Genomic DNA, 102,140 nt, shown 5'->3' with positions numbered 1-102,140 from the left:
TGAAGGCGAGGATTAGCCATTAATCGGTCGACGCGTTTTATTTTATGTTTCACTTTTGCGGAACCGGGCAAATAGCGCCCTATGCTGGTGAGGGTTAAAGATGCCCCGCGAACTAAAGTCATAGACATAGAAATCAAGGCGTCACGCCGATAAACATGAATATGGGAAAGGGATTTTTGGAGAAATTTCTGGCAAACTTGTGCGACAGGCATAGCCGGGGTCCTTTACTTTTTGTTGGCGCACGAAGTAGATCATATCCCGCTATGCCTGTCTGCATTTTGTGGGGAGCCATCAGCCCTGCGTGGCCTCGCCATGGGTGGAGATCGTCAGGTAATTGGTGATGCCGTAGCGGTAAATGCCGCTGAAGGCCGCGTCAGAGTAGTCGGCGCTGTTGACACCATAATTTTGCCGCACCGCACCGAGCGACAGGTCAAAGTCAGTCAGGCCCTGGCGCAACAGGGTATTGGAGACGTAAAACGGCACGCTGGTGGAAACCTGCCGCCCGAGGGCATCGGTGGTGACCACCGTGGCTTCACCGGCGCCGTTAATATAGGGCACATTGGTGAGGGTGAACGGCCCGGAGTTCAGGTTATTGCTGCTGGCTTTGAACCCGTTGAGGAATAAATCGACCGTGGTGGGCACCGCCGCTGTGCCGCTGTATTGCAGCAGCGGATAGGTCACCAGATCCGGGCGCACGCCAAAATTACGGCTGATGCGTAAACCGCCCATGCGCGCCGAGTTGCTCCAGGTCAGCGAGTTACTGACGAAATCCCCCATCTGATAACTGACCAGACCTTTTTCGTCGGTATAACGCCAGAAGGTGTCATAGCGGATATATCCGTCCTGCGAGGTGCTGTCGACATCGCCGGGGGAACCTTCCATGTTATAACGCCAGGTGCCGGTGTTGGTCAGAATGCCGACGCTGCTGAACAGGCGCTGCTCCATCCAGGTCGCGAGCGAACGCTGGCCGTCGTGCGGATCGGAGTAGTAAGCGTCGTAGTTGAATAACAGCCCGGTGCTGCTTTGCGCCGGGGTATATCCCATCAGGTTATCGCCGCTGACATTCTGTTTTGGCAGCCAGTCATCCGGTACCTGTAAGATCAACTGCTGGGTCGCGGCGACATACTGGGCTTTGACCTGCGGCAGGCTGGCGATATTCACCAGCCCCTGCTGCTGCCCGTTGAGACGCACATGGTTTTTCGCCAGCACCCCGGCTTCCACCCAATAGGCATTATTGCGATAGACCACCGGCACCACCTGATTGTCGCTCTGGCCGTTCACCACGATCGACAAATAATAGGTCGCGTCAGTGACCACCGGGGCTGCACGCGGGGCGTCCGGTAGCGCGCCGTATTCCGCCGCCTGTGCCTGCCACGGAGCCACGAGCAGGCTGCCCGCATACATCAGGCCCAGGCAGCCACCGGCGTTGGTCAGAAGAAGAACGCCTGTTCTGAGGCTAAAACTTCGGGTTTGCATGTATTGCGGCTCCCGCCTTTACTCGCCGCGGGGGACCACAATCGGTTGGGTGTTATCGGCAATCTGCGCATTAAGCTGGCCACCCGGCAGCAGGCCCGCCGGAACCGGCCAGCGCATCTCCTGTCCCGGCAAGACATAACCCATAAAGCCGGACACCATCGGCTTCACGCCCTTTTTGGCATCGCCGGTATTGGACCAGAACACGTTGCTCAGCCGGGCATGTACCACGCCGGTATTGCGTACTTTCAGGAAGGTTTTTCCGCCCGCACTGTCGATACTCCAGTGCAGCACCGGTTTCGTCGCCGTGGCGCTGTCGCGTTTGATGTCGGTGCGATCGTTGGTCCAGATGCCTTCGCCATCCATAAACAGCGGCAACAGGTAGCGCATCTGCAACTGCAGGCCGACCACGGCTTTATCCTGCCCCTGGGCTGGCGCGGTCAGCGGGGAGGGGATCTCATCAATGATAATACGAAAGGCTTTTTCGGTGTGGGCAGGAACGGGCGTATTGCGGATCAGCCGAATCAACTGACGCTGGCCGGGCGCGACGGTGGCAAACGGCGGGCTGGCGACCACGTCACTCTGGTCGGCATAGCGCTCGTTAAAGTTCTCCTGCTTCCAGGCCAGTACCCGTACCTGCAACGATACCGGTTCGGCCCCGCGGTTCTCCAGCCAAAGCGCAGAGCCGTTCTGGTCCGACTCGATGATTTGATACACCGGCCAGACCAGCACTGAACTGGCGGCCCAAACCGGGGCTGGACTGGCCAACAGGCCCAAAGTGAACAAAGGTAACGCCGTGCGAAAAAAGGTGTAATGCATGATTGATATCCTGATCATTCAATAAGTTAATGTCACAGTCACCGTGTCGGTATAGGTTCCCGCTGAGGGTAAAGTGGTCACTGCAAATAAGCGTGCATAAACCGGATAGGTTTGTGTGGTGGCCGGAAAGCTGCTGACCGTCATCGCCAGCGCGCCGTTTCCCCAGACTTTGCTGCGCGCTGAATCCTGATAAAGCTGATAGGCCAGCGTCTGCGTGGCCGCTGTGGTGTTAACCATGTAGCGCTGGGTGGCGCTGCCGCCGTGGGTGCCGTAATCCATGGAGATCGTCGGTGTTGCGCCTGGGGTGCAGGTCACCACTACGCTGCCCGCGCCGGTGGTGCTGACCATGTCGAGATTGCTGGGAACGGAGGCTAGCGAGCCAAAATTGATGGTGCCGAGATTGGTGATCGGGCTGGTGACGGAGCTGCCAAAGGCGCAGCCGTTAACAATGGTGGCGCTGACGGTGAAATTCTGGATGGCGGTTCCTGCGTCGGCGGCAGAGCAGAGCAGCAGCGGCAGGGTAAAAAGAGTGATCAGGTACCGCTCAGGCATCGTGTCTCTCCCCACTACCAGCTGACGGTAACGTTCACCGTATCCTGATAAACACCGGCTGCCGGTGTGGTTTGTGACGGCACGCGGCCATACACCGTATGCCATTGATCGGCACCGTTGCCGACGTCGCTCAGGCCGGTGGTGTTGTCCCACAGCGTGGAGCGGGTCGCATTGGTGTAGAGGTTATAAAGCACTTTCAGCGTGGCATTGGTGGTGTTAGCCATGCTGCGACTGCTCACACTGCCGCTGCTGCCGCCATCCATCAGAATTTTATAGCTCAGGCCGTTGACACAGTTGACGCGAATTGATCCCGCCAGCTGGGCGCTGGTGGCATTAATCACGCTGGTGGTAGAGGCGTAATTACCGAAATTGATCGTACCGAAGGTGGTACTGCCAGAGGTGGTCGTGCCTGCGGTACAGGCAGGCAGCAGGGTCGCGGTAACCCCCAGCGTGGCGGCCTGACTGACAGGAACTGCGGTCAGAACAAGCAGCATACTGAGGGCTGAAAAAAGCAGCAGCACCTTGGCGTCCATGGTCTTTCCTTCTGAATAATCGTGAATCCAGGGCCGTAAACGGCCCTGACATATTCAGGTGCTACCAGGAAAGCGTGGCAACTACGGTATCGTTATAAGTGCCCGCTGCGGGGCTGGTATTGGTCTGATCAGCAGGCAGCACGCGACCATAAATTGGGAAATTTTGCGGCGTCGTGCTCGCCGTAAAAGACACCGGAGTATTGATGGCGATTTCCGAGGTGCGTGCGGCGTTGGAATAGAGGCGGTAAAGGATGCTGTTGCCGCTGGAGGTCATGGTGCGGGTAGCACCGCTGGGGGCCAGTCCGCCGTTAAGGGAGAGCGTGGGGCTAAGGCCGGTACTGCACGTGATGGTGACCGCATTGGTGCCGTCGGCGCCAAAGACTGTCCCGTTGATCACGCTGGTTAAATCGGCATAGTTACCGAAGTTCAACGTACCCCACTGGTTGGTGCCGCCGGTGGCGGTGCCGTTACCAACGGTACACCCGGTGCTGATAGTTAACTGCACGGCGACCTGACCGGTCAGGGTGCCTGCTGCGTGAGCGCCAGCTGAAAGTGTCAGCAGAGCCGCGGAAAATAAGGTGAGAAAGGATTGTTTTTTTGCGTCCATGATGACTCCCAATGACAACGTGTAAGGCTGTTTATTCATGCAACTAACCGTGCATGTGGAAATCCTCTGGTGGTAACACTCTAAAAAAGCTCAATGACAAAATGCGGCTGCGTTTTAAAAATCAGTTTTTGTCCGTTTTCCCCTTTTATTAGGGGAATTATCACTGGCATTGCCAGTCTGAACCTTGCATGTGGGCCGTTTTCTTTTCAGTAACAGCACCATGAGACTCGGGGACATAGTTAAATATAAGTTAATAAATTTAACTTAAGAGGAATTATCTGACACTTTTGTCAAAAAGCTTTATAACTCTAATAAATGGTATTTTACGGCTGTTAAACCTTAAAAATAATCATTTGCAGCATTTAAATCCCAGGCAGAGTGAGCGTTTGAGTTAAGTTACTAATCATTTAGCCCGCATTGAGAAGGAGTGAAAGATGGATCTGAACACTGTTTTACAACAATTACGTCAGGCAGGGAAAACCGAACAGGCCCGGAATGAGTGGATATCCCTCGCTGCACAGTATCCGCAACAGGCGAAGGTGCACTATGAAACGGCCTGCATTCATGACTCGATGGGGCTGGAGTCTCAGGCGGTTGCCTATTATTTGGCGGCCATCGATCTCGGGTTAACCGGGGAAGATCTGCGTGGCGCTTATTTAGGTCTGGGCAGTACGTATCGCACATTGGGGCAGTTTGAGGCGTCAAAACAGATTTTCGAACGTGCAATGCAGGTTTTCCCGGATGCGCAGGAGATGCGGGTTTTTCTGGCGATGACGCTCTACAACCTGGCTGATCACCATGCTGCGATGTCGGTACTGCTGGAGGTGATTGCTGATACCAGTGCAGACAGTGAAATTCAGTCATACCAGCGTGCGATCCGACTCTACGCACAGGATCTGGATCGCCGCTGGTGATGTTCACCTTTTTATGATCTCTATCACATCGCTCTGATCACGGTGCCAGGTCGTTCTGAACCCCAGCCGTATCGGGCGTGGTCTCTTTGCCGGCCAGCGCGAGCAGCACGACGAGCGCCGAGGCCAGCGTGATCGCCATCAGACACAGTAAGAGATGATGCAGTGACGTGGCATAGATCTGCTGGAGCTGTGCCACGCTGGCACCAGGGATTAGGCGCTGAGCCTGGTGTAAATCGCCGGTTGCCAGACGCTGGCTGGCCTGTGCGATGTCTGCGCCGGAAAAATGCGTCGCCAGTCCGTTATACATAAAGGCTGCCAGCAGCGCGCCGACCGTGGCCAGAGAAATTCCTTCACCGGCCACGCGGGTGGTGCTGAAAATACCGGTGGCCATACCCGCGCGCTCTTTTGGCACCACGCTGACTGACAGCCCGTCCATCAGACCCCACGGCAGGCCAGTACCCAGCCCGATCAGCAGCATCGGCAAAATCATTTGCGTGAAATTCTGCGCATTGACCGCCACACTCAGCCACCACAAACCCAGCGCCGCCAGCACTAAACCTGAAGTGCAGAGCACACCTGCGCTTATCCAGCGGGTCAGCCATGCGGCAATCAACGGCACGGCCAGCATCGGAAGTGACAGCGCCATCATCATCAGCCCGGCCTGTTGCTCGCTGAGACCGATGATGCCGATAAACTGCATGGGTAAAATGACCAGCAGTACCACAAAGCAGAAACCGGTCGCCAGCGGCAGGGCCTGCACGCCGATAAACCGTGGAAAACGGAACAGTGACAAATCCAGCATCGGGTGCTTAACGCGCAATTCCACGGCAATAAACAGCGCCAGCAGCAGCGTAGCTCCACCGAGCATTCCCAGCACTGGCGCGCTTCGCAGGCCGTACTGCGGAATATCCATCAGCGCCCAGGTCAGCAACGCCAGCATGGCGGTGAAGCTTAGGGTGCCCGGCCAGTCGATGCCTTGCGCATCGGGATTGCGTGACTCCTGCATACGCCATGAACCAGCCAGTAACGAGAGCAGGGCTACTGCCATAGAGGAAAAAAAGACCGAGCGCCAGCCGAAGTGTTCAATCAACAGACCCGCGACAAAAGGCCCGAATGCCAGCCCGACGCCGAAACTGGTGCCAAGCAGGCTGAAGGCGCGGGTGCGTGCCGGTCCGTCGAACTCCTGTGCCAGTGCCGCAGAACCGCCTGCCAAAGCGGCGGCGGCTACAATGCCCTGGGTGCCGCGCAGCAGGTCGATCGCCAGCAGGCTGGTGCTGAAACTTTGCAGGAGCGAGAGCAGCGCAAACCCGGCCACGCCGCTGATAAACACTTTCTTGCGGCCAATCTCATCGGCCAGCGCACCGGCGGCCATCAGAAAACAGCCGAAAGTGAGCATAAAGGCATTGGTTATCCAGCTCAGCGCCTGTGCGCTGCCGCCTAGCTCGCGAGCGATGGCCGGGGTGGCGACCGCACCGCTGACAAAATTCAGCGGCAAAATCACGCCTGCCAGACAGACGGTAAGCAGCACACTGAGCTGGCGTGAAGACGATGAGGCACGGTGAGGTGTGAGTTGAGTCATGGTCGTATCCATAAAAGGAAGGTTGCGACGATGATAAAATGTCTGCAATTTTGCTGAAACAGGCTTACAGTCCGATGATTACGGACAAAAAAGCTCGAGTGCGCAGTGATAAACCACAACGGAGACCCTCATGGAAAATCTTAACGGCATGTTGGCTTTTGTGCGGGCAGCTCAGTACTACAGCTTCGCGGCAGCGGGCGAACGTATGGGGATCTCAGCCTCGGCGGTCGGTAAAAGCGTGGCGCGGCTGGAGGAAAAGCTCGGCGTTCGGCTGTTTAACCGCAGCACGCGTCGCATCAGCCTGACCGACGAGGGTCAGCTATTTTTCGAACGTTGCCAGCAAATTGTGGCGCAAATGGAAGAGGCTGAGCAGGAAATGTCGCGGGTCTCCGCGGAGCCACGTGGCAAGTTGCGGGTCAGTATGCCGGCGATTGGCTATCGCATGTTATTACCCCATCTGGCCGATTTTATGCGCAGCTACCCACAGGTAGAACTTGAGCTGGATTTCAGTGACCGCATGGTGGACCTGATTGCCGAAGGGATCGATGTGGCGGTGCGTAGCGGCGATTTGGCGACGTCACAGTTGATGTCACGGCGGCTCGGGCCGTTTTACTTTACGATTGTCGGCAGTCCGGCCTATTTTGCACAGAACCCGCCACCGCAGACACCGGGCGAACTCGAACACCACGCTTGCCTGCGTTACCGTTTTCCAGCCAGCGGGCAGTTTCAGCCCTGGGCGCTCAACGGCGAGCCGCCGCTGAATTTACCGGTGGCACTCAGCAGTAATAATCTCGAAGCGCTGCTACAGGCTGTCAATCAGGGGCTGGGCCTGGCGTATGTGCCGGAGTTTTTGGTGCGGGATGCGCTGAAAGCGGGGACGCTGGTGGCTGTACTGGTGGACTTCCTTGACGAGACGGGGAAATTCTCGGTGGTCTGGCCGAGCAGCCGCCATATGCTGCCCAAAGTGCGGGTGTTTATTGATTTTCTGACCGAAAAACAGCGGCTGGGTGCGCGGTAAAAATAAAAAAAACGGGGCGAAATCTGCCCCGTTGGTTTCTTAATACTAAATGGTTACAGCAGTTTCCACTGCGCCCATTCACCGGTGAACTGTGCATCACCTGGCTCGTTACCCTGAGTCCAGTAGTTGGCTACATAGTCTTTGCCTTTATGGCTGACTTTGTCACCGGTGTTGTACACTTTGCTGGAAACCCACTCATCGTATGTGCTAACCGGATCAACAACGGGGTCCACCACCGGGTCCACAACCGGATCAACCACGGGGTCAACAACGGGATCGACGACCGGATCAACAACCGGCTCCACAACTTCTTCACCAAATACGACCAGCGTATATTGTTTGGCAACCGAAGACGCGGCATGGGTATCCGTCACCGTCAGTGAGAACTGGAATTCAGCGCGGCTGACCACAGTCGGTGCAGTAAAGGTAATGGTGGATGTGGTGGTGCTGCTAGGGGAAATTCCAGCCGGTACGCCCCATTTGTAGGTCAGAGCATCGTTATCGGCATCGCTGGACGCCGCACCGCTCAGACGAACTTTGGAACCGCTGATCACCTGAAGCTGAATATCGGCAACCGGCGTAGTGTTGGTGGCTGGTTTGTCATCATCGGGCACTTCGCCCGCGATGTTGATGCCATCAAAGTAGAACGGCGCCATATCAACCACCTGATCGACCACGGTGCAGCCCAGCCCTTCACGTGCCGCGTTAACCAGTACGCCGTTGTCCTGATCGATAGTCCAGGTAAACAGTGCGCCCAAGCCTTTTTTAACCACATATTGCCCTTTGGCTTTTACGCTGCGCGGGGTGTCGAGTGACATAAAGAGTTTAGACTCTTTGTTATAAAGGTAATCGGCATCCGCCACCTGATCGGTATAGACGCTGAAACCGTTACGGCCTTTCTGGTTCTCCAAATCCAGATAGTTGTTGATCAGGTCATACCATTCGCTGCAGCCGCTTTCAAAAGTACCGGTAGTTTCGGCATTGGCTTCCGGGGTATAGGTCCCTTTCAGCGGGGAGAAACTCTCCAGTACGGCATTCTGGCCATTGCGTGAATAACCGGCATAACCGACGTTAATACGGTCAGATGGGAAGCCTTTCGCCAGCAGATAATCGACGATGGTGTCCACACCCCAGCCGCCTTCAATCAGCGCATGCAGGTTAGTGTGATGGTCCAGTTCTGTCGCCCACGGTGTACCGTAGAAGTCATAGGTCATCACGTTGATGCTGTACAAACCATTGTTCAGCAGGGTAGCGACATCAGATTTTTCCAGAATGGCGACCACGGCGGAGCTGGCGATACTGATTTTAACGTCGCTGCGGTTAATTGCTTTCAGCTCTTTGGTGATCTCAGCCAGTAACAGCGCATAGTTGGCACCGTCTTCATCACCATAGGCGTTGTTGTTACCGGCGTTGCCAGGGTATTCCCAGTCGATATCCACTTCGGAGAACATCGGGAAACGGGTGAACAGCTTGGCAACCCCTTTAGCAAAAGTACTGCGTCCCGCGGCGGTTTTCGACATATTGTGGAAGCCGCTACTCATGGTCCAGCCGCCGATACTCATTGACAGTGCCAGCGTATGGCCCAATTTTTTCGCTTTGGCTTGCAGATCGCGCAGACCACCGACGATACCTTTTACTGTTGCCTGTGTTGCACTGTTCACGTCCATTTCTACCCAGCCGGAATTTGCCAGGCCAACGTTGTTACTGGTCTGGAAGTCACCCCATGGGTCAAGGAAAGTAGGTTCGTTGGTCACTTTATTCAAATTGCTGGCAGCGCGGGCGATGACATCGGCCTTCTCACCCGTGGTGTCACCGGTAATGCCGAGGAAGCCAAGAATGATTTTGTCATACGCCGTTGGGCTGACGTTAGCCAGATCATAACCACGGCCACGGTTCGACGGTGTGTCGTCGCCATCGGTCTGGCGGCTGTCGTATTGTGACCAGTCAGTGTAGTAACCGAAAACTTTTGGTTTGTTGGTGGTGTCATATTTGTTGTAAACCGGCTTGGCCACACGCGCAGAGGTGTAACTGTATTTGACGGTATCTTTAGCAGGATCAAAGCCATCGGCTTTATAAGATGCTTCAGTCAACGCGTCAGTTTTAATCAATTTACTGGTAGTCATAATGTTTTCCTGAATATGAATAAAAGTGAGGAGTCCACAGCGTTATGCTGCTGGCGCTATAATTCAGGAGGGAAGGGTTTCTCTCAAATCATCTGACAGCAAAAATAAATATGAGGAATAGTCTCTTTTTGAAATGAAAGTAACTTGCCCAGGCAGATGATTTTTTTGCTTCAAAAAAACATCATTGAGCCACAGCTAAGTGGATAATAAAGTGAGTTTTTCATCTATTACTCAACTGGATTTTATGAATCCAGATAATTCAAGTTAAATATTCAGTTCTTTACATATTGAGCCAGTGTGAAAATGTTTTTGAGTTAAACTTGAAAAGGTCCTGTTTTTTTTAAAAGGATCACAACATATCTAAAATTATTCATAATATTCTGATTGGATGTGGTGAAAGTTAAAAAAGAAGATACGATAAATCTTATCGAAAAATGGATTTCTGATTTCTGTTTGCCACCGGTCTGGAGAGTCTTTAAAGATGAGCGTTTATCTTATAAATGGTCAGTATGTTTTCAATGAAGGAACCAAAGAATTAAAAACGTTAAATAGTGGTATCAATATTAAATTGACTGCTATGAGAGCACGTTGCCTTAGCTTTATTATTGAACATGCCAAGGATGAGGTGATCGAAAAAACAGCAATATCTTATGCGTTATGGGGAGCAAGAAGTAAATTTACCAGTGATGCCAGCCTGACTCAAACACTCTATTTAATTCGTCGGGATTTGAAAACACTGGGATTGGATGAGCTTTTTATTACTGTACCAAAGTCTGGGATCCGGGTTAATACATCGATATCAATCGATGTGATCCAGGAGAGGGTTCCCCGTTCGAAGGTTTTATATCTCCCACTTCTGGTTAGTATAACGGCTTCTCTATTGATTGCCGGCGCTGCAATATATTTTGCTTTTATCGTATAAATAAATCGTATAAATAAACTGAGGGCTATACCATGCCAAATAATCCTGTAATCGACGCTGTACTGGAAAACGAAGGGGCATATGTCAATCATCCTGACGATCCAGGTGGTGCGACTCATTGGGGAATAACGGAACAAACGGCACGCGATAATGGGTATACCGGTGATATGCGGGATTTTACCCGCGAGCAGGCTTATACCTTACTTGAGAAAAATTATTGGTACCAACCCGGTTTTGATAAAGTCAATGCACTCTCTCCTGCTGTTGCGATGGAGTTGTGTGATACCGGGACTAATATGGGGCCGTCGGTGGGTATTAAATGGTTACAACGCTGGTTGAATGTGTATAACCAGAAAAGCACTGCTTATAATGATATTGGCGTGGATGGAAAAATAGGTCCGGCAACCTTAAATGCGTTGTCAGAGTTTCTTCGTCTGCGGGGAGAAGAAGGTGATGAGGTATTAGTGACATCATTAAATTGCAGCCAGGGGCAACGCTATCTGGAACTGGCGGAAGGAAAAGTGAGTAATGAATCTTTCATCTATGGTTGGATGAGAGGCCGGGTGCATGTAAGCTGAGAAAAAAAACAGAACATCACTTTTCTTATTGATAATAAACAATATTTACACTTTTTTAGTGTGTGGTCTATTATTCAAGGTCTAATCTCATTATCTTTCCACGATCAACAGTGAAATTAATTTTCATAATTTCATCACTAATTATTTCGCCATATATTATAAACATAGAAATGTGATATGGAAATTGAGACTTTTTTACTTTATTTATAACACCACAATGTTAATGATGTACGCTCCAATTTTGCATAGCGGAGAAGAGTAATGAACTACAGTAAAAGCTCTAAGTTTGATTATAACCTGATCAAAATAATGAACCAAGTTATAGTATCAGGTAGCCTCTCACGGGCTGCAGAAAATCTTGAGCTTTCAGTTTCAGCCGTCAGTCTTTCTATCAATAAACTGCAACAGCATTTAGGCCTGGAGCTTTTTACCCGTACGGCTCAAGGTATGAAGCCTACGTCAATAGCGACTAATATTCATGAGTCATTTTCTCGCGCTATTGGTATTATTGATGATGTGGTATATACCGCTAAACATCAAGAACACTCTATGTTAACACTTAAAATAATGTGTTCTGACCTGATGGAGAATTACTACTTTCAGACATTTTATCAGCAGAGGGATTTCAGTGACACTCTGGTTTCTTTTACCAACTTAATGATATTAAATCATGATGACTGTGTGAAGAATTTATTGCAGGTATCCAATGACATCATTTTGAGTAATTTCCCTTTGACACACAATAGCATTACATCCGTAGAAGTTGATTGTGATGATGAATTTGTTGTTGTGTGTAGTAATAGCAGTTTACTGGCTGCTCAGGAGTTTTTTACATTATATCACTATTATACCTTGCCTCATGCGGTTTATTGTCATAACGAGAAACAGGGAAGAAGAAGTACTTTTACCTGCAAAGTCAGCAGTGAATACACGGGTATGATAAAAGTGATCTATGATTCATCTTCAATTAATGGGGTGATCACTGCGGTTGAAAGCAGCGAAATGATATCTATTTTCCCACGGAAAGTAGCAGAGCATTTTATGCAAAAACGACACAGTAAATTAATGATGTTTCCCCTGCCAGATGAAATACTCTACGAAAAATTAGTGACTTATGCCAGTTTTCTGACTTGCTCGGTAAAGTCTCAGGCCGTATATAATATGGTTTCGTCGTTAAGATGTGTTGAAATAAATTAACATTTATTCGCAGTAGCACGATTTTTTAATGTGCATAGTGACGTTAATTCCACTAAATAATCGTTTTTATGCGTTTCATTAAAACGGTTGAGTGTTATTTTTTCCATAAAGCCGACATTATCTCCCGTTGATAATGTCAGTTGTTATATGCAGATATCTTCCTCATTAAATATTTATGATGAATGATGTTTCTATTTTAATGACTGGTTTTGCAGATGCGCATTACCCTGTTAATGCTGGGTTGCTCCTATGGGCGATCCTGCAAAATACTAAACAGGTTCTATAACAGAGTGCTCCACTCTTCTAACATAACGCAAATAAGGCATTCATTATGCGTAAATTGCAGCCCCATTTTTATTTTAACCTCATTATTGGACCCAAAATAATGAACCTGGCAACCCTGAGTTCACTGGCGAATGGTCACAATAGAAAGAGATAAAAGCCTGTAAATAGTCTTTGGCGGTAAGGTCACTCTTGACCGGGGAAAACTGAATGGGCGATCGCTGATCGCCCATTTTTTCATTGCCGCTCTGGCGCTATACCGGCACTGAAAACTGAAAGCAGGCCCCTTTGTCTGACGGTTCAAGCAACCTAATATCGCTGCCGTGCAGTTGCAAAATTCGCCGTACAATCATCAGGCCCAGTCCGCCGGCGCGGTGTTTGTTGGTGCTGAGGATCGACGGGCGGACAAACAGATTGGCCTTCAGCTCCGGCGCGATACCCGGCCCGCTGTCGTTGAGTTCCACCATCACCCGCTGATTCTGTTTCCACAGGCGGATGCTGATAGTCCCCCCCTCCGGTGTGTGGCGAAGGGCATTGTCCAGCAGATTGGTCAGTACACGCTCTATCATGCCTAAGTCGGCATTGACCAGCGGAATGCCAGGGGCGATATCGGCAGTGAGTTTCTGCTGGCGTGCCTCCGCCGCCAGCTCAAATTTCTGAAACACATCGTTGACCAGTTCGCACAGGGAGAACGGCTCTTTCTGCGGTTTCACCACGCCATATTCCAGCCGTGCCAGTTCGAACAGCTCTTGTGCCAGACGCCCGACTTTGCGGCTCTGAGCCAAAGCAATACTGAGATAGCGTTGGCGCTCGTCAGCGGTCAAATGGTCGGCTTTCATCGACAGCGTTTCCAGATAGCCGTGCAGCGAGGTGAGTGGCGTACGCAGGTCATGGGAAATATTGGCGATAAACTCGCGCCGCTGCTGGTCCTGCGTCATCAGGCTTTGCCACTGTTGATCGATACGCTTTGCCATGCCGACAAATGCCTGTTGCAGCTGGGCGACTTCATCGCGTGGCTGACCGTCCGGCACCGGGATTTTGGCCAGCGCCTGAATGGCCTCCATGCCGCCGCTGTCGAGGTTGGCGATTTGCGCCGTCAGCTTACGCACCGGGCGGGTCACCCAGCGAAACGCCAGCGCTCCGGCCAGCAGGCCGAACAGCACCACCATCCCCACGGATCTCAGCGCCATATAAACCGCTGACTGATATTGTGCCTTACTGGCCAGTGCCGAGTAGTCATCACCCAGCAGCACGATGTAGACGTAGCCTTTGACCACGCCATCGGCTTTCAGCGGCGCGGCGCTGAATACCTGCCGCGCATCTGGCGCACGCGGGTTGTCGCCATACACCGGCATTTGTGCCCCGTTCAGCAAAGCCTGCACCGGCGATAAATCTATACGCTGACGCTGTAGTTTGCCGGCCGGTGCGGCGTTGCCGACAATATTGCCGTCCTGGTCGAGCAGGTAAACTTCGACGCTCGGATTCACCGCCATCAGTTGGTTGAACAAGGTCTTTACCGCATCCGGGTTCAGCCCGTTCTGGCTCAGCAGCGGATTATTGGCCGCGATCTGCGTCGCCAGATTGGCTGACAACCGCTGAATCACCGCCTGGCTGTACTGGTTGCTGGAACGCACCTGCATATAACCGGAAACCAGACTGCAGGCAATCAAGAGCCCAATAAACACCAGTGTCAGGCGTTGCGAAAGCGTCAATTTTTTCATCATCTACCCCTGCGCGTCTTCCGCTGACGACATAAATTTATAGCCTTTGCCCCATACGGTCAGAATGCGTTCCGGCTCGGCCGGGTTGTTTTCGATCTTGATGCGCAGCCGGTTGATATGGGTGTTTACCGTATGTTCATAGCCTTCGTGCTGATATCCCCACACCTGGTTGAGCAGGCTGAGGCGCGAAAAGACCTTGCCGGGATTTTTGGCGAAGAAATAGAGCAGGTCGAATTCACGCGGCGTGAGATCGATTGTCTGCTGATTCAGCACCACTTCCCGCGCAATAGGGTCAATCACCAGCCCGGAAAAACTCAGGGTACCGGCATCCATTTTCATGTTGCGGCTCATGGCTTCCTGACGGCGAAACAGTGCTTTGACCCGTGCCACCAGTTCCAGCATGGAAAAAGGTTTCGCCAGATAGTCGTCGGCCCCCAGTTCAAGACCAAGTACGCGATGCACTTCACTGGAACGTGCGCTGATGATGATGATCGGCGTGTAGCGCGTCATATTGCGTGCGCGGCGGCAGATCTCCAGCCCGTCGATACCCGGTAGCATGAGGTCAAGGATCAGCGCGTCCCAGCCGCCTTTCTCCAGCTGCGCCACGCCCAGATTGCCGTCACCGGCATGGGTTATCTCGAAACCTTCGTCGCGCAGATGCAGGCTCAGTAGTTCGGCGATATGGCTGTCATCTTCCACGATCAAAATCTTTTTGGGCTTATCCATTGGGTTTTTCCATCACGTCCTGCGTCTGATTCAGCGGCAGCGGTCTTGCCTGCAGTCTACACAAGCGCCTTAGCCAGAGTTATCACATTTTATTTAACTTTGCGTGAGGTCTTGGGGAACAAATCCGCTCAATACTCGCTTCATCGACAGGGCGGATGCAGAGATATAACCATGACGCTACACACAGACTTCTCACCGCAAAAAAGCAAAGCCAAACCGGAGATTGTCCATCCGCTGTGGCTGCGCCTGACCCACTGGCTGAATGCGCTGGCGGTACTGATTATGGTCACCAGCGGCTGGCAGATTTATAACGCCTCGCCGCTGTTTGATTTTAGTTTCTCCCGCAGCCTGACGCTGGGCGGCTGGCTGGGTGGCGGCATCCAGTGGCACTTCGCCGGAATGTGGCTGTTTGGTTTCAACGGCCTGTTTTATCTGCTGATGAATATCGTCACCGGGCGGATGAAACGTAAATTCTGGCCGCTGACGCCGCGCGGCATTCTGCGTGATTTAGTTGCTGCGCTGCGTGGCAAACTGGCTCATGCCGATCTGCGCCACTACAACATGGTGCAGCGTGCGGCCTACGTCTTCGTGATGTTCGACGGCATCATTCTGGTGCTCTCCGGGTTGGTGGTGTGGAAGTCGGTACAGTTTCCGCTGCTGCGCGAACTGCTGGGGGGATTTGATACCGCCCGCTACGTACATTTCCTGGCGATGGCTTCGCTGGTGGGATTTGTCGCCCTGCATCTGATGATGGTGGCGCTGGTGCCGAAAACCCTGCTGGCCATGCTGCGCGGACGCTAAGGAACAGCCATGAAGAACATCATTAAAAAAAGTATCCGTCAGATTTTCAGTTCGTCAGACAGTGAAGCCATCGTGCAGGAGGCGCAGAAGCAGATTATCCGCCATCTTGACGCGCCGTCACGCCGCCGTTTTTTACAACAGGGGCTGACGCTCGGCGGTATGGCAATGCTCACCGGTTGCGACATCAGCGACAACGCCAGCGTCGAAAACGCGCTGGTGAAAGTCTCCGGCTTTAACGACCGCGTGCAGGGCTGGCTGTTTGGCTCAACCCGGCTGGCGCCGGTGTATGCCGAGTCGATGATCACCCGGCCATTCCCGTTTAACGCCTTTTACGCCGAAGACGAAGCACCGGAGGTCAACGGCAACGATTACCGCCTGAAGATCGCCGGGCTGGCGCTGGATAAGCGCGAATGGTCGCTGGCGACGCTCTACCAGATGGCGCAGGTCAGCCAGGTCACCCGTCATATTTGTGTCGAAGGCTGGAGCGCGATTGGCAAGTGGGGCGGGGTACCGTTCGGCGATTTCCTGCGACTGATTGGTGCCGATCTCACGGCAGAATATGTCAGCTTTAAATGCGCTGATGAGTACTACACCAGCATCGACATGGCGACGGCATTACACCCGCAAACCCTGTTGGCACTGACTTATGACGGGCAAATCCTGCCGCGTCAATACGGTTTCCCGATGAAACTGCGTATGCCGACCAAGCTCGGCTACAAGAATCCAAAGCATATCGAAGTGATTGAAATTACCAATAAGTACACCGGGGGTTATTGGGAAGATCAGGGTTACAACTGGTTCGGCGGAAGTTAAGTAAGGGGCTATTTTATTTGCCATTTTGAATCCGGGCAGTGCTCACAATCCTCACGTACTGCATGTACGCTCCGGTTGTTCCGCGCTGGCCGTCTCCAAACTGGCTGCAACAATAACGCCCCTAAGCTCAATGAGATTTTTTACCTGCACAACGGTGCAACCTACTTTAAATAAAGGAAATACCATGAAAAAACTGATGGCGGTAATGATGGTCTCTGCTGCAATGATGGGGTTCGCTGGCGTGACTCAGGCGGCTGATTCCATGTCTAAAGACACGATGAGCAAGATGTCCCATGACTGCATGAAAAAAGACAGTATGGGTAAAGATCAGATGGGCAAAGACGCGATGGGTAAAGACTGTATGTCGAAAGATAAAATGTCTAAAGATCACATGAAAAAAGACAGCATGAGTAAAGACGCGATGTCGAAAGATGCCATGAAAAAAGATGCGATGAGTCAGTAACCGCTCTCGGGTGACGTTCTCCTGTGTCTGAACGCTTCATCACGGCCCGCCAGTTCTGGCGGGCTTTTGCGTTGTGTTATTTGAATGAACGCTGGTCCAGCCAGCGGTCGAATACGCCCAGCGCTTCTTCGAGATTGGCCCGTCCGAATCCGATACGCAGAAAGTCTTCTGCAACCAGCGTCAGCTCCGACGCGTAGGTCACGGACGGGATCACCATTACGCCCGTTTCTTCGACCAGCCGCGTGGCAAAAGCTTCAGCCCCTTCCGCACCTTTATAGCGGGCAAACGCCAGCACCCCGGCTTTCGGCAAAGTCAGCTCAAAAGTCTGCGGGTAGCGCGCCAGAAAATCGGTCAGTGATTGCAAATTGGCGCGTGAGCGCTGCATCACCCGATCGAGGATGGGTGCGCGGGCATTGAGGGCCAGCGTGGTCAGCATCTCACCGGGAATAGAGTTGCAGATCGACAGATACTGCTTCATCCGTTCCAGTTTCAGCAGCCAGGCGTGGTCCTGACAGGCGACCCAGCCGATGCGCAGCCCCGGCAAACCGTAGGCTTTCGACGTAACGTTCAGCGAGATGCCGCGCTCGTAAATGTCAGCCAACTGCGGCAGGCGGTCAGCGGGGTTGAATTCGGTCAGCCGGTAAACTTCGTCAGAGAAGATCCACACGCCGCGCTCGCGGCACATCGACACCAGCTCATCCAACTGCTGATGGCTTATCAGCGCGCCGGTTGGGTTGTGCGGGAAGTTGATCACCAGCACTTTGGTGTTGGGGCGCAGCGCAGCGCGGACTTTTTCGACGTCCAGCGCCCAGCCGTTTTCAGCCTCCAGTGCCACGCCGGTGACGTCGCAGCGCGACAGCGGTACGCTTTCCAGCGACTGATAATTTGGCGTGATGACAATGGCGTGATCGCCGGTGTCCAGCAGCGCATGAAAACTGGCATAAATCGCTTCATCGGCACCGGCAAAGCTGATGATCTGCCCGGTGTCGACGTTGTCGTAAGTCCCGGCTATCGCCTCCAGCAGCTCCGGCGTTCCGCGCAGCGGCGGATAGTCGAGCATCGCCTGCATAAACGGCTGGCGGTGTTCAATTCCTGCCAGTTCAAACAGCGTATCGATGTTCATCGATTCAGGGTATGAGGACGACAGCGGAAAGCGCACCGCATGTTCCAGTGTCGATAAATAGGAAATTAATCGGAAATCTTGTGGAAAAGACATGGCATACCTGCGACTTATTTTGAAAGCTCTAGAAAGCGATTAACGGCGATAACCCTGCCCGAAGCGCCGTTCCAGGCGGCTTTGGAACAGTTCCAGCACAATGGACATCATCCAGTATATCGCGGCGGCGGTGGCCAGCATTTCCATATAACGGTAGGTGCTGCGCCCGTAAGACTGCGCCAGAAAATTCAGTTCCCACAGGCCCATCAGCGACACCAGCGATGAATCCTTCAGCATGGAAATAAACATCGAACCGGCGGGGGGAATGATGATGCGCAGCGCCTGCGGGGCGGTGACGTGGACGGCCACCGTCCATGACGAGAGGCCCAGCGCCATCGCCGCCTCTTTCTGCCCACGGGGCACCGACAGTACGCCGCTGCGGATGGTTTCTGCCAGATAGGCACCGTAATTGAGCGACAGCGCAATAATGCCCGAACTCAGCGCACCCAGCACAATGCCCGCTTGCGGCAGTGCCAGATAGATAATCAGCACCTGGACCAGCAGCGGCGTACCGCGAAACAGCGAGGCATAAAAGGTGGCGCAACCGAAGGCCAGCGCATTGTCCGACATGCGGCCTAGTGCGGTGATAAGTCCCAGAAACAGGCAGAAAAACATCGAACAGGCGGTGATCAGGATAGTCAGCGCCGCGCCCTGAATAAAACCATCCGGCGACAGACGCAGACCCAACAGGAAAGGCAATTTCTGCTCAATAAGATCCCATTGCAGCCCCATTTTGCCGAACAGCCCCAGCACTAAACTGAGCAGAATCAGCCAGGTAAGCGCAGTTTTTATCTTAAACGCACGCGGACTGGTAAACATGCCGGTATCAGCAGGTGGCAGGGTCTGGGTATCGGGCGGGCTAGTTTTGACCTCAGGAAGCGGCGCCATCCGTTACGGCGCCTCTTTGGTGATGTCTTCGCCCAGCCAGTGTTGGGAGATCTTCGCCAAAGTGCCGTCATCGCGCAGAGATTTGATGGTATCGGCGACTTTCTTATCCCACTCGGCATCGCCCTTATCGGTAGCGACCCAGTTTGGTTCGGCGTACAGCTCGGTGACAATTTTGAATGCCGGATTGCGCTTGATGCGCGCATTGGCGGTGGCTAAGTCAGAGACGATGGCATCCAGGCGTACGCCGGGGCCGAGGGCCAGATTCTGGAACGCCACCTCTTCGTCGCTGGGAATGGCCTGCACGTTGTCAAACGGGAAGGCGATCGGCTTGGTGCCCGGGATCACCAGTGTTTTTTGCAGATAGGTTTCATAACTTGAGCCAATACCAATGCCGACTTTCTTATTGCTCAGATCGGCGGCGGACTTGATGCGGTCATCACTCTTATTCACCACCAGCACTGCCGGAGAGCTGTAATACGGCACCACAAAATTCAGCACTTTGGCGCGTTCAACGTTGGGGGTCATCGAGCAGATACAGGTATCCCAGCGCCCACGCCAGTTGCCGCCGATAATGGTTTCCCAACCCGGCGCGGTGACTTCCAGCTTAACGCCCATCCGCTCTGCCACGGCTTTTGCCACGTCGACATCAAAACCGGCCAGCTGGTTGTTGTCATCAATAAAGCCAAACGGCGGGTAGTCGTTAACGATGACATTATGCAGGACACCGGTTTTCGTCACGCGGTCCAGCGTAGCACCGGCATGGGAAACCGCAGAAAACAGCGAGGTAGCGAGCAGGGTAAAAGCGAGAACGGGTGTGCGCATAGGCTGGGCTTTCCTTACATAACCTGAGTGAATGATTTGCAATGAAAATTCAGATTACGTTTTGGACGTATAGATGTCCAGTACTGGAAGTGACTATGCTTATAGCGGAAACAGACGGGAAGGAATGGCAGGCGTCAGTTTAATGCCCGGGGCCTGTTTAACAGACTGGCCCCGGAAGGGATAAGCGCCATTATTTCGACGCTGGTGTGGCATTCTCGATAAAGGCCGTTATTTTCTTGCCAAGCAGGGTAATGATTGGCCCGGCAAATACGCCACCCAGCCCCGCGATGATCAACACCTTGTCGTCGTTGGCGTTTCTCGATAGTACCCAGATGCTGAGTAGCATCCCGCTGAAGCAGGAAACCACGATCTGTAACAGACATGCCAAGATATCAGCCATTACCGGTTTGGTGGCCCTCAGCATGATATAGCGGACAATCCCGCCCCAGCCAGCCATGCCGATAATCGCCATGACGATTTCAGGGTCCATCGATACCACGTCTCTGGCCTGCGCTGCACCAATCATAATGTGTTCCTCAGAAGTGAAATTGAAAGATAGGTCAATATTGATTCGGTTAAATTATCAGCAAAAAACGCCGACTAAAAATCACATAGCAACACTGTGTTAAGTGAGCCGCGCAAGTTGGACAGACGAAGATAACCGGGGGGGGTTGAGAGGAATAGAGATATTTTTTAGGGCGCGCAATGTGGCTGATTATTGCCATCTTTGATGGCGTTACGCACAGGTTAGCAAGGATTTAACAAAACTAATCTATGACTCTAACGGTTCATTAATAAAGCCGTGAATGTTAAAAATGAAGATGTTGAGAACCTGCCAATGATGGCGAATGAGAAAAATTGATACATTTTTGGTAAATGTGATGAGGATTGCAGCGGCACGTGGCGTGAGTGATAACCCCCGACCCGATGGGGCCAAGGGGCTACCTGACTTGCAGTAACTACTTCGTCTGATCTTTACTGCCGTTAATCAGCTTGCGGGCAGCGGCTATTGCGTCGTTATCCGGCGTTTTAGGTTTGGCTTTGTTAAGCGCAGTACTGAGGCCAGAGCGGCCCCACAGGTCAAAACTGTCGTCATCTTTCAGATGATCAAAGACGGAAGGTGCGGTTTCAATTTTCTTTGCCATGAGCAGGATGAATCTCGGTGTCGGTCATTTTCCACAGCATAGCGGTTTCTGAATTTCAGACCAAGGAATGAAAGCCCTAAATTGGAAACCAAAACCTTCTCAGTATGAATGTGGCTTTCATCGGGTGACATCGATATCACCTTGCCCTCTTTGCTCTTATTCATGTCATTGTGCGTGGTGTTTTTTTCGCTGTTCCCACTGAAGCACCACACTTATTACGGCAGGGAGAACGGTTAAGGTGAACACGGTGGCGACCAGCAGCCCGCCGATAACCGCGAAGGCCATAGGCCCCCAAAATACCTGTTGAGAGATCGGGACCATGCCCAAAATTGCCGCGCAGGCGGTGAGCACAATGGGGCGGGAGCGGTGTTTTGCTGCGGCAATGATCGCGTCTGCCGGTGCCATTGCGTCACTGAGATGGGTATCCACTTCACTAATGAGGATAACCGCATTGCGAATAATCATGCCTGCCAGCGCGATGATACCGAGCAACGCCACAAAACCCATCGGCGTTCCGGTCGGCAACATGGCGCCCACAACACCGATCATGCCGAACGGAGCCATCAGCAGAGCAAGCAGCATTCTGGAAAATGTCTTTAACTGAATCATCAGTAAAATCAGCATGATAATCCCCGCAACAGGCAGCGCGCTATACACAGAACTGTTGCCTTTGTCAGACTCCACCACGGTTCCGGCTTCATCGATATCGTATCCGGCAGGCAATGATGCGCGGTATTTCGCGATCTGAGGCGCCAGACTTTCCGAGGCCGCTGTCGCCTGAATACCGGGAGCGACATCGGTTTGCACCGTAATGAAAGGTACCCGTTGTCTGCGCCAAATCACAGGCTCGTCAATACCATAGGAAATGTTGGCAATCTGTTGTAGCGGAATCGCGTTACCGTCCGAGGTGGAGAATTGCAGTGTTGAAAGGGTATCGATATCGCGACGCTCACGGTCCACGCCGCGCAAGACGACATCGACCAACCGGGTTCGATCGCGAACTGAGGTGATGGTGGTGCCTGAATACATGGCTGCCAGTCTGCTGGCGACCTGTTCTGAACTCAGCCCCACCGCCCGCGCTTCGGTCTGGTTCACCGACACTTTTACCACGCGCGCCGGTTCGCCCGCCGTCAGGTTGGTTTCGCGCGTGTTGGGGTTTTTCCCCACCAGCGTTGCCAGCCCGAGCGAAATATCGCGTACCCGGCTGATATCCGGGCCCGAAACGCGATATTTCAACGGCCAGCCAACCGGAGGTCCCAGCTCCAAAGGCGATACGCGTGAAGTCAGATCGCTGAATTCCTGTTGAAGCCTTTTTTGCAGTCTGGCCCGCAGCGCATCACGCTGTTTTAAGCCTTTGGCGACGACCACCAGTTGCGCCGTGTCTTCGTTATTCAGAAGTACGTCCATCGGCAAGTAAAAGCGCACCGCGCCCGAACCGACATAAGTGGAAAAATGTTCTACATCCTTGTCGGTTTTCAGAATGGCTTCCAGTCGCTCTGCCTGGCGTGCCGTCGCCTCCTGAGAGGCATTGGTCGGTAGCGTCAGGCTGACAAGTAATTCCGGGCGGTCTGACGCAGGGAAAAATTCCCCTTCCATGCGTGTTGACGCCAAGATAGACAGCGCCAGCAGGCCAAGCGCAATGCCAAGCGTTATACCGCGGTTCGCCAGCACTTTGTTGAGCAGTGATCCGTAGCCACGGGCAATCCGGCCATCTTTGTTAGTGTGCTGCCTGGGTTTATCCGCCAGCAGCCAGACGCCAATCAACGGTGAAAACAGCACGGCGACGATCCACGAGCAGATCAGCGCAATCAGTACCACGATAAACAGCGAGTAACAGTATTCACCTGCACTGGAGGAGGCAAAGCCCACGGGAATGAAGCCTGCTATCATCACCAACGTCCCTGTCAGCATTGGAAAGGCGGTGGTGGTCCAGGCGTGGGTGGCCGCCTGTTGTTTTAAAACGCCTTTTTCCAAACTCGACACCATGGCCTCAACGGTGATCATCGCATCATCAACCAACAGACCGAGCGCGATAATCAGTGCACCCAGAGAGATGCGTTGCATACCGATACCTGCTATCTCCATTCCTATAAACGTCATTGCCAGCACAATCGGGATCGAAGCCGCCACCACCAGCCCGGCGCGCGACCCGAGAGAGACAAAGGAGACCGCCAGCACAATCGCCACCGCCTCCAGCAGGACGTGTATAAAGCTGCCAATGGCATCTTTAACCACCACCGACTGGTCAGCAACGGTGGTGGTTTCAATACCATGAGGAAGGCGGCGGCTGATCTCCTGCATTTTGGCCCGGATGGCCTGGCCAAATTGAAGCATATTGCCCGTGGGTGCCATGGAAATCGCCAGGCCCAGCGCGGGCTGCCCGTTAACGCGAAATGTCGGGGAGGGCGGTTGGGCTTGCTGACGGGTGATCGTGGCGATATCCGTTAAGGGTACAAACCGGCTACCGATATGCAGAGTGACGTTACGCAGGCTCTCCTCGGAGATGAAGGCGCCACTGACCCGCAGGTCAATCAGTTCATGGTCGGTGCGGAGGGTGCCAGTAGGCGTGACGGCGTTCTGAGCACGCAAGGCCTCCGAGATCTGCTGCATATCAAGCCCCATGCCTGCCAGTTTGCGCGATGAAAACGCCAGCACTATCTGCTCTTCCTGAACACCGAGGAGATCAATTTTTCTGACATCAGGCACAGAAAGCAGTTCGGCGCGGACATCATCGACTTTGTCCCGCAATTCTCTTTCACTAAAGCCATCACGTGTAAATCCGTAAATCGTCCCAAAAGTGTTATCGAACTCGTCATTCACCGCCGGTGTCGTTGCGCCGTTGGGCAGTGTTGCTGTCACATCGGTCATTTCTTTACGGACGACATACCAAATGTGCTGCACCTGAGACGGGGGAGTATTGTCTTTGAGATTGACATTGATAATCGCCTGGCCCGCCCGCGTGTAACTTTCAATGAAGTCCAGCCACGGCGTTTCCTGCAACTTTTTCTCTAATATGTCCGTCACGAAATTCGTTGTATCTTCAACGGTCGCTCCCGGCCAACTGGCTGAGACCACCGCCGTTTTAATGGTGAAGTCTGGGTCTTCGTTACGGGGCAAATTCTGGTAGCTCATGACCCCGGCGGCCATAATGATCAGCATAAAAAAGATCATCAGTTGCTGATGCGCCAGAGCCCATGCAGAAAGATTAAATTTTTGATGAGGCGCAGCGTTCATTATCGATCCCCCTCGATTGTCACTTTCTCGTCCGGCCGAAGTTTGTTGGTACCCGCGATCACGACTCTGTCGCCGTCGCTGAGACCTTGGCTGATAAAGATCTCCGACGCGCTGTATCGGGCAACGGTGATATTTTTCAGACCGACGGTGAGCTTTTTGGGATCAACCACATACACGGCGGGCTGCTGCCCATGTCTTGTTAATGCAGAGGCAGGGACCACAAAGGTGTTATTTTCAGGACGTTGAATGTTGCCCTGCACGGTTGCGCCGAGGGGCATTTTTTCTGATTGGGCATTGAGGCTCACGCGGACGCGCCAGGTCCGGGTGGTGGTATCAGCCTGTGGACTGACATCGCGGAGCTGCCCGGTGGCGATCACCGAGGGATCGGACAAGAGCGAAACAGTGATGCTTTTATCCGTCATACCGTCCTGGAAAAAGGGCTCAGGTACGTTAAACACCGCATCTTTGCCGGTGAGTAAAGCCAGCGTCACCACTTCCTGACCCGTGCTGACGACCTGGCCTGGGTTGCTGTTGACCCGAGTGATGATGCCATCTGCTGGTGAAGTCAGACGGGTGAAGCCTGCTTGCTCTCCGGAATTCTTCAGGCTGGCCTGCGCGCTTTCACGGCGCGCCACGGCTGCGTCCTCATTGGCCCTGGCCTCGTCGAGTTGCATCCGTGCTATCGCGCCAGTGCTCACCAGCGTGTTCATTCGCTTCAGGTTGACGGCAGTCAGCCGTTCGGCGGCTACAGCGCTGGCCAAATCTGCCTGGGCGCTGCGAAGCTGATTTTCTGCTACCTGCGGATCCAGTAGTGCGATCACGTCACCGCGCTTAACCTGATTACCGACATCGACCCGGCGGGCGATGATCTTTCCGTCAGTACGAAAGGCTAATGCTGATTCTTCTCGCGGGCGGATTTCACCCGTGATGATATAGGCAGAGCCATGATCGGTACTCGACACCGTGACGGTTCGCACTGGCCTTGGCGGCTGTGGTTGCGGATCATCGGTATGGCAGGCACCGAGCGTCAGGCTGCCCAACAGAGGCAGCGCTTTTCTGAAGGTGGCATGGTGCAGATGATGAAGAAGGGAACTGATGATAAGCAAGGAATACGACATGATTTTAACCCTGAAAGCAGATATCAGGATTGAACACGGTTGTTATCCAGATTTGATGTATAAATTCTCAAGGAACGGTCAAGATACTGAATATCCTTGCGCTAACAAGATCAGCACCTGCAATCGAAAGTATAAGGAACCAGCATGAACGTGCGTGACATCGCTTTTTATTCCACCGCCCTTCTCTACGGCGTTACGCTGACTAACGCATATGCCGACGATAATACAGCTGCCGCTCAGGATACCTTTACAGTAGGCCTTGCCGCACAAAATACCCCACGCTACAGCGGGTCGGATGAGCGACGGTGGACATTATTGCCTTTAGTTCAGGCGCGTTCTGGCGCGTTTTTTATCGATACACAAAAGGGGGTGGGGTATGACCTGCAAACGTCATCGGGCATCTATTTTGAGCATGTGCTGGGGTACGCCTTTGGCCGTGATGATAAAAATTCGGCATGGCGCGATGGGGCAGACAATCTTAACGGGATGGGGAGTATCAAAGGGGCTGTGAATACGTCAATGGCGCTTGGCTGGCAGTTTTCCCCCTGGATATCGGTGGAGGCCAAAGCCATCTTGCCGCTCACTGATAGCCAGGGCGTGCAGTATCAGCCATCGGTGACAGGCGTGTTGTTCCAGAATACATCGGATCTTCTTGCGCTACAGGCAACGACGCTGTTCGGAGATGCCCGTAACAACCAGATATTCTATGGCGTCAATGCGAAGCAGAGTCAGGAGTCCGGTTATCGGCAATATCAGGCTGCCGGCGGGCTCTACGGTGGGTTGCTCTCACTCTCGTGGAGCCACCAATATACCCGGCAATGGGGCCTTGGCATCAACGCCGAGTATACCCGTTTGAGTGATAAGGTGGCTGAAAGCCCTATTATCCAACGTCAGGATGAAGTTGACACCACGCTGGCTATAAATTACACATTCTGAGTGTTTTTATGCTCTCTCATGACAGCGGGATGGGCCTTTCGATTATTCGATTAAATGAGGGGAGTCAGTCAGGATTGGGGTGGTGGCATCAGCAAGACATAGCGGTTAAGTAACTGCATAAACTGATTATCTAACTGCCATTGCAACTGAGGCGAGACTTCATTTTTTTGCTGCTGCATTTCAGCTAATTTCCTCAGTGATTCTTCCACCGGCGTGGAACTGTTCAGCGCCTGCTGAATGGCAAATACCGAGGATTTCAGTTGAGACACGGTCATATATTTGCCGCGCTGTTCATCTAATCCGTTTAACTTATCCGCCAACTGCTGTAACTGCGTGCTGGCTGAGTGTCAGCCGTTGAGGTCTGCCAGCGGAGTTGCGTTGGCGTTGATCTGCTGAGCCCAGTTTTTTGCCAATGTTGCTGTGGCTGGGTTATCCGGCCACAGGACGTGTGTCTGATTGACCAGCTGTGTGCCGGTATCCTGTGCCCAGCGTGGCGACAGTCTTGCCAGTTGACTGGTTTGCCGCTGCGTGGCGGCAATCAGCGCTGGCGCTTCACGGCTCAACATCTCGGCCTCGCGGTTTTTCAGTGTCTCCAGCGCCTGCCCATTGAGCGGTTTCGGCAGAACCGGCAGTGTCGCCAGAAGCTGTTCCCCGGCAGGTGGATGATAAAACGCGTTCACGCCCGCAGTAATACCGCTGCCGACCAATACTGTGATCACCACGCCTGCCACAAAGCCTTTCCACTGAATTGGGCGTTTAGCGACAGCAGCGCAGGAGATCCGCACCTGCGGATCCACCGTTTCGGCGTGCCCGACATACACCCAGGGCTCGCGGTTATCGCCTGCCCATTCCCGCCCTGCGGTCTTCACCGTTGCAGGCAGCACGACGGCTGAGTCAGTGCTGGCGTGCATATTTTCCAGTCTGATGGCGGCGCTACGCATCAGGGTGCTCAGGGCTGACAACTGGCTGGCGTGTTTAAGCTCCAGGCGTTGCAGCACATCACACAGTGCATTGATCAGTTTCTCCGCCTGATAGATTTGCGGCAAATCACAATATTCCAGCGTGATACTGCGCAGCGTCTGCTGCAACCTTTGGCTCAGACCGGAGAGGATCTCCATACGCGCATGCACCGGCTGTGGCCACAGCCCGGCCCACTGGCGCGAGACCAGCGCTTCAATAACTGCCAATCCCTCGTTCAGCCCGAAAAGGCCAACTAACTGCGTTCTGGCCTGCGTGTACCACGACGCGGTTTGCAGCTCGATGCCATTTTGCTGGAACAGGCTAAGACACAGCTGCTCCACTTTTTTCCAGTCCACATCCGGGCGCGCCGGATGGGTCAATTTGCTCAGTTCTTCGCGTAAAGCGCCGTAGTCGGCCAGCGCACGCGGGTCGCCCCCGGTGCGCAGTTGGCGGTCAGTAGACATGGTCGATTCCTTTCTGGTGCATCGTGTTGATGATCAAACGTAATTCTGTTGTTTCAGGTGGCGGATCAGCACCCGGCCTTCCGGCATAAACGCGGTGCCAAAGCGCACCAGCCCGAACTCTTTCAGCTCGGCGTCGATGCCATATTCCAGATGCCCCGGCATGGATTGCGGCAGCAGTACAACGTTGAGGCTTTTCAGCCGTGGCTCATATTTCAGCAGCGTGTCAGACAGCGTGGTCAGCAGGGAGTGCGCCGTGCCGGGCATCCCCTGCAAGATTTTGCTCATATCCGGCAGGCCGTAATCTGGCAGATGGCTGAGCGTACCCGCGCGGCAGTTGAGAATGCGCTGCATGTTATCGAGTACCGACAGGATCACCTGATTGTCTTCACTGACCTGATGGAGGCTGAGGCCGCCGGCAAAGTTGCCGAGCAGCATTTCGTAGAGGGAGGGCTGAGGCATATCATTTATCCTTCAGGGGCAACAGCGTCATCCCCTGATTATTCAATTCAATCTGACGCGCTTTGTCCGGATCGAGGTCGTCACGGCTCAGTACCACCCGCCAGGTGTTGTTAGTGATATCCGGCGCCGTATTGCCAGCATCAGTAACGTAAAACGGGTTCTACCAGCGATAATCGCCATGTTCATCGGTCTCTCTTGGGTGAAGATTTTCCTGAACGCGCTGATAGCGGACGATAAATTTTCATCGTATCTCCGTTTATGCCTTAGCCTTTGGCATCTGAGAAACCAATGACAGATTCACGTCCATGCCTTCCACCTGGAAGTGTGGGACGGCGTAGAGTTTCACGCGGAAGAAGCCCGGATTGTCTTCAATATCTTCTACGGTCACTTTGGCGTCGCGCAGTGGGTGAGAGGCCTGAAGGTCATCGCCCGGATCGGTCATTTCAGTCACCAGCGTGCGAACCCAGGTATTCAGTTCCAGCTCCAGCAGGCGGCGATCTTTAGTGGTACCGATGTTTTCGCGCTGAATCAATTTCAGGTAATGCGCGATGCGTGACAGCAGGAAGATGTATGGCAGACGGGCATTAATACGGCTGTTGGCGGTGGCATCAGCAGTGTCATACAACGCTGGCTTCTGCGCAGAGTTTGCGGAGAAGAAGCACGAGTAGTCGCGGTTTTTGTAGTAAGACAACGGGATGAAGCCCAGATTGGCAAACTCAAATTCACGAGTTTCAGGGATCATTATTTCAGACGGGATTTTCACCTGATTGCCGGTACCCAGGTCGTACAGGTGGATTGGCAGGTCAGTCACAGCGCCACCAGCCTGTGGGCCACGGATTTGCACACACCAGCCGTTTTTGATGAAGCTTTTCATCATGTTGGCAGCAAATGCAAATGCGGCGTTGGTCCACAGGTATTTCTCGTGATCCGGGCCTTTCACTTCTTCAACGTAGTTGAAGCTGCGAACCGGTACGGTGTCCGGGCCATAAGGCAGACGGCCAAGCACGCGCGGCATGGTCAGACCGATGTAGCGAGAGTCATCGGAATCACGGAAGGATTTCCACTTGATATACTCGGCGCGGTCAAAGTAGTTGCCGATATCTTTGATGGCAGCCACTTCTTCCATGGACTCTTTCAGGAAGAATTTAGGGCCGACGGAGCCGACAAACGGCATGTGCGCCGCCGCAGACACTTTAGAGATGTTACGCAGCAGCGCGATATCTTGTGCGCTCGCATCAAACTCGTAGTTGGAGATCACAGAACCGATCGGCTCGCCACCCGGTGTGTCATATTCCTGAATGTAGGTGTGACGGTACAGGCCGCTCTGGATGATTTCCGGGCAATCTTCGAAATCCTGACGCAGGTCGTCTTTGGATACGTCCAGCAGTTCAATTTTCACGTTCTGACGGAAATCGGTGCGATCGATCAGGAATTTCAGACCACGCCAGCCCGATTCAACGCGCTGGAAATCCGGGTGGTGCATGACCATATCCAACTGACGGCTGATCTGCTCGTCGAGCATCGCGATATGGCCGTCCAGCAGGGTTTTATCCAGACGTTCAACTTTCTGACCTGACTGCTTCAGGCGTTCGAGAAACACCTGCACCGCAGCGGTTACGCGCTCGTCGGTAGTAACATCAGACATCGCCTGGTTGTCCTGGAAGACGTTCACGTCACCCAGTGAAGAGACCGGAGTCAGGTTGATTTTTTCAAACAATGACGCATAAACACTTCCTGCGTCGGCACGTTCCAGCACGGTGGTGCGGCTTTCATGATTATTTTCTGTGTTAACAGACATGAGCATAGTCTCAGGTTAATCCGGTTCAGGAAGGGTTAAGCGTCTTTCGGGGCCAGAGCCGCCAGTTCATTACGTAAGTCGTCACTCAGATGGTCATCTTTAAGGATGGTTTCGAGTTCTTTACGGAAGGTGGCGTTGTCTAAAAGGTTGGATTTGAGATCGCGTAATAAATTACGCATCGCCAGCATAGCTCGCAGCTGAGGAATTTGGCGTGCGACCTGCTCAGGCTCGAAATCTTTCATCTCTTTGAAGCTCAGCCTGATACTTTCTTGGCTATGATCGCCGGTCAGGGTATTTTCAACGGTCAGGTTTAATGACGGGCTGCATTCAGCGAGGACGCTGTTAAAGTTATTCTTATTAATGTTAACTTTTTCGCGTTCGGATAACGGACGTTTTTCTTTTCCGTTACTGTAATCGCCCATTACCATTAATTTTAACGGCAATTCAACTTTCTTCTGTGAACCACCTGTGTGTAAATCAAGTTTGATGTTAACGCGCGCTTTCGGAATTTCATTCTGGAAGCTGTTGGACATGTTTAATTTCCCTGCTTGCGGTTAGGATGGGTATATATTGCGACAAGCAGAAAATAGAGAGCGTTGCTTCCTGCAAGGCCACAAACGGTATTAAATTAAGATGCACTCATTATCGGTTAATTTCTGGTTAACGAGGTTCTTACTGAAACATGATATTCCTTAACTCAAATTAATCAATACTAACTGAGAGAGTTAAGCATGTAAGTTGTTTCCCTTTACTGTGAGGAATGTGCGGTTTCAGAACGTTGATAGCGTGGGGGTGGAAAAGAAAAGGCTTACTCCGTTTGGTGTTAAAGGCAAGTGAGTGCTTTTTTATGAAGCCACAAGCATTTAAAATTGTCGGTAATATTTTTTAAAAAATATATTTCAATATTTTACAAAGTAAGTTTGTTAAGAATTTTCTGTCTGATATTTCTGTCTTTGTAGGAATTTTACATTGTTTATAGGTGCTTTCCATTTAAAGTCTAAATGCCGACTAAAACTATAGATATATGATGCGATATCACTGTGGTCAATATAATGCCTGCAAGCAGGGATGTCAGAAAATCAGGGTATTTCTCTGACTGATACCCCCAACTTTCTCGGGCATTGATATAATAATGATTATGCTACCCTGAAAAAGGCAAATGTTGGTGGCTATACCAAGATGAAAAGAGTACTGCCGACGCTATGAGGGGCACTCAATTGTTTCGGTTACTCTGGAGTTTGTTGAAGGTGAGTCTCAGGATGAGATGAATAATGGAATGGAGTCCGATGAAGAGTCCATCTCTCAGAAAGCAAAAAACCAGCCCTTAGGCTGGTTTCTTTAAAGATGGTGCCCGGACTCGGAATCGAACCAAGGACACAGGGATTTTCAATCCCTTGCTCTACCGACTGAGCTATCCGGGCAACGCGGCGCATTAAACCGTATTGGCTGTGTGTCGTCAACGGCTTTTTTCTGTAAGCGCGTGCCAGATCGTCTGAATGCTGATTTTTAACGCAATGGCCGGGCAATGACGATGGGGAAATGTTCGGTAACCGCAGGATCGCGGAGGAATTGCAGTCAAATTAAGGGGTTAAAAATGTAGCATTTTGTTAGAAAAATGGCGACTTTACAGGCTTGTACCGGGGGGAGAATGATGCCATTATTGCGGCGATTTATTGACTGAGATGTTTCCTTTTTCTCGCGACAGCTCAAGAGGGTTGCGGCATGGCCGGCTTATCACATCACGCTTTCTGTAAGCGTAAAACATCGCTGATGACCTCTTCCAGGTGCTGTGGACCTCGCATTTCCTGTTTTTCTCCCTTTGCAGCTCCTTTCATGCGGTAAGGCTACCTTGCTCGCTGTTAGGCATGATTAAAAACAGAGCCTTCTCTGATTTTACTGATGTCTATCAGACGTGGTTGAGCCTGATTCCTGACTCGTTTCCCCTTTGCCTGCTGGCATTGTGCTTTCGCGCCTGATATCTCGCTCACGCCAGCGTCACTTTGCCGGGCCGGATCTGCGCGCTTTTACTTTACGACGTACGAACCTGCTCATTGCCGTGCTAACTGGCACACCCTCTTACTTAACCGTTTGAGAGTCTTAATGAAACTTTTGAAAATTGCAGCAAGTGCCTCCGTGGCCCCTTACCTTGAATCTCACCGTATCGTCGTGGATCTGCGTCGTGCCGATTATGCTGACGTCGCTGCCATTATTATCTCCGTGGGGGATTTAAACAGCGGCCGGCTGGCAGAAATAGACGCGCTGGGATTTGGTATTCCGGCGTTTGTTGCAGTTCAGGGAACCGAGCAGGTTTCCCCGGATTATTTGTCCGTGCTGAAAGGCGTGATCGCACTCTCTGATGCCAATCAGGCATTTTATGCCGCGCAGATTGAGTCTGCCGCGCAGGTCTATGAAGAAGCGCTATTCCCGCCATTTTTCGACACGCTGAAAAAATATGTCGAGATGGAGAATTCGACCTTTGCCTGTCCCGGCCATCAGGGCGGCGAATTTTTCCGTCGTCATCCGGCAGGGCGCCAGTTTTATGATTTTTATGGCCCGAACATTTTCCGTTCTGACATGTGCAATGCGGACGTTAAACTGGGTGATTTACTGATCCATGAAGGCTCGGCGAAAGATGCGCAGAAATACGCGGCTAAAGTGTTCAGCGCGGACAAAACCTATTTCGTGCTCAACGGTACCTCTGCTGCAAATAAAGTGGTGACCAACGCGCTGCTGACCCGTGATGACCTGGTGCTGTTTGACCGTAATAACCATAAATCTAATCACCACGGTGCGCTGTTGCAGGCAGGTGCCACGCCGGTCTATTTGGAAACTGCGCGTAATCCGTTTGGTTTTATTGGCGGGATAGACGCCGACTGCTTCGACGAAACTTATCTTCGTAAGCAAATTAAAGAGGTTGCGCCGGAGCGCGCGGGTGAAAAACGCCCGTTCCGCCTGGCGATTATTCAGCTCGGAACTTACGACGGCACCATTTATAACGCCCGTCAGGTGGTGGACAAAATCGGTCACCTGTGTGATTACATCCTGTTTGACTCAGCCTGGGTCGGTTATGAGCAGTTCATCCCGATGATGCAGCAGTGTTCGCCGCTGCTGCTGGAGCTCAACGAGAACGACCCGGGAATTATCGTCACCCAGTCAGTTCACAAGCAGCAGGCTGGGTTCTCGCAGACCTCGCAGATCCACAAAAAAGACAACCACATCAAAGGCCAGAAGCGTCATTGCAGCCATAAGAAGCTTAACAATGCTTTCATGATGCATGCCTCAACCAGCCCGTTTTATCCGCTGTTTGCGGCGCTGGATGTCAATGCGCGTATTCATGCCGGAGGCAGCGGCAAGCACATGTGGATGGAGTGCGTGAAGCTCGGCATTGAAGCGCGCAAAATGTTGCTCGACCAGTGTTCGATGATCCTGCCGTTTGTACCGCCGGTGGTTGACGGCATTGCGTGGCAGAATCATGACACTGAAAAGATGGCCAATGATGTGCGCTTCTTTGACTTTGTACCGGGTGAGCGCTGGCACGCTTTTGAAGGCTACGCCGAGAAGCAATATTTTGTCGATCCCTGCAAACTGTTGCTGACTACGCCGGGTATTGATGCGAATAGTGGCCAATACACCGAGTTTGGTATTCCAGCCACTATTCTTGCCAACTTCTTGCGTGAGAACGGCATCGTGCCGGAAAAATGCGATCTGAACTCGATTCTGTTCCTGCTGACACCGGCGGAGACACCAGCGAAAATGCAGTTGCTGATCGAAGAGATCGCTCGCTTTGAGCGCTACATCGAAGAAGATGCGCCACTCAGCGAAGTGCTGCCGACGGTGTACCGCAAAAACGAAGACAGATATCGTAATTATACCATCCGTCAGCTCTGCCAGGAGATGCACAACCTTTACGTCAGTTTTGACGTGAAAGAGCTGCAAAAAGAGATGTTCCGTCAGGCCGGGTTCCCAAAAGTGGTGATGAATGCCCAGGACGCCCACAGCGAGTTTATCCGCGATAACGTCGAGCTGGTCGCCATTGGCGAGGCTGAAGGCCGCATTGCCGCCGAAGGCGCGCTACCTTACCCTCCGGGTGTGCTGTGTGTGGTGCCGGGAGAAATATGGGGTGGGGCGGTTCAGCGCTACTTTATGGCGCTGGAAGAGGGCATCAATCTACTGCCGGGTTTCTCGCCAGAGTTACAGGGTGTTTATGTTGAGAAAAAAACGATCGGCTGGAAACGTATCATGGGGTATGTGATCGCCGAATAACGCGGGCAGTGTTCAGTACAAATGTTTTTGCGTAACACATAAAAAACGGAGGCTCAGGTGCCTCCGTTTTTTATTGTTGCTTCTTCCCCGGACCGGGTTAGTCGATGCGGCGATAGCTTTTCTGAGTGTTATTCACTTTATACAGATAACGGCGTGACTCACCGGATGGATGTTTAGTGGTCAACGTGGTGTAAACATCCCCTGGCGCCATTGTGTTGATGATGTTAAACGCCTGAGTTTTATTACTGCTGAACACGCGTAATACGCTGCCTGCGCCGCCATTATAGGCGGTGATCACCGCATAACGCTTAGACGTTGGGTTGTTAATATTAGCGAGATAAACGTTTTGCAACATCGCCAGATACGCGGTACCTGTGTTGATGTTATTTTGTGGATCAAACAGATAGCTGCGGCTTGGTTTGCCCCATTTCCCTTCTGATTTAAACACGTCAACGCCGGCAGAATGCTGCACGACCTGCATCAGACCGAGAGCGTCAGCGTTACTGACCGCGTACGGGTTAAAGGCCGATTCAGTCTGCATGATCGCGAGTATCAGCGACTGATCGACGCCGTATTTGGCGGATGCTTCGCGGATCATCGGCAGATATTTATGCGCACGCTGATTCAGGTGGTTTGGCACCATCTGGATCGTGACGGAATAGATGATGTGCAGACCGGACTGGCGGCGCATCAGCTTGTTTTGAATCAGATAATCGGCAAAGTTGGCGGCGCGGCCTTCCCAGCGCATAGGCTTGCCGGTGTTGTCCAGCACCTGGCCGTAGAGCATCGGCTCACGGCTAATTTCAATGTCGTTGGCGTCCGAATAAAGGTCAACGTTGCCCGGATCTTCACCGACCAGCAACGTGCTGATGATTGCCTGACGCAGGTTGGCCGTCGGATTGGTACCGGCGATGGTTTCGATAGTGATGGTACCCGCATCAAAGTTGATGTGGCTACGGGTGTAGTATTGATCGCTGTATTTTACGTAGTCTTTAGGCCCGGCGATCAGGACTTCATTCAGTCCCCAGATGTTCTCGATATTGTGGGCGAACTGGCCCATCAAAATATCGAAGCCGTTGGTATCCTTGACATAAGCTTCATTAAACGAGTCTTTCTTGCTGCCCGAGCAGGAGATAAGCAGGGGAGCGATGACCAACAGCGCAAAAATTTTCTTCATCTTAAAACCGTATCGTGATGAAAGATGACGGGCTGGCGCGTACATGGCGTAGCCCGGCAGAAGAAATAAGGGATAACTGATTATTTTGACGGCGGCGTATAACCTTCAATATGCACGTCTTGTCCTTCAAACAGGAAATTCACCATCTCCTGCTCCAGCAACTTGCGGTCATCAGGATTCATCATGCTGAGTTTTTTCTCATTGATCAGCATGGTCTGTTTGCTCATCCACTGCGACCAGGCTTCTTTCGAAATCTCATTAAAGATGCGCTTGCCAATCTCGCCCGGATAAAGCTGGAAGTCCTGGCCTTCCGCATCACGTTTTAAAAAAGTGCAAAAAATCGTTCTGCTCATACTGATTCCTTATTTAGCTAGCTGGCTCAAGTGCTCTTTTGCCAGTTGAGTAAGTAAACGTTCAACCGGCGCGGCCAGCCCGACGGATTGTGGTTGCGCTAAGTTATACCAGAGACCCGCACCTTCATCCATGCAACCCGGTGTTGAGTGCTGATTTAGCCACATCGGGACGATATCCAAATGGAAATGGCTGAAAGTGTGACGAAAAGCCGTCTGCTGCTCCAGCTGATTCAGGGTGGCACCATATTTTTTTACGCCGCTTTCCAGCTCATCGATACTTGCAAACTGCGGGAAGCAGAATAATCCGCCCCATAGTCCGACAGGTGGGCGTTGCTCCAGCCAGACGCCGTCATCGTGCTGGATCATCAGCATAAATGCGGTTCTTTCGGGCAAGGTTTTCTTCGGTTTCTTACCGGGATATTGCGACCAACTATTATGCGCATAAGCTTCGCAACGCGTTTTCAGTGGGCACAGCTCGCACTTGGGTTTGGAGCGGGTACAAATCATCGCGCCCAGGTCCATCATCGCCTGATTAAACTGTTCCACACCCTTGACGGGCGTTACGTCTTCGGCTATTTGCCATAAGCGATTTTCGACTTTCTTCTCCCCCGGCCAGCCGTCAACGGCATAACAACGCGACAGCACGCGCTTCACGTTGCCGTCGAGAATAGGGTGATGCTGGCCCAAAGAGAGCGACAGCACCGCACCGGCGGTGGAACGGCCAATGCCGGGCAGCGCATTGACTGCCTCGAAGTCAGTCGGGAAAATGCCGCCATGCACGGTGGCGATTGTCTGCGCAGCTTTATGCAAATTGCGCGCACGAGCGTAATAACCAAGCCCGGTCCACAGGTGTAACACTTCATCCTGCGGTGCAACGGCCAGGTCATTTACGGTAGGAAAACGTGCTATAAAACGGTCAAAATAGGGAATGACGGTCGCAACCTGTGTTTGTTGCAACATCACCTCTGAGAGCCATACTTTGTAGGGCGTTTTTTCCAACTGCCACGGCAGCGTCTTACGTCCATAGCGTTGGTACCAGTCCAGCACCAGCGGCGCGAAATTTTGTATCATGGGTGAGCGACAAATCCGGCAGGGTGAAAAGTCAGGGCGGGATCACATCACAGACTCCGAAGGGTGTAAACCGGAAGTTTCCGACCTGTTTCTGCCCACAAGGCTTGCTTATCATGCGGAGGTTTGGATAATGCGCCATTCCTTGATTTGTTGCCTAATCGCTACTGCCCAACCGCGCAATGCTGAGAACAGCATTGCCCAATAGAGTGAAAGCCCTATGAAAAACGACGTCGTTTCCCCTGAGTTCGATGAGAACGGTCGCTCTATGCGCCGTATCCGCAGTTTTGTTCGCCGTCAGGGCCGCCTGACCAAAGGTCAGCAACACGCGCTCGACACTCTTTGGCCGGTGATGGGCGTTGAATATCAGGCAGAACCGTTGGACATTGACGCGTTGTTTGGCCGCACTGCCCCTGTCGTGCTGGAAATCGGTTTTGGTATGGGCACGTCGCTGGTGACCATGGCCGGGCAGAAACCTGAGCAGAACTTCATCGGCATTGAAGTTCACTCGCCAGGCGTCGGTGCCTGTCTGGCAACGGCGCAGGAAGAGGGGGTCAACAACCTGCGCGTAATGTGTCACGACGCGGTAGAAGTGTTGGAAAAAATGATTCCTGATGGCTCGCTGGATATGGTGCAGTTATTCTTTCCTGACCCGTGGCACAAAGCGCGTCATAATAAGCGCCGCATCGTTCAGCCGGTCTTCGTTGAACTGCTGCGCAGTAAACTAAAAGTGGGCGGTGTATTCCACATGGCAACCGATTGGGAGCCGTATGCCGAACATATGCTTGAGGTGATGACCAGCCTTGAAAACTGGCATAACCTGTCGCAGGAAAATAATTATGTACCGCGCCCGGACTCGCGCCCGGTCACCAAGTTCGAAATGCGTGGCCAGCGTTTAGGCCACGGCGTATGGGATCTGATGTTTGAGAGGAAGCAATAATGGCCAAGAATCGTAGTCGTCGTTTACGTAAGAAGTTACACATTGCCGAATTCCAGGAACTGGGTTTTTCGGTAAAATGGCGTTTCGCGGAAGGCACCCCGGTTGAAACCATCGACGAGCAACTGGACGCGTTCATCGAAGGCGCGATCGAGCCGAACAAACTGGCCTTTGATGGCAGCGGCTATCTGCAATGGGAAGGTTTGATCTGCCTGCAAGATATCGGTCATTGTACCGACGAGCACCGTGCTCTGGTTCAAAAATGGTTGGAAGACCATAAAATGGAAGATGTTGAAGTTTCTGAACTCTTCGATATCTGGTGGGACTGAATTCCATCGTTCTATAAAGTTCGTTGAAATAAAAGGTGCCTTTCTGGCACCTTTGTTACATCTGGAGGCAGGACGTTGGGCACTGAACTCGATAACAGTTTACTGGAAGATATTCTGACGCAGGTTCGTCCGCTGATTGGTCGCGGCAAGGTGGCGGGATACATTCCTGCGCTGGCTGAGGTTAGCCCTGACAATCTGGGGATCGCGGTCTGCACCACGTCAGGTGAGACCTTCAGCGCCGGTGATGCAGATAGCCGTTTTTCCATCCAATCGATTTCCAAAGTACTGAGCCTGACGCTGGCGCTGACCCGTTATCAGGAGAGTGAAATCTGGCAGCGCGTTGGTAAAGAGCCGTCGGGCCAGCCTTTCAACTCCCTGGTTCAGCTCGAACTCGAGCAGGGTAAACCGCGCAACCCGTTTATCAACCCCGGTGCGCTGGTGGTGTGCGATTTACTGCAAACCCGCCTCACGGCCCCCAAGCAAAGAATGCTGGAAGTGGTGCGTCAACTGGCCGGACAGCCAGATATCAACTACGATCGGCACGTAGCTCGTTCCGAGTTCGACCATTCTGATCGCAATGCTGCCATCGCGTATTTAATGAAATCTTTCGGTAATTTCGACAACGACGTCATCACTGTGCTTCAGACCTACTTTCATTATTGCGCGTTGCGTATGAGCTGTACGGAGCTGGCGCGCACCTTCGTCTATCTGGCCAATAAGGGCCAGCCACTGGGAACGGGCGACGCGCTGATTGACCCGCGTCAGGCGCGGCAAATCAATGCGATGATGGTAACCAGTGGAATGTATGACGGTGCTGGAGAGTTTGCTTATCGTGTCGGTATGCCGGGGAAATCCGGCGTGGGAGGTGGCATCATTGCCATCGTTCCTGGCGAGATGTGCATTGCAGTCTGGTCACCAGAGCTTGACGTGGCAGGGAACTCTTTGGCCGGAACCGCTGCCTTAGAAAAGCTGGCGCAAAGAATTGGCCGTTCAATATTTTAATTTTTGCTGTCTGAAGGGAGAGAACATGGAATTCAAAACGGGAACTAAATTGGGCATTGCCGCGCTGTTGGCAATGACTGCATGGAGTGCGCAGGCGGATTATCAGTGCAACGTTAACCCGAAAGATGACGTAGTGATCAAGCCGCAGACCGTCCAGATTGTGGGGGCCAGCGGTAACTTGCTGATCACCCCCAATGGTGACGTATCTCAGAATGGCAAAGAAGTGACCCTGAGTGCCAAAGTGCGCCAGGAAGCGATTGATTATCAGGCTTCACTGCGTCGTGACCTGCCGTGGATCGACCAGGGTGCCACCGCGCATCTGGAGAAAGGCCGTGTCGCGATGGACAACGTGATCGTCCAGCAATTGGGTACCGACAGCAACGTGCGTAACCGTCTGACCACGCTGAACACTCAGATGAAGCAGCAGATGAACCGCATTATCGAACACCGTACCGATGGTCTGACGTTCCACCATCAGGCGGTTGAGCAGGTGAAACAAGATGGTCGTCGGATACTTGAGCAGAGCATGGGGGGGGTAATGCAAGACAGCCTGAACGAAATGGGTGTTAAGCAAGCCACCAGCGGCGGTAACCCGTTACAAGCGGTGATGGGCAATCTGGGCGTCCTGCAACAGGCAGTACAAAATGAGTGGAGTAAACAGGAACAGGACTTTAAAACCTTTGGTGATGATGTCTGCAACCGTGTTAAATCGCTCGATAAGCAGCGTCAGACGCTGCTGGCCGATCTTAAGTAAACCCGCAATATCCAACAAAATGGCTCTGCAATAAGAGCCATTTTTAGTTTGCTATCACTCGTCCAAAAACAGTTCCAGCAGGGAGTTCAGGAATAACTTGCCATGCTGGGTGATCTGCCAGTGCAAATCGGTTTCCAGCAGATAATTTTTCGCGATAGCTTCATCAAGCTGAGCGCGGATCACGCTTTCGTCCAGACCGGTATAAATCGCAAACTCTTCACGTGGCGCGGCTTCCAGCAGACGGAAACGGTTCATAAAAAACTCAAACGGTAGCTCGCTGATTTCTACCGCATGTTGTTTATCCATATAGCGGCCCTGCATATAGCCACGCGGATGTTTGGTTTTCACCGTCCGCAGGATCTGCCCGTCGGGCTGGGTCAGCTTGCCATGGGCACCGCAGCCAATGCCCAGATAATCGCCAAAACGCCAGTAGTTCAGGTTGTGCTGACACTGATAGCCCGGTTTGGCATAGGCCGAGGTTTCGTATTGCTGATAACCCGCTGCGGTCAGCAACTGATCACCCTGCTCGAAAATATCCCACAGCGCGTCGTCGTCCGGCAGTTTAGGCGGGCGCGAAGCGTACATCGTATTGGGCTCGATAGTCAGCTGATACCATGACAAATGCGGCGGGTTGAGCGCAATGGCCTGACGTAAATCGTCCAGCGCCTCTTCCAGCGTCTGATCCGGCAAGCCGTGCATTAAATCGAGATTAAAACTGCGCAGATTCAGGTCGGTCGCCAGATGCGCGGCGCGTTTGGCCTCTTCCGGGCCGTGAATGCGCCCCAGACGCTCCAGTTTCTGCGCACTAAAACTTTGTACGCCAATGGAAATACGGTTCACGCCCGCCCGCTGGTAGGCGCTGAAGCGGTCTGCTTCGACGGTGCCGGGATTGGCTTCCATGGTAATTTCAGCGTCAGCGGCCAGCGGCAGACGGGCGCGCACGCCGTCGAGCAGGTTTTGCATGGCTGTTGCACTGAGCAAACTGGGGGTTCCGCCGCCGATGAAAATTGTCTTCACCTCGCGCCCGGCGGCCAGATGCAAATCGGCATCCAGATCGGCCAGTAAGTGCATCACATAATCGTCATGCGGCACTTCGCCTTTCAGCGCGTGTGAATTGAAGTCGCAGTACGGGCATTTCTGCACGCACCACGGAATATGGATGTAAAGACTCAGCGGCGGTAACTTACGCATTATTAAGTGATTTCTCTTTCATAGCGTCTAACAGTAATTTCAGTGCCTGGCCGCGGTGCGACACCGCGCTTTTCTCTTCGCGGGTTAGTTCAGCGGCGGACTTACCGAGCGCCGGAACCTGGAAGATCGGGTCATAGCCAAAGCCGCCTTTTCCCGCTTCAGCAAACAGAATTTCGCCATCCCAACTGCCGTGGCAGACCAGCGGCGTCGGATCTTCAGCATGGCGCATATACACCAGTACGCAATGGAATTGCGCGCTGCGCTGGCCTTGCGGGACGTCTTTTAACGTCACCAGCAGCTTGTCGAGGTTTTGCTGGTCGCTGGCGTCAACACCGGCGTAGCGGGCGGAATAAATTCCTGGCGCACCGCCAAGCACATCAACGGCCAGACCGGAGTCATCGGCAATGGCGGGCAGGCCGGTGATGGCGGCAGCATGGCGCGCTTTCAGGATGGCGTTTTCGATGAAGGTCAGGCCGGTTTCTTCGGCGGAGTCCACGCCGAGTTCGGTTTGTGCGACTACGTCGAGGCCGAAATCAGCCAGAAGATGAGCGAGCTCACGAACTTTACCGGCGTTGCCGGTAGCTAAAACGACTTTTTGCATAAAATAACGTCCTGAAGACCATCTGGAGTGAATTTATTCAGCGAGCAGTATCGCGACCTCAGTCGGGATATTTTGCGGATTCGTAATGCGGACTTGTTTATGGCGGCCCAGCTCGCCCTTTTCAATGCAGACCTGACTTTTGGCGACTTTAAACTGTTTGGCGAGATATTTCACCAGATGCGAATTGGCCTGGCCGTCTACCGGCGGGGCGGTGATGGCGACTTTAAATTCGTCGCCATGCAATCCCACCAGGCTGTCGCGGCTGGCTTTGGGCTGGATAACCAACCGCAGAACCAGCGCATCAGCCTGCCAGCAAACCGGACTCAGAGCAGGAACCACAGCTCACCCAGCATATCCATGCCCAGATAGTTCAGCATATACAGGATAAGGATCACGATCATCGCCGAGAAATCGATACCGCCCATCGCCGGCAGAAAACGACGGATAGGCGACATCAGCGGCTCAGTCAACTGCATCAGTACATAATCCATTGGGCCACGCCCCTGACTGACCCAACTCATCAGCGAGCGGATAATAATCAGCCAGAACACCAGATACCCGGCGGACTTCACCAGCGAAATCAGACCGAACAGCAGGTTATACGGACTGAGCGATATTCCCCCACCCTGAATCAACAGCAGCAGTGGATATTTTACCGTCATCAGCAGGAAGGCCAGCAGCAACGATGAGCTGTCAATCGGCCCCAGAGGAGGAATAACCCGGCGCATTGGCCCGATAATCGGCTGAGTAATTTTCACCACAAACTGCGAGAACGGATTGTAAAAATCGGTGCGCGCCCACTGCATCCAGATGCGCAGCAGTAAAACCATGACGTAGAGGTCAATCAGTGTCTTGACCAGAAAAGTCAGCGTAAGCATATATCCCCTTTGCCCTTCATCCTTCGAGCTGCCTCTGCGTTGGCTGTCTTCGCGAACCCTGGTCACATACTGATGTATGCTCCCAGGGGATTCACTCAGTTGCCGCCTTGATGCAACCCGAATGATTTTGGGCATGAATGTTTTTATTAATCGTTCTAAATCAGAACTGTTTTTCCATTTCCTGCGCGCGGGTAATGGCGGCCTGCATGGCCTCGGAAACGATCTTCGGTAATTTATGGTCGGTGAAAACTTTCAGTGCTTCAAAGGTGGTGCCGCCTTTGGAGGTCACATTCTCACGCAGTTGTGACAGCGGCGTGTCCGGGCTGGCGGCTACCAGCGCCGTTGCACCGCTGGCGGCTTGTTCTACCAGCATACGCGCCGTTTCTGTACTGAATCCTAAACGTTCAGCTTCGGCTTGCATAGCTTCCATAAACAGGAAGAAATAGGCCGGTGCGCTGCCTGCGGCGGCAATAATATGGTTGATGCCCTCTTCGGTATCAACCCAGCAGACTTTGCCAACCGCTGTCATCAGTTCGCCGCTGTAATCGCGGTCTGGCTGAGACACTTGTTCCGGCGCATAAAGCCCGCTCATGCCTTGCCCAACTAAGGATGGCGTGTTCGGCATAATACGCACGATATTCAGTTTGTTGCCCAGCAGTTCGCAGAAGCGCGCGACGCTGATGCCTGCGGCAATCGACAGTACCAGTTTACCGCTGAAATCCACCTCTTTTTGCAGTGCTTTACATACGTCGGCCATCAATTGCGGTTTCACCGCCAGCACCACGACATCCGCTTCCTGCGCACAGGCAATATTGTTATCACTGCTTTTTACGCCATATTTCGACGCCAGCGGGTCACGGTTTTTGCCTGAAGGGGCGCAGACGCTGATCAATTTTGCCGGATAGCCACTTTCAACCAGACCAGAAATAATGGCCCCCGCCATGTTACCGGCGCCGATAAAACATAATTTTCGATGTTGCATGGTGCTCCTTCGTTAAATTTGAGGTCTGTCTGGATATGGGGATGAATTTGCTTAAGCGTAGTCACGCGCACCAAATATCGCGGTGCCAATTCGCACCATCGTACTGCCCGCCGCGATGGCGGCAGGCATATCGTCGGTCATGCCCATCGACAGCGTGTCGAGCTGCGGATATCGCGCCCTGAGCGCATCAAAGGCGCTGCGCATCTGGCTGAAAACGGCCAACTGACGCTGATAATCATGCTCAATGGCTGGGATGGCCATCAGGCCGCGCAGGGTCAGGCGCGGCATCTGGCTTATCTGATCGGCCAGCACATCAACATCGCTCAGCGCAATACCGGATTTACTGGCTTCATCGCTGATATTTACCTGAATCAGCACCTGCAAGGGCGGCAGGTTTTCCGGGCGCTGTTCATTCAGGCGCTGGGCGATTTTCAGGCGGTCAACCGTATGGCACCAGTCAAAATTCTCTGCCACCAAACGGCTTTTATTCGATTGCAGCGGGCCGATAAAGTGCCAGGTCAGTGCGGGCTGATGCCCGGCAAAGTGCGCAATCTTGTCCACGCCTTCCTGAACATAGTTTTCACCGAATGCCAGTTGACCGGCAGCGATCGCTTCTTCGACAGCGCTCGCAGGTTTGGTTTTGCTGACTGCAAGCAACGTAATTTCTTCCAGAGGCCGCTCGCAGCGCTGTGCAGCGGCTGCGATTTGCTCGCGAACATCCTGTAAGTTCTTACCAATAGTGTGTGGCTGGCTAAGGCTCATAGTGGCTCAGGAGATTTCAAAATGGATATCGATGAATTTGTGGAGCTTAGTGTAAAGCAAAATGCCTCCGATCTGCACCTTTGCGCCGGGCATCTGCCGATGTTGCGAAGCCAGGGCGAGTTAAGGCATCTGGAGAATGCAGTTAAAATCACCGTGGAAAACATGCAGTGGCTAAGTGACACCTGGCTGGAACCCGCACAGCGTGCCGAATTACAGCATAAAGGCCAGACGGACAGCGCGATTACGCTGGCCAACGGGTTACGTCTGCGGGTGAATTTTTTCAGACAACTGCATGGGATCTCAGCCGCATTGCGCCGTGTGCCGCAGCGTTGTCCGCAGCTGGAACAGCTTCAGGTCCCCCCGGTAGTGGCAAATCTTACTGAATGTGAAGATGGCCTGATCCTGGTGACCGGTGCGACCGGCAGCGGCAAATCGACCACGCTGGCGGCAATGATTGACCACCTCAACCGCAGCTGCGCCCGGCATATTATTACGCTGGAGGACCCGATTGAATTTATTCACAGCAGCCAGCGGTGCCTTATTCAACAGCGTGAACTGGGTAGGCATACAGACTCCTTTAGCGATGCGGTTCGCGGTGCACTGCGGGAAGACCCGGACGTCTTGCTGCTCGGCGAGCTGCGTGATGCTGACAGTATCCGGCTGGCATTGACTGCGGCGGAAACCGGGCATCTGGTATTGGCAACGTTGCATACCCGTAACGCCACGCAGGCGGTTGACCGGCTGGTGGATGTATTTCCGGCAGAGGAGAAAGGTTTTGTTCGTGCGCAGCTGGCAGGCAGCCTGCGCGGTATCGTTGCGCAGAAATTGATATTGGGAAGCGCGGGGGAAAGGGTGGCGCTGTTTGAAGTGCTGACCTCCACGCCTGCGGTGGGGAATTTAATCCGCGAAGGCAAGACGCATCAGCTGGTGGATATTTTGCAAACCGGCTCGAAGGCCGGTATGCAAACCTTTGAACAGAGCCGGTTACAGCGTATTGCCAGCGGGCTTATTTCTGAGGTGACTCCGCCGCTGGCTGGCTCCATTGCTTCTCAAACCAGCTTTCCAGAATGATCACTGCAGAAGCTGCATCCACGCTGCCTTTGTCGAGTGCGCGGAAACCACCACGGTCGAACAGTTCAGCGCGGGCTTCGACGGTGCTCAGGCGTTCGTCATGCAGTTCAACCTGCACCCCAAAGCGACCATGTAAGCGGTTGGCAAATTTGCGGGCGCGGGCGGTCAGGGGTTGTTCGGTGCCGTCCATGTTCAGCGGCAGGCCAACCACCACCACGTCCGGTAACCACTCTTTGAGCAGTTTCTCGATCTTCTGCCAGTCCGGGGTGCCGTCCTGCGCTTTGAACGAGGTCAGGGGACGGGCGGTCCCCGTGACTTCCTGGCCAATCGCCAGCCCGATACTTTTGGTGCCGAAATCAAAGGCAAATACGGTGCGGTTAGCCATTATGCACGACCTGCGTGGGTGGCGAGCTGGCCGACATCGATGCCGATCATTTTTGCGGCTTCACGCCAGCGGTCAGCGATGGGTGTGCGGAACAAAATATCGCTGCTGGCTTCGATGGTCAGCCAGGCGTTATCCAGCAACTCTCTTTCCAACTGGCCCTGTTCCCATGCGGCATAGCCCAGCGCGACCAGCACGTCTTTAGGCTGTTCCGGCGTGCCCAGCGTTTCCAGTACATCTTTGGACGTGGTGATCATCGTGGTGTCTGAAATCTGAATGCTGGAGCCAAAACCACTGCGCGGTGTGTGCAAAATAAAACCGCGATCGTCTGCCAGTGGGCCGCCGGAAAACACCGGGCGATCGAGACGGATAGCCGGATCGCGTGGGGTGGGGGTGATCTCCAGCTTGTCGAGTACGTTCTCGATGGTGAAATCTTCCACCAGTTTATTAATTACCAGACCCATTGCGCCATCTTCATTATGTTCGCAGATATACACAACAGAACGTTTGAACTGGGGTTCATCCAGCCCAGGCATCGCAATGAGAAAGTGATGTTGTAGATTCATGGTATGCAGGATGGTTAACCTCAGAAAAATGATGGCGTAATAAAATTACGCCATTAGACAGAACGTTAAATAAATTAACGGTGTGCGAGACGTTTTTCGATCGCGTCCATCAGCATACCGGTGACGGAAATCGGGAATGCGGCTTCGATTTCACGCGCACAGGTCGGGCTGGTGACGTTGATTTCAGTCAGGCGGTCGCCAATGATGTCCAGACCGACAAAAATCAGCCCTTTTTCTTTCAGCACCGGTGCCACTTTACGGGCAATCGCCCAGTCGCTCTCGGTCAGTGGACGCGCTTCGCCACGGCCACCGGCAGCCAGATTACCACGGGTTTCGCCCTGTGCCGGAATGCGTGCCAGGCAGTAAGGCACCGGTTCGCCGTCGACCACCAGCACGCGTTTGTCACCGTCTTTAATCGCCGGCAAATAATTCTGCGCCATACAGAAACGGCTACCGTGCTCGGTCAGGGTTTCGATGATCACTGACACGTTGGCATCTTCCGGCTTCAGACGGAAAATCGATGCGCCACCCATGCCATCGAGCGGCTTGAGGATCACGTCGGTGTGCTCTTTATGGAAAGCTTTCAACTGCGCAGAATTGCGAGTGACCAGCGTATCTGGGGTCAGTTCCGGGAACCAGGCGGTAAACAGCTTTTCGTTACAGTCACGCAGGCTCTGCGGTTTGTTAACGATCAGCGTGCCTTTTTCTTCGGCGCGCTCAAGGATATAAGTGGCATAGATAAATTCGGTATCAAACGGCGGGTCCTTACGCATCAGGATCACATCGAGTTCCTGCAGGGCGATGTCCTGCTCGGTGCCGAATTCATACCAGCCGTCGTAATCTTGCTTAACATTCAGTTTACGTGTCACTGCACGGCCTTCACCGCCGCGCAGATACAGAGAGTCCATCTCCATATAATGCAGTTCATAACCACGGCTTTGTGCTTCCAGCAACATCGCGAAGCTGGTGTCTTTTTTGATGTTAATGGACGAAATAGGGTCCATTACGATGCCAAGCTTGATCATTTGGTCTCCTCTTAACCCAGATCGCCGAAACGAACCTGTAAGGCCGTTATCGCGGTGAGTGCTGTAGTTTCTGTGCGCAGAACACGGGGTCCCAGCAGGATATCAGTAAATCCGTAACCGGAGGTCATTGCAATTTCTTCGGCGGACAAACCGCCTTCCGGGCCGATCAACAGACGAACGTGGGTCACCGGCAGCGGCAGGGTATTAATGCTGTGGCTGGCGCGCGGATGCAGGTTCAGTTTCAGGCTGTCGTCCTGCTCGGCACACCAGGCTTCAAGCTGCATCGCGGGGCGAATTTCTGGGATACGGTTTCGCCCGCACTGTTCGCAGGCAGCAATCGCAATCTTCTGCCATTGCTGCAATTTCTTCTCCAGACGTTCGCCGTCAAGTTTGACGCCGCAACGCTCGGAAAACAGTGGCGTAATGGTATTTACGCCCAGCTCAATAGATTTCTGAATGGTGAATTCCATCTTCTCGCCGCGCGAAATCACCTGCCCGAGATGCAGATTCAGCGGGGATTCATTATCAGCCACTACGCCTGCCGTTACGCTAACCTTGACGCTTTTCTTATCCACCTGAGTAATGGTGGCGTCGAACAGCTGATTGCTGCCGTCAAACAGCTGGATACTCTGGCCCGTTTGCATACGCAATACGCGGCCCGTGTGATTGGCAGCGTCTTCGCTCAGCGCAATCTCGCTGTTGTCGGTAATAGGTTGCGGGTGAAAAATGCGAGGTATGCGCATGTGGGGCAGCTGTCCTTAAAGTGTTGAAGTGGCTATTTTGGCGTTATTAGCCCGCGTTGTCGCGAGCTAATGTGCTCTGGTGATGTGTTTAATACTAAGTTAGCTTTTTCTCTGCGCACAAGCCTGCTGAACATAAAGATTATGATTCCCCTGCACGCTGGCGATGCGGTTGTCTCGCTCGCACTCCCAACCGGTGACTGGGTACTGGCGATCCCAGGCGGTGAACAGCTGCGTCTGCTGGCGGGATAAATTCAGCTGATAACGATCACGCATATAGAAATAGGTACGGGCAATCGCGCCGCGCGCTCTGGCAGGGGGCTCTGCCGCTTTTTCTTTGAAGTCGATTTTCATTTCGCAGCGTCCGTACTGGCCTTCGCCGCCGTTCCACTGGCTGTACATAAAGTTATTGCGGTCGCCGTTGACCTCGCCGATAGCAGGCTGAAGATTGTGCAGGTCCGTTTCGATCTGGCGGTAATCTTCATCTTTCGCACAGTTTTTTCGCCCGCCGTCCTGCCAGCACTGGCGTAAATGACCAAACTGCCAGGCCGGCATTACATGTTCCCACTCAATTCTGTTGGCACGTAATTCACTTTTTCGTACCTGATAGCCGCAGGATTTTAGATCCGGCGTGCCTTTTTTTCCCTGCCAGCTGATGTCGCATCCACAGTAAAACGTCTGCGCGCCCTGATTGACTTTTACGGCCTCGGCTTTGGCCTGAGTGAAGTTATTAATACCTTTGCTGAGTGCAGAGAGCGGAAGTAACGCGGTGAAGATAAGTGCTGAGACAACAATTTTGCGAGACATATTCCAAAACAACCTGATGCGAAAAGCACGCAGGGTAGCGGATACATCCTGGGGTGACAATCAGCGAAAGATGATTTTTATTGGTTAATAATCATACAATTAACCGTTGCCTTTGACGTTAAACCGTAACAGTTCCCCACAATGACGACAGCGATATTCAGCTTCTTTTCGCATAACCCGGTTATGGCGGCGCACGGTCAGTTGATGGTCCTGACAGGCACATAAATAGGGGTAAGTTTTGCTTTGTACCGAGGCGGTTTCGAATTTGTGGGTGCGGCTGGCACTGACGCCAAGCACATGCTCCATCATCCAACGCCACTCTTTACCGTGTGGCGCGGCAGCGCGGCCAAAACGTCGGTAAACCAGCAGATGCGCCAGTTCGTGGGGGACAACTTCATCGACAAAGGGCTGTTGATTCTCGGCCAGTAATACCGGGTTGAGCCGGATTTGCCAGTGTTGCAGGTAGGCACTGCCCGCACTGGTGCCGCGCTGCTGATAGCTGATTTCTGGTTCGGGGTAATCCGTACCGAAATGGGTATTGGCCAGCTGGAGTTTTTCCCGCAGGCAGCGCATGACGGCTTGTTGCAGGGCAATGGGGAGTCGGGGGCTTTTCATCAGGCGAAGAATAAATCGGGCAGGGGGGAGATGCAATAACTGGGGGCGTTTTATCGCCCCCAGCCGTACTGACATATTCTCTGAACTTACTTACCGATGTCGCGCAGCGGTTCGCCTTTCATCAGATTGCGTTCGATGTGTTCCAGAGACACATTCTTCGTCTCAGGGATCAGCGCAATGGTGATGAAGATGAACACCACGTTCAGCGCTGCGTATACCCAGAAGGTATTGGCGTTGCCGAGGGTTTCTAGCATGGTCAGGAAGGTTGCGCCGACAATCATGTTGGCGATCCAATTGGTTGTTGTGGAGACGGTGATACCGAAGTCACGGCCGCGCAGCGGTTGGATTTCAGAGCACAGTACCCAGATCAGCGGGCCGGCACTCATGGCGAAACCGACGATGAACATCAGCAGCATCGCGATGGAGAAGTATTTCGCCACGTCAGATTCCACGCCAATGTGCAGCATGGTACCCAAGATACCCATGCCAACCGCCATCACCAGGAAGCCCAGTTTAAGGGTCGGTTTACGGCCCCAACGATCCACCAGGCCAATGGCAATAAAGGTCGCCAGTACGTTAACGATACCGACGATCACCGTGCCCCACATCTGTTGAGAGGTGCTGGCGAAACCGGCAATACCAAAGATTTTCGGTGCGTAATACATGATGACATTCATACCGGTGAACTGTTGCATAACCTGCAACAGGATGCCGAGGTATACCGCACGACGGAAGTTTGTATTGCTGGTGAACAGGCCCCAGCCACTCTGTTTAATCTTCAGGCTTTCACGGATTTCATCCAGCTCGCTTTTCGCCTGGGCGGTGGAATCACGCAGTTTTTCCAGCACACGGCGGGCTTTATCATCGTTGCCACGGGCGGCCAGCCAACGCGGGCTGTCAGGCAGGAAGAACACGCCAATCAGCAGCAGCAGTGCCGGCAGGGTGATAACGCCCAGCATCCAGCGCCATTCGCCGGTATAACTGAAGCCGGTGTCGGACAGATAGGCTGCCAAAATACCGATGGTGATCATCAACTGGTACATGGAAATCATGCTGCCACGAATTTTTTCTGGTGCGATTTCCGACAGATAAACCGGGGCGGTATAAGAGGCGATACCCACAGCCAGACCCAGTAACACACGAGCGACAATCAGCACCTCGGTATTTGGCGCGAAGGCTGAACACAGCGAACCGACCACAAACAGCACGGCACCAATCATCAGGCTATATTTACGGCCCAGACGGAAGTTGAGCCAGCCACTGCCGATGGCACCGACAGCGGCACCAAACATCATTGAGCTGACGACCCACTCTTGCTGATGGCTGGTTATCTGGAATTCATGACTGATGAAGGGAAGAGCACCAGCAATGACGCCGATATCCAGCCCGAACAACAGGCCAGCCAGTGCGGCGAGAAAACAAACAAAGAAAGTGACGCTTTTATTCGAGCGTTTCTTTTTGCCATACGTTGAGTTACTCATCCTGCCTCCAAAAGATAGCAATAATGCTTAGCTTGTTATGTTATTTGCCCTGACCCCGGTTGAAAGTGCGCCAGATCACAGAGTTGTAATCGCTTACACTTAATGCTTGGAAAGCATCTCAGTGGTGAGAAGCTTTTACGGGATATAGCCGGGCGGAAAGGGCTGCGGGGGGAGGGTAATACTTAATTTTTTGACTTGGATCAATCAAATTACGTATTTTCTCTGGGGGGTATTACTTTAATCTATTAATTATAAACGAATTATATTTTGTAATCGTTTTCATTCCACTCTGATTGCTTGCTTAAATGTCATCGTTAAAATGCAGGTAATAAAAAACCCCGCCAAAATGGCAGGGTTTTTTTAAGGTCCGACGCAGCGCTGAAATTACACGCCGGCAGCGTCGCGCAGCTGTTCGGCACGGTCGGTTTTTTCCCAAGGGAAATGTTCGCGACCAAAGTGACCGTAGGCAGCGGTTTCTTTGTAGATAGGGTGCAGAAGATCCATCATCTGAATCAAACCGTATGGGCGCAGGTCGAAGAACTCGCGTACCAGCAGAGTCAATTGCTCGTTGGAAATTTTACCGGTACCGAAGGTTTCCACCATGATGGAAGTCGGTTCTGCCACGCCGATGGCGTAAGAGACCTGGATTTCGCAACGGTCAGCCAGACCGGCAGCCACGATGTTTTTCGCGACATAACGTGCCGCGTAAGCTGCTGAACGGTCAACTTTCGACGGATCTTTACCTGAGAACGCACCGCCACCGTGACGCGCCATGCCGCCGTAGGTATCCACGATGATTTTACGGCCGGTCAGACCGCAGTCACCCATTGGTCCGCCGATAACAAAACGGCCCGTCGGGTTGATGTGGTATTTAGTTCCGGCATTCAGCCACTCGGCAGGCAGCACGGGTTTGATGATCTCTTCCATCACCGCTTCCTGCAGATCTTTCAGCCCAATCTCTTCAGAGTGTTGAGTAGACAGCACAACGGCGTCGATACCGACAATTTTGCCGTCCTCATACTGGAAGGTGACCTGGCTTTTTGCATCAGGACGCAACCACGACAAAATACCTGCTTTACGCACTTCAGCCTGACGCTGCACCAGACGGTGTGCGTAGGTGATCGGGGCTGGCATCAGTACGTCAGTTTCGTTGGTTGCATAACCAAACATCAAGCCCTGGTCGCCTGCGCCTTGTTCCAGTGGATCTTGACGATCAACGCCCTGGTTGATATCCGGCGACTGTTTGCCGATGGCGCTCAGTACGGCGCAAGAGTTGGCATCGAAACCCATCTGAGAATTGACGTAGCCAATTTCGCGGATGGTCTGACGGGTGATTTCTTCTACGTCGACCCATGCGCTGGTGGTGATTTCACCCCCCACGAGGACCATGCCGGTTTTAACATAAGTTTCACATGCAACACGTGCTTTCGGGTCTTGTTCTAAAATCGCGTCCAGTACGGCATCGGAAATTTGGTCGGCGATTTTATCTGGATGTCCTTCTGAAACAGATTCGGACGTGAAGAGGTGTTTAGCCATTATGTTCTTTACCTTCATACGACGGGTTAGATATCACTGCAAAGCACTGGGGAGACTGGCAGATGAGGAGCTGTGCTCGCCATTGTCGCAATGCGTCCTGCATGTCCCCATAAGGCAAAGCCTTGAAGCAGTTCGACAGTCAATCCTTACAGTAGCTACGGACGGATTAACATCTGGACGGCTATTTTAGGATAGCAGAGGTTCTGAAAGCCAGTCATTTTTGTGATGAAGATGGCGTTATTGTGCGGCTTTGCAGTGATATTCACATATCGAAACCATCTGCGGCGCAATTTCATTTTGCAATTACAGCGGGTTGCCGGTATAAACGGCGCGCGCTATGACATTCATTACGGTCTGCGGCGTATTCCAGTGAATACTGTTCAGTCAGCTCGAATGCCCGCGGGTGATGCGTGGCACGTGTGGAGGTGGTTAGGTTAATGACCCACTTTTTACCGCTTGTTACATTTCAACAGCCTCTCCTGCAGACTCTAATCGGCCATGCAGCACTTCTATCAGAAAAAATTCTGTCATCCCTGCGATGTTATAAACAGCCTGACTATAGACAGGTCAGTTGCCGACATCTGCACGCTACTCAGTAACATCGGTCCGACTCATCATCGTATTCCCGACACAAAACTGACGTAACCTGCAACCTCTCGGGGCATTTACCCCTTTGGTTTCTCCTGACTCGTTATACGGAGTCTAACAACGTGTTTTACAATCATATGAGTGAAAAACAGTTCCGGGGCTGTGGCGCACAGGGTTTTATCCTGTCTGAAAGCCAGCCGTTCGGGTTGTTCTCACCTGTTGTTACTGCGATAGTGGCTGGCCATGTTGTCAGTGTAGAAAGAGGATTTACCTATGTCTGATGACATCCAGTCCCACCGTCCGTCACATGCGGGCGATTCTGTTTCTTTGCGCTCCATGCAGGAGGTTGCCGTGAACGATCGTGATGCCAGCAAAATGCTGCGCACTTACAACGTTGCCTATTGGGGTAACAATTATTATGACGTCAACGAACTGGGCCACATCAGTGTTTGCCCTGACCCTGACGTCCCGTCGGCCCGCGTGGATCTGGCGCAACTGGTGAAAGATATGCGTGAGCAGGACGGTCAACGTCTGCCAGCGCTATTCTGCTTCCCACAAATTTTACAGCACCGTCTGCGTTCGATTAATGCCGCCTTTAAACGTGCGCGTGAGTCGTTCGGCTACGAGGGTGACTACTTCCTGGTATATCCGATTAAGGTAAACCAGCATCGCCGCGTGATTGAGTCGCTGGTCGAATCCGGCGAACCGCTGGGTCTGGAAGCCGGTTCTAAAGCAGAACTGATGGCCGTACTGGCGCATGCAGGGATGACCCGCTCGGTGATCGTCTGTAACGGCTATAAAGACCGTGAATACATCCGTCTGGCACTGATCGGTGAGAAGCTTGGTCACAAGGTTTATCTGGTTATCGAGAAGATGACCGAAATTAAACTGGTGCTGGAAGAGGCCGAACGCCTGAATGTGACCCCGCGCCTCGGCGTGCGTGCGCGTCTGTCGTCTCAGGGCTCCGGCAAGTGGCAGTCAAGCGGTGGCGAAAAATCCAAATTTGGTCTGGCGGCCTCGCAGGTTCTGCAACTGGTGGAAATGCTGCGCGAAGCCAACCGCCTGGAAAGCTTGCAACTGCTGCACTTCCATCTCGGTTCCCAGTTATCAAATATCCGTGATATCTCAACCGGCGTGCGTGAATCTGCGCGTTTCTACGTTGAGTTACACAAGCTTGGCGTTAATATTCAGTGTTTTGACGTCGGCGGCGGTTTGGGCGTTGACTATGAAGGCACCCGTTCGCAGTCTGACTGCTCGGTCAACTATGGCCTGAACGAATACGCGAACAACGTGATTTGGGGGATCGGCGATGCCTGTAATGAGCACGGCCTGCCGCATCCGACCGTGATCACCGAGTCTGGCCGTGCGGTTACCGCGCACCATACGGTGCTGGTGTCCAACATCATCGGCGTTGAGCGCAATGAATTCCGTGACCCGATTGCCCCGGAAGAAGACGCACCGCGTGCGCTCGGCAGCATGTGGGATACCTGGAATGAAATGCACGATCCGGAAAATCGCCGCTCACTGCGCGAATGGCTGCATGACAGCCAGATGGACTTGCATGACGTCCACAGCCAGTACGCACACGGTATTTTGGATCTCACTCAGCGCGCCTGGGCGGAAGATATCTACCTGAATATCTGTAATAAGATTCAGGATCAGCTGGATCCAAGTAACCGTGCGCATCGTCCGATCATCGACGAGTTGCAAGAACGCATGGCGGACAAGCTGTACGTCAACTTCTCGTTGTTCCAGTCTATGCCGGATGCATGGGGTATCGATCAGCTGTTCCCGGTTCTGCCACTGGAAGGGTTGGATAAACCGCCGGTCGGCCGTGCCGTGCTGCTGGATATCACCTGTGACTCCGACGGGACTATCGATCACTACATCGACGGTGACGGCGTGGCAACCACTATGCCAATGCCGCCGTATGATCCGGAGAATCCGCCATTACTGGGCTTCTTTATGGTTGGCGCGTATCAGGAAATTCTCGGCAACATGCACAACCTGTTTGGTGATACTGCGGCGGTGGACGTGTTTGTCTTCCCTGACGGTAGCATCGAAGTGCAGCAATCCGATGAAGGCGACACCGTGGCCGACATGCTGGAGTACGTGCAGCTGGATCCGAACGTGTTGCTGACCCGCTTCCGTGATCAGGTAAAAGAAACCGATCTGGATGCCGATCTGCAGGCGCAGTTTGTCGAAGAGTTTGAAGCCGGTTTGTACGGTTACACCTATCTGGAAGAAGACGAGTAACCGCAGGCCCCTTTTTTACCTATAAAGATGTTACCTATAATATTGCGACGTACAAACGTCGCAATGCCCTATTCAAAGAGGACTTTTTATGAGCAAATTAGTGAGCACTTTAGGCCATCAGCCTGATAACTCTCTGGTTTCAAACGCATTTGGTTTTCTGCGTTTCCCGCTGAACTTCCAGCCATACGACTCAGATGCTGACTGGGTGATCACCGGTATTCCTTTCGACATGGCGACCTCTGGCCGTTCGGGTGCACGCCTGGGCCCTGGCGCTATTCGTCAGGTATCGGTGAATCTGGCGTGGGAAGGTCAGCGCTGGCCGTGGGATTTCGATCTGCGCGATCGCCTGAATGTGATCGACTGCGGCGACCTGGTGTTCAACTTCGGTGATGCGCAGGATCTGACGGACAAACTGCAACAACACGCTGAACAAGTGCTGGCGTCCGGTAAGCGAATGTTGTCTTTCGGTGGCGACCACTTTGTGACACTGCCGCTGCTGCGTGCGCACGCAAAACACTTCGGTAAAATGGCGCTGGTACATTTCGATGCGCACACCGACACCTACTCCAACGGCAGCAAATTCGACCACGGCACCATGTTCTTCCATGCACCGAACGAAGGCCTGATCGACCCTAACCACTCGGTGCAGATCGGTATCCGTACTGAATTCGACAAAAATCTGGGTTTCACCGTTCTGGATGCTGCACAGGTTAACGACCGCACTGTGGGTGATATTCTGGCGCAGGTTAAGCAGATCGTTGGCGATCTGCCGGTTTATCTGAGCTTCGACATCGACTGTCTGGATCCGGCGCATGCGCCGGGTACGGGTACGCCAGTGATCGGTGGCCTGACGTCAGATCGTGCGCTGAAATTGGTTCGCGGCCTGAAAGACTTGGATCTGGATATCGTCGGCATGGATATCGTAGAAGTGGCTCCGGCTTACGACCAGTCTGAAATCACTGCACTGGCTGCCGCCACGTTGGCGCTGGAAATGCTGCACGTACAGGCTTACAAAAAAGGCTGACGGTTCGCTTTTAATCCGTCTGACAATAAAGGCACCTTCGTGGTGTCTTTATTATTTCTATCGTGAATGCATTTAAATTTAAAATATTAAAAACAAATTAGTTATTCATTAAACTCTAAGCGCGATAATAATTTTATAGCAAATAACGAGCAGCCGCACGGTTTCATAATTCATTTCAGCCTGTCATCCCTTATTCTTTGCCCCTCGCCTATTTCCCCTTCTGAAATTTATAACTTCATTTGTTGGATGAATAATTAAATTGAAATCGATTCATGAGTTTTATAAAAACAAAATAATCACGCCGTTTATTTTGCTTCCCCTGTTTATTTCTCTCGGTGGTTGCGCGTGGGTGCATAACGAAAAACCTGCGCTGGCACAAACCGATATTACGCAATTACGCACGGTGCAAATGCCTCAAGCGGCAATACAAAAATGGCCCGGTTCCAACTGGTGGATGAGTTACCAAAATCCTCAGTTAAATGCGCTGGTGGAGCAGGCGCTGAAGGATTCGCCGTCGATTGCCGTAGTGATGCAGCGTGTGGAATTGGCGAAAGCACAGGTCAAAATGGGCGAGGCCCAAGGCGGCCCGCAGCTGGATTTCGGGGCCGATGTCGAACGGCAAAAATTGTCGGCAGAAGGCGTGATGGGACCGTTTGCGCTGGATGACCCTGCGGCAGGCACCACCGGTCCGTGGTACACCAACGGAACATTCGGCTTACAGGGCAGTTACGAGCTGGATCTGTGGGGAAAAAACCGTGCGCAAATCCAATCAGCACTGGGTGTTTATCAGGCGAAGCAGGCCGAGCTGGCGCAAGCACGTCTGCTGGTCTCTTCGGCGGTGGTTGAGCTGTATTGGGATATCCAGACGTATATGGCGCTGAAGCAGACTCTGATCGATCTCAGGGAGCAGGAAACGGTGATCGCGCAAACTGATCAACTGTTGTATGCACAGGGCGTCAGGTCATCTCTCGACGATACCAGCACTAAAATCCGGCTGGCAAAAATCGATCAGAAAATAGATGTCTCGAAAGGGCGCTTACGTCTGTTGCAAACGTCACTCCAGGCGATGCTCGGGATGAATTCACCGGCTTTGCATTTGACGCCGGTGGCGTTGCCGCCAATTCAGGAAACACTTCCACCGACACTGGGTTACGAACTGCTGGCGCGCCGCCCGGATTTGCAGGCGGCGCACTGGTATATCGAAGCGTCGTTGAGCGCCGTTGACGCAGCGCACGCGGCGTTTTATCCGAGCATCAATCTGATGGGCTTCCTGCAATATGATGCCCTGCACTTGAGTGACTTATTCCGCAGTTCGGCGCAGCAAATGGGGGCCATCGCCGGGCTGACGCTGCCGGTGTTTGACAGCGGCAGATTGAATGCCAATCTGGCAATTGTGCGCGCTAACAGTAACCTGAGCATTGCAGCGTATAACAAAGCGGTTGTTGAAGCGGTCAGTGATGTCGCTAAAAGTGCCAGTCAGTTGCAGACACTTTCTGATGAAAGTGCTCATCAGCAAACGGTTGTGGACGGCACTCAGCACATCTACTCACTGGCGCAGCAGCGGTTTGACGTCGGTCTCCTCAGCGGTGCGCAGGTCGCTAAAGCGAAATTGCCGCTGCTGGAAGAGCAGGCGAAAAAGATTCTGTTGCAGGGAGAGTGGGTCAGTGCAGATATTCGCCTGATTCGCGCACTGGGTGGCGGTTATCGTTTTGCAAATACAGAAACGGTTCATCACGGCGGAGACTAAAAAGGCTTAGAGCCTGTTAAAATTCCGCAGCTTAATATATTCACCGATGGGCATTATTTATATGGAATAGAAAGTGAGTGTGTTTTTAGCCGCGATTTTTAAAAAATAGAGGGTGTACCCTGTGATGCACCCTCTATTTCAGATATGACCGTAGTGACGACTTACTTTCCTGCGGCAATTCGCTCACGAATATGCTTAGCGCGGGCTTCTGATGAAGGGTGATCGTCAAACCAACCGATGCTGCCGCCTTTATCCAGCGTGGCCAGTTTTTCGAAACTGGTGGCTAACCCGGTCGGGTCGATGCCGCGTTTTTTCAGCAGATCAAACGAATAATCATCAGCCTGAGACTCCTGTTTCTGTGAGAACTGGGCGTTAACGTACTTCTCGCCAAGGTCAGCCAGTTGCGACTGTGACAGTGTTGCGCTGATACCCCCCAATGAAGACGCTGCCGAACGAGCTGCCGTGGCGCCGTAGGCGACCTGCATCGCTTTGCGGGTATGCCCAAGCGCCACGTGACCCATTTCATGGCCCAACACGCCTTCGACTTCGTTATCGTTCATCATGTCCATCAGGCCGCTATAAACGCGGATGCAGCCATTCGCCATCGCCCAGGCGTTGACGTCTTTAGTGAGGTAAACTTTATAGTTCGCTGGTTGCCCGTTAATGTTATCACCCAGGGCGGCGGAGATTTTTTTCAGACGCTGGGCGTATTCGCTGTTATCCGGTGCGATTTGCGCTTTTTTGTCCATCTCTTCGCAGGACTGTACGCTGAGCGTTTTAACATCGGCATCTGACAGCGTTGCCGCCTGATAGGCCTGTGCACCGGATTGCATCAGGGTGTCGGTATTCAGATTGGCGCAACCTGACAGCAGAGCTACTACGCTCAGACTCAACAGAGTAGGGGTAAATTTCATCACTAGTCGTTCCCAAAAGTAAAAAGAAAAACAGAGAAAAAAGCCGTTAAAAGGCACTGAACGTGAGGATAACGTTAAGGTAGGTTTTTTGCTTGTGGCAATCTATAGTTGATATCCTAAAAAACGCACTGATTTAAAAGCCTATTCTGTGAAGTTCATCACGAGAGCGATTAGAGATTGCCGTTTTAATGCCTAGTCTGAGAAAATGACTTTCTTGACTGCTTTTTTAATCCGACCTGGAGTAGAACATGTCCTCTCGTAAAGAGCTTGCGAACGCTATCCGTGCACTGAGTATGGACGCCGTGCAGAAAGCGAAATCCGGCCATCCTGGCGCCCCTATGGGTATGGCAGATATTGCCGAAGTCCTGTGGCGTGATTATATGAACCACAACCCAACCAACCCACACTGGGCTGATCGTGACCGCTTCGTGCTGTCCAATGGTCATGGTTCAATGCTGATTTACAGCCTGCTGCACCTCACAGGTTATGATCTGCCGATGAGCGAACTGGCTAACTTCCGCCAGTTGCACTCTAAAACCCCAGGCCACCCGGAATACGGCTACACGGCCGGCGTTGAAACCACCACCGGCCCTCTCGGCCAGGGTATTGCTAACGCCGTCGGTTTTGCTATCGCAGAACGCACGCTGGCAGCACAGTTCAACCAGCCAGGTCACGATGTGGTAAACCATCACACCTACGCCTTTATGGGCGACGGTTGCATGATGGAAGGGATCTCCCACGAGGTTTGCTCGCTGGCGGGTACCATGAAACTCGGCAAACTGACCGCGTTTTATGATGACAACGGCATCTCTATCGACGGCCACGTAGAAAGCTGGTTCACCGATGATACCGCAGCGCGTTTCGAAGCTTACGGCTGGCACGTAGTGCGTGGCGTAGACGGTCATGATGCAGACTCCATCAAAGCAGCGATCGAAGAATCCCATAAAGTCACTGACAAACCTTCTTTGCTGATGTGCAAAACCGTGATCGGTTTTGGTTCACCAAACAAAGCCGGTTCCCACGATGCACACGGTGCACCGCTGGGTGACGCAGAAGTTGCAGCAACCCGCAAACAGCTGGGCTGGAACTATCCTCCGTTTGAAATTCCACAGGACATTTATGCCCAGTGGGATGCCAAAGAAGCCGGTAAAGCCAAAGAAGCTGCATGGGATGAGAAATTCGCGGCCTATGCGAAAGCCCACCCGGAACTGGCAAAAGAGTTCAAACGCCGTGTTAATGGTGAACTGCCTGCTAACTGGCAGGCCGACTCACAGAAATTCATCGAAGAGTTGCAGGCTAAACCTGCCAACATCGCCAGCCGTAAAGCTTCACAAAATGCGCTGGAAGCCTTCGGTAAAGTGTTGCCTGAATTCCTCGGCGGCTCCGCTGACCTTGCGCCAAGCAACCTGACCATGTGGTCTGGCTCGAAGTCACTGGGCGATGACCAAGCCGGTAACTACATCCATTACGGCGTGCGCGAATTCGGCATGACGGCTATCACCAACGGCATCGCGCTGCACGGTGGTTTCCTGCCATACTCCGCGACTTTCCTGATGTTCGTTGAATACGCCCGTAACGCGGTGCGTATGGCGGCACTGATGAAAATTCGCAACGTGTTCGTTTACACCCATGACTCGATTGGTCTGGGCGAAGACGGTCCGACACACCAGCCGGTTGAGCAAATCGCCAGCCTGCGCGTGACGCCAAATATGAGCACCTGGCGTCCGGCGGATCAGGTTGAATCCGCCGTCGCGTGGAAATACGCTATCGAACGTAACGACGGTCCGGTTACCCTGATCTTCTCCCGTCAGAATCTGACCCAGCAACCGCGTACAGCCGAACAACTGGCCAACGTGGCGCGCGGTGGTTATGTGCTAAAAGATTGCAACGGCACACCAGAAGTGATCCTGATCGCGACCGGTTCTGAAGTGGGTATCACGGTAGAAGCTGCAGATAAACTGGCCGCAGCGGGCACCAAAGTGCGCGTAGTGTCTATGCCGTCAACTGACGCCTTCGACAAACAGGACGCGGCATACCGTGAGTCCGTGTTGCCAAAAGCGGTCAGCGCACGCGTAGCAGTAGAAGCGGGTATTGCTGACTATTGGTACAAATACGTTGGCCTGAATGGCGCTATCGTGGGTATGACCAGCTTCGGCGAATCAGCTCCAGCAGAAGAGCTGTTCAAAGAGTTTGGTTTCACCGTTGAAAACGTCGTTGCGCAGGCACAGTCGTTGCTGAAGTAACTCTGACGTTTTACAGGGAAAAAGCATCCTTCGGGGTGCTTTTTTTTCATCCCGATTTTATGACCCGCCTCTCAGTTTGTCCCTAAATGACGCAGGTCAAACTGCAAAATAGCCACCTGAGCTACACTCGTCTTTCTGAATCCGTGTTTACTGATGTCAGCCAAATGCTAAAAAGACCAATGTAAACGTGATGTAGAAGTGAAAAGGCTGTAATAACGACGTTTTTCCTGCTGAATATTTCAGCGTTCGATCGCAGAATAGCGTTCTAAACGGTCGAATTATTCCTTTTGCGCACACTTTGGTTTATGCTCAGCTGAACCGTTTCAGTTGCCTTATCAGCGCTCAACGTCCACGCTGGGTTGTTAACGTGACGAGATATGACGAACGAATTACGTCTCAGGGTGTCAGAAACGTTGTTGAGAACGATTCACCGTTACTGCGCACTGCATTACTATAGGGGTTACCGCCAAAAGGTAACAACCGTGTAACAGGGAGAAGTATGCCAATACGTATTGCAATTAATGGCTTTGGTCGCATCGGCCGTAGCGTATTGCGCGCGTTATACGAATGTGGACGTCGGGCGGAAATCAGCGTCGTTGCTATCAACGAACTGGCCAGCCCTGAAGGCATGGCGCACCTGTTAAAGTATGACTCCAGCCACGGGCGTTTCGCCTGGGACGTGCGTCAGGAAGGCGACGTTCTGTATGTCGGCGACGACAGCATCCGGCTGTTGCATCAACCGGACGCCTCCCAGCTACCTTGGGGCGAGTTGGGCGTTGATGTGGTTCTCGACTGCACCGGCGTTTACGGCAGTCGCGAAGATGGCGAAGTGCAGCTGGCTGCGGGCGCCAAGAAAATCCTGTTTGCGCATCCTGGTGGTCATGATCTCGACGCCACTGTTGTTTATGGCGTCAACCACGATCTGCTCGAACGCCAGCACCGCATTGTCTCCAACGCTTCCTGCACCACCAATTGCATCATCCCTATTATTAAGCTGCTGGACGACGCCTATGGCATTGAATCCGGCACTGTGACCACCATTCACGCATCGATGAATGACCAGCCAGTGATTGACTCCTACCATGCGGATTTACGCCGCACGCGCGCCGCGAGTCAGTCGATTATTCCGGTCGATACCAAACTTGCCGCGGGCATCACGCGCATCATGCCGAAATTCTGCGATCGCTTTGAAGCCATTTCAGTGCGCGTGCCCACCATCAACGTCACGGCGATAGATTTAAGCGTTTTTGTCGGGGGATGTGTGACGGTCGATGAGGTCAACCAGCTGCTGCAAAAGGCCGCAAATGGCGCTTTTCGTGGTATTGTTGACTATACCGAACTACCATTAGTCTCGACAGATTTTAACCACGATCCCCACAGCGCCATCGTCGATGGTACGCAAACACGGGTGAGTGGACAGCACCTGATTAAGACGCTGGTCTGGTGCGATAACGAGTGGGGTTTTGCCAACCGAATGTTGGATACAACATTGGCAATGTCCGCTAGCGGTTTCTAGTACGGCAGTCCTGGCCAGTGGCTGGGCTTGCCCTCAAGCAACTTTAAAGAGAATCAACGAGAGGATTCACCATGTCTGTTATTAAGATGAGCGATCTGGATTTAGCGGGTAAACGCGTATTGATCCGTGCGGACCTAAACGTGCCGGTTAAAGATGGCAAAGTGACATCTGATGCACGTATTCGCGCGTCATTGCCTACCATCGAAATTGCCCTGAAACAAGGTGCACGCGTGATGGTTACTTCGCATCTGGGTCGTCCGACTGAAGGCGAGTACAACGAAGAGTTTTCTCTGCTGCCAGTTGTTAATTACCTGAAAGAGCATCTGAAATCCCCTGTACGTCTGGCTAAAGATTATCTGGACGGCGTTGACGTTGCTGAAGGCGAACTGGTTGTTCTGGAAAACGTTCGCTTTAACAAAGGCGAAAAGAAAGACGACGAAGCGCTGTCTAAAAAATATGCTGCCCTGTGTGACATCTATGTGATGGACGCATTCGGTACCGCACACCGTGCGCAGGCTTCTACCCACGGCGTAGGTAAATTTGCACCTATCGCCTGTGCCGGTCCGTTACTGTCAGCAGAACTGGAAGCACTGGGCAAAGCGTTGGGCAACCCGGCTCGTCCGATGGTGGCTATCGTTGGTGGCTCTAAAGTGTCAACCAAACTGACCGTACTGGATTCCCTGTCTAAGATCGCTGACCAACTGATCGTTGGCGGTGGTATCGCGAATACCTTCGTGGCTGCACAAGGCAACAACGTCGGTAAATCCCTGTACGAAGCAAGCCTGGTTGATGAAGCCAAACGTCTGCTGACGATTTGTGACATCCCAGTTCCTACCGATGTGCGCGTAGCGACTGAGTTCTCTGAAACTGCGACCGCGACAGTGAAGTCTGTAAAAGACATCAAAGACGACGAACAAATTCTCGACATGGGCGACGAGTCTGCTTATCGCCTGGCTGAGATCATTAAAAACGCCAAAACCATTCTGTGGAATGGCCCTGTAGGCGTGTTCGAGTTCCCTAACTTCCGTAAAGGAACCGAGATCGTAGCGCAAGCTATCGCTGACAGCGACGGATTCTCTATCGCTGGCGGCGGCGATACTCTGGCAGCTATCGACCTGTTCGGTATTGCTGACAAAATTTCCTATATCTCCACTGGCGGTGGCGCATTCCTGGAATTCGTAGAAGGGAAAGCACTGCCAGCGGTTGTGATGCTGGAAGAGCGTGCTAAGAAGTAATGAACCCTGAGCGGGGGGCTTAAGGCTTCCTGCTCTTCTTTGCCGCGCGAGGGGCTGCACAGTGGAGCTCGCGCGACATAGCAAACCGATTCAATCCATCTACGGCCGACGAAACAGGACAAAGAACTATGTCTAAAATTTTTGATTTCGTAAAACCAGGTGTTCTCACTGGTGATGATGTACAAAAAGTTTTCGCTATTGCTAAAGAAAACAAATTTGCTCTGCCAGCAGTAAACTGCGTAGGCACCGACTCTATCAACGCCGTTCTCGAAGCAGCCGCGAAAGTACGTGCTCCGGTTATCGTTCAGTTCTCTAACGGCGGCGCTGCGTTCATCGCAGGCAAAGGCCTGAAAACTGACGTACCACAAGGCGCAGCTATTCTGGGTGCTATCTCTGGCGCACACCATGTGCATCAGATGGCCGAACATTACGGCGTGCCAGTTATTCTGCACACCGACCATTGCGCCAAGAAATTGCTGCCATGGATCGACGGTCTGCTGGACGCGGGCGAAAAACATTTCGCTAAAACCGGTAAACCACTGTTCTCTTCACACATGATCGACCTGTCTGAAGAATCTCTGGAAGAAAACATCGAAATTTGCAGCAAGTACTTAGCTCGCATGGCAAAAATCGATATGACTCTGGAAATCGAACTGGGTTGCACCGGCGGTGAAGAAGATGGCGTAGACAACAGCCATATGGACGCATCTGCACTGTACACTCAACCGCAAGACGTTGATTACGCATACGAAAAACTGAACGCAATCAGCCCGCGTTTCACTATCGCTGCGTCATTCGGTAACGTACACGGCGTGTACAAACCAGGTAACGTTAAACTGACTCCAACGATCCTGCGTGATTCTCAGGAATACGTTTGCAAGAAACATAACCTTGCACACAACGCGCTGAACTTCGTGTTCCACGGTGGTTCTGGTTCTACTGCAGCAGAAATCAAAGAATCTGTAGGTTACGGTGTTATCAAAATGAACATCGATACCGACACCCAATGGGCAAACTGGGACGGTATTCTGCAGTTCTACAAGAAAAACGAAGCCTACCTGCAAGGTCAGTTGGGTAACCCGGAAGGCGCGGACAAACCTAACAAGAAATTCTATGACCCACGTGTATGGCTGCGTTCTGCTCAGGCATCCATGGTGACTCGTCTGGAACTGGCATTCAAAGAACTGAACGCAGTAGACGTTCTGTAATTTTTCGCCCGCTGGCCGCGAGCCAGAAAGCGAAAATGACTATCAAGGGGCTTCGGCCCCTTTTTTTGCTTTTGGAAAACTCCCCTATGCGCCTAACCCTGATCGCTCTGCTAGCCCTGTCGCCGTTGGCCCACGCAGCTGAGGCTGAGGTAGACTGCAAAAATGCCAATACCCAAATAGACATGAATATTTGCGCCAGCCAGGATTTTAAACGCAGTGATACGCGGCTAAATCAAGCCTATAAGCAAAAGATGGCGCAGCTTACACCGGAACAGCAAACGCAATTCAAAGCGGCTCAACGCAACTGGATTGCCTTCCGAGACAGTGACTGTGAATTCCAGTCCTCTGGCGTAAAAGGCGGCTCGGTCTGGCCGATGATTTATTCGGGGTGTTTGCAGCAAAAAACCGAGCAGCGTACCAAAGAAATCAACGCTATCATGCATTGTGAAGAGGGTGATCTGAGCTGCCCGTGATCGCGCTATCCAGCCTGAGAGAGCATTATGAAGCCTAAATCCGTCACCCTTGATGACGTTGCATACCACGCTGGCGTCTCTTACCAGACGGTGTCCCGCGTGCTGAATCAGGCTGTTCACGTCTCGCAGAAAACCCGTCTCAAAGTCGAACAAGCGATGCTGGCGCTTAACTACGTGCCAAACCGCGTAGCCCAACAGTTGGCGGGGAAACAGAGCTTTACCCTGGGCCTGGCGACGACTGAACTCGCCCTGCATGCGCCCTCACAAATTGCCTCTTCGATAAAAACCCGCGCGAATCAGCTGGGCTTCAACGTGGTTATCTCGATGATCGACAATCTCAGCTTGCCCGCCTGCCGTGCGGCCGTGAGTGAACTGATTGCCCAACGGGTTGATGGCGTAATGATTAATGTGCCGTTGGCGACACAAGAAGCACAGTCTATCGTGGAATTCTGCGGCCAACTGCCGGTGATGTTCCTTGACGTCGCGCCGGATGCGCCGGTATTCAAAACCCTGTTTGATCCCTACTGTGGCGCGAAGCAGGGTGTTGACCACCTGCTGCAACTGGGCCACCGGCAGATTGCGCTGGTGACCGGCCCTCTGGCCTCGGTGTCAGCCCGGCTGCGTTATGAGGGGTGGTTGCATGAACTGTCGCAGCAGCAAATAGCGCCCTGTGCCACACGGCACGGCGACTGGAGTGCTGCATCGGGGTATCAGCTGGCGTTGTCCTTATTAAGCGCGTCACCGCGCCCGACGGCGATGCTGGTGGCCAATGACCAGATGGCGCTCGGCGTGCTGCGGGCGGTACATGAATATGGCCTGCGGGTGCCGGAGCAGATTTCCGTGGTGGGCTACGATGACACCGAAGACAGTGCCTATTTCCAGCCGCCGCTGACCACCATCAAACAGGATTTCCGCAAGCTGGGTGTTGAGAGCGTGAGCCGGCTGGTTGAAGGGCTGGGGCCGCACTTTGGCCCGCAACAAGACTCACTGCTTTTGCCAACGTTGCTGGTGGTGCGCAATACCACCGCACCGGTGGGATCCTCTTAAGCCATTCCCCGCGCGAAATGTGATCCGTCCCTCTTTCCCTGCCTCTCTGACTTTACTTCAGATGAATATCGCCGCATGTTGATCACAATTGTGAGCGCATAACATTTTTGAATAAGGCAGCATAATGAATCCTGAAACCGCTAACGGATCCTCTTCACTGGCTACGGTGCTGGCGCGCCGTGACTGGGAAAATATCGCATCGACCCAGCATAACCGTTTACCCGCGCACCCACCGTTTCAGAGCTGGCACAGTCAGGATGCAGCCCGTGCCGGGCTGGATGCGGCGAGTATTGTCAGCCTGAACGGGGAATGGGCGTTCAGTTATTTCAATAAACCGGAGGCCGTGCCGGAGACCTGGCGCGAAAAAGATCTGCCCGATGCCGGGCATTTAGCGGTGCCGTCAAACTGGCAGCTGGCAGGCTTTGACGCCCCGATTTATACCAACGTGCAGTATCCCATTCCGGTCAACCCGCCGTTTGTTCCCACCGAAAACCCGACCGGCTGTTATTCGCTCACCTTTTCTGTCGACAGCGACTGGCTGGCCAGCGGGCAGACACGCATTGTGTTTGATGGTGTAAATTCGGCGTTCTATCTGTGGTGCAATGGCCAATGGATCGGCTATTCGCAGGACAGCCGTTTACCGGCGGAATTCGACCTCAGCGGCGTGCTGCACGCTGGCGAAAACCGTCTGGCAGTGATGGTGCTGCGCTGGTGTGACGGCAGCTATCTGGAAGATCAGGATATGTGGCGCATGAGCGGGATTTTCCGCGACGTCACGCTGTTGCATAAACCTGCCGAACAAATTACTGATTATCAGGTACGTACCCACCTGTTCCACGGTTTCACCCAGGCCGAACTGGAAGTGCAGGTCAGCGCTGCCGTGCCGCAGGAAACTGCCGCAGAGTATCAGGTTCGCGTTCAGCTCTGGCAGGGCGACAACGCGATTGCAGAACATACGCAGCCGCTCGGCAGCGCAATCATTGATGAACGCGGCAATGCGTTCGACAAAACCACCGTGCGTCTGCCGGTCAGTCAGCCTGCGTTATGGAGTGCGGAACAGCCAGCGCTTTACCGTGCAGTGATTTCTCTGCTTTCGCCGGAGGGGGCGTTAATTGAAGCTGAAGCCTGTGACGTCGGCTTCCGTCAGGTGGAAATCAGCGACGGCTTACTCAACGTCAATGGCCAGCCGGTATTGATCCGCGGAACCAATCGCCACGAGCATCACCCGGATAACGGTCAGGTGATGGATGAAGCCACTATGCGCCGCGACATCGTGCTGATGAAACAGCACAATTTCAACGCGGTGCGCTGCTCGCACTACCCGAATAATCCGCTGTGGTACCGGCTTTGCGATGAATATGGCCTGTACGTGGTGGATGAAGCCAACATTGAAACCCACGGCATGCAGCCGATGAACCGCCTGTCGGATGACCCGCGCTGGTTCAACGCCTTCAGCGAGCGCGTCACCCGCATGGTGCAACGTGACCGTAATCATCCCTGCATTATCATCTGGTCGCTCGGCAACGAATCGGGGCACGGTGCCACGCATGATGCGCTCTACCGCTGGATCAAAACCAACGACCCGACCCGCCCCGTGCAGTACGAAGGTGGCGGCGCCAATTCGGCCGCAACGGATATTGTTTGCCCGATGTACTCCCGCGTCGAACAGGATCAGCCGTTCCCGGCAGTCCCTAAATGGTCGATTAAAAAATGGATCAGCATGCCGGGCGAACAGCGGCCGCTGATCCTTTGCGAATATGCTCATGCGATGGGCAACAGCTTCGGCGGCTTTGATAAATACTGGAAAGCCTTCCGCCAGTTCCCACGTTTACAAGGCGGTTTTGTCTGGGACTGGGTAGATCAGAGCCTGACCCGCACAACGCAAGACGGCGTAAGTTATCAGGCCTACGGCGGTGATTTTGGCGACACGCCGAACGACCGCCAGTTCTGCATGAATGGCCTGGTGTTCGCTGACCGCACGCCGCATCCGTCACTGTTTGAAGCGCAGCGTGCGCAGCAATTCTTCCAGTTTGAGTTGATCAGCAGCGATCCACTGCGCGTTGAAATCCGCAGCGAATTCCTGTTCCGTCACAGCGATAACGAACAGCTGCGCTGGCGTATCGAGCGGGACGGCGCCGTGATTTCACATGGCGAAGCCGCGCTGAATATTGCGCCAAACGGCACCCAAACGCTGGAACTGGGGCCGATCCCGCAAGCTGAGGGCCAGGTGTGGCTGAACGTGGCCGTGCATCAGCCGCAAGCGACCACCTGGTCAGAGGCCGGGCATCGTAGTGCCTGGGATCAGTGGCAACTCCCCTGTGCATTACGTTTGCCGCAAAACCGGTCAGAATCCGGCGTGCCACCGACGCTCTCGGTGCAGGATGAGCGAATTGAAGTCTGTCACGGTGCTCAACGCTGGCACTTTGGTCGTCAGAGCGGATTGCTGGAACAGTGGTTTGATGGCGATCAACCGCAGTTGCTGACGCCGTTGTGTGACCAGTTTATCCGCGCGCCGCTGGACAATGACATCGGCGTCAGCGAAGTGACGCGTATTGATCCGAACGCCTGGGTGGAACGCTGGAAAGCGGCGGGAATGTATCAACTCGAAACCCGAATGTTGAGCATGGAGGCCGATGCGCTTCGCCATGGCGTTTTAGTCACCACGGAACATGTCTTTTTGCATCATGGCGAGGTGCTGCTGACCAGCCGCAAAACCTATCTATTCAACAGCCACGGCGATATGCAGCTGGACGTGACGGTGGACGTTGCCGCTGGCCTGCCTGCTCCGGCACGTATCGGCCTTAGTTGTCAGTTGGCAGAGCTTGCGCCACAGGTGAACTGGCTGGGACTGGGGCCGCATGAAAACTACCCTGACCGCCGCCTGTCCGCACAGTTTAGTCGCTGGCAATTGCCGCTGGACGAGATGTACACCCCTTATGTTTTCCCAACGGAAAACGGCCTGCGCGGCGGCACCCGTGAGTTGACCTATGGCAACTGGCAGTTCAGCGGCGATTTCCATTTCGGTCTGAGCCGCTACAGCCTGCAACAGCTGATGGAAACCTCACACCGCCATTTACTGCGCAACGAGCAAGGCACCTGGCTGAACATTGATGGCTTCCATATGGGCGTCGGTGGTGATGACTCCTGGAGCCCCAGCGTCAGCCCGGACTTCCTTTTAAACGCGGGCCATTACGCCTATTCAGTGACGTGGAAACGCAGAAAATAATCGCTGCAAATGCTTAATTTACCAGCACTCTTTGAGGTCAAAGTGGCACGATGCGGGATTGTTAGTTACCCTTAAAGACTTAATAAAGCCGCACAGGACGCGTTTTCCTGGCGGCTTTTTCTGACTGCCCGGATGGGTAAATTTTTAGGGGTGTTGCGGATGGAAGATTTGAATGTCGTAGGCAGTATCAATAATGCCGGTAACTGGCTGGTGAGAAATCAGGAGTTATTGCTGCATTACGCAGTGAACGTAGTGGCCGCTATTTTCATTCTGATCGTCGGTTTGATTATCGCACGCGTTCTTTCCGGCGCGGTCAGTCGGGTGATGAGACTGCGCGGCATTGACTTGACCGTCGCCGATTTCCTGTCTGCCATGGTGCGTTACGCGATCATTGCGTTCACACTGATTGCTGTACTGGGGCGCATTGGCGTACAGACCACCTCGGTGATTGCCGTTATCGGTGCCGCCGGTTTGGCCGTTGGTTTAGCATTGCAGGGGTCGCTGTCAAACTTCGCGGCAGGCGTACTACTGGTGATCTTCCGCCCGTTCCGTGCCGGTGAATATGTCGACTTAGGCGGCGTGGCCGGGACCGTCACGCAGGTGCAGATCTTCTCCACCACGCTGCGTACCGTTGACGATAAAGTGATTGTGGTGCCGAACGGCAAAATCATCGCCGGTAACATTATCAACACCTCCCGCGAGCCAAACCGCCGCACCGAAATCACCGTGGGTGTGGGTTATGACTCCGATATCGACGTGGTGAAAAAAGTGCTGGGCGACATCATTGCCGCTGATCCGCGTATTCAGCATGAGAAAGGCGTTACCGTTCGTCTTAATGAAATGGCGGCGTCAACGCTGAACTTTGTGGTGCGTGTCTGGACTACCAACGGTGATGCGCAGGATGTGAACTGGGACCTGCTCGAAGCCTTCAAACGCGCACTGGATAAAAACAATATCAACATTGCTTATCCGCAGATGGACGTGCATTTGTATCGCGTTGCCGATGCCGCGACCAGCCAGCAGGAAGAGCAACGTTCTATCGAACAGAAAGGCGTGACGGAATAACAGCGTTACCCTTGAGAAAATCACAGGCGCCTGCGGGCGCCTTTTTCATGGCCTGCAAAGGCGGGCGCGATAATTAGAAAGTCTAATGGAGGATTAGAATTATCAATTTCCGCTAATGCAAAAGCTCACATACACTGCGCGTCATTAACCTTTTGAACCTGTTAAGGAAACGATGTGCTGGCAATATTTCTGCAAGGACTGGCGATGAGCGCCGCGATGATTTTACCCATTGGCCCCCAAAACGCTTTCGTCATGAATCAGGGGATCCGCAAACAGTATCACCTGATGATTGCCACTCTTTGCGCCGTCAGTGACGCTGCGCTGATTTGTGCCGGTATTTTTGGCGGCAGCGCCTTGCTGAGCCAGTCACCGACTTTACTGGCCATCGTCAGCTGGGGTGGCGTGGCTTTTCTACTGTGGTACGGCTGGGGTGCCTTCCGCACTGCCTTCAGTAAGAATCCCGAGTTGGCGCAGGCTGAAGTGGCGAAGCAAAGTCGCTGGAAAATTATAGTCAGCATGCTCGCCGTCACCTGGCTGAATCCGCATGTTTACCTTGATACCTTCGTGGTACTCGGCAGCCTGGGCGGTAGCCTCAGCAGCGATGAGCGCTCATGGTTTGCGCTTGGCGCGGTGTCGGCGTCTGCGCTGTGGTTCTTCGGTCTGGCGATCCTCGCGGCGATCCTCTCGCCGTGGCTTAACACCGGCAAAGTGCAGCGCATCATCAATTTTGTCGTAGGGGCGATCATGTGGGGTATCGCCGTGCAACTTGCACGGCAAACCGGCCTTTTTTAAGATTTTGTCACTAATCTTAGTTTCTGATGCCATCGAATATGCTACGGTTTTGCAGTTAATAAACGTAATGCCATATCTGAAATGATTAAAGGAGGCACTGTGAAATTGAAAGCATTGGCTATGGCCGCCATGTTGGGATTAGGGACGTTACCTGCGGCACTTCAGGCTGCTGAAGTACCTGCGGGTCCGCATGTGGTTACTTCCGGGACCGCCAGTGTTGACGCAACGCCAGACATTGCGACGCTGGCGATCGAAGTCAGCGTTTCCGCCAAGGATGCCGCGTCCGCCAAAAAACAGGCTGACCAGCGCGTGGCCGAATATTTTGCCTTCCTGCAAAAAAATGGCATTGAGAAGAAAGATATCAACGCCGCTAATCTGCGTACCCAGCCAGAATATAACTACCTGAAAGACGGCAGCAGTGAGCTGAAAGGCTACCGTGCCGTGCGTCAGGTTCAGGTGACCCTGCGCCAGCTCGACAAACTCAATGACCTGCTGGATGGTGCATTAAGCTCCGGTCTGAATGAGATCCGCGCCGTGGAACTGGGTGTGGCTAACCCGGAGAGCTTCCGCGATCAGGCCCGTCAGAAAGCCATAGACAACGCCACACAACAGGCGAAATCATTGGCTGAAGGCTTCCACGCCAAGCTGGGTCCGGTTTACAGCATCCGTTACCACGTGGCGAACTACCAGCCAATGCCGGTCGCGCGCATGTATAAAACGGCGGAAGCCGCAGGCCAGAGTGATGCCGCTCAGACCTACGAACAGCAGAGCATTCACTTCGATGACCAGGTTGATGTGGTGTTTGAAATCCAGCGCTAATACCCTTCATACTTCAAGTCGCAGATGCGTTGGCTGCGCTCAGTCGCCCGAATCACTGACTTATGTAAGCTCATCGGGATTCGTTCGCTGGCCGGCCTTCCTGCCACTCGAATGATTTTGGGTATACCCTTGCGTAAAGAATAAAAAAACCCGCTTCGGCGGGTTTTTTGTTTTCTGCTGTGGGTCAGTCTTGGCGCAGTACCTGACGGCCATGCGCCAGCAGCGCATCGGTCACTTTGCGCATCATGCGGCTTTCCGGCGCGAAGCGGTGCCAGAACAGCATCCGGCGCTGGAACAGGCCTGGCGTGAGGTCGATCAGTTCGCCGTTTTCCAGCTCTTTCTCGATTTGCAGATGCGGGATCATACAGCAGGTGGTGCCCTGACGGGCCAGTTGCACAAAGGCTTCTGACGAGTTAACGATATGGCACGGCACGCTGCCCGGCGACAGGTCAAAGTTCTGTTGTAAAAATGCCTGATGCATATCATCGAGATGGTCAAAGGCAACGGCGGGTGCTTTAAGCAGTGCCGAACGGGTGACACCATTCGGGAAATAACGATCGGCAAAGGGCTTCGACCCGACGAACAGATAGTCCAGTGCGCCCAGTTGATCCACCAGACAGCTCGGCAGCGGTTGCGGCTGGATACTCACTGCACCAACCACTTCGCCACGACGCAGGCGTTCCTGGGTGCGGGTTTCGTCTTCCACCTGCAAATTAAGCCGGATAGGGGAGTCGACCAGTACGGATTTCAGCGCGGGCAGCAGCCAGGTTGCCAGACTGTCGGCGTTAACCGCCAGCGACAGCAGCAGCGGCGTGTCATTGCTGTCAGTGCCGCTGTCATTGCCCAGCCACTCTTCTTCGAGAAGTTCTACCTGATGCAACAGCGCCAGCAATTTCTGTCCCTGCTCAGTCGGGCGGGGCGGCACCGTGCGAACCAGCAAAGGCTGGCCGAATAAATTTTCGAGCTGTTTAATACGTTGAGATACCGCCGATTGAGTGATGCAAAGCTTCTGCGCTGCGCGCTCAAAACCGCGCTCGCGGATCACAGCGTCCAGCGCTTGCAGCGTTCTATAGTCTGGGCGTTTCATCGGAGTTCTGTCCCCTGGATTTAATTCATCCAAATACTATGCCATAGATTGACTGCTTTAGTGGCGGACAAAATCTTTCCTGTTGTTGGGTGACAGAGGCGATAAGTGTGATCTGACGCGGATCCAGATAGCCCAATATCAAAGGAGTTGCATTATAATCACTGGCATCGTTACCCCCCGATTTCCCCCCTGTTACAGAGCAGAGAAGCCATGATGACTCAGGAAGAATTAAAGAAAGCTGTTGGTTGGGCCGCTTTAGATTACGTTACCCCCGGCACCATTGTTGGCGTTGGTACCGGCTCCACGGCGGCTCATTTCATTGATGCGCTGGGTTCTATCAAGCATCAGATTGAAGGCGCGGTCTCAAGTTCTGATGCCTCTACCGCCAAACTGAAAAGCCTCGGCATCCATGTGTTTGACAGTAATGAAGTGGACCAGCTTGACGTCTATGTTGATGGCGCAGACGAAATTAACGGGCAGATGCAGATGATCAAAGGCGGCGGCGCGGCGCTGACCCGAGAGAAAATCATTGCGGCCATCAGTAAAAAATTCATCTGTATCGTCGATGCTTCCAAGCAGGTAGATGTTTTGGGTAAATTCCCGCTGCCGGTGGAAGTGATCCCGATGGCACGATCCTACGTGGCGCGTGAACTGGTTAAGCTTGGTGGCCTGCCTGAATACCGCCAGAACGTGCTGACCGACAACGGTAACATCATTCTGGATGTGCATAATCTGTCGATTCTTGACGCCATCGCGCTGGAAAATAAGATCAACGGTATCGCTGGCGTGGTGACTGTTGGTCTGTTTGCTAACCGTGGCGCAGATGTCGCGCTGGTGGGCACTGCCGAGGGTGTGAAAACCGTTACTCTGAAATAATCCCCACACAGGCGGTTTTTAGCCTGGCGGGTAATAAGCAGAAGATCTGGTTGCGTTGTGCCTGACGCAGCCAGTCTGTATGCGGTCATAACACAATGTTATGAAGATGATAATTTTCCGGCTGAATCATCTTTTCTTCACAAGCCTGAATTTGGTGACTTATGTCACATTTCTCCTGCATACCTCGGTATCATCCGGCCCTGTTTTTCTTACCCAGCATTAAATTCTAAAAAGCCCTGCGCTGGCTGAGCCTTCTGCTGGACGGCAGGCAATCGTTTGTATTGATGATAGCGAATTTTTTGTTATGTTGGCTGTGTTGCTGCTTCAAAGTAGCCACGTCAGCCGTAAGAAATCGTCGGTCGCAAACATCGTCAGTCAGAAAAATAGGGTCGGGAAATGGCAAAAGTATCACTTGAGAAAGACAAGATTAAATTTTTGTTAGTGGAAGGCGTCCACCAAAGTGCGGTTGATTCACTCCGCGCAGCGGGTTACACCAATATTGAATTTCACAAAGGTGCTTTAGATACGGAATCGCTGAAAGAATCGATTCGTGATGCGCACTTTGTTGGACTCCGATCGCGTACCCAATTGACCGAAGATGTGTTTGCCGTGGCTGAAAAGCTGATTGCCGTGGGCTGCTTCTGTATTGGCACCAATCAGGTTGATCTCAATGCTGCCACCCGTCGCGGGATCCCGGTATTCAACGCGCCGTTCTCGAATACCCGTTCTGTCGCAGAAATGGTGCTGGGTGAGATGTTGCTGATGATGCGTGGCATTCCTGCTGCTAACGCCAAAGCACACCGTGGCATATGGCATAAGCTGGCTGTCGGCTCATTCGAAGCGCGCGGTAAGCGTCTTGGCATCATCGGTTATGGTCACATCGGCACGCAGCTCGGTATTCTGGCTGAAGGCCTGGGCATGCAGGTGTTCTACTACGACATTGAAAGTAAGTTGCCACTCGGTAACGCGCAGCCGATTTCCAGCCTGAACGAACTGCTGCAAACCAGCGACGTAATAACGCTGCACGTGCCGGAAACGGCCAACACGAAAGATATGATCGGCGCTGACCAGTTGGCGCAGATGAAACCGGGCGCGTTGCTGATCAACGCCTCACGCGGCACGGTCATTGATATTCCTGCTCTGTGTGACGCACTGCGCAGCAAACATCTCTCGGGCGCGGCTATTGACGTGTTCCCGGAAGAACCTGCGACCAACAGCGATCCGTTCCTGTCGCCACTGTGTGAGTTTGATAACGTGATCCTGACGCCACACATTGGGGGGTCCACCATGGAGGCTCAGGAAGGCATCGGTCTGGAAGTGGCAGGTAAACTGACGAAATACTCTGACAACGGTTCAACCCTGTCAGCGGTTAACTTCCCGGAAGCGTCGCTGCCGGCGCATGGCGCCAATGCCAGCCGTCTGCTACATATCCACGAAAACCGTCCTGGTGTTCTGACCAGCATCAACCAGATTTTCGCCGAGAAGGGCATCAACATCTCTGCACAGTATTTACAGACCAGCCCGCAAGTCGGTTATGTGGTGATCGATGCCGACACCGACGTTGACACGCTGACTACCGCGTTGCAATTGATGAAGGCGATACCAGGGACTATACGAGCACGGCTTCTTTACTAATTAGTCTGCACAAATAATGAAGGCGCCTGCGGGCGCCATGACACGAACCCCGAAAGTTGGTTACCCAACAAGTAGGGGTTTTGCGTTTCTAGGGGGTAAGAAAGTTTCTGGCAGAAGGTGAGCGTCAGGCAACGCTTCAAATATTCAGAAGTAAGGACATGGTGATAACACCGCAGAGGAGCAAGGCGCTCATGGTGAGTTCGAACAGGTATCGGCGCAGCATCATCCATCAATACCTCATGATAAAAACTGGAGAAAAAAACACCCGGCAAGCCGGGTGTTGAATAATCAGTCTTGATATCGGTGAGGAGAGACCCTCACTAAGACGTCTTACTTATGCTGCTGGAGTTGCTTTCGCAGCTGGTGCAGCTTTTTTAGCATGTTTCACATGTTTTTTAGCAGCCTGTGCTTTCTGAGCTACCGGAGCAGCTTTCTTAGCATGTTTCACGTGTTTTTTAGCAGCCTGCGCTTTCTGAGCTACCGGAGCAGCTTTTTTAGCGTGTTTCACGTGTTTTTTAGCAGCCTGCGCTTTCTGCGCTACTGGCGCTGCTTTTTTAACTTGTTTTACAGGTTTTTTAGCGGCCTGTGCTTTCTGTGCAGCTGGAGCGGCTGCTTTCTTAGCGTGTTTTTTGTGTTTCTTGGCAGCCTGCGCTTTCTGAGCTGGTTTCTTGTTTGCTTTTTTCACTACGTGCTTAGCCGGTGCTTTTGCAGCCGGAGCAGCAGTCGTTGAAGCAGCAGGTGCTGGGGCTGCAGTAGTTTCAGCAGCGAAAGCGACAGAAGACAGACCCATTGCAGCGGCGACAACCAGAGCTAATACTTTTTTCATGTTTAATTCCTCAAAAATCTTGGTTTATATGTGTACCCCACTGCGGGGCCGTTGAGAGAATAATAGGCGTGACGAACTCTGTTGTCCGTGAGTGATTGGTGTCGGCGTGTAACGGAACGTATAAATCATTTATTACTATTAGCACCTGTCCCTCTCTGACCTCTTCGCTGTAAACCAACTTACACATGCCGCTAACTTCTGGGCAATCCTTCTTCTTCAACCTGACGCGCGAAGATATGGGTTCAAACAAGAAAACTCAGGACCGCGTGCAATGTGAGACCGGACAAGAATGGATTGCAGCATCTGGAATTAATGCTGGGTTCCCGGGGGCTATTTACCGGTAAGTTGTAAAACGGTGCTCAGTGTTCCAGCGACCACAATGACGATTGATTATGGGTGGTTTGAAGACCTGGGCATTTCCCTGACGGTGAAATCAGTCTCCGAAAAAGAAGGGGCAAGCACGTATAAATATTCGGATGTGAGGATCCAAAAATAGCGTTCTACCCTTTCCACACGTTGCCGGGGGTGATCACCTCCGGCAGCGGCACGTCCCACCCTTCCACTGGCAAGTCGCTGACCTGCTGGCAATCATGCGCCAATCCTATCGGATAGGGGCCGCCGTGCTGCCAGTGTTCCAGCGTGCGGTCATAGAAGCCGCCGCCCATGCCCAGGCGTTGTCCGTGCTGATCAAAGGCTACCAGCGGCGTCAGGATAATATCTAACTGTGAAAGCGGGATAACCTGCGTGACGTCTAACTGTGGTTCGAGGATTTTCAGCCGGTTGCGGACGAGTTTGGTCTCTGGCGTATAGCGCAGAAATAACAGGTTTCCGGGGCTGAAGGGGTGCAGTACTGGCAAGCAAAGCTGTTTGCCGTCCTGCCACAGATGCGTGATCAGTGGCGTGGTATCGAGTTCACCATCAAAAGAGAGGAACACTGAAATCGTTGAGGCGGCCTGAATACGCGGGTGTGCAGCGATACGTTCTGCGGCCTGTTGGGCAAAACGCTGTTGTTGTTCAGAGCTAAGATTTTTTCTGCGTTGGCGGATTTCAGTTCGAAGAGTTTGTCTGATTAAAGCGTGCTGAGGAGTGTGTGGCATAGATACAGAACCAAAAGGGATTGTACCGGGAAAGAAAGGGGAATCTCCGAGATGCCGTCGCAGGCTGTAACCCTTGAACCCATGGTTCAAGGTGAACGCACTGTCGCAGTCTTTAGGCTTCTCGGACGGACCGAGCATGCGCACCGATTACGGATCATCACATTCTGTTGGTACTAATTATCGGCTCAGGGGACGGGCCCGCTGGCGAACATCTCAGAGAAATTTTTTACTCGTTGCTGACTGCCTGTGACAAGCAAGTCAACCCCTTAAGTTATTCGAAAGGTGCCCCTTCGCGTTCAGAGATCTTACCTTGCTCGAGCAATGCCTGCTCGATGGTTTGTTGCAGCATCCGAATACGTTGTTCCATATTGGAGGCATAGTCACGGGTTTTCAACCGTTCCTGAGCAAGTTCGTGACATACATTCAATGCCGCGATAAAAACTAATTGCTCTGTATTGGTGACTCTAGTGCGAACTTTCAGATCTTGCAACCGCTGATTAAGATCTTCAGCAGCCATGTTCAATGCTTCTTGTTGTTCTGGCGGACAATTCACTCGTAACGAGCGGCCAAAAATTTGAATATCTACCGGTTGTGCAGACATGCCACCTTCCTGCCTTCTTTGAACGCCGCCTCAACCTGAGCACTGTGTCTCGACACAGGATGTTGAAAGCGACTTCACTATAACTATCTCAATACCAGTTTTCAACCCCACGACGAACTGACTGCTGGATGTTTGTCCAGTGTATTTGTTGGCCAAACGGAGGCCGAACAACTGCCGTTCGCTGGTCTGCAAATCTGGTACTACGACTGACCTTGGTGGTAGCATAACACGAACTTAACCGGCCAACGATGGCGAATACGCATGTCTATTGAGAATACTTATCCTACTTATGATTCGTTGGATCACTCGCTGAAACAACAATCGGTCGCCCTGACGGCGGCAGAAATGCACGGACTTATCAGTGGCCTGCTGTGTGGCGGCAACCGTGATGGCAGTTGGCTGACTCTGGTTCATGACCTGACCAACGAAGGCATGGCGTACCCGCATACCTTGGCTGATTTGTTGCAACAATTGCGCAAAGTCACCGCCGATACTCTGGAAGATGACAGCTTTGAATTCAAAATGCTGATGCCTGATGACGAAAAACCCGTCTTTGAACGTGCGGATGCGCTGGCCGGATGGGTCAACCATTTCTTGCTCGGCCTGGGCATGATGCAACCGAAACTCGCCAAAGTGAAAGGCGAAGTCGGCGAGGCGATTGACGACCTGCGCAGCATTGCTCAGCTTGGCTATGAAGAAGAGGAAGATCAGGAGCAACTGGCCGCGTCGCTTGAAGAAGTGGTCGAATACGTCCGCGTCGCCGCGATTTTATGCTTTGGTGAATTCAGCCACAGCCATCCACTTGCCCCGGAAAATCCACGCACATTGCATTAAGTTTTTCATATATGGCTTCATAATAATGAACTAAAACGGTTTCAGGAGAAGGTGAGATGACTTTGCACGAATACCAGAATCGTCGTCAGGCGCTGTTAGCCAAGATGGCACCGGGCAGCGCCGCCATTATTTTCGCCGCGCCCGAAGCAACACGTAATGCCGACAGTGAATATCCTTTCCGTCAAAGCAGCGACTTCTGGTATCTGACCGGTTTTAATGAACCGGAAGCTGTGTTGATCCTGGTGAAAAGTGATGAAAATCATAACCACAGCGTTCTGTTTAATCGCGTGCGCGATTTGACGGCTGAAATCTGGTTTGGTCGTCGTCTCGGTCAGGAGGCTGCGCCGGCAAAACTGGGCGTCGATAAAGCACTGGCGTTTGACGACATTAACGATCATTTACACCTTCTGCTGAACGGCCTCGACGTGGTGTACCACGCACAGGGCTATTACGCCTACGCTGACGAAATTGTAAACCGGGCGATGGAACGACTGCGCAACGGATCCCGTTTGAATCTGGCCGCGCCAGACACGCTCATTGATTGGCGGCCTATCGTCCATGAAATGCGCCTGTTTAAATCACCAGAGGAAATTGCTGTCATGCGCCGGGCCGGTGAAATCACCGCCAAAGCCCATACCCGCGCGATGGAAAAATGCCGCGCTGGCCTGTTTGAATACCATCTTGAAGGCGAAATTCATCACGAATTTAATCGCCATGGCGCACGTTATCCTTCCTATAACACTATCGTCGGCAGCGGCGAAAACGGTTGTATTTTGCATTACACCGAAAATGAATCCGAGCTACGCGACGGTGATTTAGTGCTGATCGATGCAGGTTGCGAATTTAAAGGCTATGCCGGCGACATCACCCGCACCTTCCCGGTCAGCGGGAAATTCAGCAAAGAACAGCGCGAAATCTACGACATTGTGCTGGCAGCAGAGTACAAAGCGCTGGAAATCCTCGGCCCTGGCAGCAGCATTCAGGCTGCAACCGAAGCCGCAGCACGCGTGATGATTGCAGGGCTGGTGAAACTGGGGATCCTCAGCGGTGATGTCGATACCTTGTACAGCGAGAAAGCCCATCGCCCGTTCTTTATGCATGGCCTGTCTCACTGGCTGGGGATGGACGTGCATGACGTGGGCCACTACGGCAGTGCAGACCGCACCCGTACGCTCGAGCCTGGCATGGTGCTGACCGTCGAACCGGGCCTGTATATCGCGCCAGATGCAGATGTGCCTGAAGCTTACCGTGGCATCGGTATCCGCATTGAGGACGACATTCTGATCACTGCCTCGGGCATTGAGATTTTCACCGGCGATGTGGTTAAAGAAGCCGATGACATTGAAGCGCTGATGGCGGCGGCACGGAAATAATATGAGCATCATTATTGTTGGCGGCGGAATGACCGGTGCCACGCTGGCGCTGGCGGTTTCCGCGCTGACCAAAGGCCGTCTGCCGGTACATCTGATTGAAGCGTCAGTACCGGCGGGCAATACCCATCCCGGCTTTGACGCGCGCTCCATTGCGCTGGCGCAGGGCACCTGCCAGCAACTGGCGCGCATCGGGTTATGGTCGGCGCTGACGGATATCGCTACGCCGATCAGCGACATTCACGTCAGCGATCGCGGCCATGCGGCTTTCGTCAATCTCAATGCCGCGCATTATGGCGTTGAGGCGCTGGGGCAGGTCGTTGAACTGCACGACGCCGGTCAGCGCCTGTTTAAGCAACTCGCGCAGGCTCCGGGCGTTACACTGCACTGTCCGGCCAAAGTGGTGGACGTCAGCCGCTCGCAAGATACTGCCACGGTCACCCTCGACAACGGCCAGCAACTGACTGCGCAGGTGCTGGTCGCCGCTGATGGTACCCATTCTCAATTGGCAAAAGCCTGCAACATCACCTGGCAGCAGGAAGATTATGCACAGGTGGCGGTGATCGCCAATATTGCTACCAGTGAACCGCACCGTGGTCGCGCCTTTGAACGCTTTACCGCCCATGGCCCGCTGGCGCTGTTGCCGATGTCCAAAGGGCGCAGCTCGCTGGTCTGGTGTCATCCGCGTGAAGCTAAAGCAGAGGTTGATGGCTGGAGCGAAGAAAAATTCCTCGCCGAACTGCAAAAAGCCTTCGGCTGGCGGTTGGGCAAAATGCAGCAGGCGGGCACGCGGTTCAGTTACCCACTGCAGTTAAAAACCGCCAACAATCACATCAGTCACCGTCTGGCGCTGGTCGGCAACGCGGCGCAAACCCTGCATCCGATTGCCGGGCAGGGCTTTAATCTCGGTTTGCGCGACGTCATGACGCTGGCCGAAACGCTGGCTGATGCTCATTTCGCAGGACAAGACGTCGGCAGTTACCGCGTGCTCAGCGGCTATCAGCAGCGCCGTCAGCCAGATCAGCAGGCGACGGTAGGTATCACCGACGGGCTTATTCACTTTTTCGCCAACCGCTATGCTCCGTTGATGCTCGGGCGCAATCTCGGCCTGTTGGCGATGGAAGGTATTACGCCACTGCGCGATGCCTTCACCCGGCGCACGCTAGGCTGGGTCACCCGTTGAACCTATCCCACCAGGCTATTTTATTTGCCACTTTGGGCCAGGGCAGTGCTCGGGATCCTCACGTACGACGTGTACGCTCCGGTTCCTCCGCGCTGTCCGTGCCCAAACTGTCAGCAACAATAACGCCCGCTGGAATAGGTTTTATTTCCTACAGGAAAAATTATGCAATCTTTTGATGTGGTTATCGCCGGCGGCGGCATGGTGGGCTTAGCGCTTGCCTGCGGATTACAGGGCAGCGGGTTGCGTATCGCGGTGCTGGAAAGCCAGCAGCCGGATCTCGACTCGCCGTTACCGGAAAAGCCGGGCCTGCGCGTATCGGCGATCAACGCCGCCAGCGAACGCCTGCTCAAACACGTCGGCGCATGGGAAAACATCATTGCGCAGCGGGCGAATGCCTATCAGGGCATGGAAGTCTGGGATCGGGACAGTTTCGGTAAAATCGCTTTTCGTGGTGAGGAATATGGCTTCAGCCATCTCGGCCATATCATTGAAAATCAGGTTATACACCGCGCACTGTGGCGGAAAGCGGATCAATCATCTGACATTACCCTGCTGGCGCCAGCAACCCTGAAAAATGTCGCCTGGGGCGAAAACGACGCCTTTATTACCCTCAATGATGACCGCCAGCTCAGCGCGCGCCTGGTCGTCGGCGCCGACGGTGCGCAGTCGTGGTTGCGCCAGCATGCAGATATTCCGCTGACCTTCTGGGACTACCGCCATCACGCGCTGGTTGCGACGATCCGCACTGCCGAACCGCATCAGTCGGTGGCGCGTCAGGTCTTCCACGGTGACGGTATTCTGGCGTTTCTGCCGCTGGCTGACAGCCATCTCTGTTCCATCGTATGGTCGGTCTCGCCGGATGAAGCGCAGCGTCTGGCAGCTTTGCCGGAAGAAGAATTCAATAAAATCCTCGCCAGCACTTTTGACCTGCGCCTTGGCGTGTGTCAGGTGGAAAGTGAGCGTCAGACCTTCCCGCTGACCGGGCGCTATGCGCGCAGCTTTGCGGCGCAACGGCTGGCGTTAGTGGGCGACGCAGCGCACACCGTGCATCCGCTGGCCGGGCAGGGTGTGAATTTGGGCTTTATGGATGCCGCCGAACTGGCATCGGAAATTAAACGTCTGCAACGAGAAGGCAAAGATTTCGGTCAGCACATGTATTTGCGTCGCTACGAGCGCCGCCGTAAGCACAGCGCTGCGCTGATGCTGGCGGGGATGCAGGGCTTCCGGGAATTGTTCAATGGGGATAACCCGGCGAAAAAATTATTGCGCGATATCGGCCTGACGCTGGCCGATGCCCTGCCGGGCGTGAAGCCAAAACTGGTCCGTCAGGCCATGGGCCTGAATGATTTGCCAGAATGGTTGCAAGAAGATGTGCTTCGATTGAAATAATCTAATTTCAGCCCTATTTTTGCATTACATTTTTTAATGCGAGGCCGGAACTCCCATTCTGCAAATGGTGAGAAATCTGGCCTCTGCGTTATATAACATCGATATTTTTGTGGTTCATTTGTAGATTTTGCGCCATAAACCCCATTTTCACAGTCAAAAATTCTGCACAATCCCCCTGAGACATTCCTGACTTTCACTCACTCTACATATTTTATCTTATGGTTAGCTGACGTGTTCAGTGATAAGTTCAGGCCAGGGTATCGTTTGCGCCAACGCGTAGAAACCTCAGGTAATAAGGGTCTTTCACGCGGTGTGCCGTTTGGCTAATGAGGGATAAGTAAGATGGTTCAGCAGACTCAGCTTTATGAACAACACGTTGCGTGCGGTGCGCGTATGGTCGATTTCCACGGCTGGATGATGCCGTTGCACTACGGTTCACAGCTGGATGAACATCATGCTGTGCGCCAGGATGCCGGTATGTTTGACGTCTCGCACATGACCATTGTTGATTTAAACGGTGCCCGCACCCGTGAATTTCTGCGTTACCTGGTGGCCAACGACGTCGCCAAACTGACTGTTCCCGGTAAGGCGCTTTACACCGGCATGCTCAATGCTTCCGGTGGCGTCATTGATGACCTGATCATCTACTTCCTCACTGAAGACTATTTCCGCCTGGTCGTGAACTCCGCCACTCGCGAGAACGATCTGGCATGGATTTCGCAACATGCAAAAGCCTACAACGTCGAATTGACTGTCCGTGATGATCTGGCACTGATCGCCGTTCAGGGACCGCAGGCCAAAGAAAAAGCTGAAACCCTGTTTACCGACGCGCAAAAAGCTGCCGTTGCGGGTATGAAGCCGTTCTTCGGCGTGCAGGCCGGTGACTTGTTTATCGCCACCACCGGTTATACCGGTGAGACGGGTTACGAAATTGCATTGCCACAGGAACAGGCTGCTGACTTCTGGCAAAAACTGCTGGCGGCGGGCGTGAAACCTGCCGGTTTGGGCGCACGCGACACGCTGCGTCTGGAAGCCGGTATGAATTTATACGGTCAGGAGATGGACGAAGGCGTTTCCCCGCTGGCGGCCAATATGGGCTGGACCATCGCCTGGGCACCGGAAGACCGTGATTTTATTGGCCGTGCTGCGCTGGAAAGACAGCGTGAACAGGGCACAGAACAGTTGGTCGGCTTGATCATGACCGAAAAAGGCGTATTACGTAATGAGCTGCCGGTGCGTTTCACCGATGCAGCGGGTAACGCGCAGGAAGGCATTATTACCAGCGGGTCATTCTCGCCAACGCTGGGTTATAGCATTGCACTGGCTCGCGTTCCTGCCGGTATCGGCGAACATGCTGTGGTGCAGATCCGTAACCGTGAAATGCCGGTGAAAGTCACCAAGCCCGGCTTTGTGCGTAACGGTAAATCATTGGTTTCTTAAGAATTCGGCGACAGATCTCCGTTTGGGGGAGGGGTCGCTATAAAAAATCGATTAAAACTTTTTGAGGAGATTTTCCATGAGCAACGTTCCAGCAGAATTGAAATACGCCGCATCACACGAATGGGTGCGTTCAGAAGGCAACGGCGTGTACACCGTAGGCATCACCGAACATGCACAGGAATTACTGGGCGACATGGTGTTTGTTGATCTGCCAGAAGTCGGCCGCGAAGTGGCTGCCGGTGAAGACTGCGCCGTGGCTGAATCCGTCAAAGCGGCTTCTGATATTTATTCGCCAATTAGCGGTGAAATCATTGCAATCAACAGTGAGCTGGAAGGTTCCCCTGAGCTGGTAAACAGCGCACCTTACGGTGATGGTTTCCTGTTCCAAATTAAAGCCTCCGACGAAGCTGAAATTGCCAAACTGCTTGATGCAGGCGCTTATCAGGCTGCCATCGAAGACTAATGTTTTACCCGTCCCGCCAGCCATTGGCGGGGCGATATCCAAGACCCGTAGCTTTTGTCGGTATCCCAAGACACCTCCAGCAGATTTCAGGAATGCGTAGCAAATGACTCAGACTCTCAGCCAACTCGAACACAGCGAAGCGTTTATCGGCCGTCACATTGGTCCGTCTTCTCAGCAGCAACAACAAATGCTGGAGACAGTTGGTGCCGACTCGTTAAATGCCCTGATCCAGCAAATTGTGCCGGTCGATATCCAACTGCCGGGGCCACCGGCTGTCGGCGATGCGGTAACCGAACATCAGGCGCTGGCCGAGCTGAAAGCCATTGCCAGCCAGAACCAACGCTACAAATCCTATATCGGAATGGGCTACACCGCGGTGCTGATGCCACCGGTTATCCAGCGTAATATGCTGGAAAATCCGGGCTGGTACACCGCGTATACGCCGTATCAGCCGGAAGTGTCACAAGGCCGTCTTGAAGCGCTGTTGAACTTCCAGCAACTGACTCTCGACCTGACCGGTTTGGATCTGGCCTCTGCCTCTTTGCTCGATGAAGCTACCGCCGCAGCTGAAGCCATGGCACTGGCAAAACGCGCCAGCAAACTGAAGAGTGCCAACCGCTTCTTCGTGGCTGACGACGTGCATCCGCAAACGCTGGACGTGGTACGCACTCGCGCTGAAACTTTTGGCTTCGACATCATTGTCGATAAAGCCGAGAAGGTTCTCGAGCTGGAAGGTGTATTCGGCGTACTGCTGCAACAGGTCGGCACTACCGGTGAAGTTCACGATTACCGTGCACTGCTGGCTGAGCTGAAATCTCGCAAAATCATCACCAGCGTTGCCGCCGACATTATGGCGTTGGTGCTGCTGGCCGCACCGGGTACACAGGGCGCAGACGTGGTGTTTGGTTCCGCGCAACGCTTCGGCGTGCCGATGGGCTACGGTGGACCGCACGCGGCCTTCTTCGCCTGTATTGATGACTTTAAACGCTCTATGCCGGGCCGTATCATCGGGGTTTCCCGTGACGCCGCCGGTAACACTGCGCTACGTATGGCGATGCAAACCCGCGAGCAACATATCCGCCGCGAGAAAGCCAACTCCAACATCTGTACCTCGCAGGTTTTACTGGCCAACATCGCCAGCCTGTATGCGGTATTCCACGGCCCTGAAGGCCTGAAACGCATTGCGTCACGTATTCATCGTCTGACCGATATTCTGGCTGCTGGCCTGAAGCAGGGCGGTCTGACCCTGCGTCACAACACCTGGTTCGACACGCTGACCGTTGAAGTGAAAGACAAAGCCGCCGTGCTGGAACGTGCGCTGAGCTTTGGCCTGAACCTGCGCACGGACATTCACGGTGCGGTCGGTATCACGCTCGACGAAGCCACGTCCCGCGAAGACGTACAGATCCTGTTCGCTGCCCTGCTGGGTGACAACAACGGCCTGGACATCGACAAACTGGATAAAATCGCGTCGACTGACAGCAATTCTATCCCTGCAGCGATGCTGCGTGTGACTCCGATTCTGACCCACCCGGTATTTAACCAGTATCACAGTGAAACCGAGATGATGCGCTACATGCACCGTCTGGAGAGAAAGGATCTGGCGCTGAATCAGGCAATGATCCCGCTGGGTTCCTGCACCATGAAACTGAACGCTGCCGCTGAGATGATGCCAATCACCTGGCCGGAATTCGCTGATCTGCACCCGTTCTGCCCGACTGAACAGGCCGGCGGCTATCAGCAAATGATAGGGCAGTTGTCGCAATGGCTGGTGCAACTGACCGGTTATGACGCCGTTTGCATGCAGCCAAACTCCGGTGCACAGGGTGAATACGCGGGCCTGCTGGCTATCCGCCGTTACCACGAAAGCCGTAACGAAAGCAGCCGCCATATCTGCCTGATCCCAAGTTCTGCGCACGGCACTAACCCGGCATCCGCCCAGATGGCGAGCATGAGCGTGGTGGTGGTGGCCTGTGACAAACAGGGCAACATCGATCTGAGTGATTTGCGTGAGAAAGCCGCGCAGGCGGGTGATGAACTCTCTTGCATCATGGTGACCTATCCGTCAACGCACGGCGTTTACGAAGAGACTATCCGTGAAGTTTGCCAAATAGTGCATCAGTATGGCGGCCAGGTTTATCTCGACGGCGCCAACATGAATGCGCAGGTAGGGATCACCACGCCGGGTTACATCGGCGCGGATGTTTCGCACCTCAACCTGCATAAAACCTTCTGTATCCCACACGGCGGTGGCGGTCCGGGCATGGGCCCTATCGGCGTGAAAGCGCATCTGGCGCCGTTTGTTCCGGGCCACAGCGTGGTGCAAATTGACGGTGTGCTGACCCAAAACGGTGCGGTATCCGCCGCGCCATTCGGCAGCGCCTCGATTCTGCCAATCAGCTGGATGTACATCCGCATGATGGGGGCTGAAGGTTTAAAACAAGCCAGTCAGGTGGCAATTCTGAATGCCAACTACATTGCGACCCGTCTGAAAGAGGCCTATCCGGTGCTGTACACTGGCCGCGATGGTCGTGTAGCGCACGAATGTATTCTGGATATCCGTCCGCTGAAAGAAGCGACCGGTATTACCGAAATGGATATCGCCAAGCGTCTTATTGACTTTGGTTTCCACGCGCCAACCATGTCATTCCCGGTTGCGGGAACGCTGATGGTTGAACCGACGGAGTCTGAGAGCAAAGTAGAAATCGACCGCTTTATCGATGCCCTGCTGGCAATCCGCGCTGAAATCGATCGCGTCGCTAAAGGCGAATGGCCGCTGGAAGACAACCCGCTGGTTAACGCCCCGCACGTACAGGCCGAGCTGGTCAGCGAGTGGTTACACCCGTACACCCGCGAACTGGCGGTCTTCCCGGCAGGCAGTGATAACAAATACTGGCCGGCGGTGAAGCGTCTTGATGACGTCTATGGTGACAGAAACTTGTTCTGTTCGTGTGTACCGATCTCGGATTATGAGTAAGACTCGTTGTTTAGTTGAGGCCGCAGCTATGGCGGCTTTTTAAAACCGAAATGGTGAAAATTTCGGTTTTTCAATAATTGCTCTCGCATGGCCTTTCGCGCCGAAACCGAGCAAAGGGGGAAGTGCTTTCCCCCTTTGCATTCCCCCCGCCTTTTTTACTCCGCGCTATCGCTGAATCGGGATGGCCGTGTTTCAGTCACCACTGTTACAGCCGCAAAATGCCGCCGCTGCGCGGTTCCCTCAGTTCGGGTTCGGACCAACTCGCATACACCCGCTCGTTGTTTCTCACCGCTCCCTCGGCGTCATTTTTGAATGCGGCCCTGGCTTTTTAATTCACAACTTCGCCGCTTTTGACTTATTGTTTTGACTTAAAAAAACCAACATGGCGCGCTCAAAAACCTTGCTGAACGGAGCGGCTTCGAGACCTGTGGCTCGAAGACCGAGTGAAGGTACCGCGAAGCGGCAAGATTTTGCGCCACCCACGATATTTACAGAATATGTCCTTCGTCCCAGCGGTAGCGCGCAGTTAAAAAAGCTCGGATTGTTAAGGCCCGAGCGATTGCGGGCCTTGACGCGGGTTTGGGCGGCAGCCCAAGGTGTTGATGTTGAATTTAAACTACAATTTGCTCACTTTCCCAAAAGGAGTTCCCTATGAACAGCGTAGCGTTAGTCAGTGGCGCCAGCCGTGGTATTGGCCGGGCAACGGCCCTCCTCCTGGCACAGCAGGGTTACGCCGTCGGCGTCAATTACCTCAGTAATGAAGCGGCTGCGCAGTCCGTTGTGGATGAAATCGTAAACGCGGGGGGAAGGGCTATCGCCCTGCAAGCGGATATCGCTGATGAGGAACAGGTTGTTGCCATGTTCCAGCGGTTAAGCGATAAGCTCGGCCCGATCACCGCGCTGGTGAACAACGCCGGGATCCTGTTTCAACAAACGACCATCGAAAACCTCACCGCTGCCCGCATCAACAAAGTGCTCTCTACCAATGTGACAGGCTATTTCCTTTGTTGCCGCGAAGCGGTGAAAATCATGTCGCACCGGCACGGCGGAAACGGCGGGGCGATTGTGAATGTCTCGTCGGCGGCCGCGCGTCTTGGAGCGCCGGGCGAATACATCGATTATGCCGCCTCAAAAGGCGCGGTCGATACGCTGACCACCGGTCTGTCGCTGGAAGTGGCGGCCTACGGTATTCGCGTTAACTGCGTGCGGCCCGGGTTGATCTATACCGAAATGCACGCCAGCGGCGGTGAGCCGGGGCGGGTCGATCGCCTGAAAACGCATTTGCCCATGCAACGCGGCGGCCAGCCGGAAGAGGTGGCGCAGGCCATTGCCTGGCTGCTGTCAGATTCTGCTTCTTATGTCACCGGCAGTTTTATCGAACTGGCAGGCGGCAAGTAAAAACGCTTTCACTGTATTTGAAGCGCCTGCGGGCGCTTTTTTTGTGTCCAAACGGTCACGCCCACACAAACGGTCATTTTCGGTCAGTTTTGAGGACGAGGATTTGTGACCGTTTGCCGAAATCCTCTTGTCCGCTTGCAAGTTAAATGACGATTTAATGCTGTTCCCGCCACAGATCCAAACTTTAACATTTCATCTCTGCTCATCTTTTTGTGACAACTATCACATGACCAGCGCAACGCCAAGAGTGCGCGGTCGCCTTTGAGGCACCCCGCATTCCGCTTTCTGCGGTCTGCGTATCCTATTGAACATCGGGAAGAGGGAAAAACATGCTGCCTGTAGAACGTCATCGCTTTATTACCGAAGTCCTCGCACAGAGAGGACGCGTGCTGGTGCAGGAAGTGGCCGAGCTGTGCCACATCTCGCTGGAAACGGCACGGCGGGACCTGGCGCTGCTGGAAAAGCGCGGAATGTTATTACGCAGTCACGGTGGTGCGGTGTTTGTTGAACATCAACTGGCTGAGAAGCACTACGTGCCGTCGCAAATTGAGCAGGGGGAATCTTTCCGTGACCGCAGCAACCAGTCACCGGACAGTAAAACCCGCATCGCCAAACGGGCGCTGCAGTTGATTAACCCCGGCGACTGTCTGCTGCTCGACAGCAGCTCCAGCAGCTGGTTTTTGGCACGACAGCTGCCGGATATCCCGCTGGTGGTGCTGACCAACTCGCTGCACATCATCCAGACGCTGGCGGTGAAAGCCAACGTCAGAACCATCGGCCTCGGCGGCGAGTACTCCGCCAAGTACGAAGATTTTATCGGTATTTATGCTGAACAGATGCTGAAAGAGTTCGTCATCAACAAGCTGTTTTTTTCCTGCCATGGCATCAGCCATGAAGGGGGAATTCGCGAGAGCAATGAGCACCACGCCCGGCTCAAACAGCAGATGCTGCTCTCCTCAGAACACAAAATTTTGCTGGCCGATGCCAGCAAATTCGGCCGCCGCTCCTTTGCGCGGATTTGCCACTACCGGGAAATAGACACACTGATCACGGATCATCTGGACGATGAGGAATTCCGGCAGGAGCTGGCCTGGAGCAACGTCAACGTGATTGAAGTTGCCCCTTCACCCCTACAAAAGAAAACCAAAAACAGCCGTGGCGTGGCCTGAATGTCTCAGGCAGTGACCGTGGGAAAATAGAACATCTGTGGAGAAACATCATGAAAAAGTCCGTACTTGCCTGTTTGTTCGCTTCAGCGCTGTTGTCCGTTTCAGCGGCTCACGCTGCCGACAAAATCCGCATGGGCGTGGTGGTGAAAGTGGGCGGCAACGCCTGGTTTAACGCCATGGAAGTGGGCATCAAAAGTGAAGCGGCGAAAAGGGGCATCGACGCCTGGCAGGTCGGCCCGACCAGCGCTGACCCGGCATTGCAGGTACGCGCCATTGAAGACCTGATCGCACAAAAAGTGGACGTGATTGGCGTGGTGCCGAACGACGCCAAAGTGCTGGAGCCGGTGCTCAAACGCGCCCGTGACGCCGGTATTAAAGTCATCGTGCATGAATCGCCGGACCAGAAATACGCCAACTGGGATTTCGAAATGGTCGACGCCACCCAGCACGGCATCAACCACATGATTGCTCTGGCCGAGTGTATGAAAGAGAAGGGCGATTACGCGGTATACGTCGGCAGCCTGACGGTGCCTTTGCATCAAAAATGGGCGGACGCGGCGGTGAATTACCAGAAAGCGCACTACCCGAATATGCATCAGGTGGGCGACAAGTTTGGCGTGGGTGAGTCCCTCGACGACACCATCCGCACCACCAATGACCTGATGTCCAAAGACCCGAACCTGAAAGGCATTCTGGCGATCGGTTCACAAGGCCCGATCGGTGCCGGTCGTGCGGTACAAAACCGTGGCAAAAATGGCGACGTTTGCGTCTACGGTCCGTTCAGTCCGGGACAGGGGGCCTCTCTGGTGAAAAGCGGCGCGATTAACGGCGGCTTTATCTGGAACCCGATGGTGGCCGGTGAAATCTTCGTACGCATCGCCGACATGATGGAAAAAGGCATGCCGATCACCGATGGCATGGACATCGAAGGCATGGGCAAAGTGAAAGTGGACGACGCGACGCACACCATCCTCGGCAATAAAACCGAAAGTCTCGACAAGGCGAACTTGCCGAAACTGGTCAAAATGGGGCTCTGATGATGGCGACCTCCGAGATTCTTCAGACAGACAACGCGCCGTTGATTGATGTTCAGAATCTGTCGGTGACCTTTGGCGGCCAGCGGGCGCTCAACGATATCTCCCTGCGGCTGATGCCCGGCGAAGTGCACTGCCTGGCGGGCACCAACGGCTGCGGAAAAAGTACGTTGATCAAGGTGATCTCGGGGGTCTATCAGCCGGACAATGGCTGTCAGATCACCCTGGGCGGTCAGGTCTTCAGCAAGCTCAGCCCGGATCAGGCACGTCAGTTTGGCGTTCAGGTCATCTACCAGGATCTGTCGCTGTTTCCGAATCTGAGCGTGGCGGAAAACATCGCCTTTGACCACAACCTGCAAGGGCTGATGGGCTGGTACCGCCCGTCACGCCTGCGCGACACCGCAAAACGTATTCTCAGCGAACTGAATTATCAATTGGATCTCGACGCCAACGTGGCGTCGCTACCCATCGCCCAGCGTCAGCAGGTGGCCATTTGCCGTGCGCTGGTGGCCGATGCGCGCTTAGTGATCATGGATGAACCGACCGCGTCGCTGACCCGCACCGAAGTGAACCAGCTGCTGCGCACCGTGCACTACCTGAAAAACAAAGGCATCAGCGTGGTGTTCGTCAGCCACCGTCTGGACGAAGTGCTGGAGATTTCCGACAGCGTTACGGTGATCCGCGACGGCAAAAAAGTCGGCACTTATCCGGCGGCGGAAGTCAGCAGCGAACGCCTGACCGAGCTGATGACCGGCCTCAAACTCGATTACCGCCTGAAAGCCGCCAATCTTAATGACCAGCGCATCATGCTGGAGACCGACAAACTCAGCCGCGCCGGGCAGTACCACGACGTCAGTTTCAAACTGCACGCCGGGGAAGTGCTCGGTCTGTGCGGCCTGCTGGGTTCCGGGCGTACCGAACTGGCGCTGAGCCTGTTCGGCATGACTAAACCGGACAGCGGCAAAATCTACCTCGACAGCAAACCGGTGCGTTTTCGCGGTCATGAAGATGCGATCAAATCCGGTATCGGTTATGTGTCGGAAGACAGGCTGACGCTCGGGCTTATCCAGCAGCAGTCGGTCGGCGACAACACCGTGCTGGCGATCATGGATCAGCTGCGCAGCCGTTTTCACCTGATCGATGAATACCGCAAAAACAAAATCATTCAGCAGTGGATTGAAAAACTGGGCGTCAAAGTTGCCAATCCTGATCAGGCCATTTCCACGCTCTCCGGCGGCAATCAGCAAAAGATCGTGCTGGCGAAATGGGTGCTGACTCAGCCGAAGATCCTGATCCTCGACTCGCCGACCGTTGGCGTAGACGTCGGTGCCAAAGCCAGTATTTATCAGCTGATCCACCAGCTGGCCGAAGAGGGGATCTCGATCCTGCTGATCTCCGATGAAGTGCCGGAAGTTTACTTCAACTGCGACCGCGTTTTGCACTTTAGCGAAGGCACGGTGAAGGGCGAATATCTGCCTGGCAACATCACCCAACAACAACTTGCGGAGGCGGTGAATGCTTAATCTCAACCGGTTACGTCCGGCCAGCAACGAAGGCTATCTGGCCTGGGTTCTGGTGGTGGTGATCGTCACGTTTGCGCTGCTCAGTGACCAGTTCCTGACCCTGCAAAACCTGCTGGATTTGTCAGAAAGCTACGCAGTCAGCGGCATTTTTGCCCTCGGCCTGTTCGTGGTGCTGGTGACCGGCGGCATCGATATCTCCTTTGCCGCCGTTGCCTCGGTGGTGCAGTACGCCATCGCCACGCTGGCCATTCATTACGGTCTCTCCAGCCCGACCGGCACCATTTTACTGGCGATCGCGATCGGCTCCCTCTTCGGCATGATCAACGCCATTCTGATCTACTGCCTGCGCATTGTGTCGATCATCGTCACCATCAGTATGCAGTCGCTGCTGTTTGGCATGCTGATGTGGCTGACCAACGGCACCAGCCTGTATGACCTGCCGGAGTGGCTGGTGACGCCGCTGCAGGTGCTGCCGTTTAACGTCGGTACCCGGCACTATCAGATTGGTCTGCCGCTGGTGGTGATGCTGGCGGTGGCCGGGCTGACCTGGCTGTTACTCAACAAGACCCATCTGGGCCGCCAGCTGTTTGCCGTCGGTGGGGATCAGGAATCTGCGCGGCGTATCGGTATTCGCGTTGGCGTGCTGCACCTGTTTGCTTATGGCTATCTCGGAGCCATGGCCGCCATCGGCGGACTGGTGCAGGTCTACCGCGTCGGGGAAGTGGTGCCCAATGCGCTGGTCGGCGGTGAACTGGACGTGCTGGCGGCGGCGGTGCTTGGTGGTGCCAGCCTCAACGGCGGCAAAGGCAGCGTGGTCGGCACATTAATGGGCGTCTTCCTGATTGGGATTTTGAAGAACGGTCTGAACCTGATCGGCGTCTCCAACTACTTCATGAACATCGTGATCGGCGTGGTGATCGTGGTGGCTATCACCGTCACGCACTACAAAAAACGCAAAGAAACCGATGTCGGCTTCGCCTGAGGAATTGCCATGTTAACTAAAACCAAGAGTCTGAAGATGAAACCGGCGTCAGCGAAATCTGGCGGTAACGGGCCGCGTTTTAACGTCGACAGCACCACGCTGAGCCTGAGCCTGCTGCTGATCCTGGTGATCGTCGGTTTCAGTATCGCCATGCCGGGCCGCTTCTTCACGGATTCCACCTTCATGAGCGTGGCGTTTCAGCTGCCGGAGCTCGGCCTGTTGACGCTGGCGATGTTTATTCCGATCCTCAGCGGCGGCCTGAATCTGTGCATTATCGCCACCTCTAACCTGACCAGCCTGCTGATGGCCTGGGTGTTTCTCACCTGGTTGCCGCCGGAGGCCAGCCTGGGCTTACAGGCGGTATGGCTGACGGTGGCGCTGGTCGGCGCGATGATCCTGGCAATCGCTATCGGCATGCTGACCGGTGCGCTGGTGGCCTACGTCGGCGCGCATCCGATTCTGGTGACGCTGGCGACCATGACCATGGTCAACGGGGTCGGTATCTATTTGTCACGCGGCGCGGCCATCAGCGGCATGCCAGATATCGTGCGCTATATCGGTTCGGACACCCTGCTGGGCATCCCGGTGCCGTTGATCATCTTCTTCGCCACGGCGGTATTGATCGCGGTGTTTTTAGAGCGCACCCGGCTGGGCAAATACATCTACATGAGCGGCAGCAACATCAACGCCACCCATTTCAGCGGCGTGAACACCCACCGCGTACTGATCGCCATTTATGTACTTTCCAGCATGTTATGCGTTATCGCCGGGCTGGTGATGATGGCGCGCTTTAACTCGGCGCGCATGGGCTACGGCGACTCCTACCTGTTGCTGACCGTGTTAGCGATCATCTTAGGTGGCACGGACCCTTTCGGCGGCTTTGGCCGCGTCATGGGCGTGGTGCTGTCGCTGATTGTTTTACAGGTGATTTCAACCGGCCTGAATCTGCTCAACGTCAGCCCGCACTTCAGTCTGGCGATGTGGGGCGCGGTACTTATCGTGGTGCTGGCGCTGAAGTTCTTCCGCCAGCGCTTTATGCAAAAGCGAGCAGGGCGGATAAGCGCCGCCAAAGCACGGGCAGCCCTTCCTTAATGCACTGTTTAAACACTCTTTATTGCCTCTGACCTTAGGAAAACATCATGGAATACAAAATTTCGCCCTCGCTGATGTGCATGAGCCTGATTGACATCAAACAGCAGCTGGCGGTACTGAACCGCCGCGCTGACATGCTGCACATCGACATCATGGACGGGCATTACGTCAAAAATATCACCCTGTCGCCGTTCTTTATCGAGCAGATCCGCCCGCACACGCCGCTGGTGCTGGACGTGCATATGATGGTGGAAAACCCGACCGACTTTATCGAGCCGATAGCCAAAGCCGGGGCCGATTACATCTGCCCGCATGCTGAAACCATCAACCGCGATGCTTTCCGGGTGATCAATCTGATTCGCTCGCTCGGCAAAAAAGTCGGCGTGGTGCTCAACCCGGCGACACCGGTGGAGTTCATCCAGCACTACATTCATCTGCTGGACAAAATCACCGTGATGACCGTCGATCCGGGCTATGCCGGGCAGCCGTTCATTCCCGAAATGCTGGATAAAATCGCCCAGCTGCGTGACCTCAAACAGCAGAAAAACTACCGCTACCTGATCGAAATCGACGGATCCTGCAACGTGAATACCTATCAGGATCTGATGGGCGCAGGTGCGGAAGTGTTGATCGTCGGCAGTTCCGGCCTGTTCAATCTGGACAAGGATCTGGACAGCGCCTGGGACAAAATGCTCGACCAGATGCGTCAGGCGCGTCAGGCAGCCTGAGGGCAGGAGTGGCTATGGAGCATTTTCTCGGCGTAGATATCGGCGGCACCAACACGCGGCTGATGCTGATGAACGACCAGCAGATTTTCCAGGATTATCAGAAGGTACCGACGCACAGCTGGGCAACGCTTGAGGATCCGCTGCGCGGTCTGGAGCAGGTGATTGCCGCTTATTTGCAGGTAAGTCGCGTAAGCGTGACGGGCGTGATGCTCGGGCTGCCGGGGATTCTGTCGCGTGACCGCAGCACCGTGCTGTCGCTGCCGTTTATTCCGGCGCTCGACAACCAGCCGGTAACGCAGCAACTTTCGGCACGCCTCGGCCTGCCGGTGTGCATGGATAAAGATGTTAACCACCTGATGTGGTGGGATTTAACCCGCCTCGACGTCCTGCCGGACGTGGCGGTCGGGGTCTATCTCGGCACCGGTTTTGGCAACAGCCTGTGGCTGAATAATGACTTTTACCACGGCGCGCACGGCGGTGCAGGGGAGATCGGGCACATTCCGCTCAAAGACAACCCGCTGCTCTGCCCTTGTGGCAAAACCGGCTGCGTCGAAACCCTGACTTCCGGCAACTGGCTCAGCGGCTGGGCAAAACAACATGTACCCGAGACGGCAATCTCGGATCTGTTCGTTGAACATGCTGACCATCCTGATTTACAGGAATTTATTGAGCGGCTGGCGCGCACCGTCGCCAGCGAGATGAACATTCTCGACCCGCAATATCTGCTGCTGGGTGGCGGCGTGCTGGCGATGGCGGGCTTCCCGCTGGCCCGGCTGGAACGCCTGATCCGTTCGCATCTGCGCAGCCCATATCCGGCCAGCGGGCTGACCATCGCCATCAGCGGCGTCTCTGAGGAAACCGGCTGTCGCGGGGCCTGTCTGGCGGCGCAGCGGCGTTTGAAGCAAGGCTCGACGGCGCAATCTTTATCAACATCAGCGCGACATCTGGTATTCAGGAGTGAGGCATGAAAAAAGGCAAGGTATGTGTGTTTGGATCGTTCAACCTGGATATTGTTGCTGGAATGAGCCGTTTCCCGCAGCCGGGCGAATCACTGATTGCCCGCAACAGCATGATGGGCGCGGGTGGAAAAGGGGCCAATCAGGCCGTCGCTGCGCTGCGTGCCGGTGCGCGGGTGCATTACATCGGCAAAGTAGGGCGCGATGACTTCGGCATGTTCGCCCGCCGCCACCTCGATAACGCTGGTTTTGACGCGGTGACGCTGTTCTCTACCGCCGAATTCCCCACCGGCAATGCGCTGATTTATGTTGCCGGAGCCGATGCCGAAAACATGATTGCCGTCGATCCCGGCGCCAACCTGACAGTCACCGATGATGAAGTCGAACAGTGCCGCCCGGCGATTGCTGCGGCCGATATCCTGCTGACCCAGCTGGAAAACAACCTGCCAGCGATTGAAAAACTGATTGGCATCGCCAAAGAGAATGGCACTTACATTATTCTCAACCCCGCGCCGTTCCAGCCGGTCTCTGACAGCCTGCTGGCGCAGGTAGATTTGCTTACCCCCAACGCCACCGAATGTACCTTGCTGACCGGCATTCAGGTTGATGACGTTCCTTCGGCCAGGCGGGCTGCCAGAGTGCTGCACGAAAAGGGCATTGGTGCGCTGATCATCACGCTCGGCACGCAGGGCGCACTGTTGTCTGTCGCCGGTGAAACCGAACTGGTGGCCGCATTCCCGGCGGTCCCGGTAGACACCACCGGTGCCGGCGACGCCTTCAACGGCGCGCTGGCCTCCCAACTGGCCGCTGGCGTAACACTGGCCGATGCCGCGCAGTTTGCTTCAGCCTATGCCTCTGTTTGTGTGGAAAGGGCAGGGGCGGCGGCGTCAATGCCAACCTATGAGGAGGCGCTGGAGCGGATGAAAGTGGCGGTGGCGTGAGTAAAAGTCGGGCCCGATCTGCTATTCCCTCTGTCAGCAGAGGAGCAGATCGGTGTCATTCCTGCGAGACGTATTCCAGATTTGAATACAACTCTCTGTAAGTTTATCCAGCCTATTTCATTAGTAAATTCACGGGAATATAGTCATTTCGCTACGGAGGATCCGTAGTCAGAATTAGCGTTCTGGATCAGTTTTACTCGGTTTCACTGTGGCATAATGCCGCAGGTTTTGAGTCACCTATAAATTATGGTGGCTCAGGCAGGGGCTTCGAATGAGGCACCGGTTTCCGAGTCCGGTAACGCTAACTCTGTCTGAGCTACCACCCGAGATTAGCGTCTCGTGTGGTATCACATGATTTACTCGGAGATTTAAAATGACTCATCCAAATTTCGACACTGCTTGCCCTGAAAACTCCATCACTGTCTTCCGTTCGCTGATTGCCGAACTGGATCTCAGCCACTTTACCGACGCGCAACTTAATGATTTAGGTGCCGTTGCCGCTGAATCCGCCGAAGGGCTTTGCCACGGCTTGCTCTGCCTGAGTGAAGGGCTGGATAACAGCGAACTGTTGCCGCCGGAAGGTGTGGCGCAGGTGAGTGGCTATCTCAAGGCTTCCGCGCATTTACTGCCGGCGTTGTTTGAGCTGTCCGAAAAGGCGGGAATTGCATTGGCGAGGGATAAACGTCAGGCGTAATGGCGTTAAGGCCGGGCTCTCTGGCCTTTTCCCCCGTATTTTGTTCAGTAACATTCGCCTGATTTTTATACAAAAAACCATCACATCACTGCCACATAACTGACATGAAGAGAGATTAGGGTAGGCGCTTGTTTGACTGACCGGTAACAAGAGATGCGCCGTTCGCTGTTTCCTTATCTGGTGCTGCTGCCCACCCTGATCTTTCTGTTTTTGTTCACCTATTACCCTCTGGTGCAATCGGTGGTGGACAGCCTGTTTGATAGCCGTCTGCAAACCGATAATCCGCCGTTTGTTGGCTTGCAGAATTATGCGCGTCTGCTGGCTGACGACGTGTTCTGGCGCGCGCTGCTCAATAACCTCGCGTACATCCTGATGACGGTGATCCCCGGCATTGTGCTGGCGCTGTTGCTGGCCGTCGCGCTGTGGGAAAACACCTCGCTCAACCGCTGGCTGCGCACCGCATTTTTCTTCCCGATGATTATCCCGCTGGTCAGCGCCGCGACGCTGTGGCTGTTTATCTTCATGCCCGGCATGGGGCTGCTGGATTATTACCTGGCGAAACTCTTCGGGCCGATGAACAACAACTACCTCGGGATGAGCGACAGCGCACTGATTGCCCTGAGCGTCATCGGCGTGTGGAAATTCGCCGGTTATTACATGCTGTTTTTCCTCGCCGGATTGCAGGCGATCCCCGCGTCGGCGCGTGAAGCCGCCATCATGGAAGGGGCGTCTCGCACCCAGACCTTCTTCTACGTAACCTTGCCGCTGCTGCGCCCGACCATCAGTTTTGTGGTCACCATCGCGCTGATTTACGCCATTACACAAATCGACCACGTGCCGGTGATGACGCAGGGCGGGCCGAACAATGCCACCACCGTGATGCTCTATTACATCCAGAGTTTAGCCAATGACACCCACGATTTAGGCAAAGCCTCGGCAGCGACTTTTTTGACGCTGGTGCTGTTGTTTGGTTTCTCGGTGATGAACCTGCGGGTGCTGGAAAGAGGGGCGCATTATGAGCGTTGAAACGTCAGAAAACCTGCGGATCACGGTAGCTAAATCATCCAACCGGGCACCTTCTTTATTATTGCGCGGGGCACGCCGTTCCACGCTGCCGGTGCTGCTGGTGTGCGCCGCGCTGCTGTGGGTCGCGCCCTTTATCTGGATGATCTCGGCCGCCTTCAGCGCCAACAGTTTCGGGCCGGGCATGGCCTCTTTGCTGCCACGTTTTCCGCTGACGTTGCAAAACTTCCGCGATGCATGGGACAGCGCCGACTGGCTGCGGCTCTACGCCAACACGATTTTCTTCTCCTTCGGCACGTTTCTGGTTCAGCTGGTGACCATCACCACAGCCGGTTACGTCTTTGCCTATCACGAATTTCGCGGCAAACAGACGCTGTTCTACCTGTTGCTGATCCAGCTGATGATCATGCCGGTGATCATGATGGTGCCGAACATGATGATCCTTAAACAGTTCGGCCTGCTCAACACATTGACCGGCGTGATGATGCCGTACTTCGCCTCGGCGTTTGGCGTGTTTCTGATGCGCCAGGCGTTCCTCAGTATTCCGCGTGAAATCGAAGAAGCCGCCCTGATGGAGGGCTGCCGCTGGTGGCAGGTGGTGTTTCGCGTGCTGATCCCGATGTCATGGCCCGCCATTCTGGCCTTCGCCACCGTCAGTATTACCTATCACTGGAATGAATATCTGTGGCCGCTGATGGTGCTTAACGACCCCGACAAACAGGTGCTGACCGTCGGGCTGGTGTCGTTCGCGATGGGCGCAGAATCCGGCGGTCAGTGGGGGCTTATCACCGCCGGTACGCTGATGGTGTGTCTGCCGCTGATGCTGGCGTTCGTGCTTTTCCAGAAACAGTTTCTTAAAAGCTTCGGCTTCTCAGGCATTAAATAAACGGCATTACATAACGAGGTGACCCATGTTTCTCGCACAAATTTCCGACATGCATTTTCGCAGCGAAGGCCGCAAATTATATGACTTCATTGACGTTAACGCCTGCAACGCCGAAGTCGTTAATCAGCTTAACGCGCTGGAGGAGCAACCTGACGCGATAGTGATCACCGGCGACATCGTGAACTGCGGGTTGCCGCAGGAGTATCGGGTGGCGCGGCGTACGCTGCAAAACCTGCATTACCCGCTGTACATCATCCCTGGCAACCACGATGACAAGGCGCAGTTCCTCGAAGCGCTGCATCCGCTCTGCCCGGAACTGGGTAATGACCCGCAAAATATGCGCTATGCGATAGATGACTTCGACATGTGCCTGCTGTTTATCGACAGCAGCCTGGCCGGTGAATCTAAAGGTTTTCTCACCCCGGAAACGCTGTTGTGGCTTGAAGAACAACTGGAGCAGGGCGGGGACAAACCGACGGCGGTGTTTATGCATCACCCGCCAGTGAAGGTTGGTTCGGCGCAGATGGATGCCATCTCTTGCGAGAACGGCGACGAACTGCTGGCGTTGATTGACCGTTTCCCGTCGCTGGTCCGCGTGTTCTGCGGCCATACGCATCGGTTGATTTTTACGCAATACAAGCAGGCGATCATCACCACCATTCCCGGCACCGTGCATCAGGTGCCCTATTTCCATCACAACCCTGCGCCGTTTTATAACCTCGAACCGGCGGCCTGCGTCATGCACCGACTGGTAGAGAAGACCGGGCTGGTCAGTTATTTGCACCCGCTGTCGCAATATCCGGGGCCGTATTTGTACGACGCCGCCATCAGTTGCCCGGTGGATGACTAATCATGTCGGCCATTCGTCTGGAAAATATCAGCAAGCAGTTTGAGGGCAGTACGGCGGTGAATAACTTGTCGCTGGAGATCGCCGACGGCGAGTTTCTGGTGCTGGTGGGGCCTTCTGGCTGCGGTAAAAGTACCTTGCTGCGCCTGCTGGCCGGGCTGGAAAACGTCAGTGACGGGCGGATTTTGCAGGACGGTGATGACATCACCGCGCTGGAACCGCGTGAACGCAATTTTTCGATGATCTTTCAGAACT

General features: G+C 53.6%; 93 protein-coding genes, 1 tRNA gene, 1 other RNA gene and 3 pseudogenes (1 of these 98 cut by a window edge). 52 read left to right on the top strand and 46 right to left on the bottom strand.

Annotated features, from left to right (window positions below; genetic code table 11):
- The 6 genes and pseudogenes from EAH77_RS25385 to EAH77_RS14930 form a co-directional block, all read right to left on the bottom strand.
- Positions 1-212 (bottom strand): annotated as a pseudogene (locus tag EAH77_RS25385) (IS4 family transposase); the annotation flags it as partial.
- Between the two features lie 79 nt (positions 213-291).
- The gene (locus tag EAH77_RS14950) at positions 292-1,476 is read right to left on the bottom strand and encodes a fimbria/pilus outer membrane usher protein (RefSeq protein WP_241673465.1); all 1,185 of its coding nucleotides are present in this window, start codon (positions 1,474-1,476) and stop codon (positions 292-294) included.
- Positions 1,477-1,494: 18 nt separating this feature from the next.
- On the bottom strand, positions 1,495-2,292 hold the full coding sequence (locus tag EAH77_RS14945; protein WP_140473587.1) for a fimbrial biogenesis chaperone: 798 nt from the start codon (positions 2,290-2,292) through the stop codon (positions 1,495-1,497).
- An 18-nt stretch (positions 2,293-2,310) separates the two neighbouring features.
- Positions 2,311-2,844, bottom strand: a complete 534-nt coding sequence (locus EAH77_RS14940) for a Csu type fimbrial protein (protein WP_140473586.1) — start codon at positions 2,842-2,844, stop codon at positions 2,311-2,313.
- 14 nt (positions 2,845-2,858) lie between these two features.
- Positions 2,859-3,377 carry a Csu type fimbrial protein gene (locus EAH77_RS14935; protein ID WP_140473585.1) on the bottom strand — a complete coding sequence of 173 codons (519 nt, stop codon included), beginning with the start codon at positions 3,375-3,377 and terminating at the stop codon, positions 2,859-2,861.
- A gap of 61 nt (positions 3,378-3,438) precedes the next feature.
- Complete coding sequence (locus EAH77_RS14930; RefSeq protein WP_140473584.1) at positions 3,439-3,984, bottom strand: Csu type fimbrial protein; 546 nt, start codon at positions 3,982-3,984, stop codon at positions 3,439-3,441.
- 434 nt (positions 3,985-4,418) lie between these two features.
- On the opposite strand from EAH77_RS14930, the gene EAH77_RS14925 reads away from it, so the two are divergent.
- Positions 4,419-4,898 carry a tetratricopeptide repeat protein gene (locus EAH77_RS14925; protein WP_140473583.1) on the top strand — a complete coding sequence of 160 codons (480 nt, stop codon included), beginning with the start codon at positions 4,419-4,421 and terminating at the stop codon, positions 4,896-4,898.
- Between the two features lie 37 nt (positions 4,899-4,935).
- On the opposite strand, the gene EAH77_RS14920 is transcribed toward EAH77_RS14925, so the two are convergent.
- On the bottom strand, positions 4,936-6,477 hold the full coding sequence (locus EAH77_RS14920; RefSeq protein ID WP_140473582.1) for an MFS transporter: 1,542 nt from the start codon (positions 6,475-6,477) through the stop codon (positions 4,936-4,938).
- A gap of 130 nt (positions 6,478-6,607) precedes the next feature.
- Here EAH77_RS14920 and EAH77_RS14915 point away from each other — a divergent pair, with 130 nt between their 5' ends.
- Positions 6,608-7,495, top strand: a complete 888-nt coding sequence (locus EAH77_RS14915) for a LysR family transcriptional regulator (RefSeq protein WP_140473581.1) — start codon at positions 6,608-6,610, stop codon at positions 7,493-7,495.
- Positions 7,496-7,548: 53 nt separating this feature from the next.
- Here EAH77_RS14915 and EAH77_RS14910 read toward each other — a convergent pair whose 3' ends face one another.
- Positions 7,549-9,618 carry a glycosyl hydrolase family 18 protein gene (locus tag EAH77_RS14910; protein WP_140473580.1) on the bottom strand — a complete coding sequence of 690 codons (2,070 nt, stop codon included), beginning with the start codon at positions 9,616-9,618 and terminating at the stop codon, positions 7,549-7,551.
- 481 nt (positions 9,619-10,099) lie between these two features.
- On the opposite strand from EAH77_RS14910, the gene EAH77_RS14905 reads away from it, so the two are divergent.
- The 3 genes from EAH77_RS14905 to EAH77_RS14895 all read left to right on the top strand — a co-directional run bounded on the left by EAH77_RS14905 (position 10,100) and on the right by EAH77_RS14895 (position 12,315).
- The gene (locus tag EAH77_RS14905) at positions 10,100-10,540 is read left to right on the top strand and encodes a winged helix-turn-helix domain-containing protein (RefSeq protein WP_140473579.1); all 441 of its coding nucleotides are present in this window, start codon (positions 10,100-10,102) and stop codon (positions 10,538-10,540) included.
- A 32-nt stretch (positions 10,541-10,572) separates the two neighbouring features.
- Positions 10,573-11,118, top strand: a complete 546-nt coding sequence (locus tag EAH77_RS14900) for a glycoside hydrolase family 108 protein (RefSeq protein ID WP_140473578.1) — start codon at positions 10,573-10,575, stop codon at positions 11,116-11,118.
- A 261-nt stretch (positions 11,119-11,379) separates the two neighbouring features.
- Positions 11,380-12,315, top strand: coding sequence for a LysR family transcriptional regulator (locus EAH77_RS14895; protein ID WP_140473577.1), 936 nt, complete (start codon positions 11,380-11,382; stop codon positions 12,313-12,315).
- Between the two features lie 536 nt (positions 12,316-12,851).
- Here EAH77_RS14895 and EAH77_RS14890 read toward each other — a convergent pair.
- Positions 12,852-14,318, bottom strand: coding sequence for a sensor histidine kinase (locus tag EAH77_RS14890; RefSeq protein WP_140473605.1), 1,467 nt, complete (start codon positions 14,316-14,318; stop codon positions 12,852-12,854).
- A 3-nt stretch (positions 14,319-14,321) separates the two neighbouring features.
- Complete coding sequence (locus EAH77_RS14885) at positions 14,322-15,044, bottom strand: response regulator transcription factor (RefSeq protein WP_140473576.1); 723 nt, start codon at positions 15,042-15,044, stop codon at positions 14,322-14,324.
- A 171-nt stretch (positions 15,045-15,215) separates the two neighbouring features.
- On the opposite strand from EAH77_RS14885, the gene EAH77_RS14880 reads away from it, so the two are divergent.
- The 3 genes from EAH77_RS14880 to EAH77_RS14870 all read left to right on the top strand — a co-directional run bounded on the left by EAH77_RS14880 (position 15,216) and on the right by EAH77_RS14870 (position 17,121).
- Entirely contained in the window at positions 15,216-15,845 is a 630-nt protein-coding gene (locus tag EAH77_RS14880; RefSeq protein ID WP_140473575.1) for a cytochrome b/b6 domain-containing protein, read from the top strand.
- Positions 15,846-15,854: 9 nt separating this feature from the next.
- Positions 15,855-16,658, top strand: a complete 804-nt coding sequence (locus tag EAH77_RS14875) for a molybdopterin-dependent oxidoreductase (RefSeq protein WP_140473574.1) — start codon at positions 15,855-15,857, stop codon at positions 16,656-16,658.
- A gap of 184 nt (positions 16,659-16,842) precedes the next feature.
- On the top strand, positions 16,843-17,121 hold the full coding sequence (locus tag EAH77_RS14870) for a pentapeptide MXKDX repeat protein (protein ID WP_140473573.1): 279 nt from the start codon (positions 16,843-16,845) through the stop codon (positions 17,119-17,121).
- Positions 17,122-17,197: 76 nt separating this feature from the next.
- On the opposite strand, the gene EAH77_RS14865 is transcribed toward EAH77_RS14870, so the two are convergent.
- The 7 genes from EAH77_RS14865 to EAH77_RS14835 all read right to left on the bottom strand — a co-directional run bounded on the left by EAH77_RS14865 (position 17,198) and on the right by EAH77_RS14835 (position 25,544).
- A complete protein-coding gene (locus EAH77_RS14865) occupies positions 17,198-18,337 on the bottom strand; it encodes an aminotransferase class I/II-fold pyridoxal phosphate-dependent enzyme (protein WP_140473572.1) in 1,140 nt (379 codons plus the stop codon).
- Between the two features lie 39 nt (positions 18,338-18,376).
- On the bottom strand, positions 18,377-19,156 hold the full coding sequence (locus EAH77_RS14860) for an amino acid ABC transporter permease (protein WP_140473604.1): 780 nt from the start codon (positions 19,154-19,156) through the stop codon (positions 18,377-18,379).
- Positions 19,157-19,228: 72 nt separating this feature from the next.
- Entirely contained in the window at positions 19,229-20,047 is an 819-nt protein-coding gene (locus EAH77_RS14855) for a transporter substrate-binding domain-containing protein (RefSeq protein WP_140473571.1), read from the bottom strand.
- Positions 20,048-20,237: 190 nt separating this feature from the next.
- Positions 20,238-20,573: a phage holin family protein gene (locus EAH77_RS14850; RefSeq protein WP_140473570.1), complete on the bottom strand. Its 336-nt coding sequence runs from the start codon at positions 20,571-20,573 to the stop codon at positions 20,238-20,240.
- Between the two features lie 433 nt (positions 20,574-21,006).
- Positions 21,007-21,192 (bottom strand): hypothetical protein, encoded by a 186-nt coding sequence (locus EAH77_RS14845; protein ID WP_140473569.1) that lies wholly within the window; start codon positions 21,190-21,192, stop codon positions 21,007-21,009.
- 165 nt (positions 21,193-21,357) lie between these two features.
- Complete coding sequence (locus EAH77_RS14840) at positions 21,358-24,426, bottom strand: efflux RND transporter permease subunit (protein ID WP_140473568.1); 3,069 nt, start codon at positions 24,424-24,426, stop codon at positions 21,358-21,360.
- Positions 24,426-25,544, bottom strand: a complete 1,119-nt coding sequence (locus EAH77_RS14835; protein WP_140473567.1) for an efflux RND transporter periplasmic adaptor subunit — start codon at positions 25,542-25,544, stop codon at positions 24,426-24,428. The genes EAH77_RS14840 and EAH77_RS14835 overlap by 1 nt, the downstream gene beginning before the upstream one ends.
- Positions 25,545-25,688: 144 nt before the next feature.
- Between EAH77_RS14835 and EAH77_RS14830 the strand changes: the two genes are divergently transcribed.
- The gene (locus EAH77_RS14830) at positions 25,689-26,480 is read left to right on the top strand and encodes a MipA/OmpV family protein (RefSeq protein WP_140473566.1); all 792 of its coding nucleotides are present in this window, start codon (positions 25,689-25,691) and stop codon (positions 26,478-26,480) included.
- Positions 26,481-26,548: 68 nt separating this feature from the next.
- Here the strand turns inward: EAH77_RS14830 and EAH77_RS14825 are convergent.
- The 6 genes and pseudogenes from EAH77_RS14825 to EAH77_RS14800 form a co-directional block, all read right to left on the bottom strand.
- Positions 26,549-27,904, bottom strand: a pseudogene (locus EAH77_RS14825) (VasL domain-containing protein).
- Positions 27,905-27,937: 33 nt separating this feature from the next.
- Positions 27,938-28,363: a type VI secretion system baseplate subunit TssE gene (gene tssE, locus EAH77_RS14820; RefSeq protein WP_140473565.1), complete on the bottom strand. Its 426-nt coding sequence runs from the start codon at positions 28,361-28,363 to the stop codon at positions 27,938-27,940.
- 1 nt (position 28,364) lies between these two features.
- A pseudogene (locus EAH77_RS25555) lies at positions 28,365-28,514 on the bottom strand (type VI secretion system lipoprotein TssJ); the annotation flags it as partial.
- Between the two features lie 105 nt (positions 28,515-28,619).
- The gene (gene tssC / locus EAH77_RS14810; protein WP_140473564.1) at positions 28,620-30,167 is read right to left on the bottom strand and encodes a type VI secretion system contractile sheath large subunit; all 1,548 of its coding nucleotides are present in this window, start codon (positions 30,165-30,167) and stop codon (positions 28,620-28,622) included.
- A gap of 29 nt (positions 30,168-30,196) precedes the next feature.
- The gene (gene tssB, locus EAH77_RS14805; RefSeq protein WP_140473563.1) at positions 30,197-30,694 is read right to left on the bottom strand and encodes a type VI secretion system contractile sheath small subunit; all 498 of its coding nucleotides are present in this window, start codon (positions 30,692-30,694) and stop codon (positions 30,197-30,199) included.
- Positions 30,695-31,506: 812 nt separating this feature from the next.
- A tRNA-Phe gene (locus EAH77_RS14800) sits at positions 31,507-31,582 on the bottom strand.
- A gap of 679 nt (positions 31,583-32,261) precedes the next feature.
- Here EAH77_RS14800 and speF point away from each other — a divergent pair.
- Positions 32,262-34,424 carry an ornithine decarboxylase SpeF gene (gene speF, locus EAH77_RS14795; protein WP_140473562.1) on the top strand — a complete coding sequence of 721 codons (2,163 nt, stop codon included), beginning with the start codon at positions 32,262-32,264 and terminating at the stop codon, positions 34,422-34,424.
- 97 nt (positions 34,425-34,521) lie between these two features.
- Here speF and mltC read toward each other — a convergent pair whose 3' ends face one another.
- From mltC to mutY, 3 genes are all read right to left on the bottom strand, one after another.
- Positions 34,522-35,601 (bottom strand): membrane-bound lytic murein transglycosylase MltC, encoded by a 1,080-nt coding sequence (gene mltC, locus EAH77_RS14790; RefSeq protein ID WP_140473561.1) that lies wholly within the window; start codon positions 35,599-35,601, stop codon positions 34,522-34,524.
- Between the two features lie 80 nt (positions 35,602-35,681).
- Positions 35,682-35,954, bottom strand: coding sequence for an oxidative damage protection protein (locus EAH77_RS14785; RefSeq protein ID WP_140473560.1), 273 nt, complete (start codon positions 35,952-35,954; stop codon positions 35,682-35,684).
- A 9-nt stretch (positions 35,955-35,963) separates the two neighbouring features.
- Positions 35,964-37,025 (bottom strand): A/G-specific adenine glycosylase, encoded by a 1,062-nt coding sequence (mutY, locus tag EAH77_RS14780; protein ID WP_140473559.1) that lies wholly within the window; start codon positions 37,023-37,025, stop codon positions 35,964-35,966.
- Positions 37,026-37,242: 217 nt separating this feature from the next.
- On the opposite strand from mutY, the gene trmB reads away from it, so the two are divergent.
- The 4 genes from trmB to EAH77_RS14760 all read left to right on the top strand — a co-directional run bounded on the left by trmB (position 37,243) and on the right by EAH77_RS14760 (position 40,044).
- The gene (trmB, locus tag EAH77_RS14775) at positions 37,243-37,962 is read left to right on the top strand and encodes a tRNA (guanosine(46)-N7)-methyltransferase TrmB (RefSeq protein ID WP_140473558.1); all 720 of its coding nucleotides are present in this window, start codon (positions 37,243-37,245) and stop codon (positions 37,960-37,962) included.
- A complete protein-coding gene (locus tag EAH77_RS14770; RefSeq protein ID WP_140473557.1) occupies positions 37,962-38,288 on the top strand; it encodes a YggL family protein in 327 nt (108 codons plus the stop codon). The genes trmB and EAH77_RS14770 overlap by 1 nt, the downstream gene beginning before the upstream one ends.
- Positions 38,289-38,363: 75 nt before the next feature.
- A complete protein-coding gene (glsB, locus tag EAH77_RS14765) occupies positions 38,364-39,290 on the top strand; it encodes a glutaminase B (RefSeq protein WP_140473556.1) in 927 nt (308 codons plus the stop codon).
- A gap of 25 nt (positions 39,291-39,315) precedes the next feature.
- On the top strand, positions 39,316-40,044 hold the full coding sequence (locus tag EAH77_RS14760; protein WP_140473555.1) for a DUF2884 domain-containing protein: 729 nt from the start codon (positions 39,316-39,318) through the stop codon (positions 40,042-40,044).
- 54 nt (positions 40,045-40,098) lie between these two features.
- Here EAH77_RS14760 and hemW read toward each other — a convergent pair whose 3' ends face one another.
- From hemW to EAH77_RS14730, 6 genes are all read right to left on the bottom strand, one after another.
- Positions 40,099-41,235: a radical SAM family heme chaperone HemW gene (gene hemW, locus EAH77_RS14755; RefSeq protein WP_140473554.1), complete on the bottom strand. Its 1,137-nt coding sequence runs from the start codon at positions 41,233-41,235 to the stop codon at positions 40,099-40,101.
- Positions 41,228-41,836 carry an RdgB/HAM1 family non-canonical purine NTP pyrophosphatase gene (gene rdgB, locus EAH77_RS14750; RefSeq protein ID WP_140473553.1) on the bottom strand — a complete coding sequence of 203 codons (609 nt, stop codon included), beginning with the start codon at positions 41,834-41,836 and terminating at the stop codon, positions 41,228-41,230. The genes hemW and rdgB overlap by 8 nt, the downstream gene beginning before the upstream one ends.
- Before the next feature lie 33 nt (positions 41,837-41,869).
- Positions 41,870-42,163 carry a DUF167 family protein YggU gene (gene yggU / locus EAH77_RS14745; protein ID WP_241673469.1) on the bottom strand — a complete coding sequence of 98 codons (294 nt, stop codon included), beginning with the start codon at positions 42,161-42,163 and terminating at the stop codon, positions 41,870-41,872.
- Complete coding sequence (locus EAH77_RS14740; protein ID WP_140473551.1) at positions 42,160-42,714, bottom strand: YggT family protein; 555 nt, start codon at positions 42,712-42,714, stop codon at positions 42,160-42,162. Before EAH77_RS14740 ends, yggU begins: the two co-directional genes overlap by 4 nt.
- A gap of 160 nt (positions 42,715-42,874) precedes the next feature.
- Complete coding sequence (gene proC, locus EAH77_RS14735; RefSeq protein WP_140473550.1) at positions 42,875-43,696, bottom strand: pyrroline-5-carboxylate reductase; 822 nt, start codon at positions 43,694-43,696, stop codon at positions 42,875-42,877.
- Between the two features lie 51 nt (positions 43,697-43,747).
- On the bottom strand, positions 43,748-44,458 hold the full coding sequence (locus EAH77_RS14730) for a YggS family pyridoxal phosphate-dependent enzyme (protein ID WP_140473549.1): 711 nt from the start codon (positions 44,456-44,458) through the stop codon (positions 43,748-43,750).
- A 21-nt stretch (positions 44,459-44,479) separates the two neighbouring features.
- Between EAH77_RS14730 and EAH77_RS14725 the strand changes: the two genes are divergently transcribed.
- Positions 44,480-45,529 carry a type IV pilus twitching motility protein PilT gene (locus tag EAH77_RS14725; protein WP_140473548.1) on the top strand — a complete coding sequence of 350 codons (1,050 nt, stop codon included), beginning with the start codon at positions 44,480-44,482 and terminating at the stop codon, positions 45,527-45,529.
- Here the strand turns inward: EAH77_RS14725 and ruvX are convergent.
- From ruvX to metK, 8 genes are all read right to left on the bottom strand, one after another.
- Complete coding sequence (ruvX, locus tag EAH77_RS14720) at positions 45,465-45,914, bottom strand: Holliday junction resolvase RuvX (RefSeq protein ID WP_140473547.1); 450 nt, start codon at positions 45,912-45,914, stop codon at positions 45,465-45,467. The two genes, EAH77_RS14725 and ruvX, sit on opposite strands and share 65 nt — an antisense overlap.
- Positions 45,914-46,477 carry a YqgE/AlgH family protein gene (locus EAH77_RS14715; RefSeq protein WP_140473546.1) on the bottom strand — a complete coding sequence of 188 codons (564 nt, stop codon included), beginning with the start codon at positions 46,475-46,477 and terminating at the stop codon, positions 45,914-45,916. The genes ruvX and EAH77_RS14715 overlap by 1 nt, the downstream gene beginning before the upstream one ends.
- Positions 46,478-46,551: 74 nt before the next feature.
- A complete protein-coding gene (gshB, locus tag EAH77_RS14710) occupies positions 46,552-47,502 on the bottom strand; it encodes a glutathione synthase (RefSeq protein WP_140473545.1) in 951 nt (316 codons plus the stop codon).
- A gap of 11 nt (positions 47,503-47,513) precedes the next feature.
- Entirely contained in the window at positions 47,514-48,245 is a 732-nt protein-coding gene (gene rsmE / locus EAH77_RS14705; protein ID WP_140473544.1) for a 16S rRNA (uracil(1498)-N(3))-methyltransferase, read from the bottom strand.
- A 99-nt stretch (positions 48,246-48,344) separates the two neighbouring features.
- The gene (endA, locus tag EAH77_RS14700) at positions 48,345-49,049 is read right to left on the bottom strand and encodes a deoxyribonuclease I (RefSeq protein ID WP_140473543.1); all 705 of its coding nucleotides are present in this window, start codon (positions 49,047-49,049) and stop codon (positions 48,345-48,347) included.
- Positions 49,050-49,148: 99 nt separating this feature from the next.
- Positions 49,149-49,664, bottom strand: a complete 516-nt coding sequence (locus EAH77_RS14695; protein WP_140473602.1) for a SprT family zinc-dependent metalloprotease — start codon at positions 49,662-49,664, stop codon at positions 49,149-49,151.
- Positions 49,665-49,750: 86 nt separating this feature from the next.
- Entirely contained in the window at positions 49,751-51,145 is a 1,395-nt protein-coding gene (locus EAH77_RS14690; protein WP_140473542.1) for a sugar porter family MFS transporter, read from the bottom strand.
- A 384-nt stretch (positions 51,146-51,529) separates the two neighbouring features.
- Entirely contained in the window at positions 51,530-52,681 is a 1,152-nt protein-coding gene (gene metK, locus EAH77_RS14685) for a methionine adenosyltransferase (protein WP_140473541.1), read from the bottom strand.
- A 710-nt stretch (positions 52,682-53,391) separates the two neighbouring features.
- On the opposite strand from metK, the gene EAH77_RS25145 reads away from it, so the two are divergent.
- From EAH77_RS25145 to EAH77_RS14670, 4 genes are all read left to right on the top strand, one after another.
- Positions 53,392-53,550, top strand: a complete 159-nt coding sequence (locus EAH77_RS25145) for a hypothetical protein (protein WP_161985804.1) — start codon at positions 53,392-53,394, stop codon at positions 53,548-53,550.
- A complete protein-coding gene (speA, locus tag EAH77_RS14680; protein WP_140473540.1) occupies positions 53,543-55,525 on the top strand; it encodes a biosynthetic arginine decarboxylase in 1,983 nt (660 codons plus the stop codon). Before EAH77_RS25145 ends, speA begins: the two co-directional genes overlap by 8 nt.
- A gap of 100 nt (positions 55,526-55,625) precedes the next feature.
- Positions 55,626-56,549 (top strand): agmatinase, encoded by a 924-nt coding sequence (speB, locus tag EAH77_RS14675; protein WP_140473601.1) that lies wholly within the window; start codon positions 55,626-55,628, stop codon positions 56,547-56,549.
- 259 nt (positions 56,550-56,808) lie between these two features.
- Positions 56,809-58,296, top strand: coding sequence for an efflux transporter outer membrane subunit (locus EAH77_RS14670; protein ID WP_241673463.1), 1,488 nt, complete (start codon positions 56,809-56,811; stop codon positions 58,294-58,296).
- A 161-nt stretch (positions 58,297-58,457) separates the two neighbouring features.
- On the opposite strand, the gene EAH77_RS14665 is transcribed toward EAH77_RS14670, so the two are convergent.
- Complete coding sequence (locus EAH77_RS14665) at positions 58,458-59,210, bottom strand: M48 family metallopeptidase (RefSeq protein ID WP_140473599.1); 753 nt, start codon at positions 59,208-59,210, stop codon at positions 58,458-58,460.
- 248 nt (positions 59,211-59,458) lie between these two features.
- On the opposite strand from EAH77_RS14665, the gene tkt reads away from it, so the two are divergent.
- The 10 genes from tkt to EAH77_RS14615 all read left to right on the top strand — a co-directional run bounded on the left by tkt (position 59,459) and on the right by EAH77_RS14615 (position 72,834).
- Complete coding sequence (gene tkt / locus EAH77_RS14660) at positions 59,459-61,453, top strand: transketolase (RefSeq protein ID WP_140473539.1); 1,995 nt, start codon at positions 59,459-59,461, stop codon at positions 61,451-61,453.
- Between the two features lie 499 nt (positions 61,454-61,952).
- A complete protein-coding gene (gene epd / locus EAH77_RS14655) occupies positions 61,953-62,969 on the top strand; it encodes an erythrose-4-phosphate dehydrogenase (RefSeq protein WP_140473538.1) in 1,017 nt (338 codons plus the stop codon).
- A 71-nt stretch (positions 62,970-63,040) separates the two neighbouring features.
- A complete protein-coding gene (gene pgk, locus EAH77_RS14650) occupies positions 63,041-64,204 on the top strand; it encodes a phosphoglycerate kinase (protein WP_140473537.1) in 1,164 nt (387 codons plus the stop codon).
- A gap of 128 nt (positions 64,205-64,332) precedes the next feature.
- Positions 64,333-65,412, top strand: coding sequence for a class II fructose-bisphosphate aldolase (gene fbaA / locus EAH77_RS14645; RefSeq protein ID WP_140473536.1), 1,080 nt, complete (start codon positions 64,333-64,335; stop codon positions 65,410-65,412).
- An 86-nt stretch (positions 65,413-65,498) separates the two neighbouring features.
- A complete protein-coding gene (locus EAH77_RS14640) occupies positions 65,499-65,885 on the top strand; it encodes a lysozyme inhibitor LprI family protein (RefSeq protein ID WP_140473535.1) in 387 nt (128 codons plus the stop codon).
- A gap of 27 nt (positions 65,886-65,912) precedes the next feature.
- Positions 65,913-66,932, top strand: coding sequence for a LacI family DNA-binding transcriptional regulator (locus tag EAH77_RS14635; RefSeq protein WP_140473534.1), 1,020 nt, complete (start codon positions 65,913-65,915; stop codon positions 66,930-66,932).
- A gap of 124 nt (positions 66,933-67,056) precedes the next feature.
- Positions 67,057-70,158: a beta-galactosidase gene (locus EAH77_RS14630; RefSeq protein WP_140473533.1), complete on the top strand. Its 3,102-nt coding sequence runs from the start codon at positions 67,057-67,059 to the stop codon at positions 70,156-70,158.
- Between the two features lie 159 nt (positions 70,159-70,317).
- On the top strand, positions 70,318-71,223 hold the full coding sequence (gene mscS / locus EAH77_RS14625; RefSeq protein WP_140473532.1) for a small-conductance mechanosensitive channel MscS: 906 nt from the start codon (positions 70,318-70,320) through the stop codon (positions 71,221-71,223).
- A gap of 174 nt (positions 71,224-71,397) precedes the next feature.
- Positions 71,398-72,015, top strand: a complete 618-nt coding sequence (gene argO, locus EAH77_RS14620) for an arginine exporter ArgO (RefSeq protein WP_140473531.1) — start codon at positions 71,398-71,400, stop codon at positions 72,013-72,015.
- 99 nt (positions 72,016-72,114) lie between these two features.
- Positions 72,115-72,834: an oxidative stress defense protein gene (locus tag EAH77_RS14615; RefSeq protein ID WP_140473530.1), complete on the top strand. Its 720-nt coding sequence runs from the start codon at positions 72,115-72,117 to the stop codon at positions 72,832-72,834.
- 184 nt (positions 72,835-73,018) lie between these two features.
- Here the strand turns inward: EAH77_RS14615 and EAH77_RS14610 are convergent, their stop codons facing one another.
- A complete protein-coding gene (locus EAH77_RS14610; RefSeq protein ID WP_140473529.1) occupies positions 73,019-73,921 on the bottom strand; it encodes a LysR family transcriptional regulator ArgP in 903 nt (300 codons plus the stop codon).
- Positions 73,922-74,134: 213 nt separating this feature from the next.
- On the opposite strand from EAH77_RS14610, the gene rpiA reads away from it, so the two are divergent.
- Both rpiA and serA read left to right on the top strand, forming a co-directional pair.
- The gene (gene rpiA, locus EAH77_RS14605; RefSeq protein WP_140473598.1) at positions 74,135-74,797 is read left to right on the top strand and encodes a ribose-5-phosphate isomerase RpiA; all 663 of its coding nucleotides are present in this window, start codon (positions 74,135-74,137) and stop codon (positions 74,795-74,797) included.
- A gap of 396 nt (positions 74,798-75,193) precedes the next feature.
- A complete protein-coding gene (gene serA / locus EAH77_RS14600; RefSeq protein WP_140473528.1) occupies positions 75,194-76,432 on the top strand; it encodes a phosphoglycerate dehydrogenase in 1,239 nt (412 codons plus the stop codon).
- Between the two features lie 334 nt (positions 76,433-76,766).
- Here the strand turns inward: serA and asr are convergent, their stop codons facing one another.
- The 4 genes from asr to zapA all read right to left on the bottom strand — a co-directional run bounded on the left by asr (position 76,767) and on the right by zapA (position 78,956).
- Positions 76,767-77,258 (bottom strand): acid resistance repetitive basic protein Asr, encoded by a 492-nt coding sequence (asr, locus tag EAH77_RS14595; protein ID WP_140473527.1) that lies wholly within the window; start codon positions 77,256-77,258, stop codon positions 76,767-76,769.
- Between the two features lie 500 nt (positions 77,259-77,758).
- Positions 77,759-78,355, bottom strand: coding sequence for a 5-formyltetrahydrofolate cyclo-ligase (locus EAH77_RS14590; protein WP_140473526.1), 597 nt, complete (start codon positions 78,353-78,355; stop codon positions 77,759-77,761).
- Between the two features lie 39 nt (positions 78,356-78,394).
- A non-coding RNA gene (ssrS, locus tag EAH77_RS14585) (6S RNA) lies at positions 78,395-78,578 on the bottom strand.
- 48 nt (positions 78,579-78,626) lie between these two features.
- Positions 78,627-78,956: a cell division protein ZapA gene (gene zapA, locus EAH77_RS14580; RefSeq protein ID WP_034793021.1), complete on the bottom strand. Its 330-nt coding sequence runs from the start codon at positions 78,954-78,956 to the stop codon at positions 78,627-78,629.
- A 261-nt stretch (positions 78,957-79,217) separates the two neighbouring features.
- Between zapA and EAH77_RS14575 the strand changes: the two genes are divergently transcribed.
- The 21 genes from EAH77_RS14575 to EAH77_RS14475 form a co-directional block, all read left to right on the top strand.
- Positions 79,218-79,790, top strand: coding sequence for a YecA family protein (locus tag EAH77_RS14575; RefSeq protein WP_140473525.1), 573 nt, complete (start codon positions 79,218-79,220; stop codon positions 79,788-79,790).
- A gap of 56 nt (positions 79,791-79,846) precedes the next feature.
- Positions 79,847-81,163: a Xaa-Pro aminopeptidase gene (pepP, locus tag EAH77_RS14570; RefSeq protein ID WP_140473524.1), complete on the top strand. Its 1,317-nt coding sequence runs from the start codon at positions 79,847-79,849 to the stop codon at positions 81,161-81,163.
- Position 81,164: 1 nt separating this feature from the next.
- Positions 81,165-82,343 carry a 2-octaprenyl-6-methoxyphenyl hydroxylase gene (gene ubiH, locus EAH77_RS14565; protein ID WP_140473523.1) on the top strand — a complete coding sequence of 393 codons (1,179 nt, stop codon included), beginning with the start codon at positions 81,165-81,167 and terminating at the stop codon, positions 82,341-82,343.
- 162 nt (positions 82,344-82,505) lie between these two features.
- Positions 82,506-83,732, top strand: a complete 1,227-nt coding sequence (ubiI, locus tag EAH77_RS14560) for an FAD-dependent 2-octaprenylphenol hydroxylase (protein WP_140473522.1) — start codon at positions 82,506-82,508, stop codon at positions 83,730-83,732.
- 342 nt (positions 83,733-84,074) lie between these two features.
- Positions 84,075-85,172 (top strand): glycine cleavage system aminomethyltransferase GcvT, encoded by a 1,098-nt coding sequence (gene gcvT / locus EAH77_RS14555; RefSeq protein ID WP_140473521.1) that lies wholly within the window; start codon positions 84,075-84,077, stop codon positions 85,170-85,172.
- Positions 85,173-85,248: 76 nt separating this feature from the next.
- Positions 85,249-85,635, top strand: a complete 387-nt coding sequence (gcvH, locus tag EAH77_RS14550) for a glycine cleavage system protein GcvH (protein WP_140473520.1) — start codon at positions 85,249-85,251, stop codon at positions 85,633-85,635.
- 103 nt (positions 85,636-85,738) lie between these two features.
- Positions 85,739-88,612: an aminomethyl-transferring glycine dehydrogenase gene (gene gcvP, locus EAH77_RS14545; RefSeq protein ID WP_140473519.1), complete on the top strand. Its 2,874-nt coding sequence runs from the start codon at positions 85,739-85,741 to the stop codon at positions 88,610-88,612.
- A 651-nt stretch (positions 88,613-89,263) separates the two neighbouring features.
- Positions 89,264-90,010: an SDR family oxidoreductase gene (locus EAH77_RS14540; RefSeq protein ID WP_140473518.1), complete on the top strand. Its 747-nt coding sequence runs from the start codon at positions 89,264-89,266 to the stop codon at positions 90,008-90,010.
- A gap of 329 nt (positions 90,011-90,339) precedes the next feature.
- The gene (locus tag EAH77_RS14535) at positions 90,340-91,179 is read left to right on the top strand and encodes a DeoR/GlpR family DNA-binding transcription regulator (RefSeq protein ID WP_140473517.1); all 840 of its coding nucleotides are present in this window, start codon (positions 90,340-90,342) and stop codon (positions 91,177-91,179) included.
- 50 nt (positions 91,180-91,229) lie between these two features.
- The gene (locus EAH77_RS14530) at positions 91,230-92,216 is read left to right on the top strand and encodes a substrate-binding domain-containing protein (RefSeq protein WP_140473516.1); all 987 of its coding nucleotides are present in this window, start codon (positions 91,230-91,232) and stop codon (positions 92,214-92,216) included.
- Between the two features lie 2 nt (positions 92,217-92,218).
- Positions 92,219-93,736: a sugar ABC transporter ATP-binding protein gene (locus tag EAH77_RS14525; protein WP_140473597.1), complete on the top strand. Its 1,518-nt coding sequence runs from the start codon at positions 92,219-92,221 to the stop codon at positions 93,734-93,736.
- Positions 93,729-94,718, top strand: coding sequence for an ABC transporter permease (locus EAH77_RS14520; RefSeq protein ID WP_140473515.1), 990 nt, complete (start codon positions 93,729-93,731; stop codon positions 94,716-94,718). The genes EAH77_RS14525 and EAH77_RS14520 overlap by 8 nt, the downstream gene beginning before the upstream one ends.
- A gap of 9 nt (positions 94,719-94,727) precedes the next feature.
- Positions 94,728-95,810 carry an ABC transporter permease gene (locus tag EAH77_RS14515; protein ID WP_140473514.1) on the top strand — a complete coding sequence of 361 codons (1,083 nt, stop codon included), beginning with the start codon at positions 94,728-94,730 and terminating at the stop codon, positions 95,808-95,810.
- A gap of 47 nt (positions 95,811-95,857) precedes the next feature.
- Positions 95,858-96,538, top strand: a complete 681-nt coding sequence (gene alsE, locus EAH77_RS14510; RefSeq protein ID WP_140473513.1) for a D-allulose 6-phosphate 3-epimerase — start codon at positions 95,858-95,860, stop codon at positions 96,536-96,538.
- A 14-nt stretch (positions 96,539-96,552) separates the two neighbouring features.
- Positions 96,553-97,506 carry an allose kinase gene (gene alsK / locus EAH77_RS14505; protein WP_140473512.1) on the top strand — a complete coding sequence of 318 codons (954 nt, stop codon included), beginning with the start codon at positions 96,553-96,555 and terminating at the stop codon, positions 97,504-97,506.
- A complete protein-coding gene (gene rbsK / locus EAH77_RS14500) occupies positions 97,503-98,435 on the top strand; it encodes a ribokinase (protein WP_140473511.1) in 933 nt (310 codons plus the stop codon). Before alsK ends, rbsK begins: the two co-directional genes overlap by 4 nt.
- 373 nt (positions 98,436-98,808) lie before the next feature.
- The gene (locus EAH77_RS14495) at positions 98,809-99,129 is read left to right on the top strand and encodes a hypothetical protein (protein ID WP_140473510.1); all 321 of its coding nucleotides are present in this window, start codon (positions 98,809-98,811) and stop codon (positions 99,127-99,129) included.
- A 153-nt stretch (positions 99,130-99,282) separates the two neighbouring features.
- Positions 99,283-100,155, top strand: coding sequence for a carbohydrate ABC transporter permease (locus EAH77_RS14490; protein ID WP_140473509.1), 873 nt, complete (start codon positions 99,283-99,285; stop codon positions 100,153-100,155).
- Entirely contained in the window at positions 100,145-101,038 is an 894-nt protein-coding gene (locus tag EAH77_RS14485; protein ID WP_140473508.1) for a carbohydrate ABC transporter permease, read from the top strand. Before EAH77_RS14490 ends, EAH77_RS14485 begins: the two co-directional genes overlap by 11 nt.
- A 25-nt stretch (positions 101,039-101,063) precedes the next feature.
- A complete protein-coding gene (locus EAH77_RS14480) occupies positions 101,064-101,888 on the top strand; it encodes a phosphodiesterase (protein WP_140473507.1) in 825 nt (274 codons plus the stop codon).
- Positions 101,889-101,890: 2 nt separating this feature from the next.
- Positions 101,891-102,140, top strand: the start of a protein-coding gene (locus EAH77_RS14475) for an ABC transporter ATP-binding protein (RefSeq protein WP_170215677.1). It continues 875 nt past the right edge of the window; the window shows 250 of its 1,125 coding nt (coding positions 1-250); the start codon lies at positions 101,891-101,893; its stop codon lies beyond the right edge, outside the window.

The organism is Ewingella americana, assembly GCF_006438725.1.
Lineage (GTDB): Bacteria > Pseudomonadota > Gammaproteobacteria > Enterobacterales > Enterobacteriaceae > Ewingella > Ewingella americana_A.
The sequence above is the reverse complement of the archived record's forward strand: the minus strand, read 5'-3'. Positions and strand labels throughout refer to the sequence as shown.

Bases quoted from the DNA above. Each gene is read 5' to 3' on its own strand.
- EAH77_RS14950 (WP_241673465.1), bottom strand. From the start codon at position 1,476: ATGCAAACCCGAAGTTTTAGCCTCAGAACAGGCGTTCTTCTTCTGACC.
- EAH77_RS14945 (WP_140473587.1), bottom strand. From the start codon at position 2,292: ATGCATTACACCTTTTTTCGCACGGCGTTACCTTTGTTCACTTTGGGC.
- EAH77_RS14940 (WP_140473586.1), bottom strand. From the start codon at position 2,844: ATGCCTGAGCGGTACCTGATCACTCTTTTTACCCTGCCGCTGCTGCTC.
- EAH77_RS14935 (WP_140473585.1), bottom strand. From the start codon at position 3,377: ATGGACGCCAAGGTGCTGCTGCTTTTTTCAGCCCTCAGTATGCTGCTT.
- EAH77_RS14930 (WP_140473584.1), bottom strand. From the start codon at position 3,984: ATGGACGCAAAAAAACAATCCTTTCTCACCTTATTTTCCGCGGCTCTG.
- EAH77_RS14925 (WP_140473583.1), top strand. From the start codon at position 4,419: ATGGATCTGAACACTGTTTTACAACAATTACGTCAGGCAGGGAAAACC.
- EAH77_RS14920 (WP_140473582.1), bottom strand. From the start codon at position 6,477: ATGACTCAACTCACACCTCACCGTGCCTCATCGTCTTCACGCCAGCTC.
- EAH77_RS14915 (WP_140473581.1), top strand. From the start codon at position 6,608: ATGGAAAATCTTAACGGCATGTTGGCTTTTGTGCGGGCAGCTCAGTAC.
- EAH77_RS14910 (WP_140473580.1), bottom strand. From the start codon at position 9,618: ATGACTACCAGTAAATTGATTAAAACTGACGCGTTGACTGAAGCATCT.
- EAH77_RS14905 (WP_140473579.1), top strand. From the start codon at position 10,100: ATGAGCGTTTATCTTATAAATGGTCAGTATGTTTTCAATGAAGGAACC.
- EAH77_RS14900 (WP_140473578.1), top strand. From the start codon at position 10,573: ATGCCAAATAATCCTGTAATCGACGCTGTACTGGAAAACGAAGGGGCA.
- EAH77_RS14895 (WP_140473577.1), top strand. From the start codon at position 11,380: ATGAACTACAGTAAAAGCTCTAAGTTTGATTATAACCTGATCAAAATA.
- EAH77_RS14890 (WP_140473605.1), bottom strand. From the start codon at position 14,318: ATGAAAAAATTGACGCTTTCGCAACGCCTGACACTGGTGTTTATTGGG.
- EAH77_RS14885 (WP_140473576.1), bottom strand. From the start codon at position 15,044: ATGGATAAGCCCAAAAAGATTTTGATCGTGGAAGATGACAGCCATATC.
- EAH77_RS14880 (WP_140473575.1), top strand. From the start codon at position 15,216: ATGACGCTACACACAGACTTCTCACCGCAAAAAAGCAAAGCCAAACCG.
- EAH77_RS14875 (WP_140473574.1), top strand. From the start codon at position 15,855: ATGAAGAACATCATTAAAAAAAGTATCCGTCAGATTTTCAGTTCGTCA.
- EAH77_RS14870 (WP_140473573.1), top strand. From the start codon at position 16,843: ATGAAAAAACTGATGGCGGTAATGATGGTCTCTGCTGCAATGATGGGG.
- EAH77_RS14865 (WP_140473572.1), bottom strand. From the start codon at position 18,337: ATGTCTTTTCCACAAGATTTCCGATTAATTTCCTATTTATCGACACTG.
- EAH77_RS14860 (WP_140473604.1), bottom strand. From the start codon at position 19,156: ATGTTTACCAGTCCGCGTGCGTTTAAGATAAAAACTGCGCTTACCTGG.
- EAH77_RS14855 (WP_140473571.1), bottom strand. From the start codon at position 20,047: ATGCGCACACCCGTTCTCGCTTTTACCCTGCTCGCTACCTCGCTGTTT.
- EAH77_RS14850 (WP_140473570.1), bottom strand. From the start codon at position 20,573: ATGATTGGTGCAGCGCAGGCCAGAGACGTGGTATCGATGGACCCTGAA.
- EAH77_RS14845 (WP_140473569.1), bottom strand. From the start codon at position 21,192: ATGGCAAAGAAAATTGAAACCGCACCTTCCGTCTTTGATCATCTGAAA.
- EAH77_RS14840 (WP_140473568.1), bottom strand. From the start codon at position 24,426: ATGAACGCTGCGCCTCATCAAAAATTTAATCTTTCTGCATGGGCTCTG.
- EAH77_RS14835 (WP_140473567.1), bottom strand. From the start codon at position 25,544: ATGTCGTATTCCTTGCTTATCATCAGTTCCCTTCTTCATCATCTGCAC.
- EAH77_RS14830 (WP_140473566.1), top strand. From the start codon at position 25,689: ATGAACGTGCGTGACATCGCTTTTTATTCCACCGCCCTTCTCTACGGC.
- tssE (WP_140473565.1), bottom strand. From the start codon at position 28,363: ATGCCTCAGCCCTCCCTCTACGAAATGCTGCTCGGCAACTTTGCCGGC.
- tssC (WP_140473564.1), bottom strand. From the start codon at position 30,167: ATGCTCATGTCTGTTAACACAGAAAATAATCATGAAAGCCGCACCACC.
- tssB (WP_140473563.1), bottom strand. From the start codon at position 30,694: ATGTCCAACAGCTTCCAGAATGAAATTCCGAAAGCGCGCGTTAACATC.
- speF (WP_140473562.1), top strand. From the start codon at position 32,262: ATGAAACTTTTGAAAATTGCAGCAAGTGCCTCCGTGGCCCCTTACCTT.
- mltC (WP_140473561.1), bottom strand. From the start codon at position 35,601: ATGAAGAAAATTTTTGCGCTGTTGGTCATCGCTCCCCTGCTTATCTCC.
- EAH77_RS14785 (WP_140473560.1), bottom strand. From the start codon at position 35,954: ATGAGCAGAACGATTTTTTGCACTTTTTTAAAACGTGATGCGGAAGGC.
- mutY (WP_140473559.1), bottom strand. From the start codon at position 37,025: ATGATACAAAATTTCGCGCCGCTGGTGCTGGACTGGTACCAACGCTAT.
- trmB (WP_140473558.1), top strand. From the start codon at position 37,243: ATGAAAAACGACGTCGTTTCCCCTGAGTTCGATGAGAACGGTCGCTCT.
- EAH77_RS14770 (WP_140473557.1), top strand. From the start codon at position 37,962: ATGGCCAAGAATCGTAGTCGTCGTTTACGTAAGAAGTTACACATTGCC.
- EAH77_RS14760 (WP_140473555.1), top strand. From the start codon at position 39,316: ATGGAATTCAAAACGGGAACTAAATTGGGCATTGCCGCGCTGTTGGCA.
- hemW (WP_140473554.1), bottom strand. From the start codon at position 41,235: ATGCGTAAGTTACCGCCGCTGAGTCTTTACATCCATATTCCGTGGTGC.
- rdgB (WP_140473553.1), bottom strand. From the start codon at position 41,836: ATGCAAAAAGTCGTTTTAGCTACCGGCAACGCCGGTAAAGTTCGTGAG.
- EAH77_RS14740 (WP_140473551.1), bottom strand. From the start codon at position 42,714: ATGCTTACGCTGACTTTTCTGGTCAAGACACTGATTGACCTCTACGTC.
- proC (WP_140473550.1), bottom strand. From the start codon at position 43,696: ATGCAACATCGAAAATTATGTTTTATCGGCGCCGGTAACATGGCGGGG.
- EAH77_RS14730 (WP_140473549.1), bottom strand. From the start codon at position 44,458: ATGAGCCTTAGCCAGCCACACACTATTGGTAAGAACTTACAGGATGTT.
- EAH77_RS14725 (WP_140473548.1), top strand. From the start codon at position 44,480: ATGGATATCGATGAATTTGTGGAGCTTAGTGTAAAGCAAAATGCCTCC.
- ruvX (WP_140473547.1), bottom strand. From the start codon at position 45,914: ATGGCTAACCGCACCGTATTTGCCTTTGATTTCGGCACCAAAAGTATC.
- EAH77_RS14715 (WP_140473546.1), bottom strand. From the start codon at position 46,477: ATGAATCTACAACATCACTTTCTCATTGCGATGCCTGGGCTGGATGAA.
- gshB (WP_140473545.1), bottom strand. From the start codon at position 47,502: ATGATCAAGCTTGGCATCGTAATGGACCCTATTTCGTCCATTAACATC.
- rsmE (WP_140473544.1), bottom strand. From the start codon at position 48,245: ATGCGCATACCTCGCATTTTTCACCCGCAACCTATTACCGACAACAGC.
- endA (WP_140473543.1), bottom strand. From the start codon at position 49,049: ATGTCTCGCAAAATTGTTGTCTCAGCACTTATCTTCACCGCGTTACTT.
- EAH77_RS14695 (WP_140473602.1), bottom strand. From the start codon at position 49,664: ATGAAAAGCCCCCGACTCCCCATTGCCCTGCAACAAGCCGTCATGCGC.
- EAH77_RS14690 (WP_140473542.1), bottom strand. From the start codon at position 51,145: ATGAGTAACTCAACGTATGGCAAAAAGAAACGCTCGAATAAAAGCGTC.
- metK (WP_140473541.1), bottom strand. From the start codon at position 52,681: ATGGCTAAACACCTCTTCACGTCCGAATCTGTTTCAGAAGGACATCCA.
- speA (WP_140473540.1), top strand. From the start codon at position 53,543: ATGTCTGATGACATCCAGTCCCACCGTCCGTCACATGCGGGCGATTCT.
- EAH77_RS14665 (WP_140473599.1), bottom strand. From the start codon at position 59,210: ATGAAATTTACCCCTACTCTGTTGAGTCTGAGCGTAGTAGCTCTGCTG.
- tkt (WP_140473539.1), top strand. From the start codon at position 59,459: ATGTCCTCTCGTAAAGAGCTTGCGAACGCTATCCGTGCACTGAGTATG.
- epd (WP_140473538.1), top strand. From the start codon at position 61,953: ATGCCAATACGTATTGCAATTAATGGCTTTGGTCGCATCGGCCGTAGC.
- pgk (WP_140473537.1), top strand. From the start codon at position 63,041: ATGTCTGTTATTAAGATGAGCGATCTGGATTTAGCGGGTAAACGCGTA.
- fbaA (WP_140473536.1), top strand. From the start codon at position 64,333: ATGTCTAAAATTTTTGATTTCGTAAAACCAGGTGTTCTCACTGGTGAT.
- EAH77_RS14640 (WP_140473535.1), top strand. From the start codon at position 65,499: ATGCGCCTAACCCTGATCGCTCTGCTAGCCCTGTCGCCGTTGGCCCAC.
- EAH77_RS14635 (WP_140473534.1), top strand. From the start codon at position 65,913: ATGAAGCCTAAATCCGTCACCCTTGATGACGTTGCATACCACGCTGGC.
- EAH77_RS14630 (WP_140473533.1), top strand. From the start codon at position 67,057: ATGAATCCTGAAACCGCTAACGGATCCTCTTCACTGGCTACGGTGCTG.
- mscS (WP_140473532.1), top strand. From the start codon at position 70,318: ATGGAAGATTTGAATGTCGTAGGCAGTATCAATAATGCCGGTAACTGG.
- EAH77_RS14610 (WP_140473529.1), bottom strand. From the start codon at position 73,921: ATGAAACGCCCAGACTATAGAACGCTGCAAGCGCTGGACGCTGTGATC.
- rpiA (WP_140473598.1), top strand. From the start codon at position 74,135: ATGACTCAGGAAGAATTAAAGAAAGCTGTTGGTTGGGCCGCTTTAGAT.
- serA (WP_140473528.1), top strand. From the start codon at position 75,194: ATGGCAAAAGTATCACTTGAGAAAGACAAGATTAAATTTTTGTTAGTG.
- asr (WP_140473527.1), bottom strand. From the start codon at position 77,258: ATGAAAAAAGTATTAGCTCTGGTTGTCGCCGCTGCAATGGGTCTGTCT.
- EAH77_RS14590 (WP_140473526.1), bottom strand. From the start codon at position 78,355: ATGCCACACACTCCTCAGCACGCTTTAATCAGACAAACTCTTCGAACT.
- zapA (WP_034793021.1), bottom strand. From the start codon at position 78,956: ATGTCTGCACAACCGGTAGATATTCAAATTTTTGGCCGCTCGTTACGA.
- EAH77_RS14575 (WP_140473525.1), top strand. From the start codon at position 79,218: ATGTCTATTGAGAATACTTATCCTACTTATGATTCGTTGGATCACTCG.
- pepP (WP_140473524.1), top strand. From the start codon at position 79,847: ATGACTTTGCACGAATACCAGAATCGTCGTCAGGCGCTGTTAGCCAAG.
- ubiH (WP_140473523.1), top strand. From the start codon at position 81,165: ATGAGCATCATTATTGTTGGCGGCGGAATGACCGGTGCCACGCTGGCG.
- ubiI (WP_140473522.1), top strand. From the start codon at position 82,506: ATGCAATCTTTTGATGTGGTTATCGCCGGCGGCGGCATGGTGGGCTTA.
- gcvT (WP_140473521.1), top strand. From the start codon at position 84,075: ATGGTTCAGCAGACTCAGCTTTATGAACAACACGTTGCGTGCGGTGCG.
- gcvH (WP_140473520.1), top strand. From the start codon at position 85,249: ATGAGCAACGTTCCAGCAGAATTGAAATACGCCGCATCACACGAATGG.
- gcvP (WP_140473519.1), top strand. From the start codon at position 85,739: ATGACTCAGACTCTCAGCCAACTCGAACACAGCGAAGCGTTTATCGGC.
- EAH77_RS14540 (WP_140473518.1), top strand. From the start codon at position 89,264: ATGAACAGCGTAGCGTTAGTCAGTGGCGCCAGCCGTGGTATTGGCCGG.
- EAH77_RS14535 (WP_140473517.1), top strand. From the start codon at position 90,340: ATGCTGCCTGTAGAACGTCATCGCTTTATTACCGAAGTCCTCGCACAG.
- EAH77_RS14530 (WP_140473516.1), top strand. From the start codon at position 91,230: ATGAAAAAGTCCGTACTTGCCTGTTTGTTCGCTTCAGCGCTGTTGTCC.
- EAH77_RS14525 (WP_140473597.1), top strand. From the start codon at position 92,219: ATGGCGACCTCCGAGATTCTTCAGACAGACAACGCGCCGTTGATTGAT.
- EAH77_RS14520 (WP_140473515.1), top strand. From the start codon at position 93,729: ATGCTTAATCTCAACCGGTTACGTCCGGCCAGCAACGAAGGCTATCTG.
- EAH77_RS14515 (WP_140473514.1), top strand. From the start codon at position 94,728: ATGTTAACTAAAACCAAGAGTCTGAAGATGAAACCGGCGTCAGCGAAA.
- alsE (WP_140473513.1), top strand. From the start codon at position 95,858: ATGGAATACAAAATTTCGCCCTCGCTGATGTGCATGAGCCTGATTGAC.
- alsK (WP_140473512.1), top strand. From the start codon at position 96,553: ATGGAGCATTTTCTCGGCGTAGATATCGGCGGCACCAACACGCGGCTG.
- rbsK (WP_140473511.1), top strand. From the start codon at position 97,503: ATGAAAAAAGGCAAGGTATGTGTGTTTGGATCGTTCAACCTGGATATT.
- EAH77_RS14495 (WP_140473510.1), top strand. From the start codon at position 98,809: ATGACTCATCCAAATTTCGACACTGCTTGCCCTGAAAACTCCATCACT.
- EAH77_RS14490 (WP_140473509.1), top strand. From the start codon at position 99,283: ATGCGCCGTTCGCTGTTTCCTTATCTGGTGCTGCTGCCCACCCTGATC.
- EAH77_RS14485 (WP_140473508.1), top strand. From the start codon at position 100,145: ATGAGCGTTGAAACGTCAGAAAACCTGCGGATCACGGTAGCTAAATCA.
- EAH77_RS14480 (WP_140473507.1), top strand. From the start codon at position 101,064: ATGTTTCTCGCACAAATTTCCGACATGCATTTTCGCAGCGAAGGCCGC.